The sequence below is a fragment of the Nonomuraea sp. NPDC050783 genome, assembly GCF_040802095.1.
Lineage (GTDB): Bacteria > Actinomycetota > Actinomycetes > Streptosporangiales > Streptosporangiaceae > Nonomuraea.
Genome location: NZ_JBFAHK010000031.1, coordinates 1 through 84,329, shown reverse-complemented (window position 1 = coordinate 84,329; position 84,329 = coordinate 1). Strand labels below are relative to the sequence as shown.

Annotated in this window: 77 protein-coding genes and 3 pseudogenes; 39 read left to right on the top strand and 41 right to left on the bottom strand. The window is 72.4% G+C overall.

Annotated features, from left to right (window positions below):
* Positions 1-581: 581 nt before the first annotated feature.
* The 3 genes from AB0H75_RS44930 to AB0H75_RS44920 form a co-directional block, all read right to left on the bottom strand.
* Positions 582-2,162 (bottom strand): serine hydrolase domain-containing protein, encoded by a 1,581-nt coding sequence (locus tag AB0H75_RS44930; protein ID WP_367807169.1) that lies wholly within the window; start codon positions 2,160-2,162, stop codon positions 582-584.
* Positions 2,163-2,343: 181 nt separating this feature from the next.
* On the bottom strand, positions 2,344-2,856 hold the full coding sequence (locus tag AB0H75_RS44925; protein WP_367807167.1) for a transposase: 513 nt from the start codon (positions 2,854-2,856) through the stop codon (positions 2,344-2,346).
* Complete coding sequence (locus tag AB0H75_RS44920) at positions 2,813-3,760, bottom strand: LysR family transcriptional regulator (protein WP_367807165.1); 948 nt, start codon at positions 3,758-3,760, stop codon at positions 2,813-2,815. The genes AB0H75_RS44925 and AB0H75_RS44920 overlap by 44 nt, the downstream gene beginning before the upstream one ends.
* Before the next feature lie 96 nt (positions 3,761-3,856).
* Between AB0H75_RS44920 and AB0H75_RS44915 the strand changes: the two genes are divergently transcribed.
* On the top strand, positions 3,857-4,183 hold the full coding sequence (locus tag AB0H75_RS44915) for a muconolactone Delta-isomerase (protein ID WP_367807163.1): 327 nt from the start codon (positions 3,857-3,859) through the stop codon (positions 4,181-4,183).
* 907 nt (positions 4,184-5,090) lie between these two features.
* Positions 5,091-5,588 (top strand): N-acetyltransferase family protein, encoded by a 498-nt coding sequence (locus AB0H75_RS44910; protein WP_367807161.1) that lies wholly within the window; start codon positions 5,091-5,093, stop codon positions 5,586-5,588.
* A 404-nt stretch (positions 5,589-5,992) separates the two neighbouring features.
* On the opposite strand, the pseudogene AB0H75_RS44905 reads toward AB0H75_RS44910, so the two are convergent.
* From AB0H75_RS44905 to AB0H75_RS44890, 4 genes and pseudogenes are all read right to left on the bottom strand, one after another.
* Positions 5,993-6,693: pseudogene (locus AB0H75_RS44905) on the bottom strand (crosslink repair DNA glycosylase YcaQ family protein).
* Between the two features lie 198 nt (positions 6,694-6,891).
* On the bottom strand, positions 6,892-7,857 hold the full coding sequence (locus AB0H75_RS44900) for an epoxide hydrolase family protein (RefSeq protein ID WP_367807159.1): 966 nt from the start codon (positions 7,855-7,857) through the stop codon (positions 6,892-6,894).
* A 336-nt stretch (positions 7,858-8,193) separates the two neighbouring features.
* Entirely contained in the window at positions 8,194-8,529 is a 336-nt protein-coding gene (locus AB0H75_RS44895; RefSeq protein ID WP_367807157.1) for a hypothetical protein, read from the bottom strand.
* A 79-nt stretch (positions 8,530-8,608) separates the two neighbouring features.
* Positions 8,609-9,016 (bottom strand): hypothetical protein, encoded by a 408-nt coding sequence (locus tag AB0H75_RS44890; RefSeq protein ID WP_367807155.1) that lies wholly within the window; start codon positions 9,014-9,016, stop codon positions 8,609-8,611.
* 726 nt (positions 9,017-9,742) lie between these two features.
* Between AB0H75_RS44890 and AB0H75_RS44885 the strand changes: the two genes are divergently transcribed.
* The 4 genes from AB0H75_RS44885 to AB0H75_RS44870 all read left to right on the top strand — a co-directional run bounded on the left by AB0H75_RS44885 (position 9,743) and on the right by AB0H75_RS44870 (position 12,588).
* Positions 9,743-10,243 carry an MFS transporter gene (locus AB0H75_RS44885; protein ID WP_367807153.1) on the top strand — a complete coding sequence of 167 codons (501 nt, stop codon included), beginning with the start codon at positions 9,743-9,745 and terminating at the stop codon, positions 10,241-10,243.
* Between the two features lie 103 nt (positions 10,244-10,346).
* Entirely contained in the window at positions 10,347-11,276 is a 930-nt protein-coding gene (locus AB0H75_RS44880) for an alpha/beta hydrolase (protein WP_367807151.1), read from the top strand.
* Between the two features lie 34 nt (positions 11,277-11,310).
* Positions 11,311-11,766, top strand: coding sequence for a GbsR/MarR family transcriptional regulator (locus AB0H75_RS44875; protein ID WP_367807149.1), 456 nt, complete (start codon positions 11,311-11,313; stop codon positions 11,764-11,766).
* Between the two features lie 9 nt (positions 11,767-11,775).
* The gene (locus AB0H75_RS44870; protein ID WP_367807147.1) at positions 11,776-12,588 is read left to right on the top strand and encodes a class I SAM-dependent methyltransferase; all 813 of its coding nucleotides are present in this window, start codon (positions 11,776-11,778) and stop codon (positions 12,586-12,588) included.
* Positions 12,589-12,656: 68 nt separating this feature from the next.
* On the opposite strand, the gene AB0H75_RS44865 is transcribed toward AB0H75_RS44870, so the two are convergent.
* On the bottom strand, positions 12,657-13,934 hold the full coding sequence (locus AB0H75_RS44865) for an alpha/beta hydrolase family protein (protein ID WP_367807145.1): 1,278 nt from the start codon (positions 13,932-13,934) through the stop codon (positions 12,657-12,659).
* A gap of 113 nt (positions 13,935-14,047) precedes the next feature.
* Between AB0H75_RS44865 and AB0H75_RS44860 the strand changes: the two genes are divergently transcribed.
* Positions 14,048-14,665: a TetR family transcriptional regulator gene (locus AB0H75_RS44860; protein WP_367807143.1), complete on the top strand. Its 618-nt coding sequence runs from the start codon at positions 14,048-14,050 to the stop codon at positions 14,663-14,665.
* 375 nt (positions 14,666-15,040) lie between these two features.
* Here AB0H75_RS44860 and AB0H75_RS44855 read toward each other — a convergent pair whose 3' ends face one another.
* The 4 genes from AB0H75_RS44855 to AB0H75_RS44840 all read right to left on the bottom strand — a co-directional run bounded on the left by AB0H75_RS44855 (position 15,041) and on the right by AB0H75_RS44840 (position 19,016).
* Positions 15,041-16,531 (bottom strand): glycosyltransferase family 39 protein, encoded by a 1,491-nt coding sequence (locus tag AB0H75_RS44855; RefSeq protein ID WP_367807141.1) that lies wholly within the window; start codon positions 16,529-16,531, stop codon positions 15,041-15,043.
* A gap of 18 nt (positions 16,532-16,549) precedes the next feature.
* Positions 16,550-16,789 carry a hypothetical protein gene (locus tag AB0H75_RS44850; RefSeq protein WP_367807139.1) on the bottom strand — a complete coding sequence of 80 codons (240 nt, stop codon included), beginning with the start codon at positions 16,787-16,789 and terminating at the stop codon, positions 16,550-16,552.
* Positions 16,790-16,820: 31 nt separating this feature from the next.
* A complete protein-coding gene (locus AB0H75_RS44845; protein ID WP_367807137.1) occupies positions 16,821-18,347 on the bottom strand; it encodes an FAD-dependent oxidoreductase in 1,527 nt (508 codons plus the stop codon).
* Positions 18,348-18,695: 348 nt separating this feature from the next.
* Positions 18,696-19,016 carry an ArsR/SmtB family transcription factor gene (locus AB0H75_RS44840; RefSeq protein WP_367807135.1) on the bottom strand — a complete coding sequence of 107 codons (321 nt, stop codon included), beginning with the start codon at positions 19,014-19,016 and terminating at the stop codon, positions 18,696-18,698.
* Positions 19,017-19,117: 101 nt separating this feature from the next.
* Between AB0H75_RS44840 and AB0H75_RS44835 the strand changes: the two genes are divergently transcribed.
* Positions 19,118-20,287: an MFS transporter gene (locus AB0H75_RS44835; RefSeq protein WP_367807133.1), complete on the top strand. Its 1,170-nt coding sequence runs from the start codon at positions 19,118-19,120 to the stop codon at positions 20,285-20,287.
* 33 nt (positions 20,288-20,320) lie between these two features.
* Here the strand turns inward: AB0H75_RS44835 and AB0H75_RS44830 are convergent, their stop codons facing one another.
* Positions 20,321-20,527 (bottom strand): hypothetical protein, encoded by a 207-nt coding sequence (locus tag AB0H75_RS44830; RefSeq protein ID WP_367807131.1) that lies wholly within the window; start codon positions 20,525-20,527, stop codon positions 20,321-20,323.
* Positions 20,528-20,669: 142 nt separating this feature from the next.
* On the opposite strand from AB0H75_RS44830, the gene AB0H75_RS44825 reads away from it, so the two are divergent.
* Positions 20,670-21,317: a hypothetical protein gene (locus tag AB0H75_RS44825; protein ID WP_367807129.1), complete on the top strand. Its 648-nt coding sequence runs from the start codon at positions 20,670-20,672 to the stop codon at positions 21,315-21,317.
* Positions 21,318-21,421: 104 nt separating this feature from the next.
* Here AB0H75_RS44825 and AB0H75_RS44820 read toward each other — a convergent pair whose 3' ends face one another.
* The 3 genes from AB0H75_RS44820 to AB0H75_RS44810 form a co-directional block, all read right to left on the bottom strand.
* Positions 21,422-22,273, bottom strand: coding sequence for an SAM-dependent methyltransferase (locus tag AB0H75_RS44820; RefSeq protein ID WP_367807127.1), 852 nt, complete (start codon positions 22,271-22,273; stop codon positions 21,422-21,424).
* Positions 22,274-22,320: 47 nt separating this feature from the next.
* Positions 22,321-23,904 (bottom strand): alpha/beta hydrolase, encoded by a 1,584-nt coding sequence (locus AB0H75_RS44815; RefSeq protein ID WP_367807125.1) that lies wholly within the window; start codon positions 23,902-23,904, stop codon positions 22,321-22,323.
* A 118-nt stretch (positions 23,905-24,022) separates the two neighbouring features.
* Positions 24,023-24,220: a hypothetical protein gene (locus tag AB0H75_RS44810; RefSeq protein WP_367807123.1), complete on the bottom strand. Its 198-nt coding sequence runs from the start codon at positions 24,218-24,220 to the stop codon at positions 24,023-24,025.
* Positions 24,221-24,379: 159 nt separating this feature from the next.
* Between AB0H75_RS44810 and AB0H75_RS44805 the strand changes: the two genes are divergently transcribed.
* Positions 24,380-24,991, top strand: coding sequence for a TetR/AcrR family transcriptional regulator (locus AB0H75_RS44805; RefSeq protein ID WP_367807121.1), 612 nt, complete (start codon positions 24,380-24,382; stop codon positions 24,989-24,991).
* Positions 24,992-25,105: 114 nt separating this feature from the next.
* Positions 25,106-25,414, top strand: coding sequence for a hypothetical protein (locus tag AB0H75_RS44800; RefSeq protein WP_367807119.1), 309 nt, complete (start codon positions 25,106-25,108; stop codon positions 25,412-25,414).
* Positions 25,415-25,472: 58 nt separating this feature from the next.
* Here the strand turns inward: AB0H75_RS44800 and AB0H75_RS44795 are convergent, their stop codons facing one another.
* Both AB0H75_RS44795 and AB0H75_RS44790 read right to left on the bottom strand, forming a co-directional pair.
* Positions 25,473-28,241: a helix-turn-helix transcriptional regulator gene (locus AB0H75_RS44795; protein WP_367807117.1), complete on the bottom strand. Its 2,769-nt coding sequence runs from the start codon at positions 28,239-28,241 to the stop codon at positions 25,473-25,475.
* A 178-nt stretch (positions 28,242-28,419) separates the two neighbouring features.
* A complete protein-coding gene (locus AB0H75_RS44790; protein ID WP_367807115.1) occupies positions 28,420-29,469 on the bottom strand; it encodes a trans-acting enoyl reductase family protein in 1,050 nt (349 codons plus the stop codon).
* 100 nt (positions 29,470-29,569) lie between these two features.
* On the opposite strand from AB0H75_RS44790, the gene AB0H75_RS44785 reads away from it, so the two are divergent.
* Positions 29,570-30,172 (top strand): TetR/AcrR family transcriptional regulator, encoded by a 603-nt coding sequence (locus AB0H75_RS44785; protein WP_367807113.1) that lies wholly within the window; start codon positions 29,570-29,572, stop codon positions 30,170-30,172.
* A gap of 167 nt (positions 30,173-30,339) precedes the next feature.
* A complete protein-coding gene (locus AB0H75_RS44780; protein ID WP_367807111.1) occupies positions 30,340-31,590 on the top strand; it encodes an alpha/beta fold hydrolase in 1,251 nt (416 codons plus the stop codon).
* Positions 31,591-31,611: 21 nt separating this feature from the next.
* On the opposite strand, the gene AB0H75_RS44775 is transcribed toward AB0H75_RS44780, so the two are convergent.
* The 4 genes from AB0H75_RS44775 to AB0H75_RS44760 all read right to left on the bottom strand — a co-directional run bounded on the left by AB0H75_RS44775 (position 31,612) and on the right by AB0H75_RS44760 (position 34,690).
* Positions 31,612-32,298 (bottom strand): hypothetical protein, encoded by a 687-nt coding sequence (locus tag AB0H75_RS44775; RefSeq protein WP_367807109.1) that lies wholly within the window; start codon positions 32,296-32,298, stop codon positions 31,612-31,614.
* The gene (locus AB0H75_RS44770) at positions 32,291-32,473 is read right to left on the bottom strand and encodes a hypothetical protein (protein WP_367807107.1); all 183 of its coding nucleotides are present in this window, start codon (positions 32,471-32,473) and stop codon (positions 32,291-32,293) included. Before AB0H75_RS44770 ends, AB0H75_RS44775 begins: the two co-directional genes overlap by 8 nt.
* Positions 32,474-32,924: 451 nt before the next feature.
* A complete protein-coding gene (locus AB0H75_RS44765; protein ID WP_367807105.1) occupies positions 32,925-33,779 on the bottom strand; it encodes a hypothetical protein in 855 nt (284 codons plus the stop codon).
* A gap of 413 nt (positions 33,780-34,192) precedes the next feature.
* A complete protein-coding gene (locus AB0H75_RS44760; RefSeq protein ID WP_367807103.1) occupies positions 34,193-34,690 on the bottom strand; it encodes a hypothetical protein in 498 nt (165 codons plus the stop codon).
* A 199-nt stretch (positions 34,691-34,889) separates the two neighbouring features.
* On the opposite strand from AB0H75_RS44760, the gene AB0H75_RS44755 reads away from it, so the two are divergent.
* The gene (locus AB0H75_RS44755; RefSeq protein WP_367807101.1) at positions 34,890-35,339 is read left to right on the top strand and encodes a peptidase inhibitor family I36 protein; all 450 of its coding nucleotides are present in this window, start codon (positions 34,890-34,892) and stop codon (positions 35,337-35,339) included.
* Between the two features lie 1,070 nt (positions 35,340-36,409).
* Here AB0H75_RS44755 and AB0H75_RS44750 read toward each other — a convergent pair.
* Entirely contained in the window at positions 36,410-37,171 is a 762-nt protein-coding gene (locus AB0H75_RS44750; protein ID WP_367807099.1) for an enoyl-CoA hydratase/isomerase family protein, read from the bottom strand.
* 201 nt (positions 37,172-37,372) lie between these two features.
* On the opposite strand from AB0H75_RS44750, the gene AB0H75_RS44745 reads away from it, so the two are divergent.
* A complete protein-coding gene (locus tag AB0H75_RS44745; RefSeq protein WP_367807097.1) occupies positions 37,373-37,927 on the top strand; it encodes a TetR family transcriptional regulator in 555 nt (184 codons plus the stop codon).
* 17 nt (positions 37,928-37,944) lie between these two features.
* Here the strand turns inward: AB0H75_RS44745 and AB0H75_RS44740 are convergent, their stop codons facing one another.
* The 3 genes from AB0H75_RS44740 to AB0H75_RS44730 all read right to left on the bottom strand — a co-directional run bounded on the left by AB0H75_RS44740 (position 37,945) and on the right by AB0H75_RS44730 (position 40,604).
* Positions 37,945-38,898, bottom strand: coding sequence for an NADP-dependent oxidoreductase (locus tag AB0H75_RS44740; RefSeq protein WP_367807095.1), 954 nt, complete (start codon positions 38,896-38,898; stop codon positions 37,945-37,947).
* Between the two features lie 78 nt (positions 38,899-38,976).
* A complete protein-coding gene (locus AB0H75_RS44735) occupies positions 38,977-39,663 on the bottom strand; it encodes an alpha/beta fold hydrolase (protein WP_367807093.1) in 687 nt (228 codons plus the stop codon).
* Positions 39,660-40,604, bottom strand: coding sequence for an LLM class flavin-dependent oxidoreductase (locus tag AB0H75_RS44730; protein ID WP_367807091.1), 945 nt, complete (start codon positions 40,602-40,604; stop codon positions 39,660-39,662). The genes AB0H75_RS44735 and AB0H75_RS44730 overlap by 4 nt, the downstream gene beginning before the upstream one ends.
* 287 nt (positions 40,605-40,891) lie before the next feature.
* Here AB0H75_RS44730 and AB0H75_RS44725 point away from each other — a divergent pair, with 287 nt between their 5' ends.
* The 3 genes and pseudogenes from AB0H75_RS44725 to AB0H75_RS44715 all read left to right on the top strand — a co-directional run bounded on the left by AB0H75_RS44725 (position 40,892) and on the right by AB0H75_RS44715 (position 42,217).
* Complete coding sequence (locus AB0H75_RS44725; protein ID WP_367807089.1) at positions 40,892-41,755, top strand: SAM-dependent methyltransferase; 864 nt, start codon at positions 40,892-40,894, stop codon at positions 41,753-41,755.
* A 24-nt stretch (positions 41,756-41,779) separates the two neighbouring features.
* Positions 41,780-41,974, top strand: a pseudogene (locus AB0H75_RS44720) (phosphomethylpyrimidine synthase ThiC); the annotation flags it as partial.
* Positions 41,967-42,217 (top strand): annotated as a pseudogene (locus AB0H75_RS44715) (phosphomethylpyrimidine synthase ThiC). The pseudogenes AB0H75_RS44720 and AB0H75_RS44715, both read left to right, overlap by 8 nt.
* Before the next feature lie 124 nt (positions 42,218-42,341).
* Here AB0H75_RS44715 and AB0H75_RS44710 read toward each other — a convergent pair.
* The 4 genes from AB0H75_RS44710 to AB0H75_RS44695 are packed head-to-tail and all read right to left on the bottom strand — an operon-like array spanning position 42,342 to position 46,883.
* Positions 42,342-43,214 carry a carbohydrate kinase family protein gene (locus AB0H75_RS44710; RefSeq protein WP_367807087.1) on the bottom strand — a complete coding sequence of 291 codons (873 nt, stop codon included), beginning with the start codon at positions 43,212-43,214 and terminating at the stop codon, positions 42,342-42,344.
* Positions 43,211-44,575: a 6-phospho-beta-glucosidase gene (locus tag AB0H75_RS44705; protein ID WP_367807085.1), complete on the bottom strand. Its 1,365-nt coding sequence runs from the start codon at positions 44,573-44,575 to the stop codon at positions 43,211-43,213. Before AB0H75_RS44705 ends, AB0H75_RS44710 begins: the two co-directional genes overlap by 4 nt.
* 4 nt (positions 44,576-44,579) lie before the next feature.
* On the bottom strand, positions 44,580-45,368 hold the full coding sequence (locus tag AB0H75_RS44700) for a GntR family transcriptional regulator (protein WP_367807083.1): 789 nt from the start codon (positions 45,366-45,368) through the stop codon (positions 44,580-44,582).
* 36 nt (positions 45,369-45,404) lie between these two features.
* The gene (locus tag AB0H75_RS44695; RefSeq protein WP_367807081.1) at positions 45,405-46,883 is read right to left on the bottom strand and encodes an MFS transporter; all 1,479 of its coding nucleotides are present in this window, start codon (positions 46,881-46,883) and stop codon (positions 45,405-45,407) included.
* A gap of 208 nt (positions 46,884-47,091) precedes the next feature.
* On the opposite strand from AB0H75_RS44695, the gene AB0H75_RS44690 reads away from it, so the two are divergent.
* The 4 genes from AB0H75_RS44690 (at position 47,092) to AB0H75_RS44675 (ending at position 52,178) form a co-directional block, all read left to right on the top strand.
* Positions 47,092-47,655 carry a hypothetical protein gene (locus tag AB0H75_RS44690; RefSeq protein WP_367807079.1) on the top strand — a complete coding sequence of 188 codons (564 nt, stop codon included), beginning with the start codon at positions 47,092-47,094 and terminating at the stop codon, positions 47,653-47,655.
* Between the two features lie 561 nt (positions 47,656-48,216).
* Positions 48,217-48,822, top strand: coding sequence for a TetR family transcriptional regulator (locus tag AB0H75_RS44685; RefSeq protein ID WP_367807077.1), 606 nt, complete (start codon positions 48,217-48,219; stop codon positions 48,820-48,822).
* Positions 48,823-48,982: 160 nt separating this feature from the next.
* Positions 48,983-51,097 carry a molybdopterin-dependent oxidoreductase gene (locus AB0H75_RS44680; RefSeq protein WP_367807075.1) on the top strand — a complete coding sequence of 705 codons (2,115 nt, stop codon included), beginning with the start codon at positions 48,983-48,985 and terminating at the stop codon, positions 51,095-51,097.
* 679 nt (positions 51,098-51,776) lie between these two features.
* A complete protein-coding gene (locus AB0H75_RS44675) occupies positions 51,777-52,178 on the top strand; it encodes a DUF6009 family protein (RefSeq protein WP_367807073.1) in 402 nt (133 codons plus the stop codon).
* Here AB0H75_RS44675 and AB0H75_RS44670 read toward each other — a convergent pair.
* Positions 52,159-52,749 carry a TetR family transcriptional regulator gene (locus tag AB0H75_RS44670; RefSeq protein ID WP_367807071.1) on the bottom strand — a complete coding sequence of 197 codons (591 nt, stop codon included), beginning with the start codon at positions 52,747-52,749 and terminating at the stop codon, positions 52,159-52,161. The two genes, AB0H75_RS44675 and AB0H75_RS44670, sit on opposite strands and share 20 nt — an antisense overlap.
* Positions 52,750-52,847: 98 nt before the next feature.
* Between AB0H75_RS44670 and AB0H75_RS44665 the strand changes: the two genes are divergently transcribed.
* Positions 52,848-54,005 (top strand): FAD-dependent oxidoreductase, encoded by a 1,158-nt coding sequence (locus AB0H75_RS44665; protein WP_367807069.1) that lies wholly within the window; start codon positions 52,848-52,850, stop codon positions 54,003-54,005.
* Positions 54,006-54,099: 94 nt separating this feature from the next.
* Here AB0H75_RS44665 and AB0H75_RS44660 read toward each other — a convergent pair whose 3' ends face one another.
* Positions 54,100-54,780 carry an alpha-ketoglutarate-dependent dioxygenase AlkB gene (locus tag AB0H75_RS44660; protein WP_367807067.1) on the bottom strand — a complete coding sequence of 227 codons (681 nt, stop codon included), beginning with the start codon at positions 54,778-54,780 and terminating at the stop codon, positions 54,100-54,102.
* 255 nt (positions 54,781-55,035) lie between these two features.
* On the opposite strand from AB0H75_RS44660, the gene AB0H75_RS44655 reads away from it, so the two are divergent.
* Complete coding sequence (locus AB0H75_RS44655) at positions 55,036-55,878, top strand: isocitrate lyase/phosphoenolpyruvate mutase family protein (protein WP_367807065.1); 843 nt, start codon at positions 55,036-55,038, stop codon at positions 55,876-55,878.
* A 27-nt stretch (positions 55,879-55,905) separates the two neighbouring features.
* Here AB0H75_RS44655 and AB0H75_RS44650 read toward each other — a convergent pair whose 3' ends face one another.
* A complete protein-coding gene (locus AB0H75_RS44650) occupies positions 55,906-57,444 on the bottom strand; it encodes a bifunctional transcriptional activator/DNA repair enzyme AdaA (RefSeq protein WP_367807063.1) in 1,539 nt (512 codons plus the stop codon).
* A 271-nt stretch (positions 57,445-57,715) separates the two neighbouring features.
* Here AB0H75_RS44650 and AB0H75_RS44645 point away from each other — a divergent pair, with 271 nt between their 5' ends.
* The 4 genes from AB0H75_RS44645 to AB0H75_RS44630 all read left to right on the top strand — a co-directional run bounded on the left by AB0H75_RS44645 (position 57,716) and on the right by AB0H75_RS44630 (position 61,528).
* Positions 57,716-58,942 carry a hypothetical protein gene (locus tag AB0H75_RS44645; protein ID WP_367807061.1) on the top strand — a complete coding sequence of 409 codons (1,227 nt, stop codon included), beginning with the start codon at positions 57,716-57,718 and terminating at the stop codon, positions 58,940-58,942.
* A gap of 75 nt (positions 58,943-59,017) precedes the next feature.
* Complete coding sequence (locus AB0H75_RS44640) at positions 59,018-59,716, top strand: dienelactone hydrolase family protein (protein ID WP_367807059.1); 699 nt, start codon at positions 59,018-59,020, stop codon at positions 59,714-59,716.
* A 153-nt stretch (positions 59,717-59,869) separates the two neighbouring features.
* Complete coding sequence (locus AB0H75_RS44635) at positions 59,870-60,892, top strand: zinc-dependent alcohol dehydrogenase family protein (RefSeq protein ID WP_367807057.1); 1,023 nt, start codon at positions 59,870-59,872, stop codon at positions 60,890-60,892.
* Positions 60,893-61,015: 123 nt separating this feature from the next.
* On the top strand, positions 61,016-61,528 hold the full coding sequence (locus AB0H75_RS44630; RefSeq protein WP_367807055.1) for a MarR family winged helix-turn-helix transcriptional regulator: 513 nt from the start codon (positions 61,016-61,018) through the stop codon (positions 61,526-61,528).
* Between the two features lie 76 nt (positions 61,529-61,604).
* Here AB0H75_RS44630 and AB0H75_RS44625 read toward each other — a convergent pair whose 3' ends face one another.
* A complete protein-coding gene (locus tag AB0H75_RS44625) occupies positions 61,605-62,129 on the bottom strand; it encodes a nitroreductase family deazaflavin-dependent oxidoreductase (RefSeq protein ID WP_367807053.1) in 525 nt (174 codons plus the stop codon).
* Positions 62,126-62,575 carry a hypothetical protein gene (locus tag AB0H75_RS44620; RefSeq protein ID WP_367807051.1) on the bottom strand — a complete coding sequence of 150 codons (450 nt, stop codon included), beginning with the start codon at positions 62,573-62,575 and terminating at the stop codon, positions 62,126-62,128. The genes AB0H75_RS44625 and AB0H75_RS44620 overlap by 4 nt, the downstream gene beginning before the upstream one ends.
* A gap of 142 nt (positions 62,576-62,717) precedes the next feature.
* On the opposite strand from AB0H75_RS44620, the gene AB0H75_RS44615 reads away from it, so the two are divergent.
* Complete coding sequence (locus tag AB0H75_RS44615; protein ID WP_367807049.1) at positions 62,718-63,359, top strand: TetR/AcrR family transcriptional regulator; 642 nt, start codon at positions 62,718-62,720, stop codon at positions 63,357-63,359.
* 21 nt (positions 63,360-63,380) lie between these two features.
* Here AB0H75_RS44615 and AB0H75_RS44610 read toward each other — a convergent pair whose 3' ends face one another.
* Positions 63,381-64,814, bottom strand: coding sequence for an MFS transporter (locus AB0H75_RS44610; RefSeq protein WP_367807047.1), 1,434 nt, complete (start codon positions 64,812-64,814; stop codon positions 63,381-63,383).
* Positions 64,815-64,948: 134 nt separating this feature from the next.
* Between AB0H75_RS44610 and AB0H75_RS44605 the strand changes: the two genes are divergently transcribed.
* Both AB0H75_RS44605 and AB0H75_RS44600 read left to right on the top strand, forming a co-directional pair.
* Positions 64,949-65,305 (top strand): ArsR/SmtB family transcription factor, encoded by a 357-nt coding sequence (locus AB0H75_RS44605; protein WP_367807045.1) that lies wholly within the window; start codon positions 64,949-64,951, stop codon positions 65,303-65,305.
* 211 nt (positions 65,306-65,516) lie between these two features.
* On the top strand, positions 65,517-66,281 hold the full coding sequence (locus AB0H75_RS44600) for an SDR family NAD(P)-dependent oxidoreductase (RefSeq protein WP_367807043.1): 765 nt from the start codon (positions 65,517-65,519) through the stop codon (positions 66,279-66,281).
* A 45-nt stretch (positions 66,282-66,326) separates the two neighbouring features.
* On the opposite strand, the gene AB0H75_RS44595 is transcribed toward AB0H75_RS44600, so the two are convergent.
* A complete protein-coding gene (locus AB0H75_RS44595) occupies positions 66,327-66,983 on the bottom strand; it encodes a hypothetical protein (RefSeq protein WP_367807041.1) in 657 nt (218 codons plus the stop codon).
* A 346-nt stretch (positions 66,984-67,329) separates the two neighbouring features.
* On the opposite strand from AB0H75_RS44595, the gene AB0H75_RS44590 reads away from it, so the two are divergent.
* From AB0H75_RS44590 to AB0H75_RS44570, 5 genes are all read left to right on the top strand, one after another.
* The gene (locus tag AB0H75_RS44590; RefSeq protein WP_367807039.1) at positions 67,330-68,832 is read left to right on the top strand and encodes a hypothetical protein; all 1,503 of its coding nucleotides are present in this window, start codon (positions 67,330-67,332) and stop codon (positions 68,830-68,832) included.
* A gap of 66 nt (positions 68,833-68,898) precedes the next feature.
* Complete coding sequence (locus AB0H75_RS44585; protein ID WP_367807037.1) at positions 68,899-69,888, top strand: polyprenyl synthetase family protein; 990 nt, start codon at positions 68,899-68,901, stop codon at positions 69,886-69,888.
* A gap of 51 nt (positions 69,889-69,939) precedes the next feature.
* A complete protein-coding gene (locus AB0H75_RS44580) occupies positions 69,940-70,515 on the top strand; it encodes a hypothetical protein (protein WP_367807035.1) in 576 nt (191 codons plus the stop codon).
* 2 nt (positions 70,516-70,517) lie between these two features.
* Positions 70,518-72,821: a geranylgeranyl reductase family protein gene (locus tag AB0H75_RS44575; RefSeq protein WP_367807033.1), complete on the top strand. Its 2,304-nt coding sequence runs from the start codon at positions 70,518-70,520 to the stop codon at positions 72,819-72,821.
* Positions 72,818-77,101, top strand: coding sequence for a fibronectin type III domain-containing protein (locus AB0H75_RS44570; protein ID WP_367807031.1), 4,284 nt, complete (start codon positions 72,818-72,820; stop codon positions 77,099-77,101). The genes AB0H75_RS44575 and AB0H75_RS44570 overlap by 4 nt, the downstream gene beginning before the upstream one ends.
* Positions 77,102-77,124: 23 nt before the next feature.
* Here AB0H75_RS44570 and AB0H75_RS44565 read toward each other — a convergent pair whose 3' ends face one another.
* The gene (locus AB0H75_RS44565) at positions 77,125-77,736 is read right to left on the bottom strand and encodes a hypothetical protein (RefSeq protein WP_367807029.1); all 612 of its coding nucleotides are present in this window, start codon (positions 77,734-77,736) and stop codon (positions 77,125-77,127) included.
* Positions 77,737-77,738: 2 nt separating this feature from the next.
* Positions 77,739-78,305: an RNA polymerase sigma factor gene (locus AB0H75_RS44560; protein WP_367807027.1), complete on the bottom strand. Its 567-nt coding sequence runs from the start codon at positions 78,303-78,305 to the stop codon at positions 77,739-77,741.
* A 102-nt stretch (positions 78,306-78,407) separates the two neighbouring features.
* On the opposite strand from AB0H75_RS44560, the gene AB0H75_RS44555 reads away from it, so the two are divergent.
* Positions 78,408-79,349 carry a hypothetical protein gene (locus AB0H75_RS44555; RefSeq protein ID WP_367807025.1) on the top strand — a complete coding sequence of 314 codons (942 nt, stop codon included), beginning with the start codon at positions 78,408-78,410 and terminating at the stop codon, positions 79,347-79,349.
* 11 nt (positions 79,350-79,360) lie between these two features.
* On the opposite strand, the gene AB0H75_RS44550 is transcribed toward AB0H75_RS44555, so the two are convergent.
* Complete coding sequence (locus AB0H75_RS44550; RefSeq protein ID WP_367807023.1) at positions 79,361-79,942, bottom strand: dihydrofolate reductase family protein; 582 nt, start codon at positions 79,940-79,942, stop codon at positions 79,361-79,363.
* An 81-nt stretch (positions 79,943-80,023) separates the two neighbouring features.
* Positions 80,024-80,626, bottom strand: coding sequence for a dihydrofolate reductase family protein (locus AB0H75_RS44545; protein ID WP_367807021.1), 603 nt, complete (start codon positions 80,624-80,626; stop codon positions 80,024-80,026).
* Positions 80,627-80,764: 138 nt separating this feature from the next.
* Here AB0H75_RS44545 and AB0H75_RS44540 point away from each other — a divergent pair, with 138 nt between their 5' ends.
* Entirely contained in the window at positions 80,765-83,701 is a 2,937-nt protein-coding gene (locus AB0H75_RS44540; protein WP_367807019.1) for a helix-turn-helix transcriptional regulator, read from the top strand.
* A 500-nt stretch (positions 83,702-84,201) separates the two neighbouring features.
* Positions 84,202-84,329, top strand: a 128-nt coding sequence (locus AB0H75_RS44535) for a LysR family transcriptional regulator (RefSeq protein WP_367799723.1), incomplete at its 3' end; no start/stop codon positions are given.

Here is an 84,329-nt window from a genome sequence, read left to right as displayed (position 1 = left end):
GCTTCGACAAGCTGGCCAGCCGCTACCTGGCGGGTGTCACCATCGCCTCACTCATGCTCTGGCTCCGCAACGCCGAATTGTCAGACACTCCCTAGTACTACGGTCATGTCTTGTGATCCAGAGGCCGACACCGGCCGTCCCCGGAGAGGCGACAAGTCCGCCTCCAACCGAGGGGGAAAGGAAAGGACCATGAACACGCTGAGCTGGGGACGAAGCTGTACGGGTTACTTCCCGGCGCAGCTGCGAGGGGTCGGCGACATTCGCCGTTTCGTCCGGGCCGTCATGGCAGGCCATCCGTGCGCGTCCACGTCGAAGATCCCGGCGGCAACGACAGGCCGCCACTCGACAAGGTGAGCGGACGAGCAACACGAGGGCGTGGGCTGCTCCTCGTCGAACATCTCACGAACGTGGGGGGACAGTCCACGACGACCATCACCCAGGCGTCTGGGGCGAGATCGGCTGTCTCCGCGTCCCAGTCACCGTGATGCAGCATCACCCGGGCCGACCTCGCCGGCCGCACGCCCGCGGGTGAAGTCGTTCTGGTGGCCTTGTGGCAACCTCCGCTGTCACAACCTCCGCTGTCACAGCCGGCGGGCCAACTGCGCGAGGACAGTCGGCCAGTCATGGTAGCCGTCCTCGACGCCGTACCTGACCAGCACCGCATCCTGCCCTGGAGACACATAAATCCACTGTCCGTGATTGCCGCGTGACCAGTAGTCGCCGGGGAGGTCGGGGCGCATCCACCAGTTGTACTGGAACTGCGACGCGGGATCGGTCACGGTGTCGGCCCTGGTGGACTCCTCCACCCAGGCGGGCGGCACGAGCGTGCGGCCCTGCCACGACCCCTTGTGCAAGTACAGCAGGCCGAGCTTGGCGAAGTCCACGGCCCGGCCGCTGAGTCCGGCCTGCATTTGTTCCAGTCCCGAGGCGCTGGAATCCATGCTCCACGCCGCGTCGGCCTCCATCCCGAGCGGCCCCCACACCTTGTCCTCCAGGTATGCCGAGACCGGACCACCGGTGACGCGCTCCAGCACCAGCCCCAGCAGGACGGTGTTGATGTTGTTGTAGTCGAACCGCGTGCCCGGTGGCCCGATGATGCGGGTGTTCGCCAGCGCTTCGGCGCGTAGGTCGAGACTGTAGTACGGGTCTTGCTGCGCCAGACCGGAGGACATTGTCAGTAAGTGGCGCAGCGTGATGCGACCGAAGCCGGCCCCTCGCCGGGCCAGTTCGGGCAGGTAGCGGGTGACGGGATCATCGACGGAGTGGATACGGTGCTCCGCGATCGCGATGCCGACCAGCGTGGACACGAACGGTTTGGCGGTGGAGAAGGACGCGACGACGGAGTCGCGCCGGTAGCCGTTGAAGTAGCGTTCGGTGCGGATGACGTTCCCCTTGATCGCTATGAACGCCGTCGTGCCGGTGTCACGGAGGAAGTCGTCCAGGTCTCGCCGCCCGCCGTCAGCGGTCACGGTCAGCGGCGGTGACGGCTCAGGGCCCCGCGAGAGCGGGAGGGCCGGGAGACGCCGGTGGATCGTCCGGGCAGGCAGACGCCGATAGTCCAGGACATCGGAGTCCTGCCAGACGATCGCTCTGGCCACTTCCGAACGACCGGTTGCGGTGAGAGCCCATAGGTAGACGGCGTCGGCCAGGAGGATCAGGACGAGCACCACCGTAGCGACCGTACGCGCGCTCCTGCGCAGCGTGTGCACTTCGCCGGCCAGCAGCACCAAGGTAAGGGCGAAGGCCGCTGACGCCGTCAGCGCCACGACTACGGAGGCGACGCCGAGGGCGGGGGAGGAGATCCCCAGGAGATTAGGGGTTCCGATCGCGTGCAGAAGCCGGCTCGTACCGGTCGCCCACGTGTTGTACTGGTCATCGGGGGTCTCCAGGAACATGTGGGTGACCTGCAGGCCCGCCAGGAGCAGGAAGGCCAGGACCAGGCGCAACCACGGGCGCCGCAGCGCGAGGAGGGCTGCGAGCCCGAACGGTGTGGCCACATGGAGGATCTGCCAGCCGCGGGCGTCGGCCCGGAGCACGTGGTCGACAAGATGCAAGGCGGTCAGAGCGATGGTGACCAGTAGTGCGATCTCGCTCACGCTACGCTGTCGCGGCGACCTGTCGGGGGTCTCGCTCGCGGCCTGCGCGTGCTTGGTCTCGCTCATCTTTGGATAGTATCACTACCCAATTTTCTCGGTTGTTCCGCGTTCACTCAGCCTGAGCGGTGAAGACGAAGCGGTGCAGCCACTCGTTCTTGATCACAAGGCTTGCTGGTGTTCTCGTCGGTGCCTCGCCGCCACGGGCTGCGGGGTGCCGCGAAGAAGATGTCGATGCCGGTCGCTTCGGTCAGCAGCTGGTGGCCGGCTCGGCGCCCCCGCTCGGCCGGCGCGATGCCGCCGCCACCAGTCCTCTTTCCTCGTGTCCGACCTTCCCGGCCGACCCATCCGAGCCACGATCCACCCATCCACTTGCAGTGTTGCGTTGATCGCTTGAATCCAGGGTCGCTCGCTTGAGGATGTCCACGTCCTCGCGCTGCCCGGCACCGACCTCCGCCTGGCGCATCCACTGGCGCACCGCGGTCTCGGTCAGGTCGAAGTCCTTGGCCACCTGCCCGATCGAACGGTCACCGCGCCGGCACAGCTCGACGATCTCGGCCTTGAACTCCGGCGCGAACGAGCGGCGAGGACGCGGCTTCTTCCTCCCATGCTCTCCATCGTGGACATCCTTCCGGGGACGAACCTCTGATCTCGGATGTCCGCCAGACCGGATCAACCTCAACCGGTCTGAATCTGACGACATCACGCCTTCAAGCGTGTCAGCCAGATATTTCCCTGCGGAGCGGCCGCTCTTGTCTCGCATTGGCGTGAAGCGTCGGTGACTCGACAACTTCTCGTACCGCATCCAGGAAAGCGGCGGTGAGCGGGCTGGTGTCTCTCTTGCCGGCCGCGGCGGCAGCGACGGTGGGCTCCAGGTCGGGCACCTCGACGTATCGGAGATGATCGCGCGGATAGAGCCGAGCCGCAGAGGCGGAGACGACGGCGATGCCCAGTCCTGCTCCGACGCTCTCGAACATCTCCTCGAACGTCCGCACAGGGGGCGTCAGCCGAGGGGCTTGTCCGTGACGGTGGGCGGTCGCGCGCCAGAAGTCCCGCCAGACATCATCCTCGACGGGCACGCAGCACCAGGGCTGGTCGAGGATCTGCGCGACCGACAGCTCTCGATGCCCAGCAAGCGGGTGATCCCTATGCACCACGGCGACACGCGGTTCGGTGAAGAGAGGTACGACTTCGAGATCCTCGGTACGGAACGGCAGGCGGACGAGGCCAACGTCCGTCGTCCCGGTGGACAAGCCGGCAGAGGGATCTGTGAAGTCGAACTCCGTAAGTGTGAAGGTTGCGTCGGGGCAGCGGGCGGTGAAGGCCCGCAGGATGAGCGAGGTCAGTTCCAAGGCTCCACCCGCGAGGAACCCGATTCTCAGGTGGCCCCTCAGGTGGTGCGCCATCTGCCTCGCGACAGCCTCAGTCTCGGTTGCGGCGGCGAGCACTCGTTGGGCCGACGGCAGGATCGCCGCCCCTGCTGGCGTGAGTGCAATCCCCCGGCCCTCACGTTGCACAAGTGCGACACCCAGCCGCTGCTGGAGGCGGCGCAGATGCTGGCTGAGCGACGGCTGTGAGATGTGCAGGCGGGCCGCTGCCCGCCCCACGTGCAGATCTTCCGCCACGGCTACGAAATACCGCAGCTGCCTCAGGTTCAGGTCATCCATAACGCGGACCTTATCGTTCCCCACGAATTTAGACTTGGACACGTCAACCAACGGCCGGAAGACTCGCTCCGTAATGTCGATGAACGGAGCAGCGAGATGCTTTTCTACATCCAGATGAAGTGGAACTATCAGGGCCGGATCAGCCAGGACGAGTTGTGGGACATCGAGGCGAGGGAAGGCGAGTTCGCCCTCGCTCAGGTCGGTACCGGCGTCGTCACGAGCATCTACAAATGCGTAGGGCAGCACCGCGTGATCGCGATCGTCGACGTCGACACGTTGGAAGACCTCGACCGCACGACAATGGGGTGGCTGCCCATGCGTGAGTATCTCGAGTTCGAGGCGGTATGGCCACTGCGCGAATACGGCCCGTTCGTCGATGACGTGAAGCGGAAGTATCCGCTCCCGGCAGGTGCCGTCGAATAGTTGCGGCGAGGCATCGCACAGACGGATCACGCCGGCCGGCGAGCGGTTCATCGCTCCCTGCGGACAACCCCATCACACCGACTCCCCCATTGCGGAGCCTCAGCCGGTCATGAGGTGATCCGCTGCCGAAGCGGTTCCATGAGGTGGGCATCGAGGGCCGTCATACGCTCGTTCCAGACCTGACCTCGATCTTTCGTGATCATGGTGTGGCCGGCTGAGGGGTTCGGCTGAGGATCGAATCGCGTGCTGTGGTCAGCGCGTCCACCCGGCTGTCGCGCCGGGTGGCGGGTGGCGGGGTTCCACGGCCCGCGGGTGTCCTTCCTGGTCGTCGGACCCTGGCCGGTCGGGCGGTGCCTCTCCAGGCCCCCAGTGTTCAAGCGTTCCGTGGTCTTGTGGGTCAAAGAGGCGATGGGCCGATAAGCGTGGCGGCCTCCCGTCAGCTCCCACAAGACCGGGCACGGCATCGACCACTACTGGTACTACAAGTGGAAGAATCGCATCGGCGAGGACGCGCCGACCGCTCGCCTCGGCGGAGAACGCCTCCACCGTCACGAGCGCCTCATCGGCGCGCGGCCCCAACCCGCGGACGTCGGCCACCGTGGCCGGTCGCGCGGGATCTCCGGTCGGGACAAGAGCATGCATGGCCTTTGGCCTCACTTTGGCGGGTCGAGGACCATTTCACTGAGGGAGGCGGCGGCCGCGCCAACAACTGAGGCGAGCACCCGACAACGCCTGGTTGTCAGACATGGTCAACGGCGTGGATCTCGACCTCGCTCTGGTGCGCCGTCGAGTAGCCAGTGTTGTGACCGCGTAGGTTCGCCGGGTCGGATCAAGCGGTGAGACTTGGCGTGATGGTCGGCCGTGGAGCAGGAGGCGTCCTGAAAGGAGTTGCGGATAGGGTGAACGGGTGATCGAGGTTCGTTCTGCTCGTCCAGAGGACGGCGACGCGCTCGGCGAGATCCATGCCACGGCCTGGGAGGTGTCCCATGCTCCCTTCTTCGCGCCGGAGTTCGCCGCGCGGTCTGTCCAGAGCAGGCGTACACGGTGGCATGCACGGATCGCGGAGGGGACCGGGACGATCCTGCTTGCCCTACTGGACGGCCGTCCCCTGGCGTTGTCCTTCCTGCGTCCGTCCCCGACTCGACGAGGTATTGCAGAGATCTTCAGCTTCTACTGCCATCCCGACGGCTGGGGCAGCGGCGTCGCCGCCGCGCTGATGACGGAGACACTGCGACGGCTGCGAGATGACGGATTCTCCCGGGTGCACCTGTGGACGCTGCGCGGCACTCCGCGATCTCGCCGTTTCTACGCCAAGTGCGGTTTCACCGAGTCCGGCGCCGCGCGCGCCTTTGACTACGGCGACGGCAACCCCATCGACCAGGTCGAATACGAGCGAGCCTGCTGACCAGGGAATCACTTCAGTTGGCGAGTCCCGCCACCTGTGTGTGCCGTGACCGCCCAGGTCCGCCGAGCTGGATCAAGCTGCGGCTGTGAGCGGGCGTTGGCGATGGTGAACTGCCTGAGCGGCCCTGAACTTCCCCCGTTCTGCGGATACTTGACCTGAGGTCACCCTTGATCATCAGGAAGGACGTCCCTCGTGCCCTCGCCACACCCTTCCGAGTTCCGGCGCCGCGCGGTCGAGTTCGCGCGCCAAGGTGACAAACCATTCCTTCAGCTCGCCAAGGACCCGGGCGTCAGCCGCTCGTGCCTGCAGAACTGGCGGCGACAAGCCGGAGCCGATGAAAACGCCGGCACCGGTGACCGGTTGACCAGCGCGGCCGGCGCGGCCGGCGCGACTCGGAGCAGCGATCAAGGTTCGACGATACAGAGGTCTGAAGAGGCGGCGTCGCTGACGACGAAGGCGAGCAGGCGGAGGGCCTCATCGCTGAGATCCGATCGCTCCTCCCCGGTCAGCCGGCGAAACGTCGTGACCGTCAGCACTGTGCCCGTCGTCGCCCGGACGATACGCCAGTCGCCCTCATAGTGTCCGTCCACCAGGACGGTACCGGTCGCGGCCCCGTTGCCTGGTGGCAGCGGTATACGCCTGCCGGGCGTGACAATACGGCTGCGATCAGCATGGGACAACAGCACGTTTCTCGTCCCGGAACAGGCGGAGGCCCGCCATCTGGTCCATCACCTCGTTCAATCGAGTGAGTCCTGACCACACCTGGAGGTCCATAACCCCCGCCGGACCGAACGCGGCCAGGTAGCGGAGCACGAGCTTCTCCATTGACGGCATAGGCCAGCCCGGCCGGGTCCGCCTGTGGCCAGCGCGACCGCAAAAGGGCGCGGAGTTCGGTCCTGGTGCGGGGCTGCTGCTCCAGGATTTGCCGGCCGGCCTCGACCACGGCCTCAACATCCATGCTGCCGACCGCGTGTGCGAAGTGTCCGGTGAACTGGGCGGCCGGCACCGGCTGCGTCAATGGACGGAGCCACGTGGCGTCGCGGGCGCTGGCCAGGTGGATCGTGGCCCGCATGAGCGACGCCCTGACCGCCTGACGCGATTTCATCAGCTCCGCGAGTTCTTCTGCTTCGAAGCCGGCCAGCCCTGCTCCAGAGCCCGACGTAAGGGGCCAAGGGGGCTTGTGACTGCATCCCGACGAGATGTTCGACGAGCTCGATCGCCGGCATCGACGAGCGCAGGAGCAAGTGTTGTCGCTCAAGCACCGCGCGCCCCAGCGCGCGCTGCTTGAGCAGCGGTGCTCCGGTCACGTCCGGAGTCCACGGAAGAACGCCCGCACGTCCTCGACCAGCAGAGGTCCGGCCTCCATCGCGGCGAAGTGACCGCCCTCGTCGAAGTCCGACCAGTGTGCGATTTTGTGCTCGGGATCCATCATGCGGCGAATCACTGGATGGGTATGGAAGACGGCCCAGCCGCTCGGCACAGTGGATGGCGCGACCCATTCGAGCTCGGAGTGCGCCGCTTCATGGAGGAACCGGGCTGCCCGTTCTTGTTTCCAGCCGGCGCGTGCCGCGTCGACTACGGCTCTCTCCTCGTCGGTCAGGTGGTCAGGAACGGGATAGTGCTCGCCGGCCAGGCCGAGAGCCCCCTTGTCGCTATTCACGTGTGTCCCGATCACCCGCTCGGGCAACGTCGCCCCGAGGCGACCGGTGACACCTGCGCCGATGTCGCCGCCCTGGGCGCCGAACCGCTCGTACCCGAGGCGGCTCATGAGCTCGGCGAAGGCTTGCGTGGTGCGGCCGGCCTCCCAGCCAGGACCGGCCAGAGGTGTGGAAAAGCCGAAGCCGGGCAGGGACGGCACGACCACGTGGAACGCGTCGTTCGGGGCGCCGCCGTGAGCTCGGGGATCGGACAGCGGGCCGACGACGCGCATGAATTCGGCGATCGAGCTCGGGTAGCCATGAGTGATCAGCAGCGGCATGGCATCCGGCTCAGGCGAGCGCACGTGCAGGAAGTGGATCGGCTGCCCCTCGATTTCGGTGATGAACTGCGGGAATTCGTTCAACGCCGCTTCCTGCGCTCGCCAGTCGAACTTCTCGCCCCAGTAGCGGACAAGTTCCTTGAGGTAGCTCAGCGGGATACCGCGGCTCCAGTCGGCTTGGTCACCCGGCACCTCGGGCGCCCAGCGTGTGTCGGCAAGCCGGGCGCGAAGCTGGTCCAGCTTGTCCTGAGGGATTTCGATGCGGAACGGGCGAATTGCCGTGTTCGTCATGGGGCAACCGTGGGCGGAATTGTGGCAGAGATCGTTCCGCTATCGGCGCCGTCTTCCCTCTCGTACCGGCGATCACGGGCGACACGCTTCCGGGCGATCCTCATCGGACGCCTGAAGGCTGCTGCTTCCGCGTGATGGCACTGACTGCTCCTGCACCGAGCCGTCGGTCGTTCGCTCCCCCGTCGCCTGCGGAGGTTCCAGGCGCCGGCGCTTCGCGACGCTGCGGGACCAGAACGGGTACGTGGCCTGCCCGGCGCGGCGGGTGATCCGCTGCCATCCGGTGAGGCCCGCGGGCCGGCGGGGACTCCGCCGCACGCCGGCCCGCGTCCGCGACGGTCAGGACCGCCGGTCGCCGATGCCGACGGGGCGGGCCACGGCCGCGTCCCCGCGGCTGACCATGACGGCGCCGCGGCGGACGCCGGTCTCCTCGATGCCGAACCGTGCGCCCAGGCTCTGCTGCACCTGTGCCACCGCGGCCTCGGAGCGGTCGGCCGCCTGCTCGTCGGCGAAGAGCGTCACCGTCAGCGCCGAGCCGTCGCCGGTGTCCACGGCGGTGTAGAGCAGCGCCCCGACCCGCTGGGGGACGCGATCGGCGAATTCGCGTTCGACCTGCTCGAAGACCTCCTCGGCGGAGCCTGACTGCGTGGTGTAGAGGCGGACGACGGCGTACATGGGCATCTCCTGGTCGTGGAGGGAACAACCTCTGGTCTCCCTCAGCATAAGTCCTCGCGTGGGGATTTATGCCAGATGGTCAGGGCTGGACCCGGACGGAGACCGTGCCGACGGTGATGCGGTGGCCGGAACACGGCCCGCCGCAGGCGGTGCTGATCTCCAGCGCGTCACCGCTGGACGAGCCGACGATCGCGCTCTCCCGGACGAGGAGCAGGTCGATCTCGGGCCGCTGGCCGCAGGGAGGCACGGGACTGATCTTCTCGCCCTTGCCGTTGACCTCGCCGACCGTGCTCTCGCCGATGCCCGGACAGGCCGGCTCCAGGTCGTCGAGCTCCCTGTGCTGTCCGGTGTTGCCGCCGTTGTTCGGGACGTCCAGGCTCGGCGCGCACCAGGTGTCGAGCCGGCCGTACTGCGGCCGGGCGTTGAAGTCACCGCCGATGAGGACGGTGTCCCCGGCGCCGTAGAAGTCCTGGAGGTGGCCCAGCACCGCCGCGAGCTGCCGCCGGTTGACGCTCTCGTCGCCGACATGGTGCCGGTGATCCTGCCGACGCCCAGGACGAGCTCGTCCATCTCCCGCAGGTCCCGTCCATCTCCCGCAGGTCCTCGAGCTGGACGGAGTAGTCAGGGAAGGCGCCCAGGAACCCCGGAACCGCTCGTGGGCCTGGTCGATGCCGCGGGAGGCGGACTGGAACGCGGTCGTCTCGAGATCACGTCATCCGTCACCCGACTGGTGGTGCGCTCATCAGCGCGGCCATCGTCCCCGGCCACCGTGAGCGGCGCGTCCAGTCATGCGACTGATGCGCCACGGCGTGCCGGACGCCTAATCTGCCGGCCCGACAGGGGTTTCCTCGGGGAGGTGACACATGCGTAAGGGCAACGGCTGGGACCGAGCGGGCGTCCTGTTCTCCGGCCTGACGGGCGTGGGCCTGCGCGCTCGTCAGGCTTTTTCGTGATCGGTGTTTCCAGGTGCGATATCGAGATCTTTTCGTGGTGCGCGAGTTCCGCCTGCTTTATGCCGGGCTCGCTCTGTCGTACGCCGGCGACCAGTTGGCCGCCCTGGCCGTGTCGGTGCTGGTGTTCGACCGCACCGGCTCCGGCATCCTGTCCGGCCTCGCCCACGCCTCGGCCTGCCTACCGTCGCTGGTCGCCGGCCCGCTGCTCGGCGCCCTCGCCGACCGGCTGCCCCTGCCTGCTGCTGGTGTGGCCGGTCTCCATGTTCGTGTACGCGCCGGAGGCCGTCGCCTACCCGTACGCGACGTCGCTCGGCGGCGGCGCTCCGCTGGCGGGATCGATGTTGTCGTCCGCCGCGCTGGGCTTCGCCTCCGGCACCGTGGTGCTGACCCGGCTCGTGTCGCCGCCGACGCGTGACCGCCTGCTCGTCCCCTTCGCCGTCCTGGCGGGGACGGCGCTGATCCCGCTCTGGGCCAGGCCGTCACCGCCCGTCGTGATCGCCCTGTTCTTCGCCTCGGGCGTGGGCGGCGCCTTCTCCGCCCCGCTCAATGCCCTCTTCGCGCGGCGGGTCTCCCCGGCGTTTCGCGGGCGGGCCGTGGGGGTGGCGGTCGCGGGCCTGTCCGGCGGGCAGGGAGCGGGCTTCCTGCTCGCCGGCACGCTCAGCAGCGCGGGGCTGCACCCGGCCGCCCTCACGGCCGGATGCGGAGCCGCCGCCGCGCTCGCCGGCCGCAGCGCACCGGCCCGGCACGGCGGGCCGAGGTGATCAACGGCGCGCGACCCTCTCCCGTGGATCCAGCCTTCGGGTTGACATTGCTAGCTATTTCAGTCATGTTTGAAATAACTAGCAAGCAAGCACGGAGTGAGCCATGGAACACGTGACCTTCAACAGCCTCGGCACCCGCTGCGCGGGCGACCTCTACCTGCCCGAGACGAGCGACCCGGTCCCCGGGCTGGTGCTCGGGCACAGCGGGGTGATGGTCAAGGAGGCGCTGGCGTTCTTCGCGCCGTACTTCGTCGAGGCCGGCTTCGCGGTGCTGGCCATCGACTACCGCACGGTCGGCTCCAGCGAGGGCGAGCCGCGCGGCCTGGACTACCCGGAGCAGCAGGTGGAGGACTTCCGCAGCGCCGTGTCCTACCTGCAGACCCGTCCCGAGGTGCAGCCGGACCGGATCGGGGTGTGGGGGGTGAGCATCGGCGGCTCGGTGGCGGCCCAGGCCGCCGTGCTCGACCGGCGCATCAAGTGCGTCGTCGTGCAGAGCCCCAGCGTGTGGAACGGATGGCGGTACCTGGAACGCCTCCTCGGCCGCGCCGGCGTCCACGCGCTGCGCGAACAGCTGGAGCAGGACTGGCAGCGGCGCTACGAGGGCGGGCAGAGCGCCCGCGTGCCGCACCTGACGCTGGAGGGCGACAGCGTGAAGGACACCCCGGACATGTCGACCCGCCTGTTTCCCACCTACCGCAACGAGAAGGCCCTCGACTCGGCCGAGCACCTGCTCACCTTCGCGCCGGAGAACCTCATCCACCGGCTCGCGCCGACGCCGCTGCTGATGATCGCCAACGGTGGCTGGGACCCGTACCACATGCTCGAGGAGGCGCAGAGCGCCTTCGCCAAGGCGGGCGAGCCCAAGCGGCTCGCGGTGCTCCCCTACGACGTGCTCGGCCTCTACACCGGCCCTGGCCTGGAGGAGGCGATGGCGCTCGCGATCGACTGGTTCGACCTCTACCTGCGCAGGACCCGGCTCGCGGACATCACCCCGACACCCACCTACGAGTCGGTGGCCGCCATGAAACAGTGAACCGGCACACGATCGACAACGGAGGATTTCGACGATGAGCACTGAGGAGAAGCAGGACCGGCTGCTCCGCTGGGTGGAGCGGGTGGCCGCCTTCTGCGTCGAGGAGTGGGGGCTGTCGCCCATCACCGGACGCATCCTCGGGTGGCTCATGATCTGCGATCCGGCCGAGCAGTCCGCCGGGCAGATCGCGGAGGTCATCCAGGCCAGCCGGGCCTCCCTCACCTCGAACATGCGCTTCCTCACGGCCATCGGCCTGGTCAAGAAGGTGAGAAGGCCCGGCGACCGCGTCTCCTACTACCGCATCGAGGACGACGCCTGGCAGAAGGTCATCCAGCGCAAGCTCGAAAGCCTGAGCGCGTTCGGCGAGATCGCCGACGAAGGGCTCGACCTCGCGGGCGGCGAGGAGCACCGCGCCGAGCGCATCAAGGCCGCCCACGACTCCCTGACGTGGCTGCAGGACCTCGCGGCCCGTCACCCGCTACGCCGTTAAGGAATACCCATGCACCGCTGGCAACCCAAGCTCGGGCTGATCCAGGAAACGCTGCTGCTCACTCTCCACGCCAGGGCCCTGGACGCCGGGCAGCCCAGCCCGATCCTCGGCGACACGCTCTCCGCCGACCTGGCCGGCCACATCGACTACGACTTCGGCAAGCTGAAGGTCAAGCCCAACCTCGTTCTCACCACGGCGCTGCGCGCCAAGAAGCTCGACGACGTCGTCCGCGCCTACACCGCCGCTCACCCCGGGTGCGTGGTGCTCGACCTGGGCTGCGGCCTGGACACCAGGATGTCCCGCTGCGATCCCCCGCCCGGCGTCGACTGGTACGACATCGACTTCCCCGAAGTGGTGCAGTTGCGGGCCGAATGCCTGCCCGGCCGCTCCCACCTGGTCGGAGCCGACCTCACCAGCTCCGACTGGCTCACGGCCATCCCCGGCGACCGGCCGGCGATGATCGTCGCCGAGGGGCTGCTCCCCTTCATGCCGGGCGACTCCTTCCAGGCGATGATCCGCGCGCTGACCAGCCGGCTCCCTTCGGGCGAGCTCGCGCTCAACGGCTACACCCGCTTCGCCGCCTGGGCCATGAAGTACCACCCGACCATCAAGGCCCTCGGCATCAAGGCCGCCCAGGGCTTCGACGACCCGCGCGAACCGGAGTCCTGGAACGCCGGCCTCGAACTGGTCGAGGAGCAGATCCTCGCCCGCGCGCCGGAAGTGGCCCGGTTCCCGCAACCGCTGCGCGCGCTCACCCGCCTCACCGCCCGCAGTACGGCCCTGTCACGGCAAGGGGCCCGCATCCTGCGCTACCGGTTCTGACCCTCGCCGGCGGCAGGCGACGACCCTCGGCCCGGCCGTCACGCGGCGCCTTCGGGATCGCGGACCCGTCACGCGGCGCCTTCGCGATCCCGGCCCGTGCCCGTCAGCACGTCGGTGAGCCAGTCGTAGACCAGTGAGGAGGTCAGGGCGATGTTGCCGACTCCGCAGTGGCTGTCGGCGCCGTGTTCGGCGGACAGGCGGTACAGGGCCTTGGCCGGGACGAGGAGCCGCTCGTGGAACGCGCGCGCCTGACGCCGGGCGAGGGCGCTCTCGCCGTCGGCGGACAGGGTCAGCGTGGGGCAGGCGATCCGCGGCACCAGCCCGTCGAGGGTGAACGACCGGGAGATCCGGTGGAAGTCGGCGAAGGTTCTCGCGCCGGTGGTCCAGAGCATGTAGGTGTCCATGGTGGCGTGCAGGGCCCAGTCCGCGTCGCCGGCCCGCTCGTGGAGGCCGTTCCAGAACTCGGCCGGGGCATCGGCCGGCGGCGGGACGGGCAGCGCCGACGTCAGGGCGTCGAAGATCAGGGAGTGGAAGTCGAGGATCGGCGCGTTGGCCACCAGGGCCGCGACCCGCTTGTCGTGGGCGGCGGCGCGAGGGGCCAGATACCCCCCGAAGCTCAGCCCGTACAGGGCGACGCTGCCGGCCAGCACGTCGGAGCGGGTGGTCACGTGGTCCAGCACGGCCGAGAACGGCACCTCGGCATCGGCGCGGAAGACCTGGCCGGGACGATGGTGCAGCAGGCCACGCTGACCCGGACCGTGGAACAGCACGACGTTGAGCCCACGGGCCAGCGCGTGCGGGACACCGGCCAAGAAGTACAGCTCTTCGCCGTGGCCGTCGCCGCCACCGGAGATGATGACCGTGGGGCGCGGGGCACCCGAGTCGTCGGCGGCGAAGAAGTAGCCAGGCAGGTCGACGCCGTCCTGGTAAGGGATGGCGATCCGTTCCGCGGGCAGGTCGAGCAGCGGCAGCGCGCGGTCGAAGTGGGAGACGCCTTCGTCGTAGAGAGCGGCGAACTCCTCCTGCCGATGGCGGTCGAAGAAGAACTCGGCAGTACGCAGGTAGTTGTAGGCGCGGTGCAAGAACGTACGTGCGGCGAGCGGGCGGCCGGCGGCCAGGGCGTCATCGGCCATGCGGGCCGCGAGCCGGCCCTGATCGCTCCACGCGTGGACGAAGGCCTCGCGCCCTCCTCCGTCCTGGGCGACCTTCCGCGCGACCCGCGCCACCTCGCCCGCCGAGGCCGCCCCGTGGTCGGCGTAGGCCAGGGTACGCAGGTAGGCGAAGTCCTGCATCTCGCTGCCGGCGAAGCCGAGCCTGTTGATCGTCATCATGGAGCCGGTGGCCATGGGGGTTCTCCCGATCGGTCGGTTGCCGGTGTTCCCCACCTTCGGACCGCCGGTCGCCGGCCCGCCACCAGCAGGCGGGCGCAGGTGCCGCGGGAGGCGACACGGGAGGATGTATGTCGCACCAGGGTCGCGGACTGCAGGGAGCGCGCACCCGCACGCTCATCCGCCAGGCACTCGTTGAACTGGCGGAGGAAAAGCACTTCGCCGAGGTCGCCGTGGGCGACATCGCCAGGCGGGCGATGATCAACCGGGCCACCTTCTACCGTTATTACCAGGACAAGTACGCGCTGGTCGAGGAGATCTTCCAGGAGGTCGTCTCCGGGCTGCCCGCCGGGCTCGACCCCGCCGGCCGCATACCGGTGCAGGACCGGATCTCCGGCTGGGAGCGGCTGTTCGACCACGTGGATCGGCATCACCGGCTGTACGCGGCGCTGCTGGGCCGGCGCGGGGACCCGTCGTTCGCGGCACGGCTGCGGGAACGCTGCGTGGAGCTGGCCCGCGCCCGGCTCCGCGACGTCCGCGACCGCGACGCCTCCGGCACCGGGCACGAGACGCCGATGGAGGAGCTGGAGCTGGTCCTCGCCGCCAACCTGACCCTCGGAGCGATCACCTGGTGGCTGGAGCACCACCGCCCTCTGCCCGCACGCCAGATGGCCGAGGCGGTCGTCCGTTTCGCGACCCGAGGCTACTTCGGGGCCCTGGACCTCGATGTGCTCCCGCCTCGCCCCTGACCGCCGGCGGCCGGCGCGGCGCCGGCCGGGGTGTGCGGGAGCGGTTACCGGTGGGTGGACGGCTATCGCATCGGCAAGGCCGGGACGATCCAGCTCTACTACGACCCCGGAACGGGGCGGAACCGCGCGCTCACGTACGTGAAGAAGCAGGGCAGGAAGGAGTCGATGAGCATCAAGATCGGCCTCAATCGACCTCCACGGAATGGTCGGGCAGAGCACCCGGTCGGTGAAGAAGGTTCACTGCGGCTGACCAGGCCAGGCCCAGGCTCTGCTGATCTCCGGCCACCAGCCGGTCGCCGGAGCCTGTATCAAAGCCTCTCGCAACCGGGAGATGTCAGGGCGGGGTTGTTCCAGAACGAAAGGCCGGGCGATCCGTTAGCTGATGGTGCGGAGCCCGGGCCACATCGCGGTCCACGACGACTTCAGGCCGGCGCAGACCGAGACGGCCCTGCCCTGCTCCCCGTTCGGAACGCCCAGTCCGTTGTCGATCCGGGCCACGTCGTGGCAGCCGACGAAGAACCTGCTCCAGTCGGTGGGCCGCCAGTCGCCGACGTGGACGACGACGGTGCGTTGAGCCGGTGGCGGGCCCCATGACCAGTACGAGTTGTGACCGGAGTAGACGGGGGGCAGTCCCGATCCGAGCAGGTCGAGTGCGCTCGCCTCGCTGTAGTCGTTGGTCAGGATCACCGCTCGGGCACGCTCGCCGGCGGGCAGGGCTGCCACCGCGCCCTTGACCGTGGAGACGAACGCCGGCCAGCCGATCTGGTTCGCGGTGTCCGGCACCGTGGTCGGAAGGGTGCTGGCGGCATAGGTGGCGACGGGCAGGACCGGCAGGGTCAGGTACGCGAGGAGCAGACCCGAGACCAAGGCGGCGACGGTGAAGATTGCCCCCTTGATGCCGGCGTGGCCGCGTACGAGCCAGCGGTCGACGACGATCGAACCGGCGGCCATGAACGCGGCCGCGGTGCCGATCGCGTAGTAGGCCTTGCCTCCGGTCGCGACGACGAGGACGAGCGCGACGGGGCCCGCGATGCCGATCGCCCGCCACGCAACCGCGTTCCTCGAACGCAGGAGCCAGACCGCTCCGGCGAGGCTCACGACGAACAGGATCGGACCGGTGAAGAGCCAGAGCAGCGGCACGATCTGGGCGCGGTTGTCCGCCGCGTACCCGGCGATGCGCGAGGCCATGGTGAGCTGGGGCCAGCCGTTGGTCGCCTGCCAGACGAGGTTCGGCGCCCAGAGCAGGAGAGCGATCCCGATGGCCGCCCACGGCCACGGTGAACGGACGACGTCCCAGCGCCGGGCGGCGAGAAGGCTCAACGCCAGCCCCGCGGCCAGGAACAGCAGGGTGTCCTTGTTCTGCAGCCCTATCCCGGCGGTCAGGCCCACCGCCGGCCACAGGCGCCGGTCGGCACCGGCGAGAAGCCGGACCGCCAGCCACAGGACGATCGCCCAGGCGAGCAGGTCGAGACTTGTGGTGGTGTCCATGTGGCCGGCGGCGAGATAGCCGGAGACGGCGGCCGTGACGGCCGCCAGGAACTGCGCCCGCCGGGACCCGCCGAGGTCGCGTGCGATGAGCGCGACGAGGACGACGACGAGCGCCGCCTCCACGGCCGGCAGCACCCGGACCGCGGTCGGCGAGACGCCCAGCAGGCCCACCGAGGCGGCGGAGAGCAACGGGGTCAGCGGCGGCTGGTCGACGTAGCCGAAGGCGGGATGCCGGCCCGCCACGACGAAGTACATCTCGTCGCCCAGGAAGCCGTAGGCGCCCGAGAACGCCAGCAGCAGAGCGACTACCAGACCAGCCATCACGACCACCGGCCAGGGGACGGCGAAGGACCGGGTGCGCTGGGTGATGTCCGGCATTGCCACAGTGTGATCGCGCTACCGCCACGGCGCCAGGGCCTGTAGCAAGGTCGATCGGAGCCCTTCGTCGATCGCGGCGATGAGGATGGTCGCTTCGTAGCGCACGGCGAGTTCGTCGTGGCGGGTGGCGACAGCGCGGTGGCGTTCGAGGCGGTTGGTGCCGCGCTCGACCGCATCGCGCTGTCTGTGGACCTCGGGGTCGAAAGCCGGCGGCCGTCCTCCCCTGGACCCTTTGGCGCGCCGGCCGGCGGTCAGCACGATCGACAGCGGCTTTTCCGTGCGCCGAGCTTCAGGTGCCCGGTCGTCGCAGCCACTCGGCGAGCGCCTTCCCGACCTGTCCGGGGTCCGGGAAGGTCGCTGTCCAGGCGAGGTATCCGTCGGGTCGTACCAGGATGGTGGTGGCCCTGCCCAGCAGCAGCGGGCGGGAGGAGCGCAGGACGCGCAGCCGGCCGGGCCAGGGCTCGTCGCCCGCCGGAAGGCTCTGCGTGGTGTCGACGAGGACGAAGCGGCCGTCGCCGAGGTGCTCGTACAGCCGGCTCGCCCGATCACCGAGCGTGAGCGCCAGGTCGGGGACGCGGGTGCCGGCGAGCGGCGTGGCGGTGACCTGGCTCGGGACCGGATACGTGATGCCCATGCCGGAGAACGTCAGCCGGAGTCGTTCGGAGATGCGTGGCTGGTTGACGATCTTCGGAAAGAGGCAGGGACGGACGGCGCGGACGGCCGCGGGCGCTTCGGAGACGCGCCTCAGGGTGTCGGTCAGGCGCAGGACCTGGCGGCCGACGGGGTGGCGCTCGGATCGGTAGGTGTCGAGCAGCCACGGCGGCGCCCATCCCCGGTCGGCGGCGACCAGCTTCCAGGACAGGTTGGCCGCGTCCTGGATGCCGGTGCTCATGCCCATGGCGCCGAGCGGGGAGTGCACGTGCGCCGCGTCTCCGGCCAGGAAGACCCGGCCGACGCGATAGTCGCGCGCCTGGCGGCGCTCGCTCAGGAACCGGGTGGCCCAGCGCATCCGCGCCAGGCCCAGGTCCCGGCCGGTGATCCGCAGCAGCGCGTCGCGGACCTCCTCGATGCCCACCGGTTCGTCGAGGGGGACGCCCTGGCCGGTACGGTCCCAGATCGTCGCGCGGTACCACCCGTCCCCGAAGGGGGGCAGGAGCACGACGCCGTCATCGCCCATGAACGGATTGACCGCCAGCGGCAGGTCGGCGTCCAGCCGTACGTCGGCGAGCAGGATGCGGGTGGCGTAGGCGTGCCCGCTGAACCCCACCGACAGCAGGCGCCGCACCGCGCTGTGGGCGCCGTCGCATCCCACCACATGATCCGCCCGCTCGGTACGCCCGTCCGCCAGGGTGAGCGTCACCCCGGCGTCGTCCTGCGTCAGGCCGGTGACCTCCGCCCCGCGGACGATCTCCGCGCCGAGACCGCGGGCCCGCTCCTCCAGCGCCGCCTCCGTACGGGCCTGGCCCAGGATGATCAGGTAAGGGAAGGCGCTGTCCGGGTGACGCACGTTGAAGACGACCTCGCGGCCTTTGATCCCTTTGACGTGAGGACGTACCTCGGCGACCTTGAGACCCTCCGCGACCAGCCGGTCGGCCAGGCCGCGCATGTCGAGCAGTTCCAGGGTGCGGGCGTGGATGGCGAAGGCTCTGGTGAGGTTGGACTCCGCGGCCCTGCGTTCGAGGACCCTGACCGGACGCCGGCGGCGGCCAGGTCTCCGGCCAGCATGAGCCCGGTGGGGCCGGCCCCGACGACGATGACGCTCACGACGCCTCCAAGAGATACTTTGAGTACCGGTACTTCGAGTACCGCATGTCAAAGTGGTACTTGTAGTACCGGATTGATGTCAACCAGCCCGGATCCGTCACGTGACCGGTCCCGCTCCGGCGACAGGACCGTTTCGAGGAAGGCGCGGCTCACGGGGGCGCCGGCCGACGGCGTCTCGCCCGGCCAGGGGGAAGGCGAGGTCGAGGTCGCCGTCGTACAGGCGCCGGGCGGGGGCGGCGCGGGATTGTGGTTCAAGGTCAGCGTGGCGGCGGGAACGGCACTGGCGGACGGCGGTCACGACCGGGCAGGCGGGCCGGCCACGCTGTTCCTGGCCGCCTACCCGCGCCGGCGCCGGCGCGGACGGAGAACCCGGTCCACGAGCGGTGGCCGGCCGCACCGGTCACCGCGGGAGTCTGGGCGGGGTGGCGGTGAGGATGGAGGACAGCAGGCCGGGGAAGCGGCGCTCCAGGTCGTCGCGGCGCAGGCGGCTCGGGCGGGCCGTGCCGTCGATCCGGGTGGAGACGAGGCCGCTGTGGCGCAGGACGTTGACGTGGTGTGACACCGTCGAGACCTTCACCGGCAGATCGAGCGCGGTGCAGGTGGACTCCTCCACCTCGGCGAGCAGCCGGACGATGCGCAGCCGCATCGGGTCGGCCAGCGCCTGCAACACGGTGGCCACGTCGATCTCGTCGAGGTCGGGCTGCGCCATCCACGTCTCCATCGCGCCTCCTACGTGTCCGATGGCCGTCCCCTCTTACGATATCCATCGTAGCTCTATTACGATGTACGTCGTAATTTCCGACGCCTATCGAAGGATGCATCGTGACCTCGCCCTCCTGCGCCGGCCCGCGCACGCGCTGGCGCCTCCACGCCGCGGCGCTGGCCTTCGGCGCCTTCGCGGTCGGCACCGACGGCTTCGTCGTCGCCGGGCTGCTGCCCGCCGTCGCCACGTCCCTGCACGTCACCGTGGCCGCGGCCGGCCAGCTCGTGACCGTGTTCTCCGCCTCGTACGCGGTGCTCGCACCGGTGCTGGCCGCACTGACCGCCTCGTGGTCGCGCAGGACGGTGCTCGTCACCGCGCTGGCGGTGTTCGCCGCGGGCAACGCGATCACCGCGCTGGCCCCGTCGTACGGCCTGGTCCTCGGCTCGCGCGTGGTCGCCGCCGCCGGGGCCGCGCTGTTCACCGCGACCGCGAGCGCGACGGCGGCGCTGCTGGCCGGTGAGCGGGAACGCGGCCGCGCGATCTCCTACGTGATGCTCGGCGTGACCTCCTCGCTGGTCCTCGGCGCCCCGCTGGGCACGCTGATCGGCGGCCTGGCCGACTGGCGGGCCGCGATGTGGCTGGTCACCGCGCTCGCCCTGCTCGCCGCCCCCGCCATCGGGCTGCGCCTGCCCGCGGCGGCCGGACGCGGGAACGGTGACCTGCGCGCCTTCCTCGCACCGCTGCGCGACCGGCGGGTCGTCACCCTGCTGGCCGTCACCGTGGTGGCCTTCACCGGCATCTACCTGCCCTACACCTACGTCAGCGAGATCTTCGCGCCCGCCTGGGCCGGCGGCTCGGGGCTGGCCGTCCTGCTGCTGGTCTACGGCCTGTCCGGGACGGCGGGCAACCTCGCCGCCGGGCACCTCGCCGACCGGTACGGCCCCCGCCGGGTGGTCGTGACGGTCATGCTCGCCCTGGCCGCGGTCTTCGCTCTCGTCCCGCTGGGGCGCGACACGTTCGGGGCGGCCGTGGTGACCATCGTGGTCGTCGGGTTCCTGTCGTTCTCGGTCACGACGCCGCAACAACACCTGGTCATCAGCCTGGCCGGACCCGGCGCCGGGCTGGTCACCTCGCTCTACCAGTCCGCCGTCTACCTGGCCGTGTCGCTGTCGGGAGGAGCGGGAGCGCTCGCCCTTGAGGCGTGGGGCGCGCCCGGCCTGCCGTACCTGGCCGCCGGCCTGATGCTGGCCGCCGCCGCGCTGAACCGTACGCCCGCCGGGCGCGCCTGACCGGCGGCGAGACGGGCCCGTCACGACGGCGTTTCAACGCAGCAGACCGATGACCGCGCCCATCGCCTCCAGCGCGCCCTCGTGGACGGTGACGTGGCCGAAGCCGAGCCGGGCCGGCAGGCCGCTGCCGTCGTGCGCGGAGGAGGCGGCGCCGTTGAAGCCGATGATGTCGGCCTCGCGCGCGGCCGCGCCACCATCCGGCCCAGCGCCCCGGCCCTCCTGCACTTGTCCACTCCCCATACGAGGACTTGTAAGTCATCACATGGGGATATACCGTGGGCCGGCGAGGAGAAAGGCAGCCCGGCCCCACCCGGCGGGCGTCTCGCCGGAGCCCTCCGGCTCCTCGCCACCCCATCCCAGGATCAAGAGAAAGGCCGGTCCCATGCTCGATCTCCCCAGCGGCCCGCTCGCCACCGTCGACGCCGAGTTCGAGAAGATGGCGCTGGAGACCGGTGAGTTCACGTTCGGCCTGGCGGGCACCAGCGTGCGGGAGAAACTCCTGCAGGTGACGGCGCACGACATCTGCCGTGCCGGCTTCGGCCTGCCCTTCAAGATGCACGTCATCGCGCTGGACAGGCACGGCGTCCCGTACGCCGACATGCTGGCGCTCATCCGGTTCGTGGCCCCGTACTCCGGCTACCCGTCGGCGGCGGGGGCGCTCGGCCGGGTGGCGGAGCTCGCCGCCGAGCTGGGCCTCGACACCACCGCCGAGCCGTCCCTGGTGGCGGACGGCTCGGCGGGCGCCTCGTGGCCGGTGACCGACTCGTGGATGGCCGGTTTCCTCGCCTCGCGCACCGGGCGGGCCTGGGCGGAGGAGCGGCTGAGCCCGCGCGAGCGCGCCTTCGTCGCGCTCACCGCGCATGTCACCCAGCGGGCGCTCGGCGAGTCGTTCCGCCGGCACGTCGAGCTGGCCCTGCAGGTCGCCAGTGCCGACGACGTACGCGACGCCGTACGCTTCACCGCCGAGACGGGCATCTTCGAGGCGTGCGCCGCGCTGGAGGAGCTGGAGAGGATCCTGGCCACGCCGTGACCCGGGCGCGCCGGCCGCGGGTCACCCCGGTTCCGTGCCGGACCGCCTCCCGCTCCCGCCAGGCGCTCCCTCTCACCAGGCGCCCGCTCCCACGAAGCGCGCGGTCATCCGGCCTTCGCGAGCCGGGCGGTGCCCATCCAGCCGGGGCCCGAGCCGTCGCGGCCGGGGTCGAACGCGGGCGGCGCGGGGCGCCCGTACGCCGCGGCCACCTCGCAGACGTCCCGGGCCCGGACCGTCCACCCGTGCCGTCCGAACCACGGACCCGGCTCGCCCTGGGGACCGCCGATCCAGATGTCCGTCAGCTCGGCGGAGACCGCGGTCCTGGCCGCGCGCAGCGCCGGGTTGTCCGGAAGGTGCTCGAAGGCCACGACGCTGCCCGGCGCCGACAGGCGCGTCACGTGACCGAGCAGGCTGTCCGCGGCCACGGGGGTCAGGGCGTACAGGATGCCCTCCATGAGCCAGGCCGTCGGGACGCCGGGCAGGAACCCGGCCTCGCGCAGCGCCCGCGGCCAGTCCAGGCGCAGGTCGGTCGCCACCTCCACCCGCTCGCACGCCGGCACGGCGCCCCGCAGCACGGCGGACTTGAACGCCAGCACCTCGGCGACGTCGATCTCGAACACGCGCGTCCCGTCCGGCCAGGGCAGCCGGTACGCGCGCGCGTCCATGCCGGCGGCCAGCAGCACGATCTGCTCGCAGCCCTCCTCCGCGGCCTTCGTCAGCACCTCGTCGAAGTACCGGGTGCGCACCGCCACCTGCTCACCCATGAGGGCGACGAAGCCGGCCCAGCCGGTGGGTGCCGTGTCCCAGTAGCCGTTGCCGCCGGCCGCCTGCCTGAAGCGATCGGCGTACGGGTCGTGGAAGAGCCGGTCCTCGCGGCTGTCCTCCAGCGCGCGCAGGGCGGCCACGGCGATGCTCGTTCCGGCGATGCCCGCCAGGGACGGCGTGGGTGTGCTCATTTCTTCTCCTCAGATTCCTCGGGTACGACGGTTCTTCCGCGTGTCGGCTACTCGGCCCCGGGCAGCGCCGGGACGGCACCTCGCACCGACTCGCGGGCGGAGGCGGCCGAGGCGGCCGTCGGCACCGGCAGGGCGTGGCCGGGGATGCTGATGTCGCCGCTGGGCAGCTTGCCGTCCACGAGATAGTCGGCGCCGATCCGCTGCGCCGCGGGGTTGATGGACAGGAACGGGCCGGCGAACACGGTGTGCTTGCCCGAGTCCAGCTCCGTGACCAGCACCGAGCTGGGCAGCGCCTGGTGCATCTTGAGCGCGCCCTCGTACGGGGTGGCGGCGTCGTCGACCGAGTTGAACATGAGGATCGGCGGCAGGCCCGCCCCGGTGGGCAGCACCCGCTGCCGGCTCGGGACCGTCCAGCTCGCGCACGCGGAGCCGCTGGTCCACATGTTCAGGTAGGCGAACTGCGAGGTCTGCGCGGACTTGCCGGCGTCGCGCTCGTACTCGATGGTCTCGGCGGGGAACGGCGCGTCGCGGCAGATGATCGCGTTGTAGGCGGCGTTGTAGTTCTCGTTGGCGGCGTCGGCGGAGGGGGCGGCGAAGGCGACCAGCATGCTGTCGTCGTGGTTGACGACGTAGTCGCTGAGCGCCTGGGCCAGCGGGATCCACAACGACTCGCTCATCGCCGAGCCGTAGGCCAGCGACAGCAGCTCGCTCCCGCCGACCTCGCCGTGCGGGGTGGCGCGGAACTCGGCCAGGGTCGCGTTCCAGGCGGCGCGCGTCCGGTCGAGGGTGGTGCCGAGGTGGAAGACGTCGTCGTACGTGGCGACCCAGCTCAGCCAGGCGTCGTGGCGCTTCTGCAGCTTCTCGTTCTGGGCGAGGGTGGCCTTGTACCACAGGCGCTCGGGGGTCGGGTCGACGTTGCCGTCGAGGATCATGCGGTCGACGCGGCCGGGGAAGAGCGTGGCGTACACGGCGCCGAGATAGGCCCCGTAGGAGAACCCGAGATAGCTGATCTTGGATTCGCCGAGCTGGGCCCGGATCTGGTCCATGTCCTGGGCCACGTCGCGGGTGCCCATGTGGGCCAGGAGCGGGCCGGCGTTCCTGGCGCAGGCCGCGGAGAAGTCGCCCCACTGCTTCCAGAGCTTGAGCCGGTTGGCGCTCGCGTCCGGGTCCGGCTGCGGTCCCGCCCAGAAGGACGGATCCACGCAGCTGATGGGCGAGCTGTGCGCGACGCCGCGCGGGTCCAGGCCGATGACGTCGTAGGCGGCCAGCACCTTGGCGGGGAGCCTGGTGTTGCCGGAGGCGTCCGGCTGGGTCAGCCGGCCGATGTAGTCGGCCCCGCCCCTGCCCGGGCCGCCCGGGTCCATGAGCATGACGCCGCGCCGCTTGGCCGGGTCGGTCGCGGCCGACTTGGAGATCAGCAGCGTCGTCGTGCCCGCGGCGGGGTTGGCGTAGTCGACGGGAACCCGCACGTTGGCGCAGGTCAGGTGGGGGTACGGCGTGGCGATGTCCGCCGGGCAGGCCCCGAAGACGAGGGCGGACGACCTCTCGGGCGCCGCCGCCTGCGCCACCGCCGTTCCGCTGGACGCCGCGACGACCAAGGCGGTCACGCCGAGAGAGATGAGCTTACGCATTGAGCCCCTTGCGTACGGATCAGGGTTGACGGCCTGAAGGTAGATCGGCGCGAGGCCCGGCACATCGGTCGCGTGACGGGAACGTACGGGGCGGCATCTGACAACCAGCTGTTGCGGATCAGTCATCTGACCGGTTTCGCCGCCCGGCCCGGTCGACGGCGGTCAGGTCCCAGCACGCGATGCCGGCCGCCGCGAAGCGCGGTGGCGATCCGCGTACCGCCGCCAGGAGCCGCGCTCCCGTGCCGGGGGTTTCCCACAGCTCCAGGTATCGGCGCAGCAGCCGCTCCCCCGGGCCGACGACGTCGCCCTCGTACACCAGCGCCAGCAGGGACCGGGTCGGCGGGTCGACCCGCAGGGCGGCGTCGAACAGCCCGTCCTTGCTGCCTTCGGACTCGCGTTCCGGTACCGAGCGTACTGGTTCATCGTGATTGGTACTCTCAGTACCGGATACCGGCCGATCAGTGTGGGGGTGCCGATGCCGGCCAGCCGCGGAGGGCGCAGGCCCGATCCCGAGGTCGACGAGGCCATCAGGGCGGCCATGGCCGAGCTGCTCTTCGAGCGCGGCCTGGACATGACGTTCGACGACGTGGCGGCACGCGCCGGGGTGGGGCGCACGACGGTGTTCCGCCGCTTCCCGACCAAACGCGCGTTGCTGGTCGAGGCGTTCTCCCAGGTCAGCCTCAAGCGCTTTCACCTGCCCGACACGGGCTCCGTCCGCGACGACCTGTGCGAGCTGCTGACCGTCATCATGCGGGAGTTCGGCAGGCCGCAGTTGCGCATGCTGCTCAGGCAGGGGCTGGGCGAGGCGTGCCGCGACCCGGACTTCACCGGGCTGTTCCGCGACGTCATGGACCGCCGCCTGGAGCTGATCTCCTCGCTGGTGGAGCGGGGGGTCGGGCGCGGCGCGTTCCCGCCGGGCACCGATGCCAGGCTGATCGCCGACCTGATCTCGGGAGTCATCTCCGTCCGCGTCGCCGACGGCAGTCCCCTGCCCGGCGCCGAGGAGATCTCCACCCTGGTCGACGGCCTGCTCCACGGCTTCGCCTCCCCGGTGCCCGGACGCAGGAGGCGTTCCCCGGTCGCGTGACCGATCCGGCCCGCCCGGCGGACCGGTCACGTGCCTGATGCACGACGATCACCGCGTGCTCAATAGTGTGACCCGTCGCGAGATCCGGATCCCCCGAGGAGTGCACCCATGTCGATGACCAAACGTTTCACGGCTGCCCTCGCCACGGTCGCGGCCGTCTCGGCGGCCGGCGTGCTCATGGCCGGCCCCGCCGGCGCGGCCCCGGCGCCGGGCGGGACGTTCGGCGCCTGCGCGGAGCTGGAGGTGACCCACTACGGCTTCGCCAAGGTGGGCAACGACTGCCCGGACTCCATCAAGGGGACCGTCGTCCTGACGGACGGCACCGTCATGCCGTGCCTGTGGATCCCGCCGGGTGGCAGCAGGGGCTTCAGATGGGACGGTCCCGTCCGGGGCGACTACGCCAAGGACTGCCCTGAGGAGTGACGGCGGAGATCCTTGAAGGGCGGGCGGGCCGGCCGGGTCGTGGCCGGCCCGCGGGCTCTCAGCCGGTGAGGCACTCGCCTTCGTCCAGGTCCAGCCTGGCCAGCTCGGCGCGGGAGGCCACGCCCAGCTTCGGGTACGCCTTGTAGAGGTGGTAGCCGATCGTGCGCGGGCTCAGGAAGAGCTGCGCCGCGATGTCCCTGTTGCTGAGGCCGGTGGCGGCCATGCGGATGATCTGCAGTTCCTGCGGGGTGAGCCGGTCCAGCACGCCCTCGGACGGGCGTCCCTCGCCGGTCTGGCGCTCCCCCGCCGCGCGCAGCTCCGCGCGGGCCCGGTCGGCCCACGGGCGCGAGCCCAGCCGTTCGAAGATGTCCAGAGCCGAGCGGAGCTGGCGGCGGGCGTCGGCGCGCCGGCGCAACCGCCGCAGCCACTCGCCGTACAGCAGCTCCGTACGGGCCCGCTCGAACAGCCGGCCGCCGCGCAGGTGCAGGTGCAGGGCCTGCTCGTAGTACCGCTCGGCCTCCTCGTCGGGGGCGAGCAGCGCGCGGCAGCGCAGCGCCACAGCCTCCGCCCACGGGGACGGGGTCTGCGCCGCCCACATCTGCACCCGCTCGGACGCGGCCACGGCGAAGTCGTCGCGGCCGGCCCGCACCGCCGCCTCCACCAGGTCCGGCATGCGGTGCATGACCATGACGGCACGGGCGGCGGGCCCGAACGCGCCGAACTCCTCGGCCCTGCGCAGCGCCGCCTCCGGCCGGCCCAGGCCGAGGTCGAGCAGGTTCAGCGAGACGCAGCGCATGCCCCCGGTGGCGGCGTCCCGGACGTCGGCGATCTGTTCGGCGAGTTTCAGGCACCGTTCCTCGTCGCCTTCGAGCGCGGCCAGGTACGTCAGGACGCCGACGAGCAGGGCCGCGTAGTAGCCCTGATCGGTGTCGCGGGCGACGCGCAGCCCCTCCTCGGCGCTGGCCAGCGCCTCCCGGTGCATCCCGAGGAACATCTGCGACCGCGCCACCAGCGCGAGCGCCAGCGGCAGGAGCCCGATCGCGCCCTGGGCCCGGCACTCGCGCTCGATCGCCACGGCCCTGTCGTGGGCCATCGAGTCGTCGCCGATCACCAGGTCCCAGATGGCGAGCTGGGCGCGCTCCTGCAGCTCCACCGGCTCGGTACGGTCACGCAGGCCCTCGATCATGTCGCGCAGCCACGCCAGGCCGGCCGGCGGCTCCTCGCCCGCCAGGCCCCCCATGCCGGTCAGCACCCGCCTCATCGGCTGGAGCTGCCCGCCCTTCGTGCTGTGCAGCTCGGACACCCGGGTGGCCGTCCGCGCGAGTGCCGCGTAGTCGCTGCCGATCCAGGCGGGGGTGAGCGCCTCGAAGAACAGCGTGATGGCCATGTCCTCGGCCTGGCCGATGATGGCCTCGGCCGTCCCCGCGAGCAGCGCGTGGGCCTTTCCCGCCTCGCCGTGCGCCATCGCGATCATCGCCCGGGTGCGGGCGAGGTAGGCCAGCGCCTTGGGGTCGGCCACGTCCGAGGCCGCCCGGTCGGCCAGGTCGCCCGCGCGCTCGTACAGGCCGGCCTCGGCGGCCGCGGCGGCGGCGAGGGTCAGCCGGCGGCCCCGCTCGCGCGGGTCGGGGCTGAGCTGGGCCGCGCGCTCGCACGCGGCCGACACCGCCGCGTGGCCGCCCCGGGCGCGGGCGTGCTCGGCGCTGCGCTCCAGCGCCGCCGCGCTCTCCTCGTCGGGCCCCGTGGCGGCGGAGGCCAGGTGCCAGGCCCAGCGGTCCACGTCGCCGGGGCGCCCGGCCAGCGTCTCCGCCAGCGCGCGGTGGGCGGCCAGCCGCCGTACCAGGGAGGCGAGGTGGTAGGTGGCGCTGCGGACGAGCGGGTGGCGGAAGACGACGCGCCCGTCGCCGATGTGCACCAGACCGGCGGCCTCGGCGGTGTCGAGGTCCGCCAGGTCCACGCCGAGCTTGCGGGCGGCCGCCAGGATCACGTCGAGGGCGCCGGTGTCGTCCGCCGCGGCGACCAGCAGCACCGTTCGCGCCCCCTCGGGCAGGCGGGCGACGCGGTCGCGGAACGCCTGGTGCACCCGGCCGGAGGCAGGGCTGGAGCCGATGCCGATGGCGTGGATGGGCGCCTCGTCCGTGGATTGCGCCGCGGTGAGCAGGGCGGGCAGCTCCAGCAGGGCCAGCGGGTTGCCCTGCGCCTCCCGCAGGACGCGTTCGCGTGCCCGCGCCGCCAGGTCGCCGGCGTGCGCGGCCAGCAGCTCCGCGGCGCGGGTCGCGTCGAGCCCTGTCAGGCGCAGGTCCGGCACGCCGGCGGCGGGGAAGGCGTGCTCGTCCTCGCGGGCGGCGAAGAGGAGCGCCACCCCCTCGGCGTCCAGCCGGCGAGCCGCGAACATCAGCGCCTCGGCCGAGGCGTGGTCGAGCCACTGCGCGTCGTCCACCAGGCACAGCAGCGGGCGCCGCTCGGCGAGGTCGGCCAGCAGGGTGAGCAGGGCGAGCCCGACCAGGAACCGGTCGCCGTCGTACCCGGGCTCCAGGCCCAGCGCGCCGCGCAGGGCCCGGGCCTGCACCTCGGGCAGCACGTCGATGGTGCCGGCAGCGCCGCGCAGCAGCAGGTGCAGCCCGGCGAAGGGCAGCTCCATCTCCGGCTCGAAACCCGCCCCGCGCAGCACCCGCATCCCGTCGCCCGCCGCCTCCGCGGCGTAGTCGAGCAGTGCCGATTTGCCGATCCCGGCCTCTCCGCGCAGCACCAGCGATCCGCTCTTCCCGGCCCGGGCAGCGGCGAGCAGCCGATCGACCGCCGCCCGCTCCCTGATCCGCCCTATGAGCATGAGCATCCCCATTCGCCCGGCGTCGCCCGGCCACCAGCACAGATACGCGCGACGGCTTCCCCCGCGGTCCCGCCCCCGCGGTCCCTGCCGCGACGGCGTGCCGGTGGGCGGTCCGTGGCTCTCACGGTAGCGGCACAGCTCTCTGTGCGAATCCGTCAAACGACCAGTCAGGCCGCGTTCACTTCCCGCCGGCGACGACGCTCCACTCGACGCCGTACGATGCCAGGCCGTCCAGGAAGGCGGCCGGGTCGAACGCCTGCGCCGGGCTCAGCACCCCGGCCTTGGCCTCGCCCGCGGCCAGGCGGCGCGCCGCCTCGACCGTGAACACCGCGGCGCTCCCGTAGATGTCGTGGGCGTGCACCACGCCGGTGGCGCGCCGGCCGTCCGCGCCGACGGCCTCGGCCACGATGGTGAACTCCGAGACGGGGCGGCGTTCGGCGGAAGGGCCCTCGGGCAACCGGCCGATGATGGCGTCCCACTGGTCGGCGGGTGCCTGCATGAGCGAGACCAGCTCCGGGCCGAACACGGCCGCGTCGGTGATGATCTCGACGCGGCGGGCCCGCACGTGGCGGGGCACGGTCACGATCTCCGCGCCCGGCCACCGCGTCGTCGGCCGCTCCTCGCTCTGGCCGGGGAAGGTGAACGACGTGCGCTTGACGGCCAGGCCCTCGGCGGACCGCCACCGCCCCTCCTCGTAGGCGAGGTCGCCGTCCAGCAGTACCTGGAGCGAGGATCGGATGGTGCCCCGGGTCATGTCGAAGTCGTTGGTCTGGTAGGCGATCGTCAGCTCGTCCAGCGGCTCCACCTCGGCGCCCGCGAGGTGCGCGATCATGTCGCCCGGCAGGATGTCGAAGCCCACCGCGGGGACGACGCACACGCCGGCCTCCTCGGCCTGCCCCGCGTAGGTGTCGAAGACGTGCCGCAGGAACAGCTGCTCGGCGGAGGTGTCGACGTAGTGGGCGCCGGCCGTGATGGCCGCCCGCACGACCGGGTCGCCGACCTGGGAGAACGGCCCGGCGCAGCCGATGACCACGTCGCAGCCGTCGAAGGCGTCGGCGAGCGCCGGGACGTCGTCCGCGTCGGCCACCACGACCTCGGCTCCGCCGGCGACCTCCCGCAGCCGGGACGCGTTCCGCCCGGAGACCACCACGTCGAGCCCTCTGCGGAGCGCTTCGGCCGTGACCAGTCTCCCGGTATAGCCGCTCGCCCCGTACACCGCGACCTTCATGTCGAGAACTCCTTGCTCGTCGTGATCGGTACCCCGACCCTAGAAGCGTACGATCGTACTTGTCAATGCGATCGGTCGTATTCCGACGTAGGATGACGGCATGCCGACGACCCGCCCCGGAGACGAACGCCGCCGCGCCATCCTCCAGCGCGCGCTCAACGTGGCCACCCTCGACGGCCTGGAGGGCATCACCCTGGGCAAGCTCGCGACGGAGCTGGGCATGAGCAAGAGCGGCGTCCAGGGCCTGTTCGGCACCAAGCAGGACCTGCAACTGGAGATCGTGGCGGCGGCCACGCACGTCTTCCAGGAACGGGTCCTGGGCGTGGCCGAACGCGCCGACGACGGCCTACCCCGCCTGCGCGCGCTGGCCGACGCCTGGATCGACTACCTCGACACCTTCGAGGGCGGATGTTTCTTCTGCGCCGTCGCCCCCGAGTTCGACGACCGCGACGGGCCCGTACGCGACGCGATCGCCGAGGTCGCGCACACCAGTGACAGGATCCTGCGCAAGCAGATCCGCCTCGCCCAGCGCCTGGGCGAGCTGGCCGACGACGTGGACGCCGACCAGCTCATCTTCGAGATCCACGCCGCCGTCCTGCAGGCCAACTACGCCCGCAGGCTCCTCAACCGGCCGGACGCCTACGACCGCGCGCGCCGCGCCATCCACGACCGCCTCGACCGCGCCCGGCCCGCGCGGAGGTAGCTCGAAGAAGGAAGACCCGGCCGTCTCCGTGGCCTCCCGCACCCGCGCCACGGCGATACCCGACGAGGTTCTCGTGACCCCTACGGACCGCGACGCCGCGCGGCTTGTCACACCGAGCCGCCCTGCCCCGTCCATAGCGCGAGCAACTCACCGTCGAAGGGATCGACATGAATCTCCTCCGCAGATCCGTGACCGCGGCGCTCGCCGCCGCGACCGCGATGACCACGGCGTTTCCGGCGTCCGCCCAGGCCGAGCCCTACCCTTGCGACACCTGGTGCCAGGCCGCCTTACGACAGCAGCAGGCCAACGCCCTGCCCCGCACGCGTTTCTACGACACCACCGCCCCGCTGCCCTGGGCGCCGGCGGGCACCCTGATCCGCCAGGAGGCCGCGAGGGACCACGCCGTCGCGGGCCGTACGTTGCCGGCCACCCGCCTGCTCTACCATTCCCGCACGGCCGACGGCCGCGATCGCGCGGCCTCCGGGGTGGTCCTGCTCCCGGAGGGCAGAGCCCCGAAGGGCGGCTGGCCGGTGGTGGTGGACGCCCACGGGGCCAGCGGGACCGCCCGTGGCTGCGCCCCCTCGCTGATGCGCGACCTCTATCACGGCGACCAGATGGCCCGCTTCCTCGACCGGGGCTACGCCGTGGTCGCCCCTGACTACGCCGGCCTGGGCACGGACGGAGGGCACGCGCTCGGCGACAAGACCGCCGCCGCCAACGACGTCATCCACGGCCTGCGTGCGGCTCGCCACGCCGTACCCGGCCTGTCGCGGAGCTGGGTCGTCTGGGGCCACTCGCAAGGAGGGGCGGCGGCGCTGTCCGTCGCCGAAACGCAGGCCGACCGGCCTGAGCCCGGCTACCTCGGCGCCGTGGTCACCTCACCCGGCGCGAACCTCACCCAGATCGTCCGCCACGCCGCCCAGCAGCCCGGGCTCGGCGGCTTCGTCCCGCTGATCGCCGCCGGGGCTCGGGCGGCCGACCCCGGCCTGCGGTTGTCGCGGCTGCTGACACCGCAGGCGATGGACCGGCTGGAAGCGGTGGAAAGCCAGTGCCTGGGCGTGGTCGCGGCCGTCTACAACGACCTGACCGGCTCCGCGCTCGTCCGGCCGGGATACCTCACCGACCCGCGCTTCGCCCGCTTCCTCGAACGCAACAGCACAGGGCAGAGCCCGGTGGCCGGCCCGCTGCTGCTGCTCCAGGGCGAGGCCGACACTCTGGTCACCAAGGCCATGACCGACGAGGTGGCCGGCTCACTGTGCCGCGCCGGCGCGCGCGTCGACTACCGGACGTATCCAGGGCTGGCGCACGACACCTATCCCGGCCAGGTCACCGGCATCGACGACGGCGCCATGCCCGACATCCTGGAATGGATCGGCGACCGGTTCGCCGGCGGACGGGCCGCCTCGACCTGCCCCTGACCGCTCCAGTACGTCCGGTGATCACGATGCCTGCGCGGGCCTCCCGCCGGGCCGGACGGAAAGACCCGCGGTGACCAGGCCGCCGGCCCCCGCCAGCGCCAGGAGCACGGCCTCGGCCCACAACGCCGTGCCGACGCCCTCCAGGTCATCGCTGACCCGCGGCCGCACGCGCCGCCGCGGGTCCACCATCACCTCGACGGTCGTGCCGGCCCTGGCCTCGCACGCCGCCCGATCCGGCTGGGTGTCGACGGGGAAGTCGTCCGTCCACTGATCGGCGAAGACGCCGCCCAGGACGTACGTGCAGCGCACGCCGCGCCTGGCCTTGTCCACCTGCACCAGGGAGATCCGCGCCCGCTCGGGCACGCCGTACCAGTGCTGGTACGCCTGCTCCAGGTGGACGGCCGCGTTCACGCCGAGACCCGCGCCGAGCAGCATCGCGGCGACGAAGCAGCCGACCAGCGGCGCCGGATCACGCCTCGCGGCCGAGAAGACGCCGACCACGGCACCCAGCACCGCGCCCAGCACGATGCCGGCGGCGATGGACACGACCAGCGCCAGAGCCGCCCAACCCATACTGGCCGTGGCCGCGAACACCCCCACGGTCGCGCTCACGGGCAGCAGGCAGACCAGCAGGAAGGCGGCACCGGCCAGCAGGGCCCGCGGCACCGCGCGCGGCCCTCCGCCGGCCGGCGGTGACGGGTCAGCCATCCGCGCCACGGAGCTCCCGCCGGAAGATCCCGCCCAGAGCCGAGCGCGGCACCGCCTCGACGAACCGCACCTGACGCACCTTCCCGTACGGAGCCGCGACCCCCGCCGCGTACGCCATCACATCGTCCTCGCCCAGTTCGCTGCCCGGCCGCTTGACCGCGAATGCCCTCGGCACCTCGTCGCTCCCGCATCGTACCTATCGGCGGCGGCGGCGACGGCGACGGCCTCGCGAGCGAGCGGCACCTGCACACCCCTTGTACTTGATCGGCTCCTTGGCCCGATCGACGACGAAGAGCCAGCCGTCGCCGTCCACACGCCCCACGGCTCCACGCCGTCTCCGATCATGGCGGCCGTCACCGGGACGGCCCAGACAGCCCTTCATCACCAGACGGCCGCGGATGGCGGTCTCCCCGGCTTCGCCTGGCCCGGCGTCCCGGCCGGGGCGGCCAGATCGAGCAGCCGCGGTTCGGTGCCCGGCGGCGGCCACCGCGGACACCGGCGTGATCACCGCCCCGGCTCACACGGCGCCGTAGAGCACCACTGAACAGAGGACGGAGTCGGGGCTGTGAACGGCTGGCACGTCCCCCTTTCGCAACCCGCCCGATCAGCAGGCCGATCGGGCGCTGTCACGCCTGTCGCAGGATGTTCCGGGCGAGGCCGAGCAACGCCTTCTTCGCCTCCGCCATCCTCCGGAACTCCCCGGGATGCTGCCGGATGACGCCGAGCTGGACGCGGCGGTCGGCCTCGGCCCAGATCGGGATGAGGTTCGTCTTCTGTTTGCAACGTATGTCCGCCCGCGCCACGGCCCGCTCCCGGTCCGACGGTTGCTCGGTCTTCCACCACGCGCCGTCACCGACCGCCTCGAACGGGCCGGGATAGAGGTACCCGGCCTCTTTCATGCAGGCGCTCCACTCCCGGATCACGGCGAGGACTTCGGGCGCGCGCTGGGCCGCCTCGAACGCCTGCGAGGAGTACCTGTTGAGCGGCTCCAGCCAGTCCTGGGGCGCCTTGCCCGTCACCTGGGCGCGAGCGCGGCCCCGGCAGCCACCGTGGTGCCCTTTCGCGCCGTCGAGGGTCAGTTTCTCCCCGGACGGGAGTTTCTCCCGGGCGGCCCACACGGCGTTACGACGCGCCTGCGCGGCGGTGGGCGACGGCAGGTGGTAGCCGTAGCGGGCGGCGTCATCAGCGTCCATGATCCCGTAGCGGCGCGCGTGGGGCGACCTCGTTCCCGCGGCCGAGGGCGCGGGCAAACTCTGCCAGGTCAGCCCCTGCTCGCGCATGCAGGCACCGATCAGGACGTCCTGCGCGGCCTCGATGGTGTGGACGTCGAACTGCGAGAGCTCGTATGCGTCGAAGGGCAGGCTCATCGCGGCGGAGGCCGGCTCGGCAGGCGAGACGTCGGAGACAGAGAGGTGACAGACGACAGCGGCCGCGGCGATCAGCGGCAGCGCCGTCAGGGTGATGAGGAGGGGGCGCGCCATGAGGGGCATGAGTCCTCCAGAACGAGATGCCGGGGTTCGCCGGCGGGCTCCGACACTAGGAGCCGGCGCTGACCGGCCGCATCCGTCACGTAACTAGTCATGATCACCGGAGACCGCCCGCTCACGGCGGACTCATGGCCCGCTTCCGGCGTGGCCGTACCCCGTCCTCGAACCCGGAGGCGTCGGCGCCAGGGGCCCCGCGTCCCGGACGAGCAGGAGCAGGGATGGGGAGCGGTCTGGGGGTATTCGTCCATCATGACGGCCGCGTAGTAGCCGGCCGGTGCCGGGCAGAGGCATGCGCGCGGTGACCGACGACACGTTGACGATTTCCCGCGCAGGCAGCATCACTGCGTTGCGTACGTCGTCGAGCATGCCCTCGGCGTTGACCTGGGCCTCGCGACAGGCGCCCGCCGTTACACGAAAAGAATCGAACTGGGTGTGTCGCGTCCAGTGCCGATGCCGATGTTGAGGTCGGGCTCGCAGTAGTTCTCAGGGAACGCCGACACCTCGCCCGCGTAACCGATCTTGGTGTACAGGCCGACGGTCCGGTTGCTGTAGTTGCACGCCGACTCGGCGTCGTTGTCGACGGGAATGTCGGTACCGTCCCACCTGTCGTTCCTGAAGCTGGAGTCGCTGCCGCTGTACGACTTCCGGTAACTGGTGTACGCCTGGTTCTCCCAGAGCCAGAACCGGCCCGATCCGGCGAGCGCGGCAACGGCACCCGGGACCTCACTTGGGGCGCTCTCGGGCGTGTCGCCAGAATTTTCGGAAATACCGGCCGGCAGGTCCCAGCCGTTCCCGTTCGTCCCCAGGGCAGGATCGGCGCTGGCGGGCATGGCCGTGAGCGTGCCGGCGATCGAAATCGCGGCCACGGTCACGACCGAGGCCGTGAAAAACGTCCTCAACGGCATGAGTTCTCCTTGGAACTGTCGTTTTCTCTGTCGGCGTTGACGCTAGAAGCGACGGTGGCCTGGGGCATCTGTCATGCGACTGGTGCCGGGTGACCGCCGCCAGGGCGACGATCGCGCCGGTCGCGCGACAGATTCGATCGATTTCCGCCGCCCCTAGCGTTGAGGACCACACAGCACCTGGACATCCCAAGGAGAACGCATGCCTTTGAAGAGGCGGTTCGCAGCTTGCGCCGCAACCGTAGCGGCGGCCTCGGTCGCATTCGCGGCCTTACCGGCCGGCGCTGACTCCCCCGTCGCTGGACGCGGGGCCGTTGTCCTCGGAGAGGCGCGGACCGCCTCGGGCGACGACGTCGCGGCAGCCGCGTCGGGCCTGTTCTGGCTCTACAACAAGGTCGGCTATACGGGCAGCGCCACCACCTACAACGGCGACGACGCCGACTTCAGCGACAACCGGTGGCCAGGTACTACCACCTCGATGAACAACGGCGCCGACTCGGCGCGGAACTACAGCGATCGGGACGTCTACTTGTTCACGAAGCCGGGCTACGCCGGTGCCGGGCTGAGATTTCCGCCGGAGAAGGGGATACGCGATCTGGACGATTTCCCCGACTTCGGGCGCAACACCGCCAGCTCCGTCTCGTTCGAGTAGTCAACCCTTTGGGCGGTGGCCGCGCGGGACGAGCGCGGCCACCGCCCGGCGTGCCGTGAACGCGCCGCGGAATCAGCGGCCAAATGGTCCCCAATCGGCGTTGTACTTCCTGTCGGCATCGAGCCCGTTCTCGTTGAAGAGGCTCACGTGACCTACTGCCCGTTTGCCGATGACGAGATCGCCGCTTCCCAGGATTACGTAGGAGTGGTTCCGGATCGGGACGACGTAGCTCCGGGGCGATGCGCTCGAACCGATCAGGGAGGTCTTCCGGCTTCCTGTTCGAGAAAGAGGTCGGATCCTCATCGCCGGTGCGGTTGTGAACGAGTACTGATGTGGCGCCTGCCAGCACGTGATAGGTGTGCAGATCAGCGATATTCAGAGCGCTATTCAGATCGTGCGGACGCTGCGAGTCCGTCCATCTCTCGACGGCTCTGATCTGGACGTGGGTTCCAGCGGCCGACGGAGGCCCCGTGCCATTCGCCGGGCCGGAGAGCGTCGGCGGTGACCCATTCGCTCACCGGAGTCATCCGGAAAGGGTGGTGCTGGTCGCGATGACCGTGTCGCCGGCCTTGACGTCCTTGACGGGCTTGCCGAGGACCTGGCGGCCTTGCCCAGACCGCCGGACGCCGGGGAGAGCGCGGTGAGCGGGGTGCCGCGGGCCGCCGAAGGGCACGGTGCGGCGCTGGGAGAGTTTCCCGGTCGCGGCGTCCACGGCGAGGTCGCCGGTGGCCGTCGGTGCCGGTCACCTTGGCGAGGTGGCTTCGGCGTCCCAGTCGGGAGTCTGGCCCTTCCCGGCGACGCCGCAGGAGCGGGTGTTGCCGGTCTCGTCGTGGTCGAAGGAGTGCCAGTACGGGGCGAGCAGGCCGAGGAGGTGGCTGGGCAGGAGGTCGTGGCCTGGGCCCCCGCCTCGGTCAGGCGGCGCAGGTGGTCGTAGGCGAAGCACTGGGTGCCGGTGCCGGAGGTGGACATGCCCGACACCGACAGGACGTTGCCCGCCGGGTCGTATTGGAGGAGGTCCTCGACCGGTAGGTCCCGGCCTTGCCGTCCTCGGTGCAGGAGGCGCGATCACCTCAGCGTTGCTCGCGGACAGGGTGGGGGGCGGCGCAACGGCCGGATCTCGTCCGCCAGGTCGTCGGCGGTCCGGGGGTGGACAGCGCTTCCTGGGTGCCGGGGGCGCAGGGCCACAGGGCCTCCACGACGGACGCGTACATGCGCGCCTTGATCTCGCCGAGCCCGGGACCCGCCCGGTGGTTGTGGTCCCGGGCCATGTCCACGGCGAGCTGGCGCATCGTGTCCACGTCCGCGATGCGGTCCACGATCTCCGCGGCGAGGGCGTCGTAACCGTCGAAGCGGCGGGCGGTGACCACGACCTCGTGCGCGACCTGAGCGGTCAACCGTGCCCGGACCAGCGCGGACACCCCGGCCGTGAAGGGCAGGCCGGCCTCGCTCCCGGGCAGCCACCACGAGCCCCGGTCGCGGCGCATCACCCGGAAGTCGTGGGCCAGCGAGAGCACGGCACCGGCCGCGCACGTGTGCCCCTGCAGCGCCGCGACGGTGACCACGGGGAAGGTCAGCATGCGCGCGAGCAGCCCCTGGACGTCCGCGACGTACTCCTGCCCGGCTCCGCTCGCACCGCACACCGCGCCGCCCAGGGACAGGCCGCTCGAAAAGGAGTCGTTCTCCGTGAACGTCACGAGAGATCGCGGCCCGTCGCGCGTCTCTATTTCGTCGAGCAGGTCGTGCACGGCGTCGATCCAGGCAGGATGCATGCAGTCCTCGTCATCCCGGATGTCGAGAATGAAGACATCGTCCTGTCGATCGAGCACGGGCATGACCGCTCCTCACAACGCCGTTTTATGACGCCATCGTGAGCGGCGCAGGTCCGGCACGCATCTGTCGGGTGACTGGTCCGCCCGGCGGGGAGCCCCTGGCCCGGCACCGGTCACCTGACGGATTCGGCGCGGGCGGGCCCGCCGTTAGCCTCCGCTGAGGACGCACGGCTGAGGACGCACGGCTGAGGACGGGACTGCCGGATGGACGAGAAGGACCAGCCGCCCGCGAGGGCCCTGGGCAGGCGGTCGGCGGCGTCCAGGGCCGCCGTCGACGAGATCCTGGAAGCGGCGCGGCAGGGTTTCGCCGAGCGGGGTTACGCCCTCACCTCGATTCGCGAGATCGCGCGCCGGGCCGGCGTGGACCCCGCGCTGGTCCTCTACTACTTCGGCGACAAGGCCGGCCTGTTCCGCGCCGTGGTCCGGCCCGCGTGGGAGGCGCTGCGCGACGCGGCGAACACGGCCTCCACCCATGACGCGGAGAGGACGCGCGCGCTCGCCGACCTGTGGCTCGCCGGCCTGTGGGAGGACCCCGTCAAAGCCCGGGCGATGCGCATCCTGCTCAAAGGCGTGTGCGCGGAGGACGGGCTGCTGGAAGCGGTGCCCGGCATCTTCGGCGACGCCCCGGTCCCGCTCCGGGACGGCGTGCTCCAGTCCGCCCTCCTCGGCCTCGCCGTGCTGCGTCACGTGATCCGGCTCGAACCGCTGGCGTCCGCCGACCCGGGGAGCCTCGTCGAGCTCCTGCCGGACGAGCCCTGACCCGGCCTCGCCTTCCGTCACGCCCCCTCGGGGTCGCCGACCTGGAGGACGACCTTGCCCGTGGTGCGTCCCTTCGCCACCAGGTCGTGGGCCGCGGCCGTCTCCTCCAGCGGGAACTCCCGCTCCACGTGCACCGCGAGCCGGCCCTCGCGATACAGCCGCGAGAGCGACTCCAGCCCGCTCGCGTCCGGCTCCACCAGGTACGCCAGGGCCCGCACCCCCAGCTCGCCGGCCCGTTCGGTCATGCCGGGCGTCCAGGCTCCCTGCCCGCTCACCATCAGCCCGCCCTGGCGCAGCGACTCCAGGGTCCGCAGCCCGGTGTCGCCGCCGAACATCTGGATGGCGACGTCCACGTCCTGGATCGCCTTCGTCACGTCCACCGCGGTGTAGTCGATCACCTCGTCGGCACCCAGCCGGCGCACGAAGTCGTGCTTGGCCGCGCTGGCCGTACCGATCACATGAGCTCCGCGCGCCTTGGCGACCTGCACGGCCAGATGCCCCACTCCCCCGGCCGCCGCCGCCACCAGCACCCGGCTGCCCGGACCGACCTCGGCGATGTCGACCGCCATCTGCCACGCCGTCAGCCCCGCCAGTGGCAACGCGGCCGCCTCGGTGAACGACATGCCCTCCGGCATCAGCGCCAGGTGCCTCGACGGTGCCGTCAGGTACTCGGCGTACGCGCCGGCCTGGCGCGGGAACCACGGCATGCCGAACACCCGATCCCCCTCCTTGAACCGGGTGACCCCGTAACCCACCCCGGCCACGACTCCCGCCACGTCCCAGCCGTTGACGAAGGGCAGGCTCAGCACCCGGTTGTAGGCCACGCCCATCCGCGTGTAGACGTCCACCGGATTGATCCCCGCCGCGACCACCTTGACCAGCACCTCGGTCGGGGCCGGCTTCGGCGCCGGCAGGTCGACGACCTCCAGCACCTCCGGACCGCCCCACTCGCGCTGTCGCACCGCACGCATGTTTCTCCTCACGTTCAGCTTGCTGGTTTGTGAAGCTATTACGGGATATGTCCGGTGGAATCTGTACGACGACCTGCGTCAGGCCGGCTGCGAGGCGTGCGCGTCCAGCAGGAGCCGGGCCACCTCGCGCGGATGGGTGCTCATCGCGTCGTGCGGGCCGTCCAGGGGCAGCGTGCGGTATCCGACCGCCTTCCCGAACCGGTCGAACGGGAAGGTCACAGGACGGCAGTAGATCGCGGTGCCGGGGATCTGGTCGACGGCTCCGCTCAGCCGGGTCGCCTCGGTGAAGGTGCGCAGCGGCTGGGGCCGCAGGCGCCGCGCCAGCAGGCGGGCCTCCTCGGCGTCGGTGATGCCGAAGCGCTCCGGCTGCGGGGCGGGCACGTGGCGGCCGTCGGCGCTGGCGCGGGCGCCCCTGGTGATCGCGGTGACGAAGGGGTCGGGTGCCAGGCTGAACAGGCTCTCGCCGTCGTCGCCGGCCCAGCCGTCGATCATGATGACGTGGCTCACCAGGCCGGGCCGCGCGTCGGCCGCCTGGCGGACGACGAGGCCCGCGTAGCTGTGCCCGACCAGCACCACGTCGTCGTGGGTGGCCACGTCGTCCAGGGCGGCGAGGATCTCCTGGACGTGGGTGCTCAGACCGGCGTCGCCTTCCAGGGTCAGGGCGGGGGTCATGGTCCGCGCTCCGGCCTCGTGCAGGAGCGGGGTGACGCGATCCCATGCCCAGGGGCCGTACCAGGCGCCGTGGACGAGAACGAAGGTGGTCATGCTGATCCTTTCGAGTGCAGGAGAGGGAGAACGGTGCCGGCGAACTCCTCCAGGGCCGCGCGATGGTCATCGACGGCCAGGCGGATCACCAGGTGCCGGGCACCGGCTTCGGCGTAGGAGGTGAGCCAGTCCGCGGCCTGGCGAGCCGGGCCGGCGAACATGGCCTGGATGGTCTCGACGGCTTCCAGGGGAGCGTTGTAGTACGGCTCGATGCTGGCGCGCAGGCGCTCGCGGGCACGTCCGGGGTCTTCGTCCAGGCAGAGCGTCGCGTACAGGGCGGGCGTGACGGCCCGCGTCGCGTGCTGCCCGATGAAGGCCCGTTCGCGGGCGTAGGCCGGCACGCGGGGCGGGTAGGACAGCCAGCCGTCGGCCAGGCGGGCGACCCGCCGCAGTGCCGGCTCGCCGCCGCCGGCGAGCCAGATCGGCGGGCCGGACGGACCGGCCGGTGCGGGGGCCAGCCTCACGTCGTGGAAGGTGACGTGGCGGCCGGTGTAGGAGACCTCCTGGCCGCTCCACAGGCGTCGCATCGCCTCGATCGACTCCTCCAGCAGCGCGATGCGGTGCTCGAAGGCGACTCCGACCGCCGCGAACTGGGCCTTGGTGGCGGCGTTGGGGAACCCGCCGCCCATTCCGACGATCAGCCGCCCGCCGGAGAGCCGGTCCAGGGTGGCGAGCTGATGTGCCAGCAGGACCGGGTGGCGGAGCGCGGGCAGCAGCACCGCGGTACCCACGGTGATCCGGCTGGTGGCGGCGGCCACCGCCGACAGGAGAAGCAGGGGGTCGGCGCGGGGCCTGGTCAGCGGGCTGTCGCCGGCCCAGACCGAGTCCAGGCCGAGGGCTTCGGCCTGGACGGCCTGGTCCACGAGCCGCTTCAGATCGTGGTCGCCGCGCACGGCGTGGTCCCGTGTCGGCAGCAGGTAACCGACCTTCAGTGGGGCCATGACTCCCTCCCGTCGTCGTGGGTTTCTCATTTAAGCATGAGTTTCCTGATTTTGAAGTACGTGGTTTTGTAACAGGAAGCTGACGAGTACGGCGGGGCGGCCAGTCGCTTCGGTCGCTCGTCGCGGAGATGTCCCGCGCGGCACCAGTCACTCGACGGATTCGGCGCCGGCCGCCCGAGCTCCCGGCCGCGCCAGAGGCTTGACACGCCACGGGTCCTGCGAGCACCGTCGAGAGCGGTCAACGATCACGAACGCCTGCATGGAATCCGACTTCCCAGGAGTTGAGGGTGACGGAAAAGGCTGGGCTGGAAAGGCGAGCGCCGGCGGGCATCGACACCACACGCCCCACGTCCGCGGGCATCTACAACTACGTCATCGGCGGCGAGGACCACTTCCCGGCCGATCGCGAGGCCGCCGAGGCGATGCTGGCCGGCAACCCCTATACGGCCGTCGGCATGCGAGCCACCAGGGCGTTCCTGCGGCGGGCGGTCCGGTGGCTCGCCGATCCCCGCCACGGCGCCGTCGACCAGTTCCTCGACATCGGCTCCGGCTTCCCCACCGCCGGCAACGTGCACGAGATCGCCCAGAGCGTCGATCCGGACGCTCGCGTCGTCTACGTCGACTACGACCCGACCGTGGTGGCCTGCGCCCGCGCGCTGACGGCCGGCGACGACCGCGTACGCGTGATCGAGGGCGACCTCCGGCGCGTCGAGGACATCCTCGACCATCCCGACGTGCGGGGCTTCCTGGACTGGCGCCGGCCCGTCGCCCTCGTCCTGAACGCGGTCCTGCACTTCGTCACCGACGAGCAGGACCCGCAGCGGCTCATCGCCACCGTACGCGACCGGATGGCACCGGGCAGTTTCCTCGCGCTCAGCCACGGCTCGATGGACGGCCTGGACGAGATCCTGCTCCCGGACCAGGTCCGGACGGCCGAGGAGCAGTACCGGCGGTCCGCCGACCCGCTCGTGCTCCGCACCCACGACCGCATCCAGCGTTTCTTCGATGGCTTCGTCCTGGTGGAGCCGGGTTTGGTCCACGCACCGCGATGGCGGCCCGACGGCACGGACGACGACGGCGGCCTCCCGCCGGAGGTGTCCGGCGTCTACGGAGGCGTCGCCCGTCTGCCGGCCCGCGCGACCGGTCCGTGAGCCCCGCAGGGCACGCCCGGCGACCTGTCGTGGGAGGTCCACCGCGACACGCTGATCGAGCAGTGCGAGCAGGGTGTCGACTCCATGACCGTGCACGCCGGGGTGCGGCTGGCGTACGTGCCGCTGACCTCCCGCCGCAGGACGGGCATCGTGTCCCGGGGCGGCTCCATCATGGCCGCCTGGTGCCCGGCGCACCACCGCGAGAGCTTTTCTGTACGAGCATTTCGCCGAGCTGCGCACGCTCGGCGAGCTGACCGCCGTCGCCCCCGGCTACGGCCACATCACCTCCGGCATCGGCGTCGCCATGATCGGCTGGTTCGGCACCGCCATGCTCTGCTGCGTCACCCCGAAGGAGCACCTGGCCTGCCCGGCCGGGACGACGTCAAGACCGGCGTCATCACCTACAAGATCGCGGCGCACGCCGCCGACCTGGCCAAGGGCCACCCGCTCGCCGACACCTGAGACACCGACGCCTGGCACACCGGCACCGGGGACGCCGACGCCTGGGACACCGACGCCTGGGACACCGACGCCTGGGACGCCGGCGCCTGGGACGCCGGCGCCGGGGACAAGGTGACGGGCGGGGCTACCGGCTCGGGCCGGCCGGACGCGGCTCCCGGTGCGGCGGCGACGTCGTGGCCCAGGGCACGAGGGCGGGTGCACGCTCGGCGAGCTGGGCCAGGGTGGGAGCCGCGGCACCGCCCTGGCCGGTGACCGACAGGGTGCCGCAGAGCGTGGCGAGCGCGGTGCTGTCTGCCAGGCCGAGCCCGTAGAGGTGGCCGGCGACGAACCCCGCGTCGAAGCAGTCGCCGGCGCCGATCGTGTCGCAGACGCTCACCGCCTCGGCGGTCGTCGCCACGCGCCCGGTGGGGTCGGCGGCGATCGCGCCATGCGGCCCGTTCTTGATCACTACGGTGGGCGTGAGCGCGCGGAGGCGGTCGAGAGCGACATGGACGTCGTCGTGCCCGGTGAGGCGGCGTGCCTCGGCGGCGTTGGGCGCGAAGATGTCGACGGCCGCCAGCCGGGGCCCCACGGTGAGCTCGGTGAGCAGCACGCAGGCCGGCCGCCGGGCCAGGACGACGTCGGTCACGTCGCGCGGGGGGAGCGGCTCCCTGAACGAGACGAAGCCGCGCTCGCCCGCGTGGGACATCGCGACGGTGAGGTTGCGTACCGGGGAGGAGCGGAGCAGGTAGGCGGTGGTGTCGAGGCCCTCGGCGCGAGCGGTGTCGAGGGTGAGACGGCTGTAGGGGTCGTTCCCGAGCTCCGCGGCCCAGGCGGCGGGGACGCCGAGCCGGTGCAGCGCGCGCTGGTGGGTGAAGGCACCGCCCGGCAGGGAGGCCGTCTGCGTGCCGAAGACCTCCTCACCGGGCTGCGGCCAGCGGGGCAGGCCGGCGAAGACCAGGTCGAGGTAGTAGTCGCCGACGACCAGTACGGAGAGGCCGGCGGGAAAGGCGCTCATCGCCACTCGCCGATGTGGTCACGGTGGGCGGCGAGATAGTCGTCGGCCAGGGCGGCGGCCCGGGAGAAGGACACCACGAGCGGGTGGGCCATCAGCGCCTGCACCGCCAGACGCCGGGACCGGGCCGCGACGGCCTGGACGGTGAGCCGTTCGAAGAGCTTCACCTGCCGGATGAGGCCGGCCTGGGGTTCCGGCACGGCCCCGATCGGGAGCGGCCGGATGCCGGTGCCGTCGGCGACCACGCTGATCTCGGCGACGTCCGCCGGGGCCAGGCAGTCCAGCCGGCCCTCGCCGGGCACGTTGGCCGCGCAGTATCGAGCCGGGCCGCCGGTCAGGGCGGCCATGAGGTCCAGGGCGACGGCGGCGTACCCCTCGCTCCCCTCGCCCAGGGTGCGCTCCCCGGCCACCGACGAGTCCGGCTCGGCGTAGCTCATGTACGTGGAGCGGCGGCCCGCCTCGTAGGCGCGGTAGACGGCGACGGCGTCCCGGTGCTGCCCGGGGCCGACGCGCGCGAGCTCCTTCAGCAGGTCGGCGTTGCGCCGGGCGACTTCCCGGCCGCGGCCGGCGCTCTCGGCGCCGGTGTGGGCGACGGCCTTCTCGGCGAAGTAGTAGTAGTAGTACAGGTACTCGTTGATCCACATGCCGCACAGCTCGCTCAGCTCGGCGGGGAAGAAGCGCTGGAGCGTCGTGGCGCGGAAACCGGGGTCGGTCAGCAGCGGCGCGAGCAGGTCATGGCCCTGCTGGTCGCGGACGGCCCGGGCCCACGACAGGTGGTTGAGGCCGAACACCTCGGGCCTGAGGTCGTTGGCGTCGAGCCGGTGCGCCGCGGCCACGGCGTGCTGGGCCAGGTTGGCGCTGTCGCAGATGCCGACGGTCCGCTCGTGCCCGGCGTCGCGGAGGGCCTGGGTGACCAGTCCGGCGGGATTGGTGAAGTTGAACAGCCAGGCCCGGGGGCTGCGCTCGGCGAGCAGTTCGGCGTAGCGGAGGATGACGGGGATCGAGCGCAGCGCCATGGCGAAGCCGCCCGGGCCCGTGGTCTCCTGGCCGAGCACGCCGTGACGGGCCGCGATGCGCTCGTCGGTGACGCGTGCGGCGTCCCCGCCCACCCGTACGGTGGTGACCACGAAGTCCGCGCCCTCGAACGCCTCGCGTACGTCGGTGGTCATCGTCACGCGCACGTCGCTGTGACCTCGCGCCAGATGTGCCGCCACGCCGCCGAGCAGCCGCAGCTTGTGCTCGTCGACGTCGAGGAGCGTGATCTGCTCCAGTCCCAGCTCCTCGGCGCGCATCGCCGCCGACTCCACGAACAAGGGGCCGCGGACACCGCCGCCGCCCACCAGGGTGAGCCTGTTGCCACTCAAAGGGTCAGTTCCTTTCGTCGTCACCGTGTGCCCCCGGCCGCGCGGTCACCGTGACCGCGCCCTGGTGGGCCGGCAGGTCCTGTCCGATGCGGATGGGCAGCCGCCACGGATGATGCAGGGAGCGGGAGAACTCGATCACGCGGTGGTGCTCGTCCCAGGTCAGCTGATCGACGCTCAGGCCCAGCGGCGGGTCACCCAGCTCCAGTTCCCTGGCCTCCTGCGCGTCGGCCAGCCGGGCGCTCACCGTCGTGTCGGCCTTGACCGGACGCAGCCCGTAGCGATCCTGGAGCTGCTCGAACAACGAGGCGCGCGTGAAGTCGGTCTCCGCCAGCCCGGGCACCAGGGCATGCGGCAGCCACACGCGTTGCACCGTGAGGGGCACTCCATCGCCCATGCGCACCCGCGCGAGGTGGACCACCTCCGCGCCGGTCGTCAACCGCAGTCGCGCGGCCACGACCGGCGAGGCCGCCCGCACCGAGCAGTCGAGCACGCGGCTGCTCGGGTCGACGCCGTCGTTCGTCATCGCCTGGGTGTGGCTGAGCAGCGCGCGCAGCTCCTGCGGCTCGGGCCGGGGCGCGACGAAGAAGCCCTTTCCCGGGGCGCTGGCCAGATAGCCCTCGGCGACCAGGTCGCGCAACGCCTGCCGGACGGTGATGCGGCTGATGTCGAGCTGGGCGATCCACTCCCGCTCCGACGGCAGCCGGGTTCCCTCCCGCCAGACGCGCCCGTCGATCAGCTCCCAGATGTGCTCCTTGACCTGCTGGTACAGCGGGACCGGAGAATGTTTGTCCACCTCGAACACTGTCCTCCCATAACTGGACATATCTAGTTATGGCAGGCGGTTCGGCGTGCGGGCGAGCGCGGTGAGGGCCAGGCCGCACAGAGCGACGGCGAACAGCAGGGCGTACGTGCGCTGGAACCCCTGCATGAGCTGCCCGAGCGCCACCGGCGACAGGCTGGACAGGGTCCCGGCGCCGACCTGGTCCCGTAGCCGCGGGTCCACGCTGCCGGTCAGCACGCTGAGGGACAGCCCGACGCTGATCACGATCCCCATATTCATGATCATCATCCGGAAGCCGTTCACCACGCCCAGGCTCCCCCTCGGCAGGGCCCGCATGACCTCCGTGGTGTTCCCGGTCATGAACGCCCCGCTGCCACAACCCGCCACCGCCAGCCCCAGCCCGACCTCCCAGTACGGCGTGGCCGGACCGGCGCTCGACATCAGCACCCCCAGGCCGGCCGCGGTCAGCAGCGCCCCGCCGACCGACAGCGCGTACGACGACACCCGCCGCCCCAGCACCCCCGCCAGCGGCGAGGCCAGGGCCATACCGACCGGCAGCGGCAGCACGCTCAGCCCCGCCGCGAACGCGTCCAGCCCCCTGACCGCCTGGAAGTACAACGCGACGACCAGGATCAGCGCCGAGCGCGCCAGCGCGTTGCAGAACGAGGCCAGGTTGGCGCAGGCCGCCAGCCGCCCGCCGAGCAGCCGCAGATCCAGCACCGGGTGCGCGGCCCGCCGCTCCACCAGCACGATCACCGGCACCAGCACCACGAACACCGCCGCGCCGCCGATCACGACCGGGCTGGACCAGCCCGCCGAACCCGCCTCCGACAGGGCCAGCAGCAGCGCCGACAGCGCGGCGAACAACAACGCGTTGCCCAGCGCGTCCACCGGCCGCCGCGGCCCGCGCGGCATCCGGCGCAACGTCATGGCCCCCCACACCAGCGCCACCAGCCCGGCCGGCACGTTCACCCAGAAGATCCACTGCCAGCCGGCCGTCTCGGCGATCAGCCCGCCCAGCGTGGGCCCGGCGAGCTGCGCCACCGACAGCGTGCCGACGTAGACGCCCATGCCCTGGCTGAGCCGCTCCGGCGGGAACGCGTCGGTGATGATGACGGTCCCGTTGGCCAGGATCATCGCCGCCCCGACCGCCTGCACCACGCGCATCGCCACCAGGACCCACACGTCCGGTGACAGCCCGGCCAGCAGCGAGGCGGCGGTGAACAGCGCGAAGCCCGCCAGGTACACCCCGCGCCGCCCGAGCAGGTCGGCCACCCGGCCGAAGAACACCAGGCTGGCCGTGTTGACCAGCAGGAACGCCAGCAGGATCCAGCCCGACTCGAACGCCCCGACCCGGAAGTGCCGCACCACCGCCGGCAGCGCCACGTTGAGCGTGCTGCCGGCGACCCCGATGAGCACCAGGCCGAGGCTCGTGACCGAGCACACCCGCCAGGCGTACCGCATCCGGGCCCGATCGTCGGACGCGGCCGCGGCCACCGCCTCCCGTGCGCCGTCGATCGCCTTCATATCAGCCCTTCACCAGGTGAGCACCGCAAACGAACCCGGCCGCAACCCTGACATGAGCGCGTCCCGCCCCGAATCCGTCGCCCGACTGGAAGGCACCGCGGTGGAGAAACAGTTTTTCCAGGGTGGAGAAACAGTCGGCTGACGGATACGCGGCTGATACTCCTGTGGCTAGCGTCGGGTCCAGCCGCCGGACGATCAACGTCCGGCGATGACGCACGGAAAGCGGGAATCGATGCGCAAGCGTACTGCGGCCGCGGCCCTTCTGGCGGCCACGTTCCTGGCGATGACGAATGGCACGGGAACGGCCTTCGCGAAGGACGTCCCCGGCTTCGTGAACAAGGTCGACGTCGGTGGCGGTTCGAGGACGGTGTATTCGGGGCAGGTCCAGCTCGACCACTCGGACATGTCCGGTTGTAAGGACGACGCCTGGCTCATCGGCAGCGCCAAATGGTCGCTGGGCGCGGTGTCGAAGAAATCGGTCTACGTCAAGAAGATCACGCTGACCTATCGGGCCGGCGTCGCCTCCACCATCGCCGGGCAATTCATGATCCGCGGGAACGGGGGAACCGTGTTCTCGACCCGGTGGACCGCCGATCAGATCAAGGGCGACGGCAAGCCTCGCAGTGACACCTTCACCATCAACAAGAGCGTCCCGCTCGACGGAGCGTCGCGGGTGTATCTCAAGTCCAACGTCTCGATGAGCCGTTCGGGCGGGCCGTACGACTGCGGGCCGGACACCTTCTTCACCTACGGGATCCAGCCGGTCAGCTGACCTCGCCGGTGAGCCCGTCCCGCGCACGGGACACGCCTCGTCACCGGCCGGCCGCGCGGAGGGCGAAGCCCGGCGGTGACGGTGACCGGGCGGGGAGAAGGGAGCGATGCCCGGGCGTCGTCCTGCTCCGCCCTCCGCGACTGCGCGATCGACGCCGTCAACGGTTCGGCGTCTCTCGCGACGGTCGGGCCGCGCCGTAGGCGTGGGCACGGCTGGCCGACCGGCTGGGGTCGACTCGCGTCGTCAGCGGCTCGGGCCAGCGACCGAAGCGACCCATGCTCGCGGTTCCCGCGGTTTCCCCCTCCGGACAGGAGGAATGCGGAGGCCGTGTGAGGACACGAGTCGCTTCGGTCGCCCAGGTGAGCGCCTGATTGACGGTTGTCGATTTCCAGTCGCTCACGTTAGGGCAGCGACCAGGGCCGGCGAATCCGTCACGTGACCGGCGTGGGCGCCGCAGCGCGCCGGGCCGGTCAGGGCCGCGACAGCCCTCTGGAAGTCAACATCCGGAGACTTCAAAGTCTTTGTGGAAGGATATGCTTCGGCCGCCAGCGAGGGGGAGCGATGCAGAGGACAGGACGTCGCCCGGGCCCGTCGACCACCCGGGACGAGATCGTCGCGGCGGCCGCGGCCGCCTTCACCACCACCGGTTACGAGGCCGTGAGCGTGCGGAAGGTGGCGGCCGAGGCCGGCGTCGACCCGGCGCTCGTGCGCCGCTTCTACGGCGGCAAGGAGCAGCTCTTCAGCGCCGTCATCACCTCGGTGTTCCGGCCCGAGCAGGCCGTGACCATGCTGCTGGACGGGCCACGCGCCAAGCTGGGCCGGCGGCTGGCCGCGTACGTCCTCGACCTGCTCGGCGACGTACGGCAGCCCGGGCCCCTGCTGGGGCTGATGCGCTCCGCCGCCACCAGCGACCACGCGGCCGCCCTGATCAGGGAGTTCCTGGCCAAGGACATGCTGGGCAGGCTCACCCACGAGCTCCAGGTGGACCAGCCCGAGCTCCGCGCCGCCCTGGCCGCCGGCCACCTGGTGGGGATCGCCATCGCCCGCTACGCCGTCCGCGTGGACGCGCTGGTCGACACCGGGACCGACGAGCTCGTCGCCTGGATCGCACCGGCCCTGCAGCGCTACCTCACCGGCCGCGCCCCGGCCGGGCCGTCGGGGCGATGAGCGGCGCGGCGCGGCGCGGCGGCCTGCGCGAATAGGTCATGTGACTGGTTGTCGGCTTTGTGGCGATATTGAGCGGGTTCCGCCGCTTACGCTGGCCGCGAGCGCCGCCCCGTACGCGGTCGAGGGCGCGGGCGCTGCCGACGACAAGGAGTCAACGTTCATGGCCGATAGACGAACGCGGCCCGGCGCGTGCAACCTGTGCGAGGCCATGTGCGGGCTGAGCATCACCCTGCGGGACGACCAGATCATCGACATCCGCGGCAACGACCACGACCCCTTCTCCCAGGGGCACATCTGTCCCAAGGCGGTGGCGCTGCAGGACATCCACGACGATCCGGACCGGCTGCGCCTGCCGGTCAGACGCACCCCCTCCGGCTGGCAGCAGATCCCCTGGGACGAGGCCCTCGACGTGGTCGCCTCCGGCCTGGCCGGCATCCGGGCGCGGCACGGCGCCGACGCGGTGGCGGTCCACCTCGGCAACCCGGTCGTGCACAGCCTCGGTGCCCTGACGCACGCACCGGCCTTCGCCCGCCTGCTCGCCAGCCGCAACCGCTTCTCCTCCAACTCCGTCGACGTGCTGCCCAGCCAGTTCGTGTCCTACCTGCTCTACGGCCACCAGTGGCTCATCCCCGTCCCCGACCTCGACCGGACCGGCTACTTCCTCGTCTTCGGCGCCAACCCCGCCGCCTCCAACGGCAGCCTGATGAGCGCGCCCGGCGTCACCCGCCGCATCCGCGAGCTGCGCGCCCGGGGCGGGCGCATGGTGCTGTTCGACCCCCGGCGTACGGAATCGGCGAGGCTGGCCGACGAGCACCACTTCATCCGTCCGGGCACGGACGCCGCGGTGATGCTGGCCATGGTGCGGACGATCGTGGAGGAGGGGCTGGCCCGGCCGCCCGCCTACGTGGACGGCCTGGAAGACGTCCGCGCGGCGGTGGAGGAGTTCACGCCCGAGCGCGTGGCGGCGGTCGCGGGCGTGCCCGCGCGGACGATCGTCGAGATCGCCCGCGCGTTCGCCGCCGCTCCCTCCGCCGCCTGCTACGGGCGCACCGGCGTGTCCACGCAGCGCTTCGGCACGCTGGCCCAATGGGCCATCCAGGTCCTCAACCTGGTGACGGGCAACTTCGACCGTCCCGGCGGCGTCCTGGTCACGCAGCCGGCCGTCGACCTGATCGCCGGCGGGCAGCTCAGCCCCGGCCACTACGGCAAGTGGCACAGCCGCGTGCGCGGCCTGCCGGAGTTCGGCGGGGAGCTGCCGGTGGCGGTGCTGGCGGAGGAGATCCTCACTCCCGGCGAGGGCCAGGTGCGGGGGATGTTCACCGTCTCGGCCAATCCGGTGTTGTCCACTCCGGCGGGTCACGTCCTGGACCGGGCGCTCGGCGAGCTGGACTTCATGGCGTCGGTCGACTTCTACATCAACGAGACGACCCGCCACGCCGACGTGATCCTGCCGCCCACGGACCTGCTCGAACGCGACCACTTCGACCTGTTCTTCTCCCTGTTCACGATCCGGGACGTCGCCCGCTTCACCCCCGCGGTGCTGCCCAAACCCGCCGAGGCCCGGCACGACTGGCAGATCATCAGCGAGCTGGCCAGGCGCTACCAGGAGCACCTTCCACCGCACGAGCGCAGGGACCAGCCCGCGCTGCACCTGACCCCCGAGCAGATCCTCGACCACGGGCTGGCCGCCGGGCCCTACCGGCTGTCCGTGGCCGAGCTGCGCCGCCACCCCGACGGCCTCGACCTCGGCCCGCTGCGCCCCAGCATGCCAGGACGCCTGCGGACCGCCACCCGGCGCGTCGACCTCGCGCCGCCCGTGCTGCTCGCCGAGCTGGCCCGCGCCCGCGCCGAGCTGCTCACCCCGCGCCCGGCCGGCGAGCTGCTGCTCATCGGACGCCGCCACCTGCGCGACAACAACTCCTGGCTGCACAACTCCGCCCGCCTGGTCAAAGGCCGTCCCCGCCATCACCTGCTCATGCACCCGGACGACATGAAGGCCCGCGACCTGGCCCAGGGGGACCTGGTGAGCGTGCGGTCCGGCGCCGGCGGGATCGAGGTCGAGGTGACGGCCAGCGAGGACCTCATGCCCGGCACCGCGAGCCTGCCGCACGGCTACGGCCACGCCCTGGCCCGCGAGACGCTGTCGATCGCCGGTACCCTGCCCGGCGCCAGCGCCAACGACCTCACCGACCCTCAGTACCTCGACCACATCAGCGGCACGGCCGCGCTCAACGGGGTCCCGATCGTCGTCTCCCCCGCGGCCGGCGTCTCCTGAAGGGCGGCAGCGCGCCTTTCCCCTGGCCAGCGACCGAAGCGACCCGGTGTCCTGGTGCGGCGGCCGAGCACGCCCGTCCCTCGGCGATGTTCAGTCGCTGGTGTTGAGTCGCTGGCGTTGAGTCGCTGGCGTTGAGTCGCTGGGTGAAACCGCTGCTCAGGCGAGGGCCGGGGCTGCGGAGAGCGACTGAAGCGACTCTCCCGGCACTATATGAGCTCCCTATGGAGCCGAGCGTTCAGGCGGTCATAGAGGGAGAGCTTAGTCGCTCCAGTCGCTCCGCGGGCGCTGTCTCCGGCCCCCGCCGCGGGCGGGGCCGGCCGCCTCCCGATCCGTTGCTGCGCTGTGCCATGTCCGAGGGCCGGTCGCTTCGGTAGCTGCGGTCGCTCGGCCTCGCGTGCTCAGCCCCGGTCTCAGGGCCGGCAGGGCGGGCTCTCGCCTTCTGGTGCAGGTCACGCTCGGCTTCGTCCGGACGTGAGGCGCCTGGATCTCATAAGATTGACACCAGGCACGCGTTCTGGTCGACGCGGAAGGGCCTCGCGGCTCGTCGACAGGGCGCGCCGCTCGAAGCGACGGAGGATGTAGTGGAGCGATTCATTGCGGACGCGTGCCTCCTGCTTCCCGGCAGGTGCCGTCCAGGCATCGCACTCGGCCCCGGCCCCCAGGGCGAGGAGCCGCGGCGATGAGTTTGATCAACGAAGCGAACCTGGCGCACGAGGTCGAGATCGTCTGGCTGGAGGACATCGACAAGCTCGACTACGTCCGCCAGAGCCTCGACCGGCTGCCCACGCGGCGAGGCAGGCCCGCCTACCACCGCTACGGCCGCATGGTCGGCTACGCCGTCCTGGGGCCGACCGCCAAGGGGACGGTGGCGTCGGGAACGTTCCGCCGCAGGGTCTTCTGGCTCGCCCCGCACGACCGCGACACGCTGCCGGGCGGCGAGTACCACACCGGCGCCCCGCTGGAGTCGGTGGACCCCCGCACCCTCGCGCCACGCCGGCCCGGCCACAAGACCGAGCGCTCCGAAGGCGGCCCGCCCTCCCCCGCCATGGTCGCCCTCGGCATCACGCTTCCCAAGACCTGACGCCACACCTCGCGTCGAGGGCGGCGTCGCCGACCAGGTAGCGCTGGATCGTCGGCCCCACCCAGGCGACGAGCTCCTGCCTGCTCATCGCCTTCACCGGCGGGAACTCCAGCACGAACCGGCACAGGGCCACCCCCAGGATCTGGCTCGACGCCAGGCCGGCGCGCTTCTCCGCCTCCGACGCGTCACCGGTGAACGCGGCCGCGACGGGGACGAGTTGCGTGACGAAGATGGAGCGCATGCGCTCGGCCACGGACGCGTGGGTGCACCCCGTGCGCAGCAGGATCTGCAGCGTCTCGTCCCCCTCCCAGCGGCTCAGGAACGCCTCGACGAGCGCGCTGCCCACCTCGCCCCTGGGGACGGTCAGAGGGTCCGGCAGGGCCAGGTCCACCTCGCAGGCCGCCGCGAACAGGCGCTCCTTGCTGCCGAAGTACCGCATGACCATCGACGGGTCGATGCCCGCGTCGGCGGCGATGGCCCTGACCGTGGCGCGTTCGTAGCCGTCCGCGGCGAACCTCTCGCGGGCGGCGGCCAGGATGAGCGACTTGGATGCGGCCGATGACCTTCTCATGTCCACAAGTGTAGGCCAACAAGCGTTGACGTTCGAGGGCGGCGAGCGTACGGTGAGTCGCGGCAGTATGCCAACAACTGTTGACCAGAGGAGGAGCCGTGGAGAGCGCGGACGTCCTGATCGTCGGAGCCGGCCCCGTCGGCCTGACCGCGGCCATCGTGCTGAAGCAGCTCGGCCACGACGTGACCATCGTGGACGCGCAGGCCGAAGGCGCCAACACCTCCCGCGCGGCCGTCGTGCACGCGCACACGGTGGAGCTGCTCGAACGTTACGGCGTGGCCGCGCCCCTGGCCGAGCGCGGTGTCCACACTCCGGTGTTCGCCATCCGCGACCGGGACCGGCTCCTGATCCCCGTGCCCTTCGGCGCCCTGCCCAGCCCCTACCCGTACACGCTGATGATCTCCCAGGCCGACACCGAGGCGCTGCTGCTGGCCCGCTTCAAGGAGCTCGGCGGCGAGGTGACGCGTCCCCTTGCCCTGACCGGGGTGAAGCAGGACCGCGAGGGCGTCACCGCCACGTTCGGGGAGGGGCCGGAGATCCGCGCCGGCTACCTGATCGGCGCGGACGGCATTCACAGCACGGTACGCGAGCAGGCCGGCATCGGCTTCAGCGGCGGGACCTACGCCGAGTCGTTCACGCTGGCCGATGTGCGGCTCAGCGGCGGCGTTCCCCGGAACGAGGTCATCCTCTACTTCTCGCCCGCGGGACTGGTCGTCGTCGCCCCTCTCCCCGGCGGCCTGCACCGCATCGTGGCGACGGTGGACGAGGCGCCCCGCGAACCGGACGTCGCGTTCGTCCAGGGGTTGCTCGCCTCGCGCGGCCCCGAGGCCGAGCCCGCCGTCGTGCACGAGGTGGTCTGGGGGTCACGGTTCCGCGTGCACCATCGCATCGCCGACTCCTTCCGTGACGGGCGGATCTTCATAGCAGGCGACGCCGCCCACGTGCACTCCCCCGCCGGCGGCCAGGGCATGAATCTCGGCATCGAGGACGCCGTCACCATCGGCGAGCTGCTCGGCCGCGTCCTCGACGGCGCGCCGGCCGGCCTCCTCGACACCTACGCGGACCTCCGGCGTCCGGTCGCCCAGAAGGTCGTCGCCCTGGCCGGCAGGCTCACCGCGCTGGCCACCGTGGGCTCCACCCGGCGCCCCGTGCGCAACCTCGTGCTCGGCCTGGCCGGCAAGCTGCCGCCCGTCCGCCGCCGGCTGGCCTGGCAACTGTCCGGCCTGGACCGCCGCCGGTTCGTGCCCGGGCGCTGAGCGGGGCACGCCGTCCCCCGGACGTGCCCCGCCCTCCCCCGAACGTGCCCCCCGTCCCCGGCGGCCGTGGTCCGTGCTCGCCGCCGGACGTGTGTCATCCGCGCGTGGCCTGGAGGCGGCTGGAGAAGTTGACGCTGACGCGCGGGCCGGCGGGCGCGCTCTGCTTGGGCACGCAGTGCCGCCAGTCGAGCTGGCAGCGGCCGCCCATCACCACCAGGTCGCCGGAGGCCGGGACCAGGGTCACGCTGGGCCCTCCGGTGCGCGGCTTGAGCAGGAACCGGCGGGTGACGCCGAGGCTCAGCACCGGGACCACGCACTCCTCGCGCCGGCAGGTGCGCCAGTCGCCGTGCCAGCCGGTGCTGTCGCGATGGTCGCGGTACAGGTTCAGCCACAGCCCGTCGTACGGCACCCCGTAATGCTCGGACAGCGCTGCGGTGATCGTCACGAGCATGGGCTCGGGAACGGCGGCGAGGTCGGTGTACTCGGCCGTGAGCCGGGGCTCGACGAACTTCTTGTCGAACATCCACCGATCGCGCTGCTCCCATCCGGCGGTCGCGAGCAGCCTGTCGAGCAGGCGGGCGCTGCCGTGCAGCCAGGCAGGCACGTGCTCGACCCAGGAGGTGTCGTCGAGCCGGATGCGGCGCGCACCGCTGAACTCCGGGTCCAGCCGCATCTCCTCCCCGGCCAGCAGATCGAGCTGGCCGTATCCGGGCACGGGCATCGGCACGGGCGTCGGCGCCGGCGTCGGCACGGGCGTCGGAGCTGGCTCGGGCACGTGATCCTCCTCGGTGTCCTCTTCGGGGTCCTCTTCGGGGTCCTCTTCGGGGTCCTCTTCGGGGTCCTCTTCGGGGTCCTCTTCGGGGTCCTCTTCGGGGTCGTGTCCCGGGACATGACATACGCGCCGCCCGCCCCCTGTCCGGCCATATCAGGACACGCGCTCTCCGATGGTCATGTCCGGATCCGGCCAGACAGGTCACCGGCGCGTGGAGGATCCTGTGTTCCGGCCGAACGCCGGAAAGGACACCAGACGATGACGACCTCCACCCTCGCCGCCCGGGCGGCTCGCTTCCGCGCCCTGCACAGCGAGGCGCCGCTCGTGTTGCCCAACGCCTGGGACGCGGCCTCCGCCGTGCTCATCGAGGCCGCGGGCGCCCCCGCCGTCGCCACGACGAGCGCAGGTGTCTCCTGGGCGCACGGCGTCACCGACGCCCACGGGCTCGACCGGGAACGCATGATCGCGGCGGTGGCGCGCATCGTGGCGGCCGTGACCGTGCCCGTGACCGCCGACATCGAGGGCGGGTACGGCCCCGCTCCGGCCGACGTGGCCGACACCGTGCGCGGCGTGCTGGAGGCCGGCGCGGTCGGCGTCAACCTGGAGGACTCCCCCGGGCCGTCAGGAGCCGTGCTGCACTCCCCCGCCGACCAGGCCCGCCGGATCGCCGCGGCGCGGGCGGCAGCCGAGTCCGCCGGTGCCGACCTGTTCGTCAACGCCCGCACCGACGTCTACCTGTTCGGCGCCGTGCCGGAGGAGGAACGGCCGGCCGAGGTCGAGAGGCGGGCCCGCGTCTACGCCGACGCCGGCGCGGACGGCCTGTTCGTGCCGGGCCTGCTCGACCTGGACGCCATCACGCGGCTGGCGAAGGGGCCGCTGCCGCTGAACGTCATGGCCGGCCCCGGCGCGCCCCCGGTGGCCGACCTGGTGGCGGCCGGGGTGGCCCGGGTGAGCGTCGGCGCCGCGATCGCCGAGGCCGCCTACGCGTGCGCGGCGCGGGCCGCCGCCGAGCTGCTGGCGGACGGCACGTACGGGGCGCTCGCGTACGCGCCCGGCCACGGCTCGCTCAACGCCATGCTCGGCAAGCGCATCACCACCTGAACCGGCGCCTGTCGCGCGGTGCACGGCTCACAAGGTGTCGCCGTACACCATCAGGTGGACGGCGGCGAGGGCCTGCCAGGGCCGCCAGCGGGTCGCGGCCGCGTCGAGGTCGAGCCCGAGATCGTCCAGCGCGGCCCTGAGCGCGGGATCCCCGGAAGGGAACGCCCCGGGGTGCCCGAGCCGGAGAGCCAGCGCGTGGGCCAGCCCGGGATCGGCGTGGGGCAGGGTAGCGGCCGGCGCGCCGGCGCCGGCGCCGTGGTCGAGCAGCGCGTGCCACTCGTTCCCGAGGCCGCCCGCCGAACGCCCGTTCCCGGCGTCGCCCGCCGAACGCCCGTTCCCGGCGTCGCCCGCCAGCCTCCCGATGGCGATCTCGCCCGCCAACCTCCCGTTCGCGACGTCGCCCGCCAACCGCCCGTTCGCGACGTCGCCCGCCAACCGCCCGATGGCGTCCGCCTCGTCGCCGGTGAGCCGTTCCCGATCCCCGGTCGCCCCCGCCCCGTCCACCAGTCCCGCGCGGGCGAGCGCGTCCGGGGTCAGGGCGGCGGGCGCGGGGAAGGTGTGGGTGAGGCCGCCGGGCAGGCCCGGGACGAAGGTGCCGAGAGCGGTCACGATCGCCCGCATCAGAGCCGAGGTCGCCCGCGGGCCGCGGTCCCGCTCCACCACCGCCCGAACCCCCACCTCCAGGACGCTCCACGCGCCCGGCACCGGCAGCCCCGGCCGGGCGCTCACCAGCGGCCCCAGCACCGCGTCCGCGGACAGCAGGGCCGCCCCCGCCCGGTGGTCGAGGTCCACGCCGAGCATCCGCCCCGCCCGCCCCACCACGTGGATGAGCCCCTCCCAGTACGGCAGGTGCGCCCGCAGCAGCAGGAACCCGTCCCCGCCCGGCGACACCTCCAGCACCCCCGGCGCCCCCTCCACGGTGACCGCCCGCCGGTAGGTGTCGCCGTCCGCCTCCTCCACGCCCGGCACGGCCCGGGCCGCGAGGAAGGCGCGCACCGCGTCCCAGTCGTAGCCCGGCGCGCAGGGCAGCCGCAGCAGCAGCCCGCCGTCGGCGGCCAGCCGGTCCGCGCGGTGCCGCCGGGCGCGCAGGTCGCTGGGCGCGGCGTGGAAGATCTCCCGCATGGTGCGGTTGAACTGCCGCAGGCTGCCGAACCCGGAGGCGAACGCCACGTCGAGCACCGTCAGGTCGGTGTCGTCGAGCAGCCGTCGGGCGAAGTGCGCCCGCCGCGAGCGCGCCAGTTGGTCGGGGGTCGCGCCCAGGTGCCGCAGGAACAGCCGGCGCACGTGGCGCGGCGACAGGCCGACCCGCTCGGCCAGGTCGGCCTCGGTCCCGCCGTCCAGCGCCCCGTCGATGATCAGTTGCCAGACCCGGCAGACCAACTCGGGCGCCCCGGCGGCGAGCGGCGCGGCCACGCGGTAGGGACGGCAGCGCAGGCACGCCCGGAACCCCGCGGCCTCGGCCGCCGCCGGCTGCTCGTACGTGCGGGTGTTCTCGATCAGCGGCCTGGCGCCGCAGCCCGGCCGGCAGTAGATGCCGGTGGTGACGACGGCCGAGTACGTGGTCATGATCCGAGCTGGACGTCGGGCGCGGCGTGGCCCCGCGGGCTCCGGATCGAGCCGCGTCCCCTCCCCGCCGGCGGGTCGAGCCGCCCTGTTCCGGGCACGTGATCCTCCTCGGTGCCTCTCTGAGGTCGTGTCCTTCGACATGACACCGCAGTTGCCCGCAGCTTGTCTGGACATATCAGGACACGCGCAACCGTACGCCCCTGGCGCACGCCCGGCGGCCGAGGGCTTAATTCGTTCGCCGGCCGGGGAGGCGGTCGCTAGGGTCGGGCCGATGGATGCCGATCGTCTGCCGTTGCTCTGGCTGTCGGGCCCCTCAGGGGTCGGGAAGTCCTCGGTGGGCTGGGAGATCTTCACGCGGCTGAGCCGCGGTGGTGTCAACGCGGCGTTCGTCGACGGCGACCAGATCAGCCTCTGCCATCCCCCGCCGGAGGGCGGCACCCATCGGCTCCGGGCGCGCAACCTTGCCGCCCTGTGGGCGAACTTCCGGCGGGAAGGCATGCAGTGCCTGGTCCTCGCCGGTTTCGTGGACACTCCGGAGGAGGTCCGCGAGTACACCGGGCTTCTTCCCGACGCCGCGTTCTCGTTGTGCCGGTTGCGGGTCTCCGGCGCCGAGCTGAGGGAGCGGTTCCTGGCGCGAGGGTGGCGCCCGGATCTGGTCGAGGAGGCCGTGGCCCAGGCGGAGTCGCTCGACGCCAGCCGCTACGCCGATGTGTGCGTGGACACCGACGGCCTGACGGTGCCCGAGGTGGCCCGCTCGGTGCGCGAGCGGGCCGGCGGATGGCCGGGAGCCCGCCCCGCCGCGCCCCCTCCCGGTCCCGCTGACCGGCGTGCCCACTCGCCGGCCTCGCGAGGCGATGCCGTCCCCGCCGCCGCGGAGAAGGTTCCCCTGCTGTGGTTCTCGGGCGCGACGGCGGTCGGGAAGTCGACGATCGGCTACGAGGTCTTCAGGCACGTCTACCGCACCGGCGCGCGAGCCGCCTACGTCGACGTGAAGCAGATCGCCGCCATGCGCACCCCCACGGACGGCGCTGCGGGCCGGCACCGCCTCAAGGCAGGCAACCTCGCGGCCCTCTGGGCCGGGTACCGCGCGGCCGGGGCGACGTACCTGATCGTCTCCGGGGAGGCCGACTCCGACGAGGTCGTCCGCCGTTACGCCGATCTGCTTCCTGGCACGGCGCTGACGGTGTGCCGCCTGCACGCCTCCCCGGCCACGCTGTACGAGCGCGTCGTCCGGCGCGGCCAGGGAGGCGGCCCGGCGATGCCGGGCGACGCGTTGCAGGGCCTCGGCCAGGACGCCCTGCGCCGCGTCGCCGAGCGGGCGGCGGACGAGGCCGAGACCCTCCACCGCGCCGGAGCAGGCGACCTGCGCATCGACACCGACGGCCGGCCGGCCGGCGAGCTGGCGGCGGAAGTGATGTCCCGCCTCGACCCGGCCCGGGTGCGGTCGCGTGGCGTCGTGCCAGGGGTCGCCGCGCCGGTGCCGCCGCAGGTCGTGTGACGGATGCGGAAAGCGTTCCCGCGTGTGATCGTTGATGGTGGACCATTCCCTCGCGAACAAGTGGCAGGCACGCATATGCATACCGAGACCGTGCACGTGGACGGCGGCGCGTTCGAGATGCCCGTCTGGACGCCGGCGAAGGGCACCGGCCCGGGGCTGCTGGTGATCCAGGAGATCTTCGGCGTCGGGCCCTACATCCGCGCCGTCGCCGCGGCCCTGGCCGACCTCGGCTACGTCGTCGGGGCGCCGGACCTGTTCTGGCGCCTGCACCCCCACTGGGCCGCCGGGCACGACGACGAGGGCCTGGCCGCGTCGATCGACCTGGGCAGCAGGTTCGACTTCGACACCGGGGTGAAGGACTGCGTCGCCGCGCTCGGCAGGCTCGCCGCGCTGCCGCAGGTCACCGGCGGCACCGGCGTCCTCGGCTTCTGCCTGGGCGGGTCGCTCGCCCACGTCGTGGCGGCCGTCGCCGAGCCCGCCGTGGCGGTGTCCTTCTACGGCTCCGCGGTGCCCGAGCTCGTCCATCTCCTCGACTCGATCGACTGTCCCACGCAGTACCACTTCGGCGGCAGCGACCCTTACATCCCCCGGGACCAGATCGCCGTCGTGGAGCGGGCGGTCGCGGGGCGCCCGCTCGTCGAGCTGCACGTCCAGGAGGAGGCGGGGCACGCCTTCCACAACTTCGAGGCGCCCCGGTTCCACGATCCGCGGGCCGCCGACGCCGCGTGGGGCCTCACCGTCGACTTCCTCCGCAGGCACCTTCCTGCCGGGTAGCCGACCGTCGTCGTCGGCGTCCGGCGCCGGGCAGGCGCCGGGCAGGCAAAACAACGTCCTGGAGAGGGTCATCTTCTCGGGAGGTGAGGACCGTCGGGCCCGTTCCCGGTAACAGGGCGCCGGAGAGCACACCTGCCGAAGGAGTCACCACCCATGCGTGGAGCAGTTCTGTACGCCCCGGGCGACGTCCGCGTCGAGGACCGCCAGGACCCGCGGATCATCGAGCCGACCGACGCGATCATCCGCCTGTCGGCCACCTGCATCTGCGGCTCCGACCTGTGGCCCTACCGGGGCGTCGACCGGCCCGACGGGCCGATGCCGATGGGCCACGAGTACGTCGGCACCGTGGAGGAGGTCGGCGACCAGGTCACCACGCTCCGGCCGGGCCAGTTCGTGGTCGGCTCCTTCTGGGCCTCCGACAACACCTGCGAGATCTGCCGGTCCGGCTACCAGAGCGGCTGCGTGAACCGGGTGCTGATGGGCACCGTCGGCACCCAGTCTCAGCTCGCGCGCGTCCCGCTGGCCGACGGCACCCTGGTGGCCACCCCGGGCACGCCGGACGCGGACCTGGTGCCCAGCCTGCTGGCCGCCTCCGACGTGCTGGGCACCGGCTGGTTCGCCGCCGTCGCCGCCGACGCCGGGCCGGGCAGGACCGTCGCCGTCGTCGGGGACGGCGCGGTCGGCCTGTGCGGCGTGCTGGCCGCCAGGCAGCTCGGCGCCGAGCGCGTCATCGCCGTCAGCCGCCACGCGCCCCGCCAGGAGCTGGCCCGCCACTTCGGTGCCACCGACATCGTCACCGAGCGCGGCGACGCCGGCGTGGAGAGGATCAAGGAGCTGACGAACGGGCTCGGCGCGCACAGCGTCATCGAGGCGGTCGGCACCCAGGAGTCGATGGTGCAGGCCATCCGCTCCACCCGGCCCGGCGGGCACGTCGGCTTCGTCGGAGTCTCCCACGACGTCACGCTGCCCGGCGACCTGCTGTTCGACTCCCTCGTGCACCTGCACGGCGGGCCCGCCCCGGTGCGCCAGTACCTGCCGGAGCTGATCGAGCTGATCTGCGCGCGCGCCATCGACCCGGGCAGGGTCTTCGACCTGACCCTGCCGCTGGAGGAGGCGGCCGAGGGCTACCGGGCGATGGACGAACGCCGCGCGATCAAGGTCCTCCTCCAGCCCTGACGGCCGCCGCCTCCGTGCCGGCTCCGCGCCACCCTCGGGGTTCTCCTCTGATAGCTTCTGAAGGGAAGCTTCTTCGTATGGGATTCATCTTTTCCGGTGAAGATACAGAGGGATGAGGGATTCGTGCCGACGCCACAGGGACAACCGGACGCCAGCCGGGCCTACCGCCGCTACCTGAGCGCGGTGATGCTGCACGGCCACGCCAGCGCCAAGGCCTGCGACCTGGGCGCGACCGACCTGTACGCGCTGAACATCCTGGAGCTGTGCGGCGCGATGACCCCGGGCGAGCTGGGCGCGCGCGCCGGGCTGACCACCGGGCCGACCACCCGGCTCATCGACCGGCTGGAGCGGGCGGGCTACGTCCGCCGCGTCCCCGCCGCCGACGACCGGCGCAAGGTGATCGTCGAGCCGGTCGGCAGGCCGGCCCGGCTCGACCAGGTCATGGCCCCCGCCCGGCAGAAGGTCGGCGAGATCCTGGCCGGTTACTCGGCCGAACAGCTCGACGTCCTCTTCGACTACTTCGGCCGCGCCGCCCGCGCCTACCAGGAGGCCGCCGAGCTCCTGCGGTCCCACGCCGGGACGGAGGACACCGCACCGCCCGGCGGCGGGCCCCCGGCCGCACCGGTCCGCCCGTGACCGGCCGGTCCCCGCGCCGGCGTGGCTCCTGGCAGGCGCAAGGCGTGCCGCCGCGCGGGAACCGGACCCCGCCTCCTCACGCGGGGCGCTCGCGGATCCGGAAGACGGGGTGACGGGGCGCGATCCGGCGGAGCTCCGCCGGGGAGGCCGCCGGTCCCACCCTCAGGTGCGGCCGCGCACCCGGCGCGGCGGTGAGATAACGGCGCAGGATCTCGGCGCGGTGCTCGACCGGGACCTCCTCCAGCAGGATCGGGGTCTCCCGGCCCACGCGGCGGAGCGTGGCCCTGCCGCCCGCGGCCCGGACGTTGCGCACCCAGTTCGCCTCCGGCCCGAGCATCGACACGAGAAACTCGGCGTCGCGAAGGGCCGTGACGACGACCGGGACCGACGTGGTGTCCCCGCTGCGGCGTCCCGCCACCTTCAGCACGGCGCCGTGGCGCGGTGACAGCCGCCGGGACCCGTACGTCAGCACGTCGAGCTGGTTGATCAGCCGCATGGCCGCGCCCGGCCGGCTGCCCGGGTACATCGCGCGCTTGAGCGCCGCGAGACCACGGGTGACGACCCCGCTGACGCCCCGGACCCCCACCGGGCCGCCGGTCATGACGCCCTTCTCCACAGCACGACCGCGGCGAGGCCGGGAACGCATGGGAGGACCAGCAGCCAGCCCAGCAGTGGCGCGAGACCGACGTCGCCGGAGGTGTCCTGGACGGTCAGCGCGGCGACCGCGACGCAGATCGCGCTCGCGAGCAGCCCGGCCGCCGCCCAGAAGGCCCGGCGCCCGCCGGCTCGGGCCGCCCGGATCACGCCGAGCCAGCCGAGGAGCCCCAGCACTCCGATGGTGGCCAGGATGGCGAGATACGTGGCGACAGCGGCGTCGATCGCGTCCGGCCCGTAGCCCGGGTAGCCGGCCGCGATGTGGTCCGCCAGGACGGTCGTGGTGACCCGGTCGACGAACGGGAAGACGGCGGCGATCACGGTGAGCGCGGTCCCCAGGTACATCATCGCCAGGGAGGCCCGGATACGTGATCTCTGCTGGGGGATCGTCATGGCCTACATCCTTCGAGTGAGCGAGCCGGTGTTCTGACAGTGACTTTCTCCAGGAAGTGACTCTAGACATGCTTCACTCAGACAGTCAATTTCTTCTGAGAGTAACTGTCTAGTGAATCCGGCTTCCTGATAGTCTGGCCGCATGAGCGGGCTACGCGAGCGACGGCGGATCAAGGCCATGCGCGCCATTCAGGAACACGCTCTCGACCTGTTCGACGAGCGAGGCTTCGACGCGGTGACGATCGAGGAGATCGCGGCCGCGGCCGAGGTGTCGCCGTCGTCGGTGTACCGCTACTTCGGCACGAAGGAAGGCATCGTGGTCGCCGACGAGTTCGACAGGATGAGTCCGGAGAGGCTCAAGGGCTTCCTCGACCCCGGCGATCCCGTCGGCAGTCTGCTGCGGGCCGTCCGCGCCTACGAGTCCGCGCCGGTGGGGCCCCACGACTCCGGGGGCGCCGGCGAGATGCCCTTGCCCGGGAAAAGCCCCTGGCGCAGGGTTCGCTACTTCTTCGCCGAGCCATCGGTCCGGGTCGCCGTCTGTGCCCATCTGGACCACGCGAGCCGGCGTATCGCGCCGCTGATCGCGGCGACCGGCGAACTGACGGAGACACAGGCGCGCGTGATCACCCACGCTCTCGTGTTCGGCTACTTCGCCGCGCTCGAACAGTGGTACCTCGACGGTGGCGACCGCCCCATCGCCGATTACGTCGAGGAGGGCCTGCGCCCGCTACGCACCGTCTGGCACGTAGCGGGTCCGGGCTCGGTCCAAAAAGCGGGCGGGTGACGGGGCCCGGGGCGGGTGGGGTCAGCCGCCGGTGGGGGTGCGGCGGGGCAGGATGAGCGTGGCCAGCAGGCCGGCGATCATGACGGCGGCGGTGAGCAGGACGACCAGGAACTCGCCGTCGGCCATCGCGGCACGCAGGCCCTGGCCGGTCCTGCCCGCCGTGCCGAGGTCGGCGACGACGGTGAAGACGGCCAGGCCGATGGCGTTGCCGAGGTTGAGCGCGGTGGAGGCGATGCCGTTGGCCACGCCCTGCTCCCCGGCGGCGGTGCCGGTGGCGGCGGCGATCCACATGGCGGTCCAGACGATGCCCTGGCCCAGGCCGGAGACGACGAGGCCGGGCACCAGCAGGCCGTAGCCGGCGTCCGCGTCGAAGCCGAGGGCCAGGACGGCGGTGCCGGGCACGCCGATGGCGAAGCCGATCAGCAGCGTGGCACGGGTGCCGACCCGGGTGGCCAGCCGCTCGCCGGCCTGGGTGCCGGCGGCGATGGCCAGCGAGGGGATGAGGAAGGCCAGCCCGGTCTGCAGGGCGCTGTAGCCGTGGACGCTCTGCAGCAGCACGGTGAGGAAGTACGGCAGGACGCCGAAGGTCGCCATGTAGATGAAGGTGACCAGCATGCCGGCGGTCAGGCTGCGGTTGCGGAAGAGCCGGAAGGGCATGAGCGGGTCGGCGCTGCGGGCCTCGACCAGCGCGAAGATCGCCAGCATCGCGGCGGCCAGCACGAAGGCCCCGACCACCAGAGGGCTGACCCAGCCCAGCTCGGGCCCCTCGACCAGGGCGAAGACCAGCAGGGTGGACCCGGCGGTGACGGTCAGCGCCCCCGGCACGTCGAACCTGCGCCGCTCGCGTCCGGCCGGGTCGCGGGGGATGACGGCCAGGGCGCCCAGCGCGACCAGCCCGGCCAGGGGGACGTTGACGAAGAAGACGGCGGGCCAGCCGAAGTGCTCGGTGAGCAGGCCGCCGAGCAGCGCGCCTATGGTGAGCCCGCTCGCGCCCGCGCCGCCCCAGACCGCCAGCGCGCGGTTGCGCTGCGGGCCCTCGGCGAACAGGCTGTTGAGCAGCGCCAGCGTGGACGGCAGCAGCAGCGCCCCGCCGATGCCCTGGACCGCGCGGGCGGCGATGATGACGGCGGGCGAGGCGGCCAGCCCGCCGGCCAGCGAGGAGACGGCGTACAACGCCAGGGCCAGCACGAAGACGCGGCGGCGGCCGAGCAGGTCGGCCGCCCGGCCGCCGAACAGCAGGAAGCCGCCGGCGAAGACGACGTAGGCGCTGACCACGAGCTGCTGGGTCTGGCCGGGGAAGCCCAGGTCGGCCCCGATGCGGGGGAGCGCGACGAACACGATGTTGAGGTCGAGCGCGTAGACGAGCTGGGCCAGGGCGAGCAGCGCCAGGGTCCAGCCGAGGCGCGGCCGGACGGCGGCCGGGGGCGCTGCGGGCAGCGTGGATGGTACGGACATGGAACGCCCTTCGGAGGGAGCCGGTGGCGGGCATGCGGCAGCCCGCCCCGCGATGCGACTGTACGCGGATCTACGTACATTCGTAATATGCCACACCATGCACGACTGTACGAGAATCGCAGTACAGTTGAACCGTGACCTACCGTCATCCCGACCGCGACCAGATCCGGATCGAAGACGTGCTGTCGGCGCTGGGCAACGGCGTGCGCCTCGCCGCCGTCCGGGTGCTGGACGCCGGCGGCGAGCACAACTGCACCAGCGTCCTCAAGACGCTGGGCATCACCGCGAAGTCCACCATGACCCACCACTGGCGGGTGCTGCGCGACAGCGGCGTCATCTGGCAACGGCCCTCGGGGCGGGAGAACCTGCTCGTGCTGCGCCGCGAGGACCTGGACGCCCGCTACCCCGGGCTGCTCGACGCCATCCTGTCCGGCGCCCGCGCCGACGAAGCCATCCTGTCCGGCGCCCGCGCCGAGCGCGCCCTCCGGTGACCTGTGCCGGGTGGCGCACGGCGTAGAGGCCGGTGACGAGGCCGTTCGTCATCGTCGTGTGCACCAGACTCCGTGGCCGCTCCCGTGCTGACGTCCCTCCGGGTGGCGTACATCACAGGGCCGCGCTGTCACGTCCGGCGGCTCTCCGCCATCTCCTTTCCGTCCCTCCGAGGACCCTACGGAACCGACCCGATCGGACAGGAGACTGGTCATGAACGCATCCACCGCCAGGAAAGTGGCGATGATCACCGGAGCGAACAAGGGGATCGGCCGCGCGATCGCCGGGCAGCTCGCCGAGCAGGGCATGACGGTCCTGCTCGGCGCCAGGGACCCGCGGCGCGGCGAGGAGGCCGCCGCGGCGCTGCGCGCGGCCGGCGGCGACGCCCACGCGCTGAGGCTGGACGTCACCGACCCGGCCACCGCGCAAGAGGCCGCCCGCTGGATCGAGGAGCGCTTCGGCCGCCTCGACGTGCTGGTCAACAACGCCGGCATCACCGGCTCCGGCCAGGTCGCGCCGCAGGACGCCCACGACCAGGTGCCCAGCGCGGCCGGCCTGGACATGGTCCGGGCGGTCTTCGAGACCAACGTCTTCGGGGTGATCACGGTGACCAACGCCGTGCTGCCGCTGCTGCGGCGCTCGCCGGCGGCGCGCATCGTCAACGTCAGCAGCCACGCCGGGTCGCTGACCCTGGCCGGCGCCCCGGACGGCCCGTTCGCGGCCCTGCCGCCGTCGGCCGCCTACACCCCCTCCAAGACCGCGCTCAACGCGCTGACCGTGCAGTACGCCAACGAGCTGCGCAAGGACGGCATCCTCGTCAACGCCGCCGCCCCCGGCTACGTCGACACCGACAGCAACAACCACACCGGCCACCTCACCCCCGCGCAGGGCGCCGCGGTCGTGGTGCGCCTGGCCACCCTCGGCCCGGACGGCCCGACCGCCGGGTTCTTCAGCGCGGAGGGCCCGCTGCCCTGGTGACCACCGGATGACCGGGGCAGGGGCCGGGACGGGCCGTGCGACCGGTCACGGGCTGGTGATCACGCCGCGCGGGGCGAGGTCGAAGCTGCCCTCGACGACGATGTTCTCTCCCGCTTTGATGCCGTCCGCGCCGCAGCGGGCGTTGACGGTCGCGATGCGCAGGTGATCGCGGTCCTCCAGAAGGATCGCGCCGCTGGTGTTGTCGTAGGTGGCGTCGGCCTGCCCCGTGGCGGTCAGGACGCAGCCGTCGCTGCTCTCCACGCTCACGCTGACCCCGGACACCCGGCCCGCGACCCGGCCGGTGCCGGGGTCGAACGCCGTCGCGTCGAACTTCAGCGGCAGGACGTCGGCGGTGACCTCCAGGGTGGTGCCCAGCGGCCCCGCGCAGGTGGCGCCCACGGGCGCGAAGGAGATGCCGGTGATGGAGACGATCCCCGCACCGGGCAGGCCCGTGCCGCGGCGGGCGCTGACCTTCGCCTCGACGCTCTTGCAGGACATGAACCAGCCGCTCTGGACGATTCTGGCCATGAACTCGCCGGTTCCGGTCGCGATGCCGCTCATCGGGACGGTCCAGGTCGGCGCCTGGGCCCGCGCCTCGAACCCGGCCGTGGCCGAGCTCAGCGTCATGGTCATGGCGAGGCCGGCGACGACGGCCGCGAAGGCGGTTCTAGGGGGCGTGACGTGCTGGAACACCTTGGTCATGCGGGGCTCCCGAGAACCTTCCGACGAGGGCTGGACTGCCCCGGCCAGATGATCATGCGGCGCTCCGACACGTCAATAAGTAAGCAATTATTGGCCGGTTCTGGACAATATTCTCCGCTTTTGCGCACGCGTTCTCACCCCAGGTAACACGAAAAGTCCTCCCCTTAAATCGGATCGCCCAGGCCCGACGCCCAAGAACGCGCACCAGGGCCCTTTAAGGAGCTGCCCGAAAACAGCATGTTGTGTCCGAAAACGGGATTCGGACTTTGACAGCCCTCTTGACCAGCCGACCCTTATTGCCCATCCTGACGGCCAAGCACAAGATCACCGAAGCGCAGGGAGCTCGATGGCCGGACCCGAGGAATGGCGAAGGGCGCGGCCTCTGGTTCGCCAGGCCCGCGACCAGCTCTGGGAGCGTTTCCGCGACGACCCCAACGTCGTCGGCATCGGCTTCGGCCCGCCGACACGCGGCGGCGAGGTGCAGGACACGCCCTCGTGCGTCGTCCACGTCATCCGCAAGAGCCCCGAGAACCGGCTCGCGCCCAGCCGCGTCCTGCCGAGGAGCCTCGACATCGAGGGCTCGACCATCGAGACCGACGTGGTGGAGTCCGGCTACTTCTACGCCTACGCCTTCTCCGGCCGGGAGCGGCCGGCGATGGGCGGCATCAGCATCGGCCACCCCAAGATCACCGCCGGCACGCTCGGCTGCCTGGTCAAGGACCTGCACGACGGTGACAAGGTGGCCATCCTGTCCAACAACCACGTGCTGGCGGCCGAGAACGACGCGAAGCCCGGGGACCCGATCTACCAGCCCGGCCCGTACGACATGGACATCTCGCCGAACAACCGGATCGCCACCCTCACCCGGTTCGTGCCGCTGGTCTACAACGGGACGTACAACCGGGTCGACGCGGCGATCGCCCAGCTCGACGACAATTGCGTCGTCTTCGACGACATGAAGGGCGACATGACCAGGCCCACGGTCGCGCAGCCCGCGGTCGGCCTGCTGTTCGCCGGAGGCACCCTCAACACCATCCTCAACCCGATCGGCGACGTGACCTCCCGGCTCGGCGTCGAGATGATCCACGGCCCGGCCGCCCGGTCCGTGCTGACGGCGGACGACGTCCGGCCCGAGGGCGCGCCGGTCCAGAAGACCGGCCGGACCACCGAATACACCACCGGGCGTGTCACGGCCATCGACGAGATCGTCCGGATCCATTACGACGCCGGCCTGGCCGTCTTCGACGGGCAGATCGTCACCACCGCCATGTGCCAGGGAGGCGACTCGGGATCGGTGGTGTGCCGGGGCGGCACCGGCGGCACGTTCTTCTCCTTCGTCTGCCCCTTCCTGGCCACCGCCGAGGACCTGACCGGCGTGCCGTTCACCCAGGAATGGATGTCGATCTCCTACGCCCGCGACAAGTACCTCGCGAACACGCTGGTAGGCCGCTGGCTGATCGAGGCCCTCTACCTGAACGAGCAGACCGCCATGGTCCGCTCCGGCGAGGTCAAGCCGCAGGTCCCCGACAGCGACCGCGCCTTCGCCCAGGCGCTGTACTCCCAGCACGGCGGCGACATGAAGCTCGCCCTGATGAACCCCGACCGCGAGGACATCAGGATCAGCGAGCAGTTCCTGCACGACGCCGAGGAGTCCCTGGCCAGGGCCCGGAAGTTCATGCTGCCCGACGAGGCCGCCGCGGCCGAGCAGACGATCGCGCTGGTACGCGAGCGCGGCGTCGTCGGCATGACCGGCCGGCAGCTCATCAACCTGCTGGACGACCCCAACCTGCTGGCGAAGCTCAAGGAGATCGCCGCCGGCACCGGATCGTTGCTGGACCCCGATGGCTAGCCGGACGGCCCCGCGACCCGCCCCGGCCCCCGCGACCGGCCCGGACCCCGCCCGGGGGGAGCCGGCGTGCTAGGGAGCATCGGGATCGGCCGCTGGCTCACCCACGAGCCGGCCGCCGAGCTGCTGACCGGCCTGGACGCCGTGCTGGAGGAGGCGGTGCGCTCGGACGACCCCCACCTGGCCCGCGCCGCCGCCCATCTGGTGGGCAGCGGCGGCAAGCGGATCCGCCCCGCCCTGCTCTTCCTGGCCGCCGCCTTCGGGCCCGGCGCCGCCGGGCAGGACCTGCTGCGCGTGGCCGCCGCCGTCGAGCTGCTGCACGTCGCCTCGCTCTACCACGACGACGTCATGGACCGCGCGGAGACCCGCCGGGGCGCCCCCACGGTCAACGTCCTGCGCGGCGACGCCGAGGCGGTCACCGCGGGAACGTTCGCGTTCGCGCGGGCCATCCGGCTGCTCGCCGAGGTGGACGAGGTGGTCACCGCCTGGGCGAGCCGGTCGATGCTCGCCCTGGCGCTGGGCCAGATGCAGGAGGCGGAGAACACCTACAATCTCGACCACCGCCTCGACTCCTACGCCCAGATCGCGGCACGCAAGACCGCCGCCCTGTTCGAGCTGTCCTGCCGCGCCGGGGCCCACCTCGCGGGCGCCCCGCCGGAGGGCGTGGACGCGCTCGGCCGCTACGGCAGGGCGCTCGGCCTGGCCTTCCAGGCCGCCGACGACACCCTCGACGTCATCGCGCCGCAGTCGGCCCTCGGCAAGCGGCCGGGCACCGACCTGCGCGAAGGCGTGTACGGCCTGCCCGTCCTGATCGCCCTGCACCAGAACGGCCCGGACAGCGACCGGCTGCGGGAGCTGCTGCGCCGCGACGACCTCGGCGCGGCCGAGCAGGAGGAGGCGTGTGCCAGGATCGCCGCCGCGGGCGGGATCAGCGGCGCGTCCGCCATCGCCCGCGACTACGCGCACCAGGCCGTGACGTACCTGGCCGGCCTTCCCGCGGGCGACCCGAAGGACTCGCTGGCGCGCCTGGCCCGCTACGTCGTCATGCGGCCGTACTGACGTCATGAGCCCGTACCCACGTCACGTGCCCGTACTAAGGAGCCCGAGTCCATGGACCGACCACCTCACAGCCCCAGCCGGCGGGGCTTCATCAGGACGGCCGGCATCGCGATCGGCGGTGGCGGCACGATGCTGGGCGCGGCGGGCGCGGCGGGCGCGGTCGGGAGCGGCGCGATGAGCCAGGCCCGGCGGGCGGGCTTCTCGGCCCTGGCCGAGACGATGGCCGGGCTGCGCACCGCGGGCGACCCCCGCGCGGCCGGCCGCCGGCTCATGGAGTGGTACGCCGCGGCGGACGCCGCCGGGCGGGCGGAGATCGACGCCGCCCTCGACGCGGTGCTCGGGCTGCCCGGGAACTTCGCCTCCCTGGGCGCCCGCGACCGGCTCGCCCTCCTCGCCGAGCAGCTCGCCGGCCCCGGGGAGGGCCGGATCACCGCCGCCATCGGGCTGGCCGTCGCCGGTCTCAGCGACGCCCCGGGCAGCGGCCCGGGCAACGCCGCGATGGCCGGCCGCCTGTACGCCAGGACGATTCGTGCGCTGCCCGCCCAGTCCGCCCGGCCCGCCGCCGGCCAGGAGCCGGAGTCCCTGTCCGGCGGGGGCGCCGCCGTCTGCCCCGTGCCCAAGGGCTGAGCGTGGGCGGGAGCGGCACGGAGTGGGACGCGGTCGTCGTCGGGGCGGGCCCGGCGGGCGCCGCCGCCGCCTTCCACCTGGCCCGGCGGGGACGGCGGGTGGTGCTGCTGGAGCGCACGGCCTTCCCCCGGGACAAGAGCTGCGGTGACGCCGTCAACAGGGCGGGGGTCGAGCTGCTACGGGAGATGGACGTGCTCGGCGAGCTGCCGGGCGCCTTCGGGATCGGCGGGCTGGAGGTCTCGATGGGCCCGGCCGGGCAGCGCAGCACCAGGGCGTTCCGGTACGGCAGGCAGGACCCGTCCGGCGGCCGGTACGGGATCGTCGTGCCCCGCTCGCTCCTGGACGACGTGCTGGTACGCAGAGCGGTGGAGGCGGGCGCCGTCTTCCGGCCCCGCGTTCACGTACGGGGCCTGGTCGGCGAGGGCGGCGTGGTGCGCGGCGTCGAGGCCGTGACCGCCGGCGGGCGGGAGACCGTCCGGGGGCGCGTGGTGGTGGCGGCCGACGGCAGCACCTCGAAGCTGGCCCGCCGGTCCGGGCTGGTGGAGACCGCCAGGGGCCGGCTGGGCTACGCGATGCGCACGTACTTCTCCGGGGCACCTGTCCTGGAGGACACCCTGAGCTTCCACATGCCGCTCGACAACCCCGCCACCCATTCCCGGCTGCCGGCGTACGGATGGGTCATCCCGCTCGGCCGGGACCGCGCCAACGTCGGGGCGGGGGTCGCGGAGAGGCATCCGGGGGTCCGGCTGGACGACCTGTTCGAACGCTTCGTGGCCGAGCTGCGCGCCACCGTGCCCTGGTTCGCCGAGGCCCGGCAGGAGGGCCCGCCGAAGGGCGCGCCCCTGTTCTTCGGCTTCACGCCCGCCCGGTCGTGGAGCCCCGGCCTGGTGCTGGCCGGGGACGCGGCGGGCATGATCAACCCGGGCACCGGCGAGGGCATCAGCTTCGCCCTGGAGTCCGGGAAGATCGCCGCCGAGGTGATCGACGCGCGCCTGCGGGGCGGCGACCCGGGCGGGGACCTGTCGGAGTACGCGGCCACGCTCACCCGCAGGTTCAGCGGGCACCTGGAGACCGGGCGGCACGCCGTCAACAGGCACCGGCTGGCCTGGCGGGTCCTGGAGGACACCTTCGACTCCGACCGGCCCGTGTTCGCGCTGGCCCGGCGGGCCATGCTGGCGCCCGACCACACCGCGGGCTTCGAGACCACGGCTCCCGGCGCGCTCGACGACATCCGGCGCTGCCTCGACCCGCGGCTGCGGCTGGCCGCCCCGCTGGTGGCGGTCGGGGAGATCCTGGCCGACACGGTGCGCAAGGACTGGCCCTTCCTGGACCGGCTGCCCGCCCTGCTGTCGGAGGAGTACCTCATGGCGCCGCGCCCGGCACTGCTCGTGCTGCTGGCCGCGGCGGCGTGCGGGCCGACCGGCACGGGCGGCACAGGCGGCACAGGCGGCACAGACGGCACGAGCGGCACGGGCGGCACGGGCGGGCCGCGGGCCGCGATCACCGCCGGCCCGGCTGCGCCGGTCGCGCTGGCCGCCGCGACCGACCTGGCCGCGCTGGCCGCGATCGCCCAGGCCAGCGTGGACCTCACCCCGCCCGGCGGGACGCGCGCGTCCCGGCAGAACTGGGGCACCATGTTCTCCGTCCTCACCACCGACCTCTTCCTGGCGCGGGCGCTCGAACTGTGCGCCACCCAGGACGTCCGGCTCACCGCGCGGCTCGCCCGCGCGATCGAGGACGCCGGCCACGGCCGCATGGCCGAACTGGCGGCCGCCCGCGCCGCCGTCCCCGCCGACCCGCGCACCTGGCTGGCCGTCGCGTCCAGATCGGGCACGGCGGCGCTGTGCGCCGCGGCCTGCGACCTCGGGGCCGCCACCGCCGGAGCCCCGGACGCGACGGGCGAGGCCCTGAGCGGGTACGGCCGCGCGATCGGTGCCGCGGCCCAGCTCGCCGACGACCTGCGGCGGCTGTCCGGCGGCCTCGACCGGCTCGGCCGCGACGCGCTGGCCGACCTCGACGACCACGAGGCGGGCCTGGCGAGCATGCCCTTCCGGCTGGCGCTGGCCGAGCTGGGCGGCGACATCCGCCTGGCGGGCCGCTCCCGGCCGGAACGCGCCGCGGAGCTGACCGCCCTGGTCGGGCGGACGAGCGCGCTCAAGCAGACGGCCGTCTGGATCCGCGAGCTGTGCCGCGAGGCGCAGCAGACCCTGCCCGGCGTGCCCGAGGGGCCCGCCCGGTCCTCCCTGCACGCCATCGCCGACCATCTGCTCCGCACCGCCCGGCCTGACCTGGGGGCCCGCTCATGAACCGTCCGCTCCGCCCGTGGCTGTCCACCGCCCTGTCGTTACTGCTGATGGCGACGCTCCTGTCCGTGCCACCGGTCACCGCGGGCGCCACGGCGGCGGCACGGGCCACCGCGAGCGCGGCCCCGGACGCGCCGCAGCCCGGCCAGTTCCACCCCGTACGCGGCCGTGCCGCGAGCGCGCTCGACGTCGCGGCCGGAGCCACCGCCACGGTGAAGGTGGCGGGCGTGGCGGGCGTGCCCGCCACCGGCGTGGCCTCCGTCGCGCTCAGCGTGGCCGCCAAGGGCGCGGGCGGCGCCGGCTCGCTGGTCGTCTTCCCCTCCGGCGCGGCCGAGCCCGCGGTGACCGCCCTCACCTACCGTTCGGACCTGTACGTCCACAACCTGCTCACCGTCAAGACGGGCACGGACGGCAACGTCAGGATCGCCAACAAGGGCACGGTCGCGGTACGGCTCCACGCCGACCTCTACGGCTACACCCTCACCGCGGCCGGCGCGCCGGCCGGCAGCGTCTTCGTCGCGGTGTCGCCCGACGAGGTCGCCGACACCACCATCGCGGCCGGCGGCTCCCTGACGGTCGACCCCCTGCGCGAGGCGGGCATCGCCCGCGGCACGATCTCCCACGTCGCCCTCACCCTGACCGCCACGGGCAGCTCGGCCACGGGCAAGCTGACCGCGTTCCCGGCGGGCACGGCCAAGCCCGCCGAGGTCAACCTCGACTACGGCACCACCTCCTACCTGCACAACTACGTGATCACCGAGCTGGGCGCCGACGGCTCGGTCACCGTCGCCAACACCGGCACCGGCGCGGCCAAGATCAAGGTCGGCCTCACGGGCTACTTCGTCGCGCCCAGCGCCACGGCGGCCGGCGCCACCATGCGGCCGCTCCAGCCGGCCAGGATCGCGGCCGACGTCGCGATCGGCGCCGGGGCCGCGTACACACTGGCGCCGCTCGGCAAGGGCGGTGTCCCCGCCTCCGGCGTGTGGTCGGTGGGCCTGTCCCTCACGGTCAAGGGAGCCGGCACCTCCTGCTGCAACGCGCTGCGGACCTATCCCTCGGGCGAGGCGGGCGCCGGTGGGGTCGCGGCCTTCTACGAGAAGGGCGTGACCAGCACCGCGTTCGTCACGGCCAAGCTCGGCGCGGACGGCAAGATGGTCATCCACAACAACAGCACGGTCCAGGCCACGGTCCAGATCGACGTCTTCGCCTACTTCGCCGGCCCCGCCAAGCCCGGCGCGCCCACGGCCGTCACCGGCGTGGCCAGGCACCAGGCGGTACGGCTGTCGTGGCGGCCGCCCGCCTCCGACGGCGGCACCCCGATCACCTCCTACGCCGTGACCGCCACGCCCGGCGGCAGGACCGTCACCACCGCGGGCGCCACGACCGCCAACGTGACCGGCCTGTCCAACGGCACGGCCTACACCTTCAAGGTCACCGCGACCAACGCCGTCGGCACCGGCCCCGCCTCGGCGGCGTCGGCGGCGCTCACCCCGGTCCAGGGCAAGCTGCCCGGTGCCCCGACCGAGATCGTCACGGCGCCGGAGCTGGGGTCGGTACGCGTCTCCTGGCGGCCGCCGGCCAGCGACGGCGGGGCGGACATCACCGATTACAAGGTCGTCGCCTCGCCCGGCGGCGAGACGGCCAGGGCGTGGTGGGGCCAGACCGAGGCCACCGTCAAGGGGCTGACCGACGGCCAGCTCTACACCTTCACCGTCACGGCCGTCAACGCCATCGGCGCAGGCCCCCCCTCCGCCCCGTCGCCGGTGACCGCCTCCGCCGCGCCCACTTCGCCGGGCGCGCCGCTCATCACCGACCTGCTGCCGCGCGACGGCGCGGTCCGCGTCACCTGGAGCCCGCCCGACCCGGGCACCGGGAAGATCACCTCTTACGTGGTCACCGCCAGCCCGGGCGGCAGGAGCGTCACCACCGGGCCCGACGCGGACGAGGCCGTGGTGACCGGGCTGACGAACGGCTCCCCGTACGCCTTCACCGTGACCGCGGTCAACGTGGTCGGGAGCACGTCCTCACGGGCCTCGCCGCTGGCCGCGCCCGAGCCCGCGTCCGTCCCGCTCCTGCCGGCCGCGCTGCTCGTCGTCCCCCTCGACGGGCGGATCGACGCGCAGTGGGTGGCGCCCCAGGACGGCGGCTCCCCCATCACCGGCTACACGGTGACGCTCGAACCCGGCGGGCGCACCCTCGACGTCGCCGCCGGCACGACGGTCGCCTCGATCACCGGCCTGGCCAACGGCACCTCCTACACCCTGCGGGTCGTGGCGAGGAACGCGGCCGGCACGAGCGAGGCGGCCCAGCAGGGGGGCGTCGTCCCGGCGGCGGCCCGCGTCCCCGCGGCTCCCGCGGAGGCCCAGGCCGCCGCCTCCGGCACCGGGAGCGTGGCCCTGACCTGGACGGCCCCCGCCGATGTGGGCACGGCCCCGATCACCGGCTACACCGTCACGGCCGACCCCGGAGGCAGGACGGTGACGTCCACCGGCACCACCGCCACGATGACCGGCCTCGACCCGGCCCAGTCCTACAGCTTCACGGTGAAGGCGGCCAACACGCACGGCAGCGGCGCGCCGAGCGCCCCTACCCCCGCCATCGCGCCGAAGGTGACGGTCCAGAGCAGCCCGGTCGTGCTCTCGGACGCCTCCGTGGAGAGCCTGCGCACCTCGGCCGCGGACGGCACCCTGTCCTTCGAGCAGCCCCCGGCCCAGGTGACCGGCCTGGCCGCGAACACGATCGTGGCCGTCCTGCCCACCGCCAAGGCCCCTGACGGGCTGTTCAGGAGGGTCGTCTCCACCGGCACGCAGAACGGGCTGTTCCGGGTGGCCACCAGACCCGCGACGGCCGGCGAGGCGCTGGCCGACGGCGCCGTCGCCGTCAGCGCCGGCATGGACGCCGGCGAACTGGCCGGGCTCCAGCGGGACGCGCCGGGGGTCAGGCTGCGCGGGCCCACCATCCAGGGCAAGACCCTGGCCGAGGGCGCGGCGCGGGCCGAGGTGTCGACCAAGGGCGTCTCGGCCGGCATCAGGAACGGCAGCCTCGTGGTCGAGATCGCGGTCGGCACCGACCCGCGCGCCAACCCGCAGGGCAAGGGCGGCCGGTTCGAGGCCACCTTCGTCATGAAACCGCACCTGGACCTCAAGCTCTGGATGACGCAGGGCAAGGCGTACTTCGACACCCGTATGAGCCTCGCCTACGGCGCCGACACGCGGGTGCGGCTCGGCAACGGCGCCGACGCCGACTTCTTCAAACGCCTGCCCGCGATCAGCCTCGGCCGCAGGGTCGTCTGGGCCGGGCCTGTCCCCGTGCTCATGAACCCCACCTTCAACATCTCCACCAGCCTCCAGAGCCGCGTCAGCGGGGAGGTGTCGGCGGGTCTGAAGTACGCCAGGCAGGTGGGCGCCCACATCATGCGGGACGGCACCGGGGTGCACGCCGAGCCCATCGACCGCTCCCCCGCCAGCAACGGCGGATCGATCATCATCACGGGGAACGCCAACGCCAGGATCGCGCTGCTCGCGGAGTTCACCCTGATCTTCTACGAGGGCGGCGGGCCCGGCGTCGGCGTCGGCCCGACCGTGGAGTGGAAGGCGGACACCGCCAAGAACCCCTGGTGGGAGGAGTGGCTGGGCATCCGGGTCGACGCGTACCTGCGCGCGAGCAGCTGGCTGGGCGGCGGGGAGACCCGCTTCGACCGGCTCATCGACCAATCCTGGAAGACCCGCGACTCCGGCGGGGGGTTCACCGGGATCTCCGTGAGCCCGCCCCGCGCGGACGCCGAGGTCGGCAAGCCGGTCTACTTCAAGGTGACGTTCCTCGGCCTGCCCACCGCGCCGGTCACCTGGAAGGTCACCGCCGGACCCGGCACCATCGACGCCTCGGGCACGTACGTCGCCGACCGGCCCGGGGTCGCCGAGGTCACCGCCACCACCTCCGGCCGCACGGTGTCGGCGCTGGTCTTCGCGCAGTGCTGGCTGGAGGCGTCGCCGCCGGCCCTCGGCATGCTGGGGCCGCCGCTCAACGTGGCGGCCACGGCCGGGGCGACCTCCGCGACCGTCAGATGGGACCCGCCCCGGGTGCTCGGCGGCCTGCCCGTCCGCCGCTACGCCGTGATCACCTCTCCGCCCAGCCGGACCACGTACGTGCCGGCGGGGCAGACGGGCGCGGTCATCCAGGGGTTGCGGGCGGGGCAGGCGTACAACGCGATCGTGTACGCGATCACCGACGTCGCGATGAGCCCGCCGTCGTCACCCAGCGGCGCGTTCACCCCGGCGGGCTGACCCGATGGGCTCGCCGGGCCCGCTCACCGGCCGTCCGTGACGGGCGCGCACGGCTGCACGGGGGTGCCCGCGCGGGCCAGCCAGGCGCCGAGCCGCCAGGGCTGTCGCGGGTTCCGGTTGTCGCGGAACTCCACCACCAGCGTCTCGTCCGGCTCCATGGCCCCGGGGGAGATCCGGATCGTCCGGACGGAGGTCACCTGGACGGCCGCGGACGACCGCGCCCCCGCCACGAGCGTACGCAGCTCGCCCGCGTCCGCGACGGGGGCCCCGTCGTAGGTCCCGTCCACGCTCGCGAAGCGCGGCGCCGCGCACCGCGTGCCCGGCGCCAGGAAGGTGACGTCGGCCCTGACGCCCGTCTCGGCCAGCTTGGCCTCCAGCCCGGCGGGGTCGCGCAGCTCGTTGACGGTGACCTGGACCGTGCCGTCCGCGTTCCGGGTCACCGCGTGGGCGGGGGTCCCGGCGATCGACGGGGTGACCACCAGCCCCGCCACGACCGCGGCCGCGGCCAGCAGCCGGGGGCCGGTGACGACGCGGCGCCGGGGACGCATCCCCTGGAGCAGCCGCCCGCGGGCTCCGGCCAGCTCTTCCGGGGTGGCCGGGGGGATGGCCTGCCACATGGTCTTCAGCTCGTCCACGGTCATTCTCCTTCTCGGCTCAGGCTTCGGCGGATCTGCAGGCGGGCCCGGTTGAGCCGCGAGGCGACGGTTCCCGGCGGGATGGCCAGCGCGTCGGCCACCTCCTGGTAACTCAGCTCGGCCCAGGCGACCAGCAGCAGCACGTCGCGGTCGGCCGGGCTCAGCTCCAGCAGGGCCAGCGCCAGCGGCCGGTTGACGGCCAGGGTGTTGACCCCGTCCTCGACCGGGGAGCCGGACAGCTCCGCCGGGTGCACGCCGCTGCGGACGTACGCGCGGTAGAGGCTCGTCTCGGCCCGCCGCCGGCGGCCGATCAGGTTGGAGGCGATGCCGTACAACCACGGACGGGCGTCGCCCCGGCTGCGGTCGTAGGCGCCGCGGTGCTGGAAGGCCGTCAGGAAGGTGTCAGCCACGATGTCCTCCGCCTCGCCCGGTCCCAGGCGTCTGGTCACGTAGCGGTGCAGGAGCGGCGCGTGGCGGTCGAACAGCGTGGCGAAGATCTCGGGCTCGTCCAGCGACCTCTCGATGAGGGCCGCGTCGTCGATCTCGACAGCTTCGCGGGGGATTGTCATGCATGCCGGCCTTTCTGGCGTATGCGGTCACCTGTACTTGCCGCGCCGGGCCGGGATTCTTCACGAACGGAACGCCGGGCGGGTCTCGTTCGTCCTCATTGCGTGACCCACTCCCCGGAACTTGACGAACGGCTGCACGAGGCGTCCGTCCGGATGCACCGCGCCGAGCACGTCCGGCGCCTGCGCGAGGCCATCGCGCAGCAGGTCGCGGAGGTCCGCGGCACCCTGGAGGACCTGGAGACCGAGCTGGCCCAGGAGGAGCGTGACGTCGCCCGGCTGGAGGGCGGGCTCTCCGCCGTCCTGGCCCGCGCGCTGGGCAACCGCGAGGAACGGCTGGAGCGCGAGCGCGCCGAGGCGATGGTGGCCAGGGAACGCGTGGACGGTCACCGGGCCCGCCTCGCGCGGCTCGAAGCCGACGCGGCGGCGGCCGACGCCGAGCTGGCCGAGCTCGCCACCGCCTCCCAGGAGTACGCCCGGTTGCTGGCCGAGAAGGAGCAGCGGCTCATCCGCGACGGCGATCCGCGCGCGCGTGAGCTGCTCGACCTCGGCGCGGCGCTCGACCGGCTGAGCGCCGACATGCGCGAGTGCGACGAGGCCCACCGGGCAGGGCAGGACGCGTACGCCGCCCTCGACGTCGTGCTGGGCTTCCTCGACTCCGCCAGGAACGCCTCCACCTTCGACCTGTTCGGCGGCGGCCTGCTCGCCGACGCCTACGAGCACGACAGGCTGACCAGCGCCGACAAGGCCGCCTGGCACGCCCAGCGGGCTCTGGACGTCTTCGCCCGCGAGCTGGCCGACACCGGGGTCACCGCCCGGCCGGTGATGCCCAAGGTGGACACGCGGTGGTTCGTGGACGCCTTCTTCGACAACATCATCAGCGACGCGCTCAAGCACCGGCGCATCGAGAAGACCAGGACCGAGGTGCAGGAGCTGGCGCAGTGGGTGCGCGACACCAGGACGCAGCTGCGGGCCCGCCGCTCGGCGGCGCTGGCCGAGCTCGCCCGGCTGTCGGCCAGGCGCAAGGAGCTGCTGCGTCCCGTGTAGCCACCGGCCGTTCAGCCGGTCGTGGCGTAGCGCAGCACGACGTTGTCGGAGCCGTCGAGGCGGCGGACCTCCGTGACGGTGAGCCCCTCCACCGGCTGGGTGAAGATCGGCTTGCCCTCGCCGAGCGCCTTCGCCCCGACGATCAGGTGCAGCTCGTCGACGAGCCCGGCGCGGAGCAGGGCGTTCCAGGTGATCCGGCTGCCGAAGGTGACGATGTCGCCGCCGGCGCGTTGCTTGAGCTCCTTGACCCACCGCTCGGCGTCGGCGCGCCTGACCACGGTCGTCCGGTCCGCCCACGGCGCGATGTCCTCGTCCGTGAGCGTGTCGGAGACGACGCCGACGTCGATCCGCCCGTAGATCTCGCCGAAGCGCCGGTTCACCGCGGACGCCTCGGGATTGTCCGCCTGGGCGGGCCAGAACCCCATGAACATCCGGTACGAGTCGGCGCCGAGCAGCAGCGAGCCGGCGGCCTCGATCCGCTCCAGGTTGTAGGCGTCGAAGGCGGCGTCCATCGGCAGCACGAGCGGGTTGCCGTCCGCCGCCGCGTAGAAGCCGTCAAGGGACATGATGGTGCAGACAACGAGCTTGGCCATGTCGGGCACTCCGTTTTCTCGGTCGATCGGTTTGCGGCGCCCGCGTCGTCCGGGGGAGCGCCGGTCTGCGGATGCAGCAGGTCACCGGGTGTGGACCCGGTCGTACAGGAGGCAGAGCGCGCCGCTGCCGGTCGTGCTCGTGGCGGTCAGTGACCAGGAGGTGCCGGCCGGGCCGTCGGCGAACAGGCGGTCGCCGCCGCCGACGAGCTCCGGGCACAGGGTGATGCTCAGCCGGTCCACCTCGCCGGCGTCGAGCAGTTGCCGGATGACGCTGCTGCTGGCCAGGACGATGATGTCGCCGCCCTCCTGCCGGCGCAGCTCCTTGACGACGGTGGGCGGGTCGGCGGTGGCGAGCCGGGCGTTGTCCCAGTCCACCCGCTCCAGGGTGCGGGAGAAGACGATCTTCTCGACGCCGTCGAGCCAGCGGGCGAACGCGCGGTCGTCCGGGTCGGCGCCCTCGTCGTCGGCCACGGCGGGCCAGAAGCCGGCGAAGCCCTGGTAGTTCTTGCGGCCGAGCAATGCCGTGGTGGCCGCGCGGGTGACGCTCACCATGTGCGCGCGGGCGCCGCCGCTGACGGCGTGGGGGACGATCCAGCTCATGTCGTACTCGCCGCCGGGGCCGGTGACGCGTCCGTCGAGGGACAGGGAGATGTTGGCCACGACGGTACGCTGCTGAACGGCCATCGCTGACTCCTTTCCGGTGGTTCGGGCTCCCGGGTCCGCATCGCCCGGGGCGCAGGACCAAGGGTGTCGCCCGGGGCGGCGGGCTGTCGTCATCAGAATTGGTGAGATCGGATCCGGATGTGAGGGGGCGGGCAGGGGATGCTGGGGTCGGTCGTCAGCCCGGTGCTGGTCGGCCGGGAGGAGGAGGCCGCCGCGCTGCGGGCGGCCTACGAGCGGGCCCGGTCCGGGCGGCCGGTCACGGTGCTGGTCTCCGGCGAGGCGGGGATAGGCAAGTCCCGCCTGGTGTCCACCGCCGTGCGCGCGCTGCCCGGCGATCCGCTGGTGGTCTCGGGGGGCTGTCTGGAGCTGGGCGCCGAGGGCGCTCCGTACGTGCCGTTCGTCGCCGTCCTGCGGGAGCTGGTCCGGCAGCACGGGCGCGAGCAGGTCGCGGCGCCCCTGCCGCCGTCGGGGTCGGCGCTCGGCGACCTGCTGCCCGAGCTCGGGCCCGCGCCGGCGCGCTACCCCCGCGTGCGGCTGCTGGAGGAGATGCTGACGCTGGTCGGCCGGGTCGGCGGGACGCGGCCGGCCGTCCTGGTGGTGGAGGACCTGCACTGGGCGGACGCCTCCAGCCGCGAGCTGTTCGCCTACCTGTCCCGCAACCTCGCCGCCGCCCGGACCCTGCTGATCGGCACGGTACGCACGGGCGAGCACCCGACCAGGCCGCTGCTCGCCGAGCTGGCGCGCGGCGGCGAGGTGGTGCGCCTGGCACTCGGCCCCCTGCGGCGCCGGCACGTGACCGACCTGCTCGCCGCCATCGACGGCAGCCCGCCCGACCCGGCCCGCGCCGCCAGGATCCACCGGCGCAGCGGCGGCAATCCGCTGTTCGTCGAGGCGCTGAGCAACGCCGGCGAGTCCCCGGCGGGCGACCTGCGCTCCCTGCTGCTCGACCGGATCGCCGACCTGCCCGCGCCCTCCCGTGACGTGCTCTCGGCGCTGGCGGTGGCCGGCGCCGAGCTGAGCGACGAGCTGCTGGGCGAGGTCGGCGCCGTGGCCGAGCAGGGGCAGGCGCTGGCCGGCCTGGTCGCGCGCGATCTGGTGGTGGTCGGCCAGGAGGGCTACGCCATCAGGCACGACCTGATCCGCGAGGCCGTCTACGCCTCGCTGCTCCCGGCCGCGCGCCGGCGGCTCCACGCCCGTTACGCCGCCGCCCTGCCCGAGGGCGGCACTACCGTGGCCGAGCACTGGCTGGCCGCGGGCGAGCCGGGCAGGGCGTTGCCCGCCGCCTGGCGGGCCGCCGCCCGCGCCGGCCGGCAGAACGCCTACGACGCGCAGCTCCACCTGCTCGAACTGATCCTCGACCAGTGGGACGACCGCCTCCTCGACGTGGACCGCACGCGGGTGCTGGAGGCCGCGGCGGCGGCCGCCCTGGCGGCGGGCAAGTCCGCCGCGGGCGTGGCGCACAGCACGGCCGCACTGGCCGGCCTCGACCCCGCCGGGGAGCCCGAACGGGTCGCCGCGCTGCTGGGGCTGCGCGGCCGGCTGCACAACCTCATCGACGGCACCGGCTGGGACGACCTGGAGCGGGCGGTGACGCTGGTGCCGCCGGGCACGGCGGACGATCTGCGCAGCCGCCTGTTGTCGGCGCTGGCCTTCACCGGCGTCCACGGCGACCGCGGCGACGGCGGCGACGGCGACGGCGGCGACGGCGACAGCGGCGACGGCGACAGCGGCGACGGCGACAGCGGCGACGGTGGCGACGACGGCGACGGCGACAGCGGCGGCGACGACGACAGCCGGCGCCAGGCGAGCGAGGCCCTGCGCCTGGGCGACGAGCGGGACGACGCGAGCCTGCGCGGCCCCGCCCTGCTCGTCCTGGGCGGCATCGACGGCCAGGCGGGCAGGACGGAGGCGGCCAGGCACGCCTTCGCCGAGGCCCGCCGCGCCGCCCAGGACTCGGGGGACGAGCACACGCTCCTGCTCACCTTCCAGTGGGAGGCCGCGACCCTCGTCGTCGCCGGGTACTTCGAGCAGGCGGCCGAGCTGGCCCGCGCCGGCCGGCGGGAGGCCGAACGGCTCGGCAGGAGCCGATCGCGGGGCAGCATGCTCGCCTGCGCCGAGGCGATCTCCCTGCTGAGCCTGGGCCGGTGGGACGAGGCCTTCGAGATCGCCGAGAGCGCGCTGGCCGAGTCCCCGCCGCCGCACTACGCCGCGTTCATGTGGCTGGTGCAGGGGGACATCACGCGACGGCGCGGCGAGGACGACAGGTTCGAGATCCTGCTCCGCAGGCTGACCGAGTTCGCCCAGCACTCGACAGGCGCCGCCGACGTGACGGCCGACCTGGCCCACCAGCGCATCGAGTGGGAGCTCGACCGGGGCCGGCCGGACGCGGCGGACCGCGTCCTCGCCGAGCGGCTGGCCGTCACAGGGATGAGCGCCACCGCGGCGCTGCGGCTGGCCGTGCTCGGCGCGCGGGTCCAGCGCGCCCGCAGGGCGGCGGCGCCGCGCAACCGGCGGGTCGCGGCCGAGGCCGCCGAGCGGCTCGCCGCGCTGGGCCGCCTGGCCGACGGGGTCGTCGGCGGGATCGACGCGGTGATGCCGGCGCCCGCCGCGTACCGGCTCGCGTTCCTGGCGGAGGCCGGGGCCGGAGAGCCGGCCGCCTGGGACCGCGCGGCGGCTGCCTGGTGCGAGCTGGGCTGCCCTTACGAGACGGCGCTGCTGCTGGTCGGCGCGGCGGAGGCCGCGCTGACGTCGAACAACCGGCCCGGGGCCAGGTCGCGGCTGCACGAGGCCCGCGACCTGGCGGCCAGGCTCGGAGCGGCGCCCCTGCTCGCCCGCATCGACGAGCTGGCGGCCCGGGGGCGGCTCGGCGACCCGGCCGGTACGCCGGAGCGCAACGACTTCGGGCTGACCCGCCGTGAGCTGGACGTGCTGCGAGCGCTGGCCAGGGGCCGCTCGAACCCGCAGATCGCCGCTGAGCTGTTCATCACCGTCAACACCGTCGCCACGCACGTGGCCCGGATCCTCGGCAAGCTCGGCGTCGCCACCAGGACCGAGGCGGCCGCCCGCGCCCACGCCACCGGCCTCCTCGACACCTGACGCCCTCCTCCGGCCGCGGCGGGGCCTCGTCTGAGGGCTGCTAGGGTGTGCCCGTGCCGGAAGCGGACAGGGTGCGCCGTCGCTGAGAGCGGCGGCGCGAAATCCCAGTTCTCGCCGTCGCTCCTGACCTTGGCCAGGAGCGTCCTCGTGGCGCTCTGATCCCCGCTGTTCCGGAGCGCGCTCATGCTCGGCTTGTCCGTTCGTCCACGTCGGCGTGCCCTCGTCGCCGGCCTCGTCTCCACCGCGGTGTTCCCCCCGGCGTTTGCTCCTGCCGTCCGTCCCCTCCGGCCTCGGGTGCCCTGTCAGGGCCCCTCTTGGCGAGGTCTGCCACGGCCCGCGGCACGGTCGGCACGCTTGTCACGAACCTCCCGGGCGGATGCCGCCCGCCCGAGCTGCCGCGGGCGCGTGGTGCCCGGACATTCACAGGTGCGTCCCGTCGCGACGCGTTCGTGTGGGAAGGAGCGACGCGGTTGACACCACGGTTCGTGACCGAGGGCGGGATGGAGCTGCGTGACGTGGAGATCTTCCTGACCCTCGCCGAGGAGCTGCACTTCGCCAGGACCGCCGAGCGGCTGCGGGTCAGCCCGTCCCGGATCAGCCAGGCGATCAGGAAGCAGGAAAGGCAGGT

Excerpts from the sequence above, each read along its gene's own strand:
- AB0H75_RS44545 (WP_367807021.1), bottom strand. The coding sequence starts at position 80,626 with ATGGCCGTTCAGCAGCGTACCGTCGTGGCCAACATCTCCCTGTCCCTC.
- AB0H75_RS44880 (WP_367807151.1), top strand. The coding sequence starts at position 10,347 with ATGGAACACGTGACCTTCAACAGCCTCGGCACCCGCTGCGCGGGCGAC.
- AB0H75_RS44595 (WP_367807041.1), bottom strand. The coding sequence starts at position 66,983 with ATGACCAAGGTGTTCCAGCACGTCACGCCCCCTAGAACCGCCTTCGCG.
- AB0H75_RS44800 (WP_367807119.1), top strand. The coding sequence starts at position 25,106 with ATGACCAAACGTTTCACGGCTGCCCTCGCCACGGTCGCGGCCGTCTCG.
- AB0H75_RS44765 (WP_367807105.1), bottom strand. The coding sequence starts at position 33,779 with ATGGCGCGCCCCCTCCTCATCACCCTGACGGCGCTGCCGCTGATCGCC.
- AB0H75_RS44775 (WP_367807109.1), bottom strand. The coding sequence starts at position 32,298 with ATGGCTGACCCGTCACCGCCGGCCGGCGGAGGGCCGCGCGCGGTGCCG.
- AB0H75_RS44570 (WP_367807031.1), top strand. The coding sequence starts at position 72,818 with ATGAACCGTCCGCTCCGCCCGTGGCTGTCCACCGCCCTGTCGTTACTG.
- AB0H75_RS44915 (WP_367807163.1), top strand. The coding sequence starts at position 3,857 with ATGCTTTTCTACATCCAGATGAAGTGGAACTATCAGGGCCGGATCAGC.
- AB0H75_RS44790 (WP_367807115.1), bottom strand. The coding sequence starts at position 29,469 with ATGAAGGTCGCGGTGTACGGGGCGAGCGGCTATACCGGGAGACTGGTC.
- AB0H75_RS44560 (WP_367807027.1), bottom strand. The coding sequence starts at position 78,305 with ATGACAATCCCCCGCGAAGCTGTCGAGATCGACGACGCGGCCCTCATC.
- AB0H75_RS44740 (WP_367807095.1), bottom strand. The coding sequence starts at position 38,898 with ATGCGTGCGGTGCGACAGCGCGAGTGGGGCGGTCCGGAGGTGCTGGAG.
- AB0H75_RS44860 (WP_367807143.1), top strand. The coding sequence starts at position 14,048 with ATGTCGCACCAGGGTCGCGGACTGCAGGGAGCGCGCACCCGCACGCTC.
- AB0H75_RS44695 (WP_367807081.1), bottom strand. The coding sequence starts at position 46,883 with ATGAAGGCGATCGACGGCGCACGGGAGGCGGTGGCCGCGGCCGCGTCC.
- AB0H75_RS44805 (WP_367807121.1), top strand. The coding sequence starts at position 24,380 with ATGCCGGCCAGCCGCGGAGGGCGCAGGCCCGATCCCGAGGTCGACGAG.
- AB0H75_RS44830 (WP_367807131.1), bottom strand. The coding sequence starts at position 20,527 with ATGGGGAGTGGACAAGTGCAGGAGGGCCGGGGCGCTGGGCCGGATGGT.
- AB0H75_RS44690 (WP_367807079.1), top strand. The coding sequence starts at position 47,092 with ATGACGCACGGAAAGCGGGAATCGATGCGCAAGCGTACTGCGGCCGCG.
- AB0H75_RS44900 (WP_367807159.1), bottom strand. The coding sequence starts at position 7,857 with ATGACGAACACGGCAATTCGCCCGTTCCGCATCGAAATCCCTCAGGAC.
- AB0H75_RS44825 (WP_367807129.1), top strand. The coding sequence starts at position 20,670 with ATGCTCGATCTCCCCAGCGGCCCGCTCGCCACCGTCGACGCCGAGTTC.
- AB0H75_RS44795 (WP_367807117.1), bottom strand. The coding sequence starts at position 28,241 with ATGCTCATAGGGCGGATCAGGGAGCGGGCGGCGGTCGATCGGCTGCTC.
- AB0H75_RS44645 (WP_367807061.1), top strand. The coding sequence starts at position 57,716 with ATGGATGCCGATCGTCTGCCGTTGCTCTGGCTGTCGGGCCCCTCAGGG.
- AB0H75_RS44735 (WP_367807093.1), bottom strand. The coding sequence starts at position 39,663 with ATGACCACCTTCGTTCTCGTCCACGGCGCCTGGTACGGCCCCTGGGCA.
- AB0H75_RS44610 (WP_367807047.1), bottom strand. The coding sequence starts at position 64,814 with ATGTCCGTACCATCCACGCTGCCCGCAGCGCCCCCGGCCGCCGTCCGG.
- AB0H75_RS44885 (WP_367807153.1), top strand. The coding sequence starts at position 9,743 with ATGTTCGTGTACGCGCCGGAGGCCGTCGCCTACCCGTACGCGACGTCG.
- AB0H75_RS44580 (WP_367807035.1), top strand. The coding sequence starts at position 69,940 with ATGGACCGACCACCTCACAGCCCCAGCCGGCGGGGCTTCATCAGGACG.
- AB0H75_RS44640 (WP_367807059.1), top strand. The coding sequence starts at position 59,018 with ATGCATACCGAGACCGTGCACGTGGACGGCGGCGCGTTCGAGATGCCC.
- AB0H75_RS44785 (WP_367807113.1), top strand. The coding sequence starts at position 29,570 with ATGCCGACGACCCGCCCCGGAGACGAACGCCGCCGCGCCATCCTCCAG.
- AB0H75_RS44920 (WP_367807165.1), bottom strand. The coding sequence starts at position 3,760 with ATGGATGACCTGAACCTGAGGCAGCTGCGGTATTTCGTAGCCGTGGCG.
- AB0H75_RS44855 (WP_367807141.1), bottom strand. The coding sequence starts at position 16,531 with ATGCCGGACATCACCCAGCGCACCCGGTCCTTCGCCGTCCCCTGGCCG.
- AB0H75_RS44815 (WP_367807125.1), bottom strand. The coding sequence starts at position 23,904 with ATGCGTAAGCTCATCTCTCTCGGCGTGACCGCCTTGGTCGTCGCGGCG.
- AB0H75_RS44550 (WP_367807023.1), bottom strand. The coding sequence starts at position 79,942 with ATGGCCAAGCTCGTTGTCTGCACCATCATGTCCCTTGACGGCTTCTAC.
- AB0H75_RS44930 (WP_367807169.1), bottom strand. The coding sequence starts at position 2,162 with ATGAGCGAGACCAAGCACGCGCAGGCCGCGAGCGAGACCCCCGACAGG.
- AB0H75_RS44600 (WP_367807043.1), top strand. The coding sequence starts at position 65,517 with ATGAACGCATCCACCGCCAGGAAAGTGGCGATGATCACCGGAGCGAAC.
- AB0H75_RS44865 (WP_367807145.1), bottom strand. The coding sequence starts at position 13,934 with ATGGCCACCGGCTCCATGATGACGATCAACAGGCTCGGCTTCGCCGGC.
- AB0H75_RS44780 (WP_367807111.1), top strand. The coding sequence starts at position 30,340 with ATGAATCTCCTCCGCAGATCCGTGACCGCGGCGCTCGCCGCCGCGACC.
- AB0H75_RS44590 (WP_367807039.1), top strand. The coding sequence starts at position 67,330 with ATGGCCGGACCCGAGGAATGGCGAAGGGCGCGGCCTCTGGTTCGCCAG.
- AB0H75_RS44670 (WP_367807071.1), bottom strand. The coding sequence starts at position 52,749 with ATGAGAAGGTCATCGGCCGCATCCAAGTCGCTCATCCTGGCCGCCGCC.
- AB0H75_RS44625 (WP_367807053.1), bottom strand. The coding sequence starts at position 62,129 with ATGACCGGCGGCCCGGTGGGGGTCCGGGGCGTCAGCGGGGTCGTCACC.
- AB0H75_RS44820 (WP_367807127.1), bottom strand. The coding sequence starts at position 22,273 with ATGAGCACACCCACGCCGTCCCTGGCGGGCATCGCCGGAACGAGCATC.
- AB0H75_RS44755 (WP_367807101.1), top strand. The coding sequence starts at position 34,890 with ATGCCTTTGAAGAGGCGGTTCGCAGCTTGCGCCGCAACCGTAGCGGCG.
- AB0H75_RS44685 (WP_367807077.1), top strand. The coding sequence starts at position 48,217 with ATGCAGAGGACAGGACGTCGCCCGGGCCCGTCGACCACCCGGGACGAG.
- AB0H75_RS44675 (WP_367807073.1), top strand. The coding sequence starts at position 51,777 with ATGAGTTTGATCAACGAAGCGAACCTGGCGCACGAGGTCGAGATCGTC.
- AB0H75_RS44620 (WP_367807051.1), bottom strand. The coding sequence starts at position 62,575 with ATGACGATCCCCCAGCAGAGATCACGTATCCGGGCCTCCCTGGCGATG.
- AB0H75_RS44840 (WP_367807135.1), bottom strand. The coding sequence starts at position 19,016 with ATGGAGACGTGGATGGCGCAGCCCGACCTCGACGAGATCGACGTGGCC.
- AB0H75_RS44870 (WP_367807147.1), top strand. The coding sequence starts at position 11,776 with ATGCACCGCTGGCAACCCAAGCTCGGGCTGATCCAGGAAACGCTGCTG.
- AB0H75_RS44540 (WP_367807019.1), top strand. The coding sequence starts at position 80,765 with ATGCTGGGGTCGGTCGTCAGCCCGGTGCTGGTCGGCCGGGAGGAGGAG.
- AB0H75_RS44635 (WP_367807057.1), top strand. The coding sequence starts at position 59,870 with ATGCGTGGAGCAGTTCTGTACGCCCCGGGCGACGTCCGCGTCGAGGAC.
- AB0H75_RS44745 (WP_367807097.1), top strand. The coding sequence starts at position 37,373 with ATGGACGAGAAGGACCAGCCGCCCGCGAGGGCCCTGGGCAGGCGGTCG.
- AB0H75_RS44655 (WP_367807065.1), top strand. The coding sequence starts at position 55,036 with ATGACGACCTCCACCCTCGCCGCCCGGGCGGCTCGCTTCCGCGCCCTG.
- AB0H75_RS44750 (WP_367807099.1), bottom strand. The coding sequence starts at position 37,171 with ATGCCCGTGCTCGATCGACAGGACGATGTCTTCATTCTCGACATCCGG.
- AB0H75_RS44650 (WP_367807063.1), bottom strand. The coding sequence starts at position 57,444 with ATGACCACGTACTCGGCCGTCGTCACCACCGGCATCTACTGCCGGCCG.
- AB0H75_RS44615 (WP_367807049.1), top strand. The coding sequence starts at position 62,718 with ATGAGCGGGCTACGCGAGCGACGGCGGATCAAGGCCATGCGCGCCATT.
- AB0H75_RS44730 (WP_367807091.1), bottom strand. The coding sequence starts at position 40,604 with ATGGCCCCACTGAAGGTCGGTTACCTGCTGCCGACACGGGACCACGCC.
- AB0H75_RS44925 (WP_367807167.1), bottom strand. The coding sequence starts at position 2,856 with ATGCGAGACAAGAGCGGCCGCTCCGCAGGGAAATATCTGGCTGACACG.
- AB0H75_RS44680 (WP_367807075.1), top strand. The coding sequence starts at position 48,983 with ATGGCCGATAGACGAACGCGGCCCGGCGCGTGCAACCTGTGCGAGGCC.
- AB0H75_RS44895 (WP_367807157.1), bottom strand. The coding sequence starts at position 8,529 with ATGTACGCCGTCGTCCGCCTCTACACCACGCAGTCAGGCTCCGCCGAG.
- AB0H75_RS44710 (WP_367807087.1), bottom strand. The coding sequence starts at position 43,214 with ATGAGCGCCTTTCCCGCCGGCCTCTCCGTACTGGTCGTCGGCGACTAC.
- AB0H75_RS44760 (WP_367807103.1), bottom strand. The coding sequence starts at position 34,690 with ATGCCGTTGAGGACGTTTTTCACGGCCTCGGTCGTGACCGTGGCCGCG.
- AB0H75_RS44875 (WP_367807149.1), top strand. The coding sequence starts at position 11,311 with ATGAGCACTGAGGAGAAGCAGGACCGGCTGCTCCGCTGGGTGGAGCGG.